Raw genomic sequence first — 115,343 nt, 5'->3', positions numbered from 1 at the left:
GGTGCGAGGCATGGCCGGTGAGCATCGGCCCGCCGCGCGGCTGCGACATGTCGCCGATGAGCAGGCCCGGCCAGTGCGAGACCTTCGGCACATCGGCGGATAAACGCTCCAGAAAGGCGATAAGCGCCGGATGACCCCAGTTGCGATGACGGGACAGGCGCATCACCTGCCAGTCCGGACCGGTGATGGGCAAGGCCCGGGCGCCATCGAGGCAGCCGCGCGAGTAAAATCCGATCGCGCGCGGAGGCAGATGGTCAGGTTCTGATTCGCGGCCAAAGAGCAGCTTGGCCGGCAGGCGCGGGTCCTGAACATGCGCCAGAGCCGGCTCGGGCTTTGGCAGAGGCGCGCCGCTCTCCTGCGCAACAGCCGGCGCGCCAAGCGCCAGAGCCGCAAATGTGACCAACCAGCCTCGCCTGACCATGATTTTGCCTCCGGATCGCCCCTCTGACAGAGCACGCCCACAAGGTTAAAAAAGCGTTACCAAACTCCCGCCTTTACCTTGTCCTTCTTCTCGCGCAATCTAGGCAAAATGAAGAACGAGACGAAAATGACTGGCCAAGACCGGACCGCACCTGCTCAGAACCTTACCCCCGAAGCCGCTGTCGATGAACTGGAACGCCTGCATGCCGCGGCGGTTAAGGCGCAGCGCGCCTGCCTCGCACGCTTTTTTCAGAGCGGCGATCCGCCCGGCCCGCAGGAGCGCGCGTCCTTCCGCTATCCCGAATTGCGCGTGACCTATGCGCCAAAAGGGGTGCAGCAGACTAGCCGGCGCGCCTTCGCGAAATTTGCGCATCCCGGCGTCTATTCCACCAGCATCACCCATCCCCACGCATTTCGCCCCTATCTGCTGGAGCAATTGCGCCCGCTGGTGAACGAATTTGGCGCGACGCTTGCTGTCGGCATCGGCAGCACGGAAATTCCGTTTCCCTATGTTTTTGAAAAGGGCGATGAAATGGGCGGTCAGGGCATTTCCGCAGCGGAACTTGCCCGGTTTTTTCCTGTGCCGCTGCTCTCCGAGGTGGGCGACGAAGTGGCCGACGGCGTATGGGAACAGAAAGACGACGATGCGCCGCGGCCGCTGAGCCTGTTTGACGCCGCCCGCGTCGATTATTCACTGCGCCGCATCGTGCACTACACCGGTTCCAGCTGGCGCCATTGCCAGCCCTGGATCATGCTCACCAATTACCACCGTTATGTCGATCAGTTCATCCATTGGGGGCTGGAACAGCTCCGCCTCGGCGGGCGCTTTGACCGCCTGATCCTGCCCGGCGACCTCGTTCTCACCGCAGACATGGCCGAAGCGGAGGTCGACGCCCTGATCCAGAACAACCCCTGGCACAAATATCAGATGCCGGCCTATCATCTTGCCACGAAGGACGGTCAGGGCGTCACGCTGGTCAATATCGGCGTGGGGCCATCGAACGCCAAGAACATGACCGATCATCTGGCGGTTCTGCGCCCGCATTGCTGGCTTATGGTGGGCCATTGCGGCGGCTTGCGCCAGAGCCAGCAGATCGGCGATTATGTGCTGGCTCACGGCTATCTGCGGCAGGACCGGATTCTCGACCAGCTCGTGCCGACCGACATGCCCATCCCCGCCCTTGCCGAAATTCAGGTGGCATTGCAGGAAGCCGCCGCTATTGTGACCGGCGATAAAGGCGAGGCGCTCAAGCAGCGCCTGCGCACCGGCACGGTCGTCACCAATGATGACCGCAACTGGGAATTGCGCTGGAGTCAGGAACGCAAACGCATCAATCTTTCGCGCGCCATTGCGGTGGATATGGAATCGGGCACCATCGCGACGCAGGGCTTCCGCCTGCGCGTGCCCTACGGGACGCTGCTCTGCGTCTCCGACAAGCCGCTGCATGGCGAAATCAAGCTGCCGGGCATGGCCAATGCCTTTTACGAGCGCGCCGTGGCCCAGCATCTTGAAATCGGCCTTACCGCGCTCGAACTGCTGCGCGGCCGCAAGGATACGCTCCATTCGCGCAAGCTGCGCGCCTTTGACGAGCCGCCTTTCAGATGAGCGCACCCCGCAAGCCCCGGCAGCGCAAGGTACGGATCGGCGACCGGCAGATCATCACGCTCGGCCAGACCGACGCCTTCTGGCTCGACCTCTATCATCAGGCGATGACGGTGAGTTTTCCGGCCTTTCTGGGCGGAACGATCGTCATATTTCTCATCAGCAACCTGATCTTTGCCAGCCTCTACTGGCTGGGGCATGATCCGGTGGCCAATGTGCGCGCCGGAGATTTCGTCGGCTATCTGTTCTTTTCCATCGAAACATTGATCACGGTGGGCTATGGCGACATGCATCCGCAGTCGAATTACGGCCATATCATCGCTTCGCTGGAAGGCTTTACCGGACTGTTCCAGACAGCGGCGCTCACGGGGCTGATTTTTGCCCGGTTCTCGCGTCCGCGCGCTCGGCTGATATTCGCCGCCAATCCGGTCATCGCCCGCCATGACGGCCTGCCGACGCTGATGATCCGCCTCGCCAATGCGCGGCATAATTCCATATCGGATGCCACGGCGGTGCTGTGGATATTGCGTATCGAGCATACAGCCGAGGGGCAGCGCTTCCGCCGCTTTCACCGCCTGCCGCTGATGCGCCACGAAAATCCGAGCTTCATCCTCTCCTGGACGCTGTTTCACCCCATCAACGAGACAAGCCTGCTTTATGGGCGCAACGCCGAGGCGCTGGAGCGCGAACAGGCGCAGTTCATTCTGACGGTGAAGGGTGTCGATGAAACATCGGCGCAGGAATTGCGCGCCCGCAAGGTCTATCTGGCGCGCGACATTCTCTGGGGCCGCGTCTATGCCGATATCATCACCACCAGCACCAACGGCATAACCACGCTTGATTACGGCAAATTCGATGAGACGGAAGCGGAGACGCGTCCGCACGCCACGGCTCTTGAAGCGTGAGCACATTGCGAACACGTCATGCGCTTATCGTGCATGACGAAGGGCGGTATGCGCACTCAGGCTTTCAGCACCTGCTTGCTTTCAACGGTTGAATCCGCCTTCAGCCGGTAGACCAGCGGAATGCCGGTATCAAGCTCCATCGAGGGGATGGTTTCCGGCGTCAGGCCGTCCAGCACCATGACCAGCGCCCGCAGGCTGTTGCCATGCGCCGCCACCAGCACCCGCTCGCCGCGCAGCACGCGCGGCAGGATATGCTGGCAATAATAGGGCAGCACGCGGGCCACCGTATCCTTGAGGCTTTCACCGCCGGGCGGCGCGACATCGTAAGAACGGCGCCAGATATGCACCTGCTCCTCGCCCCACTTCTTGCGGGCATCATCCTTGTTCAGCCCGGCGAGATCGCCATAATCGCGCTCGTTCAGGGCCTGATCGCGGATCGTCTGGAGGTCCTTCTGGCCCAGTTCATTAAGAATGAGCTGGCAGGTGTTCTGCGCGCGCGAAAGATCGGAAGTATAGGCCACGTCGAACTGCACACCCATGGCCTTGAGCTTGCGGCCAGCAGCGGTAGCCTCGGCCACGCCCTGAGGCGTCAGTTCCGGGTTGCGCCAGCCGGTGAACAGATTTTTCAGATTCCAGTCACTCTGTCCGTGGCGCACCAGCACCAGAAGCCGCTCAGACATATCTATCTCCTTAACACGTTGTTTTATATTCTTATTCTGCGCCCGCCGCAGGCGATGAAGCCGCGGATCAGAAATCGCTCAGGCCCAGGACATCCATCATGGAATAGAGGCCGGGCTTGCGCCCCCTTGCCCATAAAGCCGCCTTGAGCGCGCCGCGCGCGAAAATGGTGCGATCCTCGGCCTTGTGCGCAAGCTCGATACGCTCGCCCTCGCCGGCAAAAATCACATTATGGTCGCCCACCACCGTGCCGCCGCGCAGCGAGGCAAAGCCGATGTCGCCTTTGGCGCGCGCACCCGTAATGCCGTCCCGGCCCCGTTCGGAGCGGGTTTCAAGATCAATGCCGCGCCCGGCCGCCGCAGCCTCGCCCAGCAGCAGCGCAGTGCCGGAAGGCGCGTCCACCTTCATGCGGTGATGCATCTCGACGATTTCAATATCGAAATCCTCGCCAAGGGTCTTGGCAACGCGCTTGACCAGCGCACCCAGCAGATTGACGCCCAGACTCATATTGCCCGAGCGCACGATAACGGCATGGCGCGCCGCCGCCGAAATGGCCGCCAGATGCGCGGCATCAAGGCCGGTTGTGCCGATGACATGAACGATGCGCGCCTGCGCCGCCAGAGCGGCAAATTCAACTGTCGCCGCCGGAACTGTGAAATCGATCACGCCGTCCGCATGAAGAAAGGCTTCCAGTGCATCCGCCGTCACCGCAACGCCATTGGGCGGCAGGCCGGCAAGAACGCCGCTGTCCTGCCCGATTGCAGCCGATTGCGGATTTTCGACGGCGGCATGCAGCGAGACCCCCGCCATGTCATTGATCGTCCTGATCAGCATACGGCCCATGCGCCCGGCTGCGCCGACAACAACAAGCTTCATGGCAATGTCCTATTCAACGCCTTCCACGACCACGAGATCGCCGATGCTGATGCCAAAGCGCAATTTGCGCGCCGCCTGATATTCGGGCGAGAAGAAATAGGCCTTGGCCTGTTCGTAAGATTCGAATTCAAGCACCACCTGACGCATCCGCGCCTCGCCTTCGACGATCTCACATTTGCCGCCGCGCACGATCGGACGGCCGCCATATTTCTTCTGCGCTTCGGTGGCGGCGGCGGCATAGGCCTTGTAGCCTTCCGCATCCAGAACCGTCAGATTGCCTACAACATATCCCTTTGGCATGAGCCACTCCTCTTTGATTTAAAATTCTTCTTTATATTCCGGTAGGTTAGTTCATATTTCCTTCACAATTGCCCCTTATAAGAGAGGCAAGTGTCCAGTGCCGGAAGGCATTGGCCATGGATGCGCCGGGCCGGAGGTACGCCCGGCGTTTTCATTTTTGCGGCTCCATAGCGGCAGCAATCTCGGCGACAATCGCTTCGGCGCTGGCGCGCGGGTCCGGCGCCTGCGTCACCGGACGGCCGATCACCAGATGATCGGCGCCCTGCCGTATGGCGAGGCCTGGCGTCATGATGCGTTTCTGGTCCCCTGCGGCCGTGCCTGACGGACGGATGCCCGGCGTCACCAGCAGCATGTCCGGCCCGACTTCGGCCCGCGTGTTCTGCAATTCTTCAGGAGAAAGAATCAATCCGTCGATACCGATGTCCCGCGCCTGCGCCGCACGGCGCGACACCAGTTCACGGACGCTGCACGCGTAACCGGCCTCGCGCAGGTCGGCATCGTCATAGGAGGTCATCACCGTCACAGCGAGCAATTTGAGGCCTGAGCCAGCCACGCCCGCCTTCGCCGCCTTCATCGTCTGCGGAAAAGCATGGATGGTCAGGAAATCCGCGCCAAGACGGGCTATCTGCGCTGCTGCGCGCTCCACCGTATTGGGAATATCGTGCAATTTGAGATCAACGAACACATGCTTGCCCTGCCCGATCAATTCCCTGACGAGATCGAGGCCGCCCGCATAAACGAGTTCCATTCCCACCTTGTAGAAGCTGACGCTGTCTCCCAGCCGCGCTGCAATTGCGCGCGCGTCGGCGACAGTGGGCACATCGAGCGCGACGATCATGCGGTCACGCGGCGAAACTGGCGCGCGTCGGGAAACAGGGGAAGAGGTCATGAGAGTCTCGGATGGGCCTATCGGTCGAAATGAGTGCTGATCCGCTTCAGAAGATCGAGAGCGGGTTTCACATGTTTGTCGTTGCGCCAACGTCTGGCGCGGTTTCGCATCAGGTCGGCAATGGAAACATTGGCATAATCGCAATCCGGATCAAAGGCAAAGCCCTTCGAGCGGTATGTCCAGACGCGCGCCGGCGGCAGATTGTGCCAGATCACAGGCGAAACTTCCGCAACTATGCCCGTAATAGGCCTCGAACTGGACATCATCGGAATTGGCGAGAGCATTCCGTAGGTAAACTGGATGAATGGCCCGTTCTCCTCCAGCAATTCAAACGCCTCGGAGAGCAGTCGCAGCCGTTTAAGTTCGGAATGGGTAAGCAGCGGCAAGCTGGAGACGATGGCGGCGGCCTTGTCAATTCCGGCGGCGGCTAACGTTGCCCTGAGACTGTAGGCATCGCCCTGAATAATCCGGAGCTGCGGGAAACGTTGCGCCAGCGCGCGGCAAAAATCAGGGTTGAACTCAATGAGCACCAGCCGCTCTGGTGCGATTCCGCGCTCCAGCAGCGCTTCGGTCACCGGCCCGGTTCCCGGCCCAAGTTCAATCACCGGGCCGACGCCCGATGGATCAACCGAAAAGGCCATGCGCGCCGCCAGCTTGCGTCCGGACGGAGAAACAGCGCCGGTGAGGCGCGGGCGGTCCAGCCATGTGCGGATGAACTGCGCCTCGTCGCGCCAGCGGATTTCGGAATGAGGCGCCTTTGGCGAAATGGCACGCGGCTTTGAGCGTTCCCGATCGCGCATCCTCATCCTCCCGCATTTTCAAAACCGCAGACGCGCCAGAGTTAATCTCACCTGCAGGGCGGGTCAAGCGGCATAGATCAGGCGCCCCAAAGATCCTTCATCCGCGCAAAGAAGCCAGACGCCTCCGGATGTGTGGTGTTGGAGGATTCTTTTTCAAATTCGGCCAGCAATTCGCGCTGCCGCCGCGAGAGATTTTGCGGCGTTTCGACATTCACCTGAATGTAGAGATCGCCGAAATCGCGGGTGCGCAGCACCGGCATGCCCTTGCCGCGCAGGCGGAACTGCTTGCCGGTCTGGGTTCCCTCGGGAATCTTGACGCGCACTTCCTCGCCCTGAATGGTTGGCACCGCAATTTCGGTGCCCAGAGCGGCCTGCACCATCGAGATCGGTACGCGGCCGTAAAGATCCGCGCCCTCACGCTGGAAGAACCCGTGCGGCTTGATCGAAAGAAAAAGGTAAAGATCACCCGGCGGCCCGCCGCGCAGACCGGCCTCGCCCTCGCCGGTGAGGCGGATCCGTGTTCCGTCCTCGACACCGGCCGGGATATTGACGGAAAGCGTGCGCTCGCGCGTGACACGTCCGGCGCCGCCACAGGAAGCGCACGGATTTTCGATGATTTCGCCGCGCCCCTGACAGGTCGGGCAGGTGCGTTCCACCGCAAAAAAGCCGCTCTGCGCCCGCACGCGGCCATGTCCGGCGCAGGTCGTGCAGGTTTTGGGCTTGGAACCGGCCTTCGCCCCCGAGCCGGAGCAGGCTTCACAGACAATGGAGGTTGGCAGCTTGATGGTGGCGGTCTTGCCCTGATAGGCCTCTTCAAGGCCGATCTCGAGATTATAGCGCAGATCCGAGCCGCGTTCGCGGCCATCGCGGCGACCCTGGCGTCCGCTCATCATGCCGCCAAACAGATCGTCGAAAATATCGGCCATGGAGGCGCCGAACCCTTCCGCGCCGGAGAAGCCGCCGGGGCCGTGACCGCCATTTTCGAAGGCGTCATGGCCGAAGCGGTCATAGGCGGCGCGCTTCTGCGCGTCGGAGAGAACCTGATAGGCTTCGTTAAGTTCCTTGAACTTGGCCTCGGCAGCTTTATCGCCGGGGTTGCGGTCCGGGTGGTGCGTCATGGCCGCCTTGCGGAAGGCGGATTTCAATTCTGCTTCGGTAGCAGTGCGTTCAACGCCGAGAATTTCATAAAAATCGCGTTTTGCCATGCTTGCAGCACTCAAGAAGTTGATCTCACCGCTCTAGATACAGATGAAACCCGGCGTGTCTACGCCGGGTTTGCATTTTATTTTGAAACAAGAACAAAACTTACTTCTTGTCGTCAACTTCCTTGAAGTCGGCGTCGATCACGTCCTCGTCATGCGGCTGCGATCCACCGGCCGCACCAGCCTCGGCGCCTTCGCCGCCGGCCTTGTACATAGCCTCGCCCAACTTCATCGACACCTGCGTCAATTCGGTCGTTTTGGTCTTGATTTCCTCGGCATCCTCGCCTTCAAGCGCGGTCTTGAGGGCGGCGATGGCCGCTTCAACCGTGCTCCTGTCGGCGCCGGACACCTTGTCGCCGGCATCGGCCAAGGTCTTTTCCGTGCTGTGGATCATGGCCTCGGCATGGTTCCTGGCGTCGACCAGTTCGCGGCGCTTCTTGTCCTCGGCGGCATGAAGCTCGGCATCCTTGACCATTTTTTCAATTTCAGCATCGGACAAACCGCCGGAGGCTTGAATGCGGATCTGCTGCTCCTTGCCGGTGGCCTTGTCCTTGGCGCTGACATTGACAATGCCGTTGGCATCGATGTCGAACGTAACCTCGATCTGCGGTACTCCGCGCGGTGCGCCCGGAATGCCGGTCAAATCGAAGCGGCCAAGGCTCTTGTTGTCGCGCGCCATTTCGCGCTCGCCCTGGAACACATTGATGGTGACGGCCGTCTGGTTGTCCTCGGCAGTGGAGAAAACCTGGCTCTTCTTGGTCGGGATCGTGGTGTTGCGGTCGATGAGACGGGTGAATACGCCGCCCAGAGTCTCGATACCCAGCGAAAGCGGGGTGACGTCGAGAAGCAGCACGTCCTTCACGTCGCCCTGCAGCACACCGGCCTGAACAGCCGCGCCGATGGCAACCACCTCATCCGGGTTGACGCCCTTGTGCGGTTCCTTGCCGAAGAACTGCTTCACAACTTCCTGTACCTTGGGCATGCGGGTCATGCCGCCCACAAGCACCACCTCATCAACGCCGCCTGCGGTGAGGCCGGCATCCTTGAGCGCCTTGCGGCAAGGCTCGATGGTCTTCTGGATGAGGTCGTCGACGAGAGCCTCGAATTTGGCGCGCGTGAGCTTGAGCGCCAGGTGCTTCGGGCCGGATGCGTCTGCCGTGATATAGGGCAGGTTGATTTCGGTCTGCGTGGCAGAGGAAAGCTCGATCTTGGCCTTTTCGGCGGCTTCCTTCAGGCGCTGGAGGGCGAGCTTGTCCTTCTTCAGGTCGATGCCCTGCTCCTTCTTAAACTCGTCCGCGAGATATTCCACGAGACGCATGTCGAAATCCTCGCCGCCGAGGAACGTGTCGCCATTGGTGGATTTCACTTCGAAAACGCCGTCGCCGATCTCAAGGATGGAGACGTCGAAGGTGCCGCCGCCAAGGTCATAGACAGCGATGGTGCCGGACTTGCGCTTGTCGAGGCCATAGGCCAGCGCCGCAGCCGTCGGCTCGTTGATGATGCGCAGCACTTCAAGACCGGCGATCTTGCCGGCATCCTTGGTGGCCTGACGCTGCGCGTCATTGAAATAGGCCGGAACGGTGATGACAGCCTTGTCGACCTTGGCGCCGAGATAGGCCTCGGCGGTTTCCTTCATCTTCATGAGTGTGAAGGCGGAAATCTGGCTGGGGCTGTAGGTTTTGCTGTCGGCTTCGACCCATGCGTCGTTATTGCCACCCTTGACGATCTTGTAAGGCACGAGACCAATGTCTTTCTTGGTCATCGGATCATCAAACGTGCGTCCGATCAGGCGCTTGATGGCAAAGAACGTGCGCTCGGGATTGGTAACGCCCTGCCGCTTGGCGGGCTGGCCGACGAGGCGCTCGCCGTCATCTGTAAAGGCGACAATGGAGGGCGTGGTGCGTGCGCCTTCCGCATTTTCGATCACCTTTGGCGTCGTGCCTTCCATGACAGCAACGCAGGAATTGGTGGTTCCGAGGTCGATACCAATCACTTTACTCATTTTGATCCCCTTTTCTCTCGCAAGATCACCGGCCCTTTTCATCAAAGCAGCCCGGCACGGGTTTTCACCCGATCTCCGATCTCATAAATCTGGTTCATCGTCTGAACTCGAGGCTGATATAGGAAGGCACAATTTGACGTGCAAGACGTCCGGCGCAGGAAGTCTTGCGAAAGCGCGAAAATATGACGGAAATATCAGTCCATGTTCAGGCGTCGCCGACAGCGCGCCCGGCCTCCCAGCCCAGAATGGCCTGTTTGCGCAGCACGCCCCAGTGATAGCCGGTGAGCGCGCCCGACTTGCCGAGCACGCGGTGGCACGGCACAACGAAAGACAGCGGATTGCGCCCCACGGCCGCCCCCACCGCCCGCGCCGCCTTCGGCTTGCCTATGGCTCCCGCGATCTGCGAATAGGTGGTCGCACCAGCGAACGGCACCCTGAGCAGCGCTTCCCAGACGCGGATTTCAAAATCCGAGCCGATCAGCACAAGGCGCAAGGGCCGTCCGGGCTGCCAGGCTGCGGGATCGAAAATGCGCAGAGCATAGGGCAGGGTGGCCTGCGCATTCTCGACGAACTGCGCTCTGGGCCAGCGCCGAACGATATCGGCCAGCGCGCCGGCCCGCCCGGCGCCGTGCCTGCCGTCCCGAGCCGCGCCTGTTGCGCCCGCGGCCTCGTCAACCCAGCCCATGGCCGCCAGACCGCGGTCCGACACCACAAGCAGCGCCTCGCCAAAGGGCGAGGGATGGAAACCGTAGGAAAACACCAGCCCCGCGCCGCCCGCCTTCCATTCCCCGGGCGAAAGCGCCTCATGCGTAACAAACAGATCATGCAGCCGTCCGGGGCCGGACAGGCCCAGATCAAGCGCCGTCTCCAGCACGGAGGACGCGCGCAGGAGATGGCGCGCGTGGTCGAGCGTCACGGCCTGCAGAAAAGCCTTCGGCGTCAGGCCGGCCCAGCGCCGGAAGAGGCTGGACAGATGGGTTTCATTCAGGCCGACATGATCGGCAATGGCCGCTGCCGAAGGCTGGCTCTGCCATTGCGTGCTGATGAAGGCCAGCGCACGGCGCACGATGTCATAATCATCGCGGGCGCGGCACAGGCGATCAAGCCCGGCGACGGGGGAGTTAAAATCAGCTATTTCCGGTTCCGGCAAAGTCATAGACGCCTCCAATGCGGCAAATCTAGCCCTTTGCCTTGCAAAAGCCACCCGAAAACCTGAGCATTTCCGCCCTGTCAGGAGACGAGTTCTGCATCGTCCCGGTGCAAGGCCTCGGCCAGACGGGCGAAAGAGACCGGCTTGACCAGAAAAATATCAAAGCCCGCCTCCAGCGCGGCAATTCTGTCCTCGTCGAAGGCATTGGCGGACAGCGCGATGAGAAGCGCTGGAGCGCTGTGTGCGGCGCGTTCGGCGGCGCGCATGGCTCTGGCGGCCTCCAAACCGGTCAGATTCGGCATACGTATATCCATCAGGCAGACATCGAAGGGCGTCTCGCCCGCCAGCGCGGCCCGGAATTGCGCCACCGCCGCCTCGCCATGCCCCACGGCGCTGACTTCGCCGCCAAGCCGCTCCAGCATCCGCTGCGCAACAAGCTGGCTGACCGGATCGTCCTCAGCCAGCAGGATGCGGCGCGCGCCTTCGGGCAGTCGCTCCGGAATATGCGCTTCTGCATCGGGGGCCTGCGTCTGGGGCGCCGACACCGGCCAGATACGCTGGAGAAGCGACTCGGCCCGCACCGGCTTGACCAGCCAGCCGTCAAAGCCCTGCGCCGCATTCGCGCCGAAGGTCTGGCGCTCAAAGGGTGAAAACAACACCAGAACGCGCCGGACGCCTGCGGCGCGGGCCTTTGCCGCGATCTGCGCCGTCCGGGCCTCGCCGAGCGCGCAATCCACGAGCAGAACGTCAAATTTCTCATTGGCCAGCGCGTCCGCCAACCCATCGGGCGCAGCCTGCGTCACCTGAGCGCCGGTTTCCTGCAACCGACGGGCCATGAACGGCCCTTCGAACGGCGAAAGCGCCACGATCAGCACCCGGCACGTCAGCTTCCGCGCCGGAGACGGGGAAGATATCTCGCCGATGTCTTCCAGCAGAGGGACAGTAAAATAGAAATTCGCGCCGCCGCCCGGGCGGGTTTGCAGGTTGAGCGCGCCGCCCATGCCCTCTACAATGCGGCGCGAGATCGCAAGGCCCAGTCCCGTGCCGCCATGACGCCGTGTCGCGGTGGCGTCTCCCATCTCAAATTCATTGAAGATGAGCCCGCGCAAATGTTCCGGCACACCCGGGCCGGTGTCGCTCACGCTGAAGCGGATCAGATCCCCTTCGATCCGCTCGGCGCTCAGCCCCACGCCGCCTTTTTCCGTGAATTTGACCGCGTTCCCGGCCAGATTGAGCAGCACCTGCCGGATGCGTGCGCCATCCAGAACCAGCCGGGGCGGCAGATGCGCGGAAACCCAGACGGCAATTTCCAGACCTTTGCCCTGTGCGCGCGGAGCAAGCAGTTCGGCCACGCCCTCCACCAGCGTGGCCAGATTCATCGGCTGCGGATTGAGCTCAAGATGTCCGGCCTCAATGCGCGAAAAATCCAGTATTTCGTGAATGATCGACGTCAGCGCCTCGCCCGAACTCACGATCGCGTCGACATAGGAACGCTGCTCTCGCGTCAGGCGGGTGGCGCGCAGAAGATCGGCAAGGCCGAGCACGCCATTGAGCGGTGTGCGTATTTCATGGCTGACCGTGGCGAGAAACCGGGACTTCGCATCGCTCGCGGCTTCGGCGCGGCTGCGCGCGGCGGCCTGATCGCGCAACCGCCAGACTTCGTCGCGAAGGCGCTCGTTTTCGACCCTCAGCACAGCTTCGCCCCGCCTTTGCCCGGAATGGATCGCAAGAAAGACGCAGACGCCGCCCGCCAGAGCGGCAAGCAGTGCGCCAAAGCCATAAAGCCACATCGGGACCATGAACCGTCCATCCTAAATCGGACTAAAAGCAACTGCAGCACAGACTAGGCGACAAAGATTGATAAACCGGAACCTCGGTTCAGCCATCGGGATCATGCCGGGGCCGATAGGCCAGCGCCTCGGCGATATGCCCGCGCTGTACAGCCGTCTCCCCGGCAAGATCGGCTATGGTGCGGGCCAGACGCAGCACGCGGTAGAAGGCGCGCGCAGAGAGGCGCAATTTGTCGGCGGCGCTGCGCATCAGGGTCAGGGCATCGCCATCCAGATCAAGCGCGTCATCCATGAGCGAGGAGGGAAAGGTTGCATTGATACTGCCCTCGGGCAGCCCGGCCCTGCGGCCGCGCAAATCCTGAAGGATCCTTGCGCGCGCCACACGCCCGGCCACCTCGCTTGAGCCTTCTGCCGGTGCGGGCAGGAGCAGATCCGCCGTGCTCACGGCCTGAATGCTGAGATGCAGGTCGATACGATCGAGCAGCGGGCCGGACAGCCGCGCCTGATATTGCGCGCGGCATTTTTCATTGGGCTGGCGCTTGCAGGCGAAGCCCGGCTCGTCGGCGCGCCCGCAACGGCACGGGTTCATGGCCGCAACAAGCTGAAACCGCGCCGGATAGGTGACCCGGTGGTGCGCACGGGAAATGGCCACCTCGCCGGTTTCCAGCGGCTGGCGCAGCGAATCCAGCACCGCTGGCTGGAATTCCGGCAGCTCATCGAGAAACAGCACGCCGCAATGCGCCAGCGAAATCTCGCCGGGGCGGGCATTGGAGCCGCCCCCCACCAGCGCCGCCATCGAGGCGGAATGATGCGGCGCGCGGAACGGACGCTGGCTCGTCAGGGCGCCGCCCGCCAGCGTGCCGGCCACCGATTGCACCATCGAGACTTCCAGCAGTTCGCGCGGGGTGAGCGGCGGCAGGATAGAGGGCAGCCTCGCCGCCAGCATGGATTTGCCCGCACCCGGCGGACCGCACATCAGCAGGTTATGCCCGCCGGCCGCAGCGATTTCGAGCGCGCGCTTGGCCGATTCCTGCCCCTTTATGTCGCGCAGATCCGGCATCCAGGCAGCGGCGGGCTGAATGACAGGGTCAGGCCGCAGCATCACCTGCGTACCCTTGACGTGATTGGCAAGCTGGATCAGCGAGCGCGGCGCGAGAATATCGAGATCGGGCGAGGCCCAGGCCGCCTCCGGCCCGTTATGCGCGGGACAAATCAGCCCCCGGCCCTGCCCGTGCGCCGCAATGGCCGCCGGAAGCACACCGGCGACGCGGCTGATCGAGCCGTCCAGCGCCAGTTCGCCCAGAATGGTAAAACCGGCGAGCGCATCGGCAGGCAAGGCACCAATGGCCGCCATGATACCCAGCGCGATAGGCAGGTCGTAATGGCTGCCTTCCTTCGGCAGATCCGCCGGTGCAAGATTGACGGTGATGCGTTTTGCAGGCAGCGCGAGACCGGAGGCATTGAGCGCGGCGCGCACCCGCTCTCGCGATTCAGCCACCGCCTTGTCGCCAAGCCCAACCAGCGCAAAAACAACGTTGCCGGACGAAATCTGCACCTGAACGTCAACGGGACGGGCCTCAATGCCTTCAAATGCAACTGTTGAAACCCGAATAACCATCTTCTTCCCCTCAGGAAAGCAAGGTTAGACAAGTATATATTGCAAATCAACTTTGTATATCTGCAATAGAATTCTATCTTCCAGCCTGTTTATCCATCCACATCTGGTAATGAATGGCTTCTGTCAAAAAGGAATAGGCTGCCGCTGTCTGTGCCTCGATCCAGCCCTGCCTGCCGCACAGGATCAGCCTGTCCATGAACAGGGCGCGCAAGAACCGGTAAATCGGGCTGAAAATCAGCCGCAGCAATTTTGGTTTCTTGCCATTGTTCATCCGCTGCTGTGCCTTGAGATAAGCATAGCGGGCTTCTTTTACAATCTGCTTATCCGCGGAAAATGCGCCTTCGTGGCGCAGAAGCCCCCGGCGGCAGACCTCGACCCGCCCTTGCGTGCGCAGGCCCTCATGCACGAGGTCATCCGGATCGAAAGCGGCGCTGCCCTTGCGGAACAGGCGAAATATCTTCGCGGGACGGGCAAAGCGCGCCAGAGCCGATTCCGGCCCGTAAAATTTGCGGCTGCGGCGCAATTTCCAGCCTGCAACATCCGCGGGCGCTGCGATCAGGCGCGGCAGTTCGGCCTGCAATTCATCATCCAGCATCTCGTCGGCGTCGATGCTGAGCACCCAGGGCTGGCTTGCCTGCTCGCAGGCAAATTGCTTCTGCCGGGCAAAGCCGAGCCAGTCCTGATGGATGAGGCGGATGGGATATTTCTGGGCATAGGTGGCAATAATCGACAAGGTGCGGTCGGTGGAGCCGGAATCGACGATGATGATTTCGGCACAGCGCTTCAGGCTCTCGATGCAGGCACCGATCCAGACCTCCTCGTTGAGGCAGATAATGGCTGCGGACACCGGCAGGCGCCCCGCAGCATCGATGGTGTTCGCCGGCTCCAAGCCGCCACTCCCCGGATAAATTGAATGACCGGCCTTTTGTGGCGAAAATCTCGCGCTTTCACAAGCCAAACTGTGTTCCGCTGCAAAACAATTACGAAACGGCGATCTATTCGTCGCGGGTGCGCGCCAGCAGAAGAACTGCGGCATGGACATTGGTCAGGAGATAACGCGGGCCAAGCCGGCGCGGCTCAAGCATCAGGCGATAGAGCCATTCGAGACCGGCGCGCTGCATGGTGAACGGCGCGCGGCTGCGGGCTCCGGCCAGAAAATCCAGCATGCCGCCGGATGTCTTGATCAACCCCACGCCAGTCAGGCGGTCGCGGTTGCGCACCACGAATTCCTGCTCGCGCGGCACGCCGAGGCTGACCCAGAGAATGTCGGGCCGTGCGGCGTTGATCGCGTCAATGATGGCGGCTTCCTCTCCGGGCTGATAATAGCCGTTGCGCCGCCCCGCAATGTTCAGCGCCGGATAAAGACGCTGCAAGGTCTCGCAGGCGCGGCGGTTGATATCCTCCTGCGCGCCGAAAATGTAAAAACTTGCCCCGCGCGCCGCGGCAATCGGGGCCACGTCATGGATGAGATCGGTGGTGGCGACGCGCTCTGGCAAGGGGCGGCGGCAGAACAGGCGCGAGGCCATGACCAGCGGCTGTCCGTCGGCGTGGACGAGATCCGCCCTCTCGAACAGGGCCCTGACCGACGGAGCGGATGCGGCAAGCGAGAGCACCTGCCCGTTGGCCGACGTCATGAAAAATGGCGGCGCACCGGGCGCCTTTGTCTGCGCCAGTTCCACCATCTGGCCTGCTGCCTGCACCCGGTCAAGCGCAGCGATCTTCATGCCGCCAACCCGGATTTTCGGCACATCCCGCAGCGAAATGACCGGTATGTTCGGCACTCTGGCCTCAGACGTCGAGGTTGGCGACGCTCAGGGCATTGGCCTGAATGAATTCGCGGCGGGGTTCGACGACATCGCCCATCAGTTTGACGAAAATGTCGTCGGCTTCATCGACCTCGCGCACCTTCACCTGCAGCAGCGAACGCACATTGCGATCGAGCGTGGTTTCCCACAGCTGCTCGGGGTTCATCTCGCCGAGGCCTTTGTAGCGCTGCGTTTTCAGGCCTTCACGGCCCGCAGCCAGAATGGCGTCGATCAGTTCGGTCGGTCCGGCGGCCTGCACGGCGTGACCCTTGCGCACAAAGGCGGCGGGCTGACTGTAAACCTCGCGCAGGGAAGCGGCATGCTCGTCGAGGCGGCGCGCTTCGGCCGAAGCCAGCAGGCTTGCATCCAGCACCTCAACCTGTTTGACGCCGCGCACCTCGCGGGTGAAGACATAGCCGTCATTCTCGATCCGTCCCTGCCAGCCGCGCTCTGTCTCTTCCGAGAGCGCGTCGAGGCGGCGGGCAATATCGCCGGCAAGGCGCGTCGCCTCGGCCGGCTCCACCAGAAGGGGTGATTTCAGCGCGCCCGCGACGGCGGCCTGCTCCACCACCTGCCGGTCATAGCGCGAGTGCAGTTGCGCCAGAACCTGACGCACGAGCCGCGCTTCATCGATCACGGCCTTCAGGTCAAGCCCCGCCCGCTCCTCGCCGGAGCCAAGACGCAGAACCGCTCCTTCTGAGCCATTCTGAATGAGATAATCCTCAAGGCCGCGCTCGTCCTTCACATATTGCTCGGACTTGCCCTTGGTCACCTTATAGAGCGGCGGCTGGGCAATGTAGATATGTCCGCGCTCGATCAGCTCCGGCATCTGCCGGAAGAAGAAGGTGAGCAGCAGCGTGCGGATATGCGAGCCGTCGACGTCGGCGTCGGTCATGATGATGATTTTGTGATAACGCAGCTTATCGGCGTTGAAATCGTCGCGGCCGATGCTGGTGCCCAGCGCCGTGATCAGCGTGCCGATTTCCTGAGAGCCCAGCATGCGGTCGAAGCGGGCGCGCTCGACATTGAGAATCTTGCCACGCAGCGGCAGCACGGCCTGATATTCGCGGTTGCGCCCCTGCTTGGCCGAACCGCCTGCCGAGTCGCCCTCGACGATGAAGAGTTCAGATTTAGCGGGGTCGCGCTCCTGACAATCGGCCAGCTTGCCGGGCAGAGAGGCAATGTCCAAAGCACCCTTGCGGCGGGTCAGTTCGCGCGCCTTGCGCGCGGCCTCGCGCGCGGCGGCAGCTTCGATCACCTTGCCGACCACGGTCTTTGCATCCGCCGGATGCTCTTCAAACCAGCGGCTGAGCGTTTCGTTCAGAATGTTCTCGACGACCGGACGGACTTCCGAAGAAACGAGCTTGTCCTTGGTCTGGCTGGAGAATTTCGGGTCCGGCACCTTGACGGAGAGCACTGCGGTCAGGCCTTCGCGGCAATCGTCGCCGGTGATGTCGACCTTTTCCTTCTTGGTGAGGCCGGAGCTTTCGCCATAGCCGGTCACCTGCCGGGTGAGCGCGCCGCGGAAACCGGCAAGATGCGTGCCGCCGTCGCGCTGCGGAATATTGTTGGTGAAGGGCAGCACGTTCTCGTGGTAGGAATCGTTCCACCACAGGGCGACCTCGACGGTAATGCCGTCCTTCTCGCCCTTCATCATGATCGGCTTGGTGATGAGCGGCGTCTTGGCGCGGTCCAGATAACGCACGAAGGCCTCAAGCCCGCCTTCATAGAACAATTCCTCGCGCCTGACCTCGGAATGCCGGGCATCGGTCAGCACCACGCGCACGCCGGAATTCAGAAAGGCCAGTTCGCGCAGGCGATGTTCGATGGTCTTGTAATCAAAATCGACGTTGGTGAAGGTCTCGCGCGAAGGGGTGAAGGTGACCTCGGTGCCGCGCTTGGGCTGGCTGTCAACAAGGGGAGCCGGGCCGATGATCTTGAGCGGAGAAACGGCGTCGCCATGGGCGAAGCGGATTTCATGCTCCAGCCCGTCGCGCCAGATGCGCAGAATCAGCGAGGTGGACAGCGCGTTGACCACCGAAACGCCGACGCCGTGCAGGCCGCCGGACACTTTATAGGAATTCTGGTCGAATTTGCCGCCAGCATGAAGCTGGGTCATGATCACTTCCGCCGCCGAGACGCCTTCCTCGTGCATCCCGGTGGGAATACCGCGGCCATTGTCCGTCACGGTGACGGAACCATCGGCATTCAGCGTCACAGTCACCAGCGTGGCATGGCCAGCCAGCGCCTCGTCGATCGCATTGTCGACGACCTCATAGATCATGTGATGCAGGCCGGAGCCGTCATCCGTATCGCCGATATACATGCCGGGGCGCTTGCGCACCGCGTCCAGTCCCTTGAGCACCTTGATCGAATCGGCGCCATAGGCATTGACATCAGGCGTTTCACGTTCAGGAGAAATATCGGACATAAGATTTCAAATTCCAGACCAGAGATCGCGTGAATGTATGATTCGCACGCGGCAGTATAGGCCGGAACACCGGCAAAAAGCGAGGAAAAGCGACCCCGCCAGCGGACGTAATCCCCACGTCATCGCGCGCGTTCGGAGGACAGTTCCGCCCTGATGGCTGGTGTCCCGGGGCCAGATGTCCCGCGCACTGGACCGCGCGGGACATTGCCGGAACAGCCCGGAGCCTTAAGCCACCATACCGTCCTTGGCGCGGCTGTTGCGCTTGCGGTCATTTGAATCGAGCCAGACCTTGCGCAGGCGGATGCTCTTGGGTGTCACTTCCACCAATTCATCGTCCTGAATATAGGACAAGGCTTTTTCCAGAGTCATGCGGATCGGCGGCGTGAGGCGCACGGCCTCATCCTTGCCGGCGGCGCGGATATTGGTGAGCTGCTTGCCCTTGAGCACGTTCACTTCCAGATCATTCTCGCGGGTATGCTCGCCGATGATCATGCCCTCATAGACCTTGATGCCCGGATCGATCATCATCGGGCCGCGGTCTTCCAGCTTCCACATGGCATAGGCCACGGACTCGCCGGAGCCGTTGGAGAGCAGAACCCCGTTGCGGCGGCCGGCGATCTCGCCCTTATATTCCTGATAGGAATGGAAAAGGCGGTTCATGATGGCGGTGCCGCGCGTGTCGGTGAGCAATTCACCCTGATAGCCGATGAGACCGCGCGTCGGCGCATGGAACATCAGCCGCAGGCGGTTGCCGCCGGAGGGGCGCATTTCGATCATCTCACCCTTGCGCTCGGCCATTTTCTGCACCACCACGCCGGAATGCTCCTCGTCGACGTCGATCACGACCTCTTCAATCGGCTCCAGCAGCGCGCCGGTCTCCTCATCCTTCTTGAACACCACTTTCGGGCGCGAGACGCCCAGTTCAAAGCCTTCACGGCGCATGGTCTCGATCAGGATGCCCAGCTGCAATTCGCCGCGGCCGGAGACGATGTAGGAATCTGCGCCCGGCGATTCTTCGATGCGCAGCGCGACATTGCCTTCGGCTTCACGGAACAGGCGGTCGCGGATAACGCGGCTTGTCACCTTGTCGCCTTCGGTGCCCGCGAGCGGCGAGTCATTGACCATGAAGGTCATGGACAGCGTTGGCGGATCGATCGGCTGGGCCTGCAGCGGCTCGGTGATATCCGGCGCACAGAGCGTATCGGCGACGTTGAACTTGGTCAGGCCCGCAATGGCGACAATGTCGCCGGCCTCGGCCTCGTCGATCGGCGCGCGTTCGATGCCGCGGAAGGCCAGAATCTTCGAGACGCGGCCCTGCTCGACAACATTGCCCTTGCGGTCAAGCACCTTGACCGGCTGGTTGGTCTTGAGCGAGCCGGAAAATACACGGCCGGTGATCATGCGCCCGAGATAGGCATTGGCCTCCAGCAGCGTGCCCAGCATCTTGAACGAACCTTCCTCGATCTTCGGCGGAGCGACATGCTCCAGAACGAGGTCGAACAGCGGGTTCATGTTATCCTTCGGGCCTTCGGGCGCGTTGGCCATCCAGCCCTGCTTGGACGAGCCGTAGAGGATCGGAAAATCAAGCTGCTCGTCGGTGGCATCGAGCGCGGCGAACAGATCGAAAACCTCGTTCACCACCTCGGTGATGCGCGCATCCGGGCGATCCACCTTGTTGATGGCGACAATCGGCTTGAGGCCGATCTTCAGAGCCTTGCCGACGACGAATTTGGTCTGCGGCATCGGGCCTTCGGCAGCATCCACCAGCACGATCGCGCCGTCCACCATCGAGAGGATGCGCTCAACCTCGCCGCCGAAATCGGCGTGACCGGGCGTGTCGACGATGTTGATGCGCGTATCCTTCCAGACGATCGAGGTCGCCTTGGCCAGAATGGTAATGCCGCGCTCCTTCTCGAGATCGTTCGAGTCCATCACGCGTTCAGCCACGCGCTGATTGTCGCGGAAGGCGCCCGATTGGCGCAGAAGCTGGTCCACCAGGGTTGTCTTGCCATGATCGACGTGGGCGATAATGGCGATATTGCGCATTTTCATGTCTAAAACCGATTCTCGTTCGAGCGGAAAGTGCCGCCGGGCCCGTCATCCCCCTGTCTTTACCAAAAGCAAGACAGGCTCATGACAAGCCGCAAAGGCCGTTCAATGTCAAAATTGATGCAGTGCATATACCACAGGCGCGCATTTGAAAACAAAGTTTCTTGCGCGCCCGAAAAATTGAAGTTTCAATGGCTTGAAAGGTCTGGCTATTTCGGTGCCAGCACCATCACCATCTGGCGGCCTTCCATTGAAGGTTCCGCCTCGACCTTGGCAATATTCACGGTTTCGGACTTCACCTTGTTGAGCAGCTGATAGCCCAGATTCTGGTGGGCCATTTCACGGCCGCGAAAGCGCAGGGTGAGCTTGACCTTGTCGCCCTCCTCGAAGAAACGCCGCATCGCCCTCATCTTGACATCGTAATCATGGTCATCGATGCCGGGACGCAGCTTGATTTCCTTGATTTCGACGATCTTCTGCTTCTTGCGGGCCTCGGCGGCCTTTTTCTGTTCAAGAAAGCGGAATTTTCCGTAATCGAGAATTTTACAGACCGGCGGATTGGCATTGGGCACAATCTCCACCAGATCGAGGGCAGCTTCATCCGCAAGGCGCAAGGCCTCCTGAATGGGGGTTACACCCCGGTTGGTGCCTTCATGGTCAATCAGCATGACCTCTGGAATACGGATATCACGATTAATGCGGGGCCCATCTCGCAATGGGGTCGGCGGGGCTTTCATCGGGCGGCGAATGGCGGAACTCCTGTTGTCGTTTCATCGGATTCTGCGCACCATGCGCTGCACGGAGCAGGACAAGCACGCTTAACCCCGTTCCAACACGGCAAAACCATGTGCAACGAGGTCAGAACCCAAGAATTACATTGAGATAAAATCCTAAAAAGTCAACAGATTTGCGCATCCGGTAAAAAGCGCGGCGCCGGTTCAGCGCCGCCGTCCTGATGGCTGGCCGCCATCAAGCAGGCGCGCGTAAATTTCCAGCATCCGGCTGTTCATCCTGTCCATGGAAAACTGCTCGATCACGTAAGAGCGCGCGCGCATGCCTATGGCATCCTTGGCGCTGGCGCCAAGGGCAAGCGCCTGAATGATCGATTCCGCCAGCCGGTGCGGCTCATTGACCGGCACGCGCCAGCCCGTGCGCTGTTCAGGCGCGACTTCCGGCGGCGCGCGCACGGTTTCAGCGACCGCGCCGGTTTCGGAGACGATGACCGGCGTGCCGAGCGCCTGCGCCTCCACCGAAGTGAGGCCGAAAGCCTCCGGCTCACCCGCAGGCACGACCACGACAGCGGCGCTCAGATAGGCGGCGGGCATGTCGGGACAGCGCCCCACCCGGACGATCATGTCCTGCAGGCGGTATCTGGCGATGATCGCGTCCAGTTCCTTGACCTGCGAAGATCTGGGCGCGCTTTCGCCCACCAGAATGAATTTCGTGTGGGTTAGGCCCTGATCATGCAGCAGCTTTGCCGCCTCGACCAGCAGCTTCTGGCCTTTGAGGTTGGGCCGCCGCGTGGCGAGAAGCACGATATGCTCATGCGGCGCGACGCGCCAGGCCGCGCGCAGCTGCGCAACGCGCTCAGGCTCCACCAGTCCGGGCGAAAAACCCTGAAAATCGACGCCCGCGCCGACAACATGCACCCGCCCGGCGACGCCGGGATGCGACTTTATCAGCGAATCGGCGGTGAAATGCGAATGCGCGATGATGGCGTCGCCGCGCGTCATAACAGAATTATAAATCGCGGTGGTTGGCGAACGCCGGCCGTAAACAGCGTGATAGGAGGTGACGAGCGGCCTTTTCGTCAGGTGGGTTGCCGCCAGCGCGCTCCATGCCGGCGCACGCGAATGCACATGGACGAGATCGACATTCTCCCTGCGGATAAGACTGGCAAGGCGCTGGGCATTCATCAGCAGGCCGAAAGGATTGCGCGTGCGCGCCGGAAACGGCAGCCAGACGCCGCCCTTGGCCTGCAATTCGCTGATCATCGTGCCATCCTGCGCCGCGACGAGCGCCCGCGCGCCGTTCTCGGCCAGCGCGCTTGCCACGGCCATGACAATACGCTCCGCGCCGCCGCCATTGAGGCTGGGGGTGATCTGCAGCACTGTCTTGCCGCTCAGTCCGCCGGGCCGGGCGGCAAGATAATCCATATGTCCCATATCCATCGCCGCGCTCCGGAGCCAGCCGCCATCAATCGAAATCACTTTGGAGCCACCATCATTTCGAGCATAAATATATTACGAATCAATAAGGAGTTCCCAGATTGGATGAACCGAATGTGCAATTCATTGCCCTGGAAGACAAGGCATCCGGCGCGACTGGCCACAGCCGCCGCATCGCCTATCACGTTCGGGCGGGCAGATCACCCTGCGTCGTGTGGCTGGGCGGGTTTCGCTCGGACATGAATTCGACCAAGGTGCTGGCGCTCGACGCCTGGGCCGGGCAGCGCGGCCAGGCCTTCCTGCGGTTTGATTATTCGGGCCATGGCCTTTCCGAATCGACCATGCCGGGCGAGCGCTTTCAGGATGGCACGATTTCCCGCTGGCTGGACGACGCGCTGGCCATTATCGACAAAGCGCCGGCGGAGCCGCTGGTGCTGGTGGGTTCCTCAATGGGTGGCTGGCTGGCGCTGTTGCTGGCCCGGGCTTTGCAAAAGCAGAGGAATAGCCATGCACTTGCCGGAATGGTGCTGATCGCGCCGGCGGTCGATTTCACCGAGAGCCTGATGTGGGCGCAGTTCACACCGCAGATCAAAGCCGAAATCATGGAGAAGGGCGAGTGGTACCGCCCCACACCCTACGGACCTACGCCCTATCCCATCACCCGCGCCCTGATTGAGGATGGCCGCGCGCATCTGCTCTTTGGCGCGCCGATCGACCCCGGCTGTCCGGTTCATATCCTTCAGGGCCAGCAGGACCCGGACGTGCCCTACGGCCACGCCCTCCGGCTGATGGAACATCTGCCTGCTGAGAACGCCACGCTCACGCTGATCAAGGACGGGGATCACCGGCTTTCGCGCCCTCAGGATATCGCGCTGCTCATCAGGAGCGTCGAAGCCATGGCGGACCGGGGCGGCTAGATCGTCTTGCCGTAGCGATGCAGGCTGGCGCCATGCTTTTTCAGCCAGAGTTCGGCCTCGTCCATGCCGGGGCAGAGTTCGCGCGTCAGTTTCCAGAAGGTTGGCGAGTGATCCATGTGCCGCAGATGGGCAACCTCATGCGCCGCGAGATAATCCAGCACATACGCCGGCGCCATGATCAGCCGCCAGGAGAAATTCAGCGCCCCGCGCGATGAGCATGAACCCCAGCGGCTGCGCGTATCCTTGAGGCGTACCTGCCGTACGGGAATGCCCAGAACAGCACTGTATTTCTGCACCGCCAGCGCCAGATCCCGGCGCGCTTCGCGCCGCAGAAAATCCATCACGCGGCGCTCGAGATGCTCCGGCCGCCCCGAGACGAGAAGTCTTGCGCCTTCGGCGACACGCACGACGCCGCGCATCAGTTCATCATGAACGATAAGATGGTTTTCACCGCGCAGAGGCACGATGGCGCCATGCGCAAAGGCTATGGCGTCCGGCAGCCGTTGCATCCGCTCGATGATCCAGCCGCGATGACGTTCGGCAAAGTCTCTGGCAACATGGAGCGAGCCGCGATAGGGCATGGTGAGAACGAGGTCGCCGCGCGCCGGGCGCACACGCAATGTATAGCGCCGCGCCCGCGCCGACCGGCGCAAGGCAATGCGATAGACGCCGGTCTGATCCTCGACGAGAATCTCCTCGCTCGCAGGCGCGGGCGGCGGCGCAAAAAGGGACGAAAAACGGAAGGGGCGCTGCATGACGCGAATTTAGCCCGCAGCGCCGATTCGCACCAGCCTATTCCGCCGCGACAACAAAACGCCGCCGGGCGCCGCGCCGCATCTGCTCGATGCTGGAAATGAAATCATTGATGCGCGGCGCAATTTCAGCGCGGAATCGCGAGCCGTTGAACACGCCGTAATGGCCGACGTTCTTCTGCAGGTAGTCCACCTTCATTTCCGGCGGGATATTGACGCACAGGTCATGCGCAGCCGTAGTCTGCCCTATGCCGGAAATATCGTCATTCTCGCCCTCAACGGTCATCAGCGCCGTCCGGGTGATGGCCTTGAGATCGACCAGCGCGCCGCGATGATAGAACTCCCCCTTCGGCAGGGCGTGGCGGACGAAGACCTGTTCCACGGTCTGGAGATAATATTCAGCGGTGAGATCCATCACGGCCATATATTCGTCGTAGAACTCGCGGTGTTTCTCGGCCGAGTCGCCATCGCCCTTGACCAGATGCTTGAACATCTGAACATGTGCATCGACATGGCGATCCATGTTCATGGCCATGAATCCCGAAAGCTGCAGGAAGCCGGGATAGACCTGCCGTCCGAAACCCGCATTGGGAAACGGCACGTAATGAATGCAATTGTCGCGGAACCACTGGACGCCGCGCTCTGCCGCAAGCTTGTTGACGGCGGTGGGGCTTTTGCGCGTGTCGATAGGACCGCCCATGATCGTCATGGAGGCCGGCACGTTGGGGTTATTGGTCTCGCTCATGCGAGCGACGGCAGCAATCAGCGGCACGGAGGGCTGGCACACGCCGAGCGTATGGACATTGGGGCCGAGACGCTCGCAGATTTCGATGAGATAATCGATATAATCGTCAAGATCGAAATGACCGGCGGCCAGAGGCACGTCCCGAGCATCCGTCCAATCGGTGATATATACCTCGTAATGCGGCAGGAACGCCTCGACTGTGCCGCGCAGCAGCGTGGCATAATGGCCGGACATAGGCGCGATGATGAGGAATTTGGGCTGGTTGAGCGGTCGGGCTGTCTCGCGGCGGAAATGAATGAGGTTACAGAAGGGGCGCTCCCAGACAATCTCTTCTGCGATGCCCACCCGCTCGCCCCGCACCAAGGTCGATTGCAGACCGAAAACAGGCTTGCCGTAGCGGCGGGTCACGCGCTCGAACAATTCGGCGGAAGCGGCGATGTTCTTGCCCAGTGCGGTATGGGTGAACGGATTGAACGGGTTCTTGAACAGCAACCGCGTTGCGTCCGACATGGCACGCGCCGGGACAAGCGCCGAATGGGCCATCTCATACATTTGGTAAGAAATATGATTCATCTGCACAAATCCTTGACCGGCGTCCACTTTGTGCCACACATGTTGCAGCGCAAAGTCGAACCTAAATTTCCTGACGTGTCAAATCAATGTCACAAAAAGAATAAGGTTCTGTTGATAAAGCGGCCAATTTACAACTTTATGTTGTGCATATGGGGTTGAGTTCGCAAAAGTAAAGGGAAGCGGATGTCGCGTCGTCTTGAAGGTCAAAAATTGATTCTGGCCAGCCATAATAAGGGCAAGCTGCGGGAAATGCGGGAATTGATGGCCGGATATGCCATAGAAGTGCTGTCTGCGGGCGATCTGAGCCTGCCGGAACCAGAAGAAACCGGCAAAACCTTCATTGAAAATGCCGAGATCAAAGCGCTGGCTGCGGCCAGAGCCGCGAATCTTCCCGCCTTCGCCGATGATTCGGGCATTTGCGTGGCCGCGCTCAACAATGATCCGGGCATTTATTCGGCGCGCTGGGCCGGCCCTTCGAAGGATTTTGCCGCTGCGATGCAAAAAATCGAGGATATGCTCCGGGAAAAGGGCGCGTTTGCGCCCGAGCAGAGGCGGGCGCATTTTGTTTCCGCTCTGACGCTCGCCTGGCCGGACGGCCATGTGGAAAGCTTCGAGGGGCAGATTCACGGAGAAATCGTCTGGCCGCCGCGCGGCACGGCAGGTTTCGGTTATGATCCGTTTTTCCTGCCCGAGGGCCACAGCCGCACATTTGGCGAGATGAGCGCGGATGAAAAGCACGGCCTGCCCAAGGACGGGGGCCTTGCCCTGTCGCACCGCGCCCGCGCCTTCCAGATGCTGGCGCGCGCCTGCCTCGCCAAATCATGAGGTCAGGACTGTTGAATCTTTTGTTTGCCGCTGTTTCATGCGATAAGACGCCATGATTGCGCCCGCGACCCTGTCCGACCCCGGTTTTGGCATTTATGTGCACTGGCCCTTTTGTCTGGCCAAATGTCCTTATTGCGATTTCAACAGCCATGTGCGCCATGGCGGCATCGATGAAGCGCGTTATCTGGCCGCGTTCAGGACGGAACTGGCGCATCGCGCCGCGCTTTCAAAAGGGCGCGAGGTGGCTTCGGTCTTCTTCGGCGGCGGTACCCCGTCGCTGATGCAGCCTGCCACGGTCGCGGGCATTCTGGACGCCATTTCCAGCCACTGGACCATCTCGGGCAATGCTGAAATCACGCTGGAGGCCAATCCCACATCGGTGGAGGCCGGCAGGTTCCGCGGATACAGGACTGCGGGCGTCAACCGCGTCTCGCTCGGCGTGCAGGCCATGAATGACGCCGACCTCAAGGCGCTGGGCCGCCTTCACAGCGCCGCGGAAGCCATGGCTGCCGTCCGGATTGCGGGCGACATATTCGAGCGCTATTCCTTCGACCTCATCTACGCGCGCCCCGGCCAGAGCCCGGAGCAATGGCGCGCCGAACTCGAGAACGCCATCAGCCACGCCCGCGAACATCTGTCGCTGTACCAGCTCACCATAGAGCCGGACACGATGTTCGAACAATTGTTCAAGGCCGGAAAACTGAAAGTGCCGGATTCCGATCTTGGCCGCGAACTCTGGGATGTGACACAGGAAATAACCCAGAAACACGGCCTCCCTGCCTATGAAATCTCCAATCATGCGCGGATCGGCGCCGAAAGCCGCCACAATCTGATTTATTGGCGCTATGGCGAATATGCCGGTGTCGGCCCCGGCGCGCATGGCCGCATGATCGTCGATGGCGCACGCCGCGCCCAATCGACGGAACGTCATCCCGAAATGTGGCTGACCACGGTCGAGACAGAAGGACATGGCCTTGTCGAGAACGAAACCCTGTCCATCGAGGAACAGGGCGACGAATATCTGCTGATGGGCCTGCGCCTGCGCGAGGGGATCGACCTTGCGCGCTACGAGGCTCTTTCCGGCAAGCGCATCAGCCCGCGCCAGATCGACGATCTCATTTCCTACAAGATGGTGGAGCGCACGCCGGACGGCCGCCTGCGCGTGACAGAAGAGGGCTTTCCGGTTCTCGACGCCGTGGTGGCAGATCTGGCGGCCTGATTGCCTGCCAGATCCGCGCGTGATGAACCGTTTTACGGCACACGGTCCTGAAGCCGGTAGCTCCCGAAAAACGCGCCGTATTTTGGCAAGGTGAGCTTGCCGCCATTCAGCCTGGCCGAAAAGCCATGCCCTTCCAGCGGGCGCACGCCGCCCACCGGCAGCACATAGTCCTGCGGCGAATGGCTCAGATTGAACACGCACAGCAAGGCTTCATCGCCGCTGGAGCGCGTGAAGCTCAGGATCGGTTCGGGCGCGTCGTGAAAGGCAATGTCGCCATCGATCAGCAATGGCTGGCTCCTGCGCCAGTGCAGGAACCGGCGGGTGCGCGCGAGTGCGGAATTATCCTTGCCAAGCTGCCGTGAGACAGCCTGCCTGCGGTGTTCGGGCGGGATGGGCAGCCAGGGCCTGGACGATGTGGTGAAGCCGCCGCGTGCGCCATCGCCCCAGGGGATCGGCGTGCGGCACCCGTCGCGACCCTTCATTTCCGGCCAGAAGGCTATGCCATAGGGGTCCTGCAGGGCCTCGAACGGCAGATCAGCCTCTGTGAGACCCAGCTCCTCGCCCTGATAGATGCATTGCGAACCGCGCAGGCTGGTCAGCATGGCCAGCGAGAGCGGCGCAAAGGCCGCCGAATCCCGTGCCGCGTTCCAGCGCGTCGCGGCGCGGACGACATCATGGTTCGAAAGGGCCCAGCAGATCCAGCCATTCTTGCCGACCGCCTCGAAATCCGACACGGCCTTGCGGATGTAACCGGCCTCTCCCGTGCTGGACAGGAGGTCGAAGCCGTAGCACATGTGCATCTTGTCCGTGCCTTCGGTATATTGCGCGATCAGACGGTTGGTCTCAGCTCCGGCCCCCAGTTCGCCCACGGCGGCAATATCGGGATATGTATCGAACAGGGCGCGCAATTCCCGCATGACCTCGAGATTTTCCGGCCGGGACTTGTCATAGACATGGTCCTGATAGCCATAGGGATTGACATCCGGCACATCGACCATGCCGCGGGTGCAGGAGGGCGGATTATCGCGCAGCAGCGGATCGTGCACGTAATAATTCACCGTATCGTGCCGGAAGCCGTCGACGCCGCGTTCCAGCCAGAACCGGACGCTCCGATAAATGGCGGCGCGCATCTCCTTGTTGTGAAAATTCAGATCCGGCTGCGAGGTCAGGAAATTATGCAGGTAATATTGGCAGCGGCGCGTATCCCACTGCCAGGCGCTGCCGCCGAAAATGGACAGCCAGTTGTTGGGCGGCGAGCCATCCGGTTTGGCGTCGGCCCATACATACCAGTCCGCCTTTGGATTTGTCTTTGAGGCGCGGCTCTCCTTGAACCATGGATGCGTGTCCGCCGTATGCGAAAGCACCTGATCGATCATAACCTTGAGGCCAAGTTTGTGCGCCTGCGCCACCAAGGCGTCAAAATCCGCCAATGTGCCGAACATCGGATCGACCGCGCAATAATCCTCGACATCATAGCCGAAATCCTTCATCGGCGATTTGAAGAAGGGGCTGAGCCAGATCGCATCCACGCCGAGTTCGGCCACATAGCCGAGTTTTTGCGTAATTCCGGCGAGATCGCCGATGCCGTCGCCGTTTGAATCAAAGAAACTGCGCGGATAAATCTGATAGATCACCGCGCCGCGCCACCAGTCCCGGGCGGAACGTTCTGGTCTGGCGGGATGAGAAATCGGAGCATTCATCGGATAGTCCTGCTGTCTGGGCATCTGGCTTATGGGCCGGCACCGCGCGCAAACGCAGGCCGGCGGGCATCATGCGTCTGAATTTCAAAAAATTAAAGCGCTTTGATAAAATCATTTGATCAGCCGGGTTTTGTGCGCAAAAATTGCAGAAACTATTTTCAATAGAGCGGATCGATCGGCGAATCATGAATCCTGCAAGAAAGTCGATGAACCTCAAGCAGCTGGCGGAATATCTCTCGCTCAGTCAGGCGACGGTCAGCCGTGCGCTGAACGGCTATCCCGAGATCAAGGAAGCCACGCGCAACCGCGTGCTGGCCGCCGCCAATGAATTCGGCTACCGCGCCAATTCGATCGCCCGCAGCCTTGCGACGGGCCGCAGCGGCAATATTGGCATCGTGTTTCCCGATGGATTCGGATTGTTGTTCGACCCGCATTTTCTGGAATTTCTTGCCGGAGCCACCGAATTTCTCGCGGCCCATGACATGAGCATCAATCTGTCCATGCCCGACCGCAGTCACGAAAGCTCCAAATATGCCGATATCATCCGCTCGCATCTGGCCGACGGATTTGTCATCAACGGCCCGACCCTGCATGATCCGCGCGTCGGCTTGCTGCAAAGTTTAAAAATTCCGTTCGTCGTGCATGGGCGCACCGAAGTCGACAAGCCCTATCCTTGGGTGGATATCGACAATGCTCTGGCGTTCCAGCGCGCCGCCAACCTTCTGATCGGCTTCGGACACAAGCAGATCGCGCTCATCAATGCGCCGAAACATTTCACCTTCGCCGCACACCGCGAGAGCGGCTTTCGTCAGGCGCTGACGCAGGCCGGGCTGAATATCGATGAGAACCTGCTGTTCAATGAACTCATGACCGAGGAAGGCGGCTACCGCCTCACGCAGATTGCTCTGGCGCGCCGGCCCCGACCCACCGCGATCCTGTGCAGTTCAATGCTCCATGCGCTGGGCGCCTTCCGCGCGCTGCACGACGCGGGCCTGTCGGTTCCCGAGGATATATCCGTCATCGCCCATGACGACGTCTTTCCCTATATTACAGCCGAGGCCATGCGCCCGGCGCTGACCACCACGCGCTCGCCGCTGCGCCAGCATGGGAGACGGGTTGCCGATGTGCTGAACCAGATCATCGACGGCAAGCTGCGGAACGATTTTCATGAAATCCTGCCGGTGGAGCTGGTGATGCGCGACTCCGTCGGCCCGGCGAAAACGGCCTGAACGGCGCACCGTCGTCAAACGCGGCGCGCCCTTCGCCGGCGCGGTTATTTGCGCCGCAACATCCGGATCAGCATCTTGACGGCATAATCTGCGGCGCCGATGGTCAGCGCCAGCTCGACATGGCTTGTCAGCACGAAAGCCACGCCCGCCGTGATAAGGCTGGCGAGCGCCTGCGCGCGCGCCGTGCCGGGCATGTCGATCTCGCGCACCACCTCGGGTTCCGGTCCGGCTTTCGCGGCCTCGGCGGGCGGAACCGTGCCTTCCATGCTGATATAGCTGACATTGGTGTCGGTGATTTCGCCCGTCTCCTGCCGGTGGGCTTTCTCGATCAGACCCATGGCAATCGTATCATTGGTGAGGCGGTCTATCAGGATGAAGCCGCCGAGTTCGCGGTTCGCCGCATAAGTATCGCAAACAACGGGACGATCGAGGCTGATTTCCAGCGATCCGATCTCGTTGAGCTCGAGCGGTTTCAGCGAAGCATCCGCCAGACCGGTTCCGATATTGATTTTGTCGATATTGCTGCCCAGCGTGACGGAGGCGGTGCGCGTGCCAAGCTTGAGCAGATAGGTCTTTTCGGCTTGCATGGGGTTGGGCGAGACCCAAAGCACCTTGGCGCGTATCCGGTCCGCGACCATGGCGGGCTGGCTGGACAAAGTGATGACATCGCCGCGCGAGGCATCCACCTCATCGGTGAAGGTCAGCGTAACCGATTGTCCGGCAAGGCCGATCGGCGCATCCGTGTCGCCGACAATGACCCGGGCCACCTTGGTGTCGCGCTCTGAGGGCAGAACCCGCACCCGGTCGCCCGGAAACACCCGGCCGCCGGCGATCAGCCCCGAAAAGCCGCGGAACTCATGGTTCGGGCGGTTGACCCATTGCACCGGCAGACGGAATGCGGCATCGCGCAGGCTGTCTTCGATCTCGACCGTCTCAAGATAGGTGAGCAGCGAAGGGCCCTGATACCAGGCCATATTCGTGCTGGGCTCCAGTATATTGTCGCCGTCCTTGGCCACGACAGGAATGCACAGAATGGTGCTGAAGCCCAGATCTGCGGCAAAGGCGCGGTAATCCGCCTCGATCCGCGCGAAGACCTCGGCGGAATAGTCCATCAGATCCATCTTGTTGATGGCGACGACAACCTGCCTGACGCCGAGCATCGAAACGATGTGGCTGTGACGGCGCGTCTGCGGCAGGATGCCCCGGCGCGCATCCACCAGCAGAATGGCAAGATCGGCGGTGGAGGCGCCGGTGGCCATGTTGCGGGTATATTGCTCATGGCCGGGCGTATCCGCGACAATGAACTTCCGGCGCGGCGTCGTGAAATAGCGATAGGCGACATCGATGGTGATGCCCTGCTCGCGCTCGGCCTCCAGGCCGTCAACCAGCAGCGCGAAGTCGAGGTCGGCGCCCTGCGTGCCATGCTTTTTCGAATCATTGCTGAGACTGGAGAGAATATCCTCCGGCACCATTTTGGCTTCATAGAGCATCCGCCCGATAAGCGTCGACTTGCCGTCATCGACAGAGCCGCAGGTGATGAAACGCAGCAGGCTTTTCTCCAATCCTGCGGAGAGCTGCGGCGCGTCAGCGCCGGTTGTCTGATTGTCCGTCACGGCCAGCATCAGAAATATCCTTCCTGCTTCTTTTGTTCCATCGAGGCGGAGCCATCCTGATCAATCACGCGGCCCTGCCGCTCGGATGTGTGGCTCTCGCGCATTTCCCTGATGATTTCCGGCAAGGTCGCTGCTGCGGAGTCAATTGCGCCCGTGAGCGGATAGCAGCCCAATGTCCTGAAACGCACCATGCGCATTTCCGGCGTTTCGCCTTCCCTGAGCGGTATACGCTCGTCATCGACCATGATCATGGTGCCGTCGCGGTGCACGATGGGCCGCTCCTTGGCATAATAGAGCGGCACGATAGGGATGTTTTCACGGGCAATATAATCCCAGACGTCGCCTTCCGTCCAATTGGAGAGCGGGAAGACGCGCAGGGATTCTCCCGGCGCCTTGCGGGTGTTGTAAAGATGCCAGAATTCCGGCCGCTGATTTTTCGGATCCCAGCGATGCTGCGCGGTACGGAAGGAAAAGATCCGCTCCTTGGCACGGCTTTTCTCTTCGTCGCGGCGCGCACCGCCGAACGCCGCGTCAAATTTATATTTGTCGAGCGCCTGCTTGAGGCCTTCGGTCTTCCACATGTCGGTGTGCAGACGCGAGCCATGCGTAAAGGGATTGATGCCCTGCGCCCGCGCTTCCGGATTGATGTGCACGATCAGATCAAGGCCCAGTTCCTTGGCACGCTGGTCGCGGAAAGCGTACATTTCCCTGAACTTCCATGTGGTATCCACATGCAGCAGCGGGAACGGCGGCTTGCCCGGCGCGAAGGCCTTCATCGCCAGATGCAGCATCACGGCCGAATCCTTGCCGATGGAATAAAGCATGACCGGGTTCTCACATTCGGCGACAACCTCGCGCATGATGTGGATGCTCTCGGCTTCCAGACGGTCGAGATGGCTCAGTTCGCGGTCATATTCCGGGATTACAGCTGCGTTCATTTCACTTACCTGTCGCTCTGGCCAATGTGCCGTCTTCGGCAACATGCAGGCCGCATTCTTTTCTGGCTTCGTCTTCCCACCACCAGCGCCCGGCCCGCTCGGGTTCGCCCGGCTTGACGGCGCGGGTGCAGGGCGCGCAGCCGATGGACAAAAAGCCCCGGTCATGCAGCACGTTGTAGGGCACGTTCAGCGCCTTGACTTCGGCGACAACCTGCGCACGCGAGTAATCGGCCAGCGGATTATATTTGACGAGGCCGCGGGCAGTGTCCGCCTCGGCAAAGACAAGGTGATCGCGGTTGGCCGACTGGCCGCCGCGCAGGCCGGTGATCCAGCCCTTCGCGCCGTGCAGCGCCCTTGCCAGCGGCTCGACCTTGCGCACATGGCAGCAGGCCTTGCGGCACTCCAGCGCGATGTAAAAGCCGTTGATGCCCTGATCGGCGATAAGCTCCTCAACCGCTGCGGCCTGCGGATAGAAGGCCTTGATGCGGCGCGAATAGCGTTCCTCTGTGGCCTGCCAGACATCATAGGTTTCAGGAAACATCCGGCACGTATCCAGCGTGACGATGCCGACCGGCAGGTTCTGCGTGGCAATGTGATGCGTGAGCAGCTGATCCTCGATGCCGAAACTGGTGGTGAACACCAGCGGGCCATCCTGCCGCGCGATTTCGGCAAGGCGCTCCGGCAGGGACATAGCTGCCAGCTTTTCGTTCAGGCTCATTGTGCCGCCCTCCTGCGCGCAAGGATGGAGCCGGCCGTGCGGTAGCCGCGCTGATATGCATTCGTGCGTGCCTGATAGGCGGCAAGCCAATGTTCCTGCGGCTGGCGCAGGGCGCGCTCGTCGGGGATTTCAACCGTATCAAAGCCGCAGGCCAGCGCCGAAGCATATTGATCCGGCAGGATCGGCCCAAAGGCGCGCAATTCCTTATTAAACCCGGCGCGGCGGATGAGCCGGGCGAGCGAGAAGCCGCGCCCATCGGAAAAGACAGGAAAATGCACGGCCAGCAGCGCCACCTTGTCGAACAAAGGCTCTATTTCGCCGATTCGGGCAGTATTGGGCACCAGCACGCCGAGACGCCCTGTGCGCTTGACGCCTTCGCTCTCGCCAAGGCGCGCCAGCGGCACGATGATGTCACCCTCGAACGGAAGGGCTTCGCCCTCGCCCAGAAGGCGCCAGCAATCGTCCGTGAAATGTCCTTCAGAGATGAGAGCCATCTTCAACCTCGCGCTCCAGTGCCGGTTTGAACTTCGCATGGCCGATGCGGCGGTACGTATCGATGAAGGCTTCTTCGCCCTCCCGCTCAGCCAGATATATTTCAACAAGATTTTCAATCACATGCGGCACTTCATGCGCCTCAAGGCCGGGGCCGAGCCGCTCGCCGATCGACGCCGAATATGTCGGATCGCCGCCCAGCGTGATCTGATAGGATTCCCGGCCGGACTTCTCCAGTCCGAGAATGCCGATAGCGGCAATATGATGGTGGCCGCAGGCATTGATGCAGCCGGAAATCTTGATGCCCAGCCTGCCGATGAGCTTCTGACGCTCGGGATCGGCAAAGGTTTTTGAAATCTCCTGGGCGATCGGTATCGAGCGGGCGGTCGCCAGCGCGCAATAATCAAGGCCGGGGCAGGCTATGATGTCGGTGATGAGGCCGGCATTGGCCGTGGCGAGATCCGCGCCCGCAAGCATCTGATACAGCGGGAAGATGTCATCCAGCCGCACATGCGGGAAAATGACATTCTGCTCGTGGCTGATGCGCAGCTCTCCGGCGCTGTAATGGTCGGCGATATCGGCCAGCAGGCGCATCTGGTCGGAGGTTACGTCCCCCGGCACGCCGCCGATGGGCTTTGTCGATACGGTGACGATGCCATAGCCCTTCGCCTTATGCGGCGCGACATTGGTGCTGGCGAAACGGGCAAAATCCGGATGCGTGGCCTTGTCTGCGCCAAAGCGCACGTCATTGGCGGCCGGATCAAATTCCGGCGGCGCGAAATAGGCCGCGATGCGGGCAAATTCTTCCGGATCGGCATTGGTGCCTTCTCGGTCCATTGCGGCGAATTCGGCCTCGACATCGGCTCTGAATTCTTCCAGCCCCGTTTCATGCACGAGGATCTTGATACGGGCCTTGAACTTGTTGTCGCGGCGGCCATAGCGGTTGTAGACGCTCAGGATCGCGGCGATATAAGCGAGAAGATCGGCGCGCGGCAGGAAATCGCGCACGCGCTTGCCCACCATCGGGGTGCGGCCAAGACCGCCGCCCACAATCACGCTGTAACCAATCTCGCCGGCGTCGTTACGCACGATCTGCAGACCGATATCATGCAGCAGGATGGCGGCGCGGTCGGCGGATGCGCCGGTCACCGCCACCTTGAACTTGCGCGGCAGGTAGCAGAATTCGGGATGGGCGGACGACCATTGCCGGATCAGTTCCGCGGTTGGGCGCGGGTCCTCAATCTCATCGGCCGCAGCACCGGCGAAGTGATCCGCCGTGACGTTTCGCACGCAATTGCCGGAGGTCTGGGTGGAATGCATCTCCACTTCGGCCAGCGCAGCAAGAATGTCCGGCACGTCCTTGAGCTTGGGCCAGTTGAGCTGCAGGTTCTGCCTTGTGGTGAAATGGCCGTAGCCGCGATCCCACTTGTCGGCGATCATGGCCAGCTGACGCAGCTGGTTAGAGGCCAGCGTGCCATAAGGAATGGCGATGCGCAGCATATAGGCGTGAAGCTGCAGATAAAGGCCGTTCATCAGCCGGTGCGGGCGGAATTCGTCCTCGGTGAGCGCACCGCTCAGGCGGCGCTGCACCTGATCGCGGAACTGCGCAACCCGGTTCATTACGAATTCACGGTCAAACGTGTCGTAATAATACATGGCCGGACGGGGCGTGTTGCTGAAGGGGGGCGTGACAGCGATATTCATCTCAAATATCTCCAAATTCGGTACCGACGGCCTGCTTGCCAAGATCAAGCCGGACAGACGGGCCAAGTGTGCGCAGTTTTTCGCGATAATGCAGAGGCTCGGGATGACCATCCGGGCTGATCGCAATATCAACGAGATAGCAATCCACCACCCTGTTGGCGGCCTGATCCTTCAGGCCGCGCTCCAGTACGGCGGCGGCTTCCTCTTCCGAATTGGCGACAAGGGCGAAGCGATGATCGCGCACCCAGCCCTCCCGCCCCATGAACAGCACTTCGCCGTCCTTCAGGTCGTTGCATGTCAGAATTTGCGGATGTTTGAACTTTGCCATTCAGGCAACCCCCTCGGAGACTTGAAACTTCATCGACGAAACCGCCCGCGCCGAAAGACCGACGAAAATGATGGCCGGACCGCGGATACCGGCCTCGCGCACAACCTGCGGCAGGTCGGCAAGAATGCCGCCGGCGATCAACTGGCTGGGCCGGCTGACATTTTCGACGACGCTCACGGGCGTTTCGCCTGCAGCACCATGCTGCAGCAGCCGCCCCTGCACGAAGGCGCAGGCTTCGACGCCCATATAGACGGCGAAAACCTGTCCGGGCCGGGCCAGCGTGCGCCAATCATGCTCGGCAAAGCTCTGCATGTCGCGCGCGGAAAGCAGCGTGAAGCTGGCGTTGCGCCCGCGCCGTGTCAGAGACGCCCTGAGCGCGGCGCTCGCCGCCACAGCAGCGGTGATTCCGGGAATGACGGCCACATCGATGCCCGCAGCCTCAAGCGCGGCGATTTCCTCGTCGGCGCGCCCGAAAACCATCGGATCTCCGCTCTTCAGCCGCACGACGAGCGCGCCTGCGCGCGCCTCCTCGATCATGAGCGCCTCGATATCCGCCTGCCGCCAGGATGAATCCTGCCCGGAGGTTTTACCGACCTCGATCAGGCGGGCCTCGCGCCGGGCCAATTCCAGAATGTCGCGCGACACAAGCCTGTCATGCAGCACGACATCCGCCTCATGAAGTGCCTTGCGCGCCTTGAGCGTCAGCAGTTCCGGATCACCCGGCCCGGCGCCCACCAGCAGCACGCGGCCAGCGGGCGGCTCATCCACGCCCGCCAGAATGGAGCGGAAATGCGCGAGCAGCGCTTCTTCACCCGTAAGTTCGGCCTGCTCGCCTGCCGGAGAAAAGAACCTGTCCCACAGCACGCGGCGGACCCGCGACGGCAGATCATGCGAAACCAGAGACCGGAACCGGCCCGCAGCGGCAACGAGATTGCCAAGCCGCGGAGCAAGACGCTCCTCGAGTTCGGCCTTCAGGCGGCGCGCCAGCACCGGCGCCGCACCCTCGGTGCCGATGGCGATCACCAGCGGGTCACGGTCAACCATCGCCGCTGTAATGATGCTGGAATTGCCGGGATCATCGACCACATTCACCAGAACGCCAGCCTCGCGGGCAAACCACGATATGATGGCGTCCGCCACCGGCGAACCGGTTGAAACATAGACAAGGCGGCGCCCCGCCAGATCCTGCTCAGCGAAGTGCCGTTCGTGCCAGATCACACGGCCCGAGTCGATAAGCGCACGCAGGGCCGGTTCAAAGGCCTCGTCCACCAAGGTCAGGCGCGCCCGCGTCTTGAGCAGCAGACGCACCTTGGCCGCTATGGCTTCGGTTCCGCCGACCAGCAGGATTTCGGCACCTTCAAGATCGACAAAGACAGGAAAATATTTCATGGGCGCGGACCGCCGATCCGGCCGGCGCGCACGGCAAAACCCGGCTGCGCCAATGCGCCGCCCCGGTCATTCCCATGCTGGCCACAACCACTCATCTGCTCAATCCGTTCCAGAGCCTATGACATGAGCGCAGAACGAAGAAATGTCAATTCACATTTTATTTAGGAGTGATTATTTAAATTACATATTTTATTTGTTAAATAACAATAAAATAAAACCGGCCAGAAATCAGCCGGTTTCAAGATCGCGTCAAACTGACGAGGATCAGGCCTGCTTGGCCAGAGCCTGCACACGGATGGTCAGGCGGGAAACCTTGCGCGAAGCCGTGTTCTTCATGATGATGCCCTTCTGGGCAGCGCGCATGACAACCGGCTCTGCCTGCTGCAAAGCAGCGGCGGCGAGAGCCGCATCGCCCGAGGCCAGAGCCTCCTCAACCTTGCGGACATAGGTGCGCATTTCACTGCGGCGCGATTTATTTACGGCCGTGCGGCGTGCAATCTTGCGGACAGCCTTTTTCGCCGAGCTAGTATTCGCCATTTCAATTCCTCAACATGCTCTGCACACGAACTGGACGTCGGCGCGAGCCAAAAACAATGTCTCCGGCACCCGACGGGCCCGGTTGGTGGCGGGCATATAGACAAAAAAGCCTTGCCGCGTCAATCCTGTCCGGGGCCTCCAGCCTATTAAATCTTGAAAAAATATGCGGCAAGCCCCGATGGCACGAAGGCAAGACGCAAAGCCATGGCCAGACTCATCACGATAATGAGCGGCTTGACGAGACGCGTTCCCTTGCGCATGGCCACGTGCGCGCCAAGGCTTGCGCCGGCGAACTGGCCAAGGCCCATCAGCAGCCCCGCCAGGAAAAGCACATGGCCGCCCATGAGATAAGTGGCAAGGCTGCCGCAATTGCTGGCAAAATTGGCAAGCTTTGTGCGCGCAGTGGCCTTGATGACGCCAAGGCCGGTCAGCCCGACGAAGCCCGCCATCAGGAACGAGCCCGTTCCGGGGCCGAATGCTCCGTCATAAAAGCCGATCAAAGGCACGAAACAGGCAATGAAAACCGGCATCGGCCAGCGCGCCGCGCGGTCATGATCGGTGATTTTCGGGCTGAGCCAGAAATAGAGCGCAACCAGAACCAGTACGACCGGCATGGCCGTGATCAGCGCATTGCGCGGCAGCAGCGTCACGGTGAACGTGCCCAGAACCGATGCGGCGGCAGCGCCAAGCACGATCGGCCAGTACTGCAGGCCAAGATGTCCGGCACGCCAGAAACGCAGCGTTGCCGCGCCCGAACCAAACGTGCTTTGCAATTTGTTGGTCGCCAGCGCGCTCACGGGATCGAGGCCAGCCAGGGCCAGCGCCGGAACGGTCAGCAGTCCGCCGCCGCCCGCAATGGCGTCAACGAAACCCGCCACCAGCCCGACGCAAAAAAGCGAGAAAAGAACAAGAGGGCTCATCACGAATTGGAAAAGCGCGCCGGACGCTTTTCAATGAAGGCGCTCATGCCCTCCTTCTGGTCGGCGGTCGCGAACATGGCGTGAAACAGCCGGCGTTCAAAGCGGATGCCCTCGGCCAGAGTTGTCTCGAAGGCGCGGTTGACGCTTTCCTTGGTCATCATGGCGACCGGCAGGGACTTTGCCGCGATAACTCCGGCAACTTTAACCGCCTCCTCCACGAGCTGCTCCACCGGCACGACGCGGGAGACCAGACCGCAGCGCTCGGCCTCGGCCGCATCCATCATCCGGCCGGTGAGGCACAGATCCATCGCCTTGGATTTGCCGACGAAGCGGGCAAGGCGCTGCGTGCCGCCCGCCCCCGGCATGACGCCGAGATTGATCTCAGGCTGGGCAAATTTGGCATTCTCCGCGGCGATGATGAAATCGCACATCATGGCCAGTTCGCAGCCGCCGCCAAGCGCAAATCCGGCAACTGCGGCAATGATCGGCTTGCGGGCGCGGGTGATGCGCTCCCATTTCGAGATGAAATCTTCCAGATAGGCGTCAAGAAAGCTTTTCTGCGCCATTTCCTTGATGTCCGCGCCTGCGGCAAAAGCCTTTGCCGAACCGGTGATGACAATGGCGCCGATGGCGCTGTCGGCCTCGAACATATCAAGCGCGGCGTTAAGATCCTCGATAAGCGCCGTGCTGAGGGCATTGAGAACTTCGGGCCGGTACAGGCGGATCAACCCGACCTTGCCGTGCGTTTCTATCTGAACATTCGTTAAGGACATGTGCGGCTCCCGTTTCCAGCAAGGTCTATAAGCTTTCCACCGCGATGAAAAGGCCGACTTAGGCCCAAGACCGGCCACCCGCGACCGCTGTCATCCGCAAGACGGGAGCCCGGCGCTCAGGACAGCGCTTTGTCCGGCGCACGGCACAGATCGGCGATCAGGCACTGGCCGCACAAGGGCGCGCGCGCCTTGCAGATATATCGTCCGTGCAGGATCAGCCAATGATGCGCATGGCGCATATATTGCGCCGGAATGATTCTCTCGAGCCCCTCCTCCACCGCCAGAGGCGTCTTGCCGGGGGCAAGGGGAATGCGGTTGGACACGCGGAACACATGCGTGTCCACCGCCATTGTCGGTTCGCCGAACGCCATGTTCAGCACCACATTGGCGGTCTTGCGGCCAACCCCGGGGAGTTTCTGCATCGCCTCGCGCGAGTGGGGCACCTCGCCGCCATAATCGCGCAGCAGAATTTCGCACAGGGCCATGATATGCTTGGCCTTGGTGCGATAAAGACCGATCGTCTTGACATAATCGCGCAGCCGCTCCTCGCCCAGCGCCAGCATGTCCTTCGGATTGTCCGCAACGGCAAAAAGCGCGCGTGTCGCCTTGTTCACCCCGGCATCCGTCGCCTGTGCCGACAGCACCACCGCCACGAGCAGAGTGAAGGCATTGACATGTTCGAGCTCGCCCTTCGGTTCGGGATTGGCGGCGGCAAAACGGCGGAAAACTTCCGCCACGACAGCCTTGTCCGGCCTGACGCGCGCCGGTCTGGCCGGCTTTTTCAATTGTTTTGATTCGGGCATTGCAGTTCCTATGGCACGGGCGCATGAGCTTGCTATATAATTGCCGTCGGAACAATGGCGGCTCCCATGAATCACGATTTGGATCAGGCTGTAACTTCATCGCTCTTCCAGCAGCGGCTCAACCCGCACCGCTCGCTCAAGCCGCGGCAATTCCGCTGGCTGATGATCATCTTCAGCGGCTTTGCCAGCGCCGTGACCGTGCCGTTCTTTCTGATGCGGGCCTGGCCCATCGTCGGCTTCATGGGGCTGGATATCCTGCTGGTCTATCTGGCCTTCCGCGCCAATTTCCGGGCGGCGACGGCCTATGAGGAAATAAGCCTCAATATGCTGGAACTTCATGTTGCCCGCGTCTCGGCCAGAGGCAAGCGGCGCGACTGGCGTTTCAATCCGCGCTGGGTGCGTCTCAATATCGAGGAAGACGAGGATTTCGGCATCCGGCGGCTCAGTCTCCAATCTTCCGGGCGGGCGCTCGAAATCGGCAAATTTCTTGCGCCGGTCGAGCGCGAGACCTTTATCCGGTCCTTCCGCCCGGCGCTGATGCAGGCACAGAAAGGCCCGGATTTTCAGACACTTTAAGAAATGTCATATTTCTGTCGGGGAGAATCCGTTATTAAGACGATGTGACATTCGCTTCAGGATCAAAAATGTGGATTAGCCCGCACACTGCCCATATCGGGAGCCAGTTGCTGAAATATGCCACACTCTCGGCGATAACCTCCGCCAAAGCCGCGCCGCACGATCCTGACGGCAGCCTTGCCCGCCTCGGCTCGCTGGAAGTGCGCCTCGCTGTCAGCAAACGGGAGATCCGCAAAGCGCAGAAGCTGCGCTACAAGGTCTTTTTCGAGGAAGGCGGCGCTGTGCCCGACCGCGCTTCGGCACTGGTACGCCGCGACCGCTGCGCCTTTGACAGGATCTGCGACCATCTTCTGGTTATCGACCATTCGGCCAGATCGAAGCGTCTCGGCCTGCCCAAGCCCAAAATCGTCGGCTGCTACCGCCTGTTGCGGCAGGAGGTGGCCGAACGCCACTCGGGCTTTTATTCGGCGCAGGAATTCGACATTGCCCCGCTTCTCGCACGCCATGAAGGCAAGAGGTTCCTGGAACTCGGGCGCTCCTGCGTGCTGCCCGATTACCGTTCCAAGCGCACCATCGAACTCTTGTGGCAGGGCATCGCCGCCTATGTCCGGCACCATAAAATCGATGTGATGATCGGCTGCGCCAGTTTCCCCGGCACCAACATCCTCAAGATCGCGCAAAGCCTGAGCTTTCTCAATCATCAGGCCGGAGCGACCGGCGACTGGCAGGCCTGCGCCCTGCCTGCACGCCATGTCGCCATGAACATTCTGAGCGCCGAGGCCATAGACAACAAAAAGGCGCTGCACAGCCTGCCGCCTCTGATCAAGGCCTATCTGCGCATCGGCGCCATGTTTGCCGACGGCGCCGTCATCGATCATCTGTTCGGCACCACCGACGTGCTGGTCGTTCTGCCTGTATCGCAGATCGATTCCCGCTATATGGATCATTACGGCCTGAGCAACCTGGCCGCCTGAGCCTCAGCGCCCTTCGCCCTGCTCATAAAGCGCACGGATGCCCTCGCGATAGGTGGGATAGGCCAGATCGACGCCCAGCACTTCCCGCAACCTGCGGTTCGAGACACGCTGGTTCTTTGAATAGAAGCTGCGCGCCATCTCGGACATCGGCGCGGTGGCAAAATCGAGCGCGGGCGGCGGATCGATATTCAGCAATTGGGCGGCATAGGCGATCACGTCCTGCGGCGGGGCCGGTTCGTCATCCGCGACATTGAAGATGCCGCCCGGCAGTTCGCTTTCAAAGGCCGCGGCAATGGCCAGCGCGATATCGCCGACATGAATGCGGTTGAACACCTGCCCCGGCTTGATGATGCGCCGCGCCGTGCCCGCCTTCAGATTGACGAGCGCATTCTGTCCCGGCCCGTAAATTCCGGCAAGGCGCAAAATCTGGACGGCTTTGCCGGAGGCCTCGCCCAGTTCCAGCCATTGCCGCTCGACGGCAACCCGCGCGGCGGAGCGCTCCGAATAAGGTTCCGGCGGGGTTGTCTCGTCCACCCAGCCGCCATCCTGATTGCCATAGACGCCGATGGTGGAAAGATAGACGATCCTGCGGGCCGGACCGGCCAGAATCTGCTCGCCATATCTGGCCAGAACAGGATCTTCGCCGCGCGGCGGAACCGAGACAAGCACCAGATCGGCCTCTTTTAGCCGCCTGCCAACCTCTGGCGCATCAAAAAGCACGGCACTGATGCCAACACCCGCCAGATCAGCCAGCTTTTGCGGCTCCCGCACCGTGCCGCTGCAGGAAAAGCGGCTGCCGAAACGGTGCACGAAGGCCTGTGCGGTATAGCCGAGACCGAAGACAAACAGATTCATAATTCATCCTCATCCAGCGCGGCCCATTCGTCGCGCACCTGCGCATCCGGCTCCTGTGTGGCGCGTGCCGCCCGCAACCGCAAGGCCAAATTTCGGTCAAGACGCCCCAGCGCCCAGATCGCCATGGCGCGCACTTCGGCGGCTGCATCCTCAAGATGCGGCATCACAGCATGGCACAATGCCGCATCGCCCGAATTGCCGAGCGCGATCAGCACATTGCGGATGAACCTGTCCCTGCCGATGCGCTTGACCGGACTGCCCGAGAATTTGGCGCGAAAGGCGGCATCGTCAAGCGTGGCAAGCCCGGCAAGATCAGGCGCCAGCAGGTCTTCGCGCGCCGTCAGTTTGATTTCGCGGGCGCTTCTGGCAAATTTGTTCCAGGGACAAGCGGCAAGGCAGGCGTCGCAGCCATAAATGCGGTTGCCCATCGCGGCGCGGAATTCGCGCGCGATCATGCCCTTGTGCTCAATGGTCAGATAGGAAATGCACCGGCGCGCATCAAGCTGATAGGGGGCGGGGAAGGCCTGCGTCGGGCAGGCCTCGACACAGGCCCGGCATGACCCGCAATGATCGTTTTCCCGCGCGTCCGGCGGCAGGTCAAGTGTTGTGAAAATGCTACCCAGAAACAGCCATGAGCCAAAATCCGTCGAGACGAGATTGGTGTGCTTGCCCTGCCAGCCCAGCCCCGCCGCCTCGGCCAGCGGCTTTTCCATCACCGGCGCCGTATCCACGAACACTTTCACGTCGCCGCCCTTTTGCGCAACGAGCCAGCCCGCCAGCAGCTTCAGCCTGCCCTTGACGACATCGTGATAATCGCGGTGGCGCGCATAGACCGAGATATTGCCGCAATCCGGCGGCGGCTCCTGCGCGGATTCGGGGCCATAATTCATCGCCAGCATGATGATGCTTCTGACCTCCGGCCAGAGCACACGCGGATCGGCACGGCGCTCGAAGGTCTCTTCCATCCAGTCCATCGTGCCCTGTGCACCGGTTGCAAGCCAGCTGCCCAGACGCGGCCCGGCCTGCGGAATGGACCCGGGCACCGTGATCCGGCAGGCGTCAAAGCCAAGTTCAAGCGCCTTGGCGAGCAGGCGCGTTTTCAGCCTGTCGGACATGCCGGACATTCACCTGCGCGTGAGCCCGCCCGCAAGCGGGGCGGGAAAGCAGCCGGAACCGGCCTTGCGGACAACGGCGCGTTCAATGGGCGTCGTCCCAGTTCTGCGCGGCGCGGGCATCGACCTGCAAAGGCACGGCAAGCTGGAGCGCCGGATGCGGCGCCTCTTCCATCACGCGGCGCACGACGGGCAGCGTTGCCTCGACCTCGGCGTCCGGCACTTCGAAAATAAGCTCGTCATGGACCTGCAGCAGCATCTGCGCCGAAAGCCTGTGCCGGGCCAGCGCATTATCCATCCGCACCATGGCGCGGCGGATGATGTCGGCGGCGGAGCCCTGAATCGGCGCATTGATGGCGGCGCGCTCGTTGAAAGCGCGCTCCGACGGATTGGGCGAGGTGATGCGCGGATAATGACACCTGCGGCCAAAGATGGTGGTGACAAACCCCTGCTCGCGGCAGGTCTTCTTGGTTGAATCCATATAATCCCGGATTCCCGGGAAGCGCTCGAAATATTTCTTGATATAGGCGCCAGCTTCCTCGCGCGAAATGCCGAGCTGATTGGCAAGACCGAAGGCGGATATGCCGTAGATGATGCCGAAATTGATGGCCTTGGCGCGCCGGCGCACCTCGGACGGCATGCCCGCCACCGGCACACCGAACATTTCCGAGGCAGTCATGGCGTGAATGTCGAGATTCTCGGCGAAAGCCTTCTTCAATTGCGGAATATCGGCAATATGAGCCAGCAATCGGAGTTCGATCTGGCTGTAATCGGCGGAAATAAGCTTATGGCCCGGCGTGGCGACGAAGGCCTTGCGGATTTTGCGGCCCTCTTCGGTGCGCACCGGAATGTTCTGGATATTCGGCTCCGACGAGGAGAGCCGCCCCGTCGTCGTGGCCGCCAGCGCGAAGGACGTATGCACCCGATGCGTCTGCGGATGCACATAGGAGGGGAGCGCGTCCGTATAGGTGGATTTGAGCTTGGCCAGCTGCCGCCAGTCGAGAATGCGCGCAGCCAGCGTATTGCCCTGCTCCGCAAGATCATCGAGCACGCTGGCCGAAGTGGACCACGCGCCGGTCTTGGTCTTGGTGCCGCCCGGAAGACCCATCTTGCCGAAAAGGATGTCGCCAAGTTGCTTGGGAGAGGCAAGATTGAACGATTCGCCCGCCAGTTCCTGCACTTCGGCTTCGAGAGCCGCCATTTTCTGGGCGAATTCGCCCGAAAGCCGCGAGAGGATAGCCCTGTCGATGGAAATGCCGCGCCGCTCCATCCGCGTGAGCACGTCGACAAGCGGACGCTCCAGCGTTTCGTAAACAGTCGTCATATGCTCTGCGGCCAGACGCGGCTTCAGCACGTTCCACAGACGCAGGGTGACATCGGCGTCCTCGGCGGCATATTCGGCAGCCTTCTCCACCGGCACCCGCGCAAAACCGATGAAGCTCTTGCCCGAGCCCGCCACCTCTGAGAATGCAATGGGCTTGTGACCGAGATAAAGCTCGGACAATTCATCCATGCCGTGGCCATTCTTGCCCGCGTCCAGCACATAGGACAGCAGCATCGTGTCGTCGACAGGGCCGACGGCAATGCCGTGCTGTGCGAAAACCAGCGCGTCATATTTCATATTCTGACCGATTTTAAGCACGGCGGGCGATTCCAGCAGCGGCTTGAGCAGATCAAGCGCCTGCCGCACGGGCATCTGCCCCGGCGCGCGCGCGCCGCCGCCAAACAGATCGTCGCTGCCCTCGGATTTATGGCCCAGCGGAATGTAGCAGGCCTTGTTGGCCGCCAGACTCAGCGAAACGCCGACAAGCTCGGCCTGCATGGCGTCAAGCGAGGTCGTCTCCGTGTCGACGGCGCAAATTCCCGCATCGAAAGCCGCCGCGACCCAGCCCTCAAGGGCTTCGGCGCTGCGTATGATTTCATATCGGCTGCGGTCGATGGAACCAGCCAGCGCTGCGGCCCGCCGGGCAGCGGCCAGCGCCGCAGGCGTATCGGCAGCCGCCGCATCCGCGCCTGCCGTGCCGGGAGCGGCACCGGATACCGGACTGGCTTTCGGACTGACCGCAGGCCTGACTGCGGCGATGGCCGAGGGATCGACATGATAGGCCTCCGCCACACGCCGCGTCAGCGTGGTGAATTCCATATCCTTGAGAAAGCTGATCAGCTTGCCCGGCACCGGCTGGCGCGTCGTCAGCTCGGCCAGTTCCGTCTCCAGCGGCACATCGTCCTTCAGCGTCACCAGCTGGCGCGAGAGACGCGCCTTTTCGGCATGTTCAATCAGCGCCTCGCGGCGCTTGGGCTGCCTGATCTCGGCCGCGCGCGCCAGAAGCCCCTCAAGGTCGCCATATTCCCCGATAAGCTGCGCCGCCGTCTTGATGCCGATGCCCGGCACACCGGGAATATTGTCGACAGAATCTCCGGCCAGCGCCTGCACATCGATGACCTTGCCGGGCGGCACGCCGAATTTCTCGACCACCTCCGGCTCGCCGATGCGCCGGTCCTTCATCGGATCATACATCATCACGCCATTGCCGATGAGCTGCATCAGATCCTTGTCGGAGCCGAAAATCAGCACTGTGGCCCCGGCCTCGCGCGCCCGCCTGGCGTAGGTGGCGATGAGATCGTCGGCCTCGAAGCCCTTCTGCTCGATGGCCGGAATGTCAAAAGCGCGGGTTGCCTCGCGGATGAGCGAGAATTGCGGCCGCAGGTCCTCCGGCGGCTCGGGCCGGTGCGCCTTGTACTGATCATAGAGCTGATTGCGGAAGGTCTCGGACGAATGATCGAAGATGACGGCCAGATGCGTGGGCTTTTCGCCTGCGATGCTCTCGCGCAGCATCTTCCACAACATGTTGCAGAAGCCCGCGACCGCGCCGACGGGCAGGCCGTCGGACTTGCGCGTCAGCGGCGGCAGCGCGTGATAGGCGCGGAAAATATAGGAGGAACCATCCACGAGAAAGAGATGGTCCCCGGCTGCGATGGGGCGCGTGTGTTCAGACATGCCTTTGTATAAAGCGCGGCCGGGCGTTTGTCATGCGGCAACAGACTGCGCCCGCTCTGCTTCCTCACAACATGCTGGGCAGCACCCTGTCCGGCGGGCGGTGGCCGTCCATGAAGGTCTTGATATTGACGATCACCTTCTCGCCCATGTCCATGCGGCTCTCGATGGTGGCCGAGCCCATATGCGGCAGCAGCGTCACCTTGCCCGCCTTGGCCAGTTTGGCCAGCTTGGGCGGCACGGCAGGTTCGTGCTCGAACACATCCAGCCCCGCCCCGGCGATCTCGTTGGCTTCCAGCATGCGGATGAGGGCGTTTTCATCGATGATCTCGCCGCGCGCCGTATTGACGATGATGGCGTCGGGCTTGAGATATTTCAGCCGCCGCGCCGAGAGCAGATGATAGGTCGCGGGCGTATGCGGGCAATTGACCGAGACGATATCCATGCGCGCCAGCATCTGGTCGAGCGAATCCCAGTATGTGGCCTCCAACTCCTCCTCGATGGCGGGCAGCACGCGGCGGCGGTTGTGATAATGGATGGAAATGCCGAAAGCCTTGGCGCGGCGGGCCAGAGCCTGGCCGATGCGCCCCATGCCGACGATGCCCAGACGCTTGCCGCTGATGCGGTGGCCGAGCATCCATGTCGGCGACCAGCCGTGCCAGTCGTCGTCGTTGAGCAGACGCGCGCCCTCCACGAGGCGGCGCGCCACGGCCAGAATCAGCGCCATGGTCATGTCGGCGGTGTCGTCGGTCAGCACGCCGGGAGTATTGGTGACCGTGATACCGCGGCGCAGCGCCGAGGTGACGTCGATATTGTCGACGCCATTGCCGAAATTGGCGATGAGCTTCATCTGCTCGCCGGCCTGCGCGATCAGCGCCGAATCAATGCGGTCGGTGACGGTGGGTACAAGCACATCGGCCTGGCGCATGGCCTCCGCGAGTTCGGCCGAGGTCATCGGCTTGTCGGCAAGATTGAGCCGCACGTCGAACAACTCGCGCATCCGGGTCTCGATCATGTCTGGCAATTTGCGTGTCACGATCACGAGTGGCTTTTTCTTGCCCATGCGGGTCTCACTCCTGCAATTTCGAAGGCAGCACGCCCGGACACATCTCGATGGCAGACGGCTGCGAACGCACCATTAACCTGCTATTAACTTCAATGGGGACAGATAGACTGCGGCCTGTTTGCCCCACAGACTTCTGTAACAGAAGAGGCCGCAAAGACAAGCGCAGTCACTGAATTCACGATAGGCTGGCCATGAGACAAAAGAGGTATATGCCGGGCCGGGCCCCTTCAGGCGCTGGCCGCTTGCTGGGACTGCTGATCGTTTTTTTCGCGTTGTTTTCACCCCTTGGGTGGCAGGCTTTCGCCCAATCGGTGGGGTCTGTGTCCGGATTGCCGCTCCCCCGCTATGTCAGCCTCAAATCAGACCGGGTGAACGTGCGCGAAGGCCCCTCGAAAGATCACCCGACAAAATGGATTTACGAGCGCGCCGGACTGCCCGTTGAAATTACGGCGGAGTTCGACACCTGGCGCAAGATCCGCGATTCGGAAGGTGCGGAAGGCTGGGTGCTCCATTCGCTGCTTTCCGGCCGGCGCACCGCGCTGATCATGCCCGGCAAGGTGCCCGGCAATCAGGTTCTCTATGCGCGGCCAGATGCAAAATCAGGCGCCGTGGCGGCGCTGCAGCCCGGCGTCATCGGCAATGTGAAGACCTGCGACGGCAATTGGTGCCACATTTATGGCGATGAATTCGACGGCTACATCCGCCAGAACGACGTCTGGGGCGTCTATCCGGACGAAAAGATCAACTGACCGGCTGCGCCGGGGCTCAGGGCACCGACGCGGCCAATTCGGGATATTACGCGCCAGCGGCAAATGATCTGGGCGCCGGGCTGAGGGCGGTGGCTGCGCCGGCACCGATCTGGAACACGGCAAGTCCGCGTTCGTTCATGCCGTCCGCGCGGAATCGGAACACGCCATCCGCGCCGTTGAACCCCGAGGCATTGGTGAGGATCTGCTGCGAGAAGCGCTGCGCGCCCTGCGTGCGGGCAAGGGCCGCGGCCAGAGACACGGCGTCATAGGCCAGCGAGGCAACGCGCGGCGGCTCCGAACCATAGGTGCCGCGATAGCGCGCCGCAAAGGCGGTGAAGCCGGCATTTTCCGGTGCGGCGAACCATGCGCCCTGAAGGCCGGGCAGCGAGAGAACGCGCGCGTCATTCCACACACCCGTGCCGAGAATCTGAATTTTTCTGGCGGTGAACGGCGCCAGCACGGGCGCCACCGCCGCCATATTGTCGGCCTGTTCCGGCACGAAGACGGTGTCGATCTGATTGCCGAGCGCGGCGACTTTCGCCGCAGCCGCGGCGAGCGTGCCGGTGGAATAGCGCTCGATCGACAGAACACGCAGGTTTTTGCGGGCGGCAAATTGCTGGAATTCGGCCAGCGCCACATTGCCATATTCGCCATCGGGAATGAGTGCGGCAAAGGATTTCTTGCCCTTCGAAGCGGCAAATTCGACAACGCGGTCCACCTGGCTTTCGATGAGGAAGGACAACAGATAGACGCCGGGCTGCGCCACGGTCGAATCGGTCGAGAAGCCGATGACCGGCTTGCCCGCGGCCTTGGCCTGTGCCGCCACCTCGCGCACGTCATTGGCAAACAACGGGCCGATGAACAGTTCCGCGCCTTCGGCAAGCGCGGTCTTAGCGGCGTCGCGGGCGCCCTCGGGCGTGGAATGATCATCCTTGACGAGCAGCGTCAGCTCGTTCGAATTGGCTTCGGTGAGTGCAAGCTCGGCGGCATTGCGCATGGCCGTCCCGATCAGGCTGGGGCCGGAGGCCTGTGTCAGCGGCAGAACCAACGCGACGCGAACCGGGCCGGTGCCGATTGTCGCGGCAGCCGCCGGTTGCGGCTGGGCCGGCTCAGCCGGCTGCGCCTGCATCTGGTCGGAAGGGGAGAGCCCGCCCAACTGGCCGCTGCACCCAGCCGCCATTCCAGCCAGAATCGCCGTGAGCGGCAGGCGCAAGAGTAGGGCACGCCGATGGATAAGTGACAATTGAGGCATAATCCGCTCCAGCTTTTGATGATGCATGGCCCGATCCGGCCATGAATTGGAAGTGATTCATTCTGATGAAATGTTAACCAATTTGCAATCGCATCCGAACAGCTATAAATCTCTACGAGCGGCAGACTTTGCGTCATTTCCAAGGCAGATCACTGATTTTGTTCCGGCTCGGCGTATCCGGCATGCAAATCAGCCGAAAGAGGCCCGCAAAGGGCCTGAATGCCAGCGAGAACATTTCCCGAATAAAAAAATTGGGATAAGACAATCTCATGATCAAAGCTTCGCCGTCCAGACCCGACAGAGCCCTTCCCCGGGCCGCACAATTCACGGCCCTCGGCATAAAGGCCGAGAGCGAACCGCTGGAGCCGGGACTGCATGTGGTGGCGACGCCGATCGGCAATCTCGGCGATATTTCGCTGCGCGCGCTCGGCACGCTGGCGGCCGCCGATGCCGTGCTCGCGGAGGATACCCGCACCACCAAGGTGCTGCTCTCGCATTACGGCATCACAACGCCGCTGATTCCCTATCACGAGCACAATGCGCGCGAGATGCGCCCGCAGATTCTGGCGCGGCTGCAGCGGGGCGAAGCGCTGGCGCTAGTCTCCGACGCGGGGACGCCGCTTGTCTCCGACCCCGGCTTCAAGCTCGTCAGCGATGTGGTCGGCGAAGGCCTGAAGGTCAGCGCCGTGCCGGGGGCTTCGGCTGTTCTGGCGGCGCTGGTCGTGGCCGGCCTGCCGACGGACAGATTCTTTTTCGAGGGGTTTCTGCCGCCCAAGGGCGCGGCGCGGCGGCAACGGATTTCGGCGCTGGGTAAAATTCCGGGCACGCTTGTGTTTTTTGAGAGCCCGCGCCGGGTCGCAGAAACATTGGCCGATCTGGCCGCCGTGCTTGGCGCGCGCGACGGCGTGGTGGCGCGTGAACTGACCAAGCATTTCGAGACGATCCGCCGGGCAAAGCTGCCCGATCTGGCGGCGCAATTTGCCGAAGAGGCCGCACCAAAAGGCGAGATCGTGCTGCTGGTGGGCCCGCCCGGAGACTTCGAATCACAAAGGGAAGGTCAGCCGCTGGACGAACAGCTGGAAGCCGCGCTGCAGACCTATTCCGTCAAGGATGCCGCCACCATCGTCTCGCAGGCCACCGGCCTGCCGCGTCGTCAGGTTTATGCAAGGGCTGTCGAACTTCATGCCGCCCGCAAGTAAACAACGCGCCCGCCAGTTCGGGCAATGGGCGGAACTGACCGCCTGCATCCTGCTCATGCTGAAGGGCTATCGGATTCTGGCGCGCAACCTGCGCGTCAAGGGCGGCGAGATTGACATTGTCGCGCAGCGCGCCGGCACAATCGCCATCATCGAGGTCAAGGCCCGCCCCTCGTGGGATCTGGCCAGCACCGCCATAAGCCCGCAGAAAGTCCGCCGCTTATCCACCGCGGCACGGGTATGGCTGTCGCGAAACCGCTGGGCGGCGCAAGCAACATTGCGCGGCGACGCCGTTTTTGTTGTACCCTTCCGTCTGCCGCGCCATCTGATAGCCGCCTACGAACTCGCTTTATGAAATAACAAGGAACAGCCATGCCCCTTCGTGTCGCCGTCCAGATGGACCCAATCCAGAATATCAACATCGCCGGAGATTCGAGTTTCGCCCTGCTACTCGAAGCACAGGCCCGCGGCCATGAATTGTTTTATTACACGCCGGACAAGCTCTCGATGCGCAGCGGCGTTGTCTGGGCGCCGGTGCAGGCGCTTTCAGTGCGCGACGAAAAAGGCAATCACTTCACGCTCGGCGAGCCTGTCGTGACCGATCTATCGCATATGGATGTGATCCTGCTGCGGCAGGACCCGCCGTTCGATCTCGCCTATATCACCAGCACGCATATATTGGAGCGCCTGCACGGCCGGGTTCTGGTGGTCAACAATCCGCTCGAAGTGCGCAATGCGCCCGAAAAGCTGTTCGTGATGGATTTTCCGCAACTGATGCCGCCGACACTCATCACCCGCGACCGGGCCGCCATTGAGGATTTCCGCGCCGAATATGGCGACGTGGTGATGAAGCCGCTTTACGGCAATGGCGGCGCCGCTGTGTTCAAAGTGGCGGAAAAGGACCCGAATTTCGGCTCACTGTTCGATCTTTTCAGCCAGATGATGCGTGAACCTTGGGTGGTGCAGCGCTTCCTGCCGCAGGTGAGGGAGGGCGACAAGCGCATCATTCTGGTCGACGGCGAAGCTGCGGGCGCAGTCAACCGCGTGCCGGCGGAAAACGACATCCGCTCCAACATGGTGCGCGGCGGCGCGGCGCAGCCGACCGACCTGAGCGCGCGGGAACTGGAAATCTGCCGCACCATCGGGCCGGAGCTGAAGCGGCGCGGGCTTATCTTTGTCGGCATCGATGTCATCGACGGGCATCTGACCGAGATCAATGTCACCTCGCCCACGGGCCTGCGCGCCATCAAGCGACTTGGCGGGCCCGATATTGCCGCGCAGATATGGGACGTGCTGGAAGCCAAACGCAAGGCCGCCTGATGAACCGGATCGCCGCACCGCGCAGCCACGATTATCTTTTCGACAGGCAGGCTCTCGCCGCAGAAATCGCGGCGCTGCGCACGCACCATGCCGATCAGGGGGAATTCCGCAAGGCGGTGGTCGAGCGGCTTGCCCATGCGCTGACCAGCGGTATCGCGCAGATCCGGCAATGGTTCGAGGAGGACGGCAAGGGCCTCGCCTGCACGCAGCGCATCTGCCGTCTCGAAGACGAACTCATCATCGCCATTCATGATTATGTGACCCGGCATGTCTATCCGCTCGAGAACGCCAGTTCATCCGAGCGCCTCGCCATAGTGGCGGTGGGCGGCTACGGCCGCGGCACGCTGGCGCCGTTCAGCGATATCGATCTGCTGTTTCTGCTGCCCTATAAGCAGACGCCCTGGGGCGAGAGCGTGGTTGAAGCCATGCTCTACGTGCTGTGGGATCTCAAGCAGAAAGTGGGCCACGCCACCCGCTCCATCGACGAATGCCTGCGTCAGGCCAAGGCCGACATGACAATCCGCACCAGCGTGCTGGAAGCCCGGTTCATTCACGGCGACGAGGCCTTGTTCACCGAATTGCAGCAGCGCTTCATGGCTGAAATCGTCGATGCGGGCGCGAAGGAATTTGTCGCCGCCAAGCTCTCGGAGCGCGAGGCGCGCGTGCGCCGGGCCGGCCAGTCCCGCTATCTCGTCGAGCCGAATGTCAAGGAAGGCAAGGGCGGACTGCGCGATCTCAACACGCTGTTCTGGATTTCGAAATATTTCTACAAGGTGGCCGATGTGCGCGAACTCGTTGCCGCCGGTCTGTTCACCCCCGCGGAACTGCGGCTCTTCCGCCGCTGCGAGGAATTTCTGTGGCGCGTGCGCTGCCATCTGCATTTCATCACCCGGCGGGCGGAGGAGCGGCTCAGCTTCGACCTGCAGCGCATCATCGCCGAAAAGCTCGGATACCGCGCCCATGCCGGGCTGAGCGGCGTCGAACGTTTCATGAAGCATTATTTCCTCATCGCCAAGGATGTAGGCGATCTCACCAACATCGTCTGCGCGGCGCTGGAGGAAAAGCAGGCCAAGCCGCGCGCCATGCTGGACAGGCTGGTCACGCGCTTTCGCCGCCGCACCACGCTGGCGGGCACGAACGATTTTGCTGTCGAGACAGACCGCATCACGGTGGCGCGGCCGGATGTGTTTGAAACCAATCCGGTCAATCTCATCAAGCTCTACTGGCTCGCCGAGCGCAATTCGCTGGCCATCCACCCGGACGCCACACGCCTCGTGACCTTGTCTCTGAAGCGGATCGACGCCGATCTGCGCAACAATACCGAAGCCAACCGGCTGTTTCTTGATATTCTGACGTCAAAGCGCGCACCGGAGGTTGTCCTGCGCCGCATGAACGAGGCAGGCGTTCTGGGCCGGTTCATTCCGGATTTTGGCCGCGTCGTCGCGATGATGCAGTTCAACATGTACCATCATTACACGGTGGACGAGCATCTGCTGCGCACGGTGGGCATTCTCTCGGAAATTGACTCGGGACGCCTCAAGGACGACCACCCCATCTCCAGCGAAATCATAGCCGGCATCGCCAACCGGACGGTGATCTATGTGGCGGCGTTCCTGCATGATATTGCCAAGGGCCGCGACGAGGATCACTCCGTCGCCGGAGCCCGGGTTGCCCGCACCTTGTGTCCGCGCCTCGGCCTCAGCGAAGCGGAAACCGAAACCGTGGCCTGGCTGGTGCAGGAACATCTGGTCATGTCCAACACAGCGCAAAGCCGCGATCTTTCAGACCCGCGCACGATCGAGACCTTCGCCAGCACGGTGCAGACGCTGGAGCGGCTCAAGCTCCTGCTGATCCTCACCGTCTGCGACATCCGCGCGGTGGGCCCCGGTGTCTGGAACGGCTGGAAGGGCCAGCTCCTGCGCTCGCTTTACTGGGAAACGGAAGTGGTGCTCAGCGGCGGGCATTCCGCTGTCGACCGGCGCAGCCGCGTGGCGCAGATGCAGCAGCAATTGCACGATGCGCTGCCCACCTGGTCCGATCCGGAATTTGAAGCCTATGCCGCGCGCCATTATCCGGCCTACTGGCTCAAGGTCGATCTGGAACGCAAGATCCGCCATGCCGAGCTTCTGCGCCTGTCCGCGGTCGAAATGCGGTCGCTGATGACGGAATACCGCACCGACGCATTCAAGGGCGTCACCGAACTCACGGTGCTCGCGCCCGACCACCCCCGCCTGCTATCGGTGATCGCGGGCGCCTGTGCCGCATCCGGCGCCAATATTGTCGATGCGCAGATTTTCACCACGACGGACGGTCTCGCCCTCGACACGATCTTCATGTCGCGCGCCTTCGAGCGCGAGGAGGATGAACTGCGCCGGGCGGAGCGCGTGGCTCAGGGCATCGAAAAGGCTCTGCGCGGCGAAATCCGCCTCGGCCCGCTGCTCGACAGCAAGAAGACGGCGCACCGGGCGCGCGCCGAGACCTTCCGCCTCGCGCCGGAAGTGGTGCTCGACAACAATCTCTCCAACCGCTATTCGGTGCTGGAAGTCTCCGGGCTCGACCGCCCGGGCCTGCTCTACGACCTGACCGCCGCCATTTCCCGGCTTAATCTCAATATCGGCTCGGCCCATGTCGCCACTTTCGGCGAAAAAGCCGTGGACGTGTTTTATGTCACCGATCTCACCGGCGCGAAAATCACCAATCCCGGACGCCAGACGGCGGTCAAGCGCCATCTGCGCGAAGCCTTCCAGGCAAAATAGCGCTGAATGCGTCTTGATTTTTGCCGCATGAGAACTGATATCCAGCGCTCGAAACGGCACAACCACCAACCTATGAAACTGAGTTCCGCATGACCCAGCAAGAAGAACAGAATAATCAGGATACACCGGAAAATTCGGTTCCCGAGGCCAATTCGGCGGCTCCGGCCCCTGAGGCCGTGATCACCGCCCTGAACGCGGAGAACGCCAGCCTCAAGGACAGGCTGCTGCGCACGCTCGCCGATATGGAGAACATGCGCCGGCGCACAGAGCGCGAGGTGGCGGACGCAAAAGCCTATGCCGTTACCAGCTTTGCCCGCGACATGCTCAATGCCGCCGACAATATCCGCCGCGCCATCGAATCTGTCCCGCCCGCCGACAGGGAGAAGGCAGAAGGCGCGTTCAAGGCCCTAATCGAGGGCGTGGAACTGACCGAACGCGATCTTCTCGCCACGCTTGGCCGGTTCGGTGTCAGGAAACTTGAGCCGCAGGGTGCGAAATTCGACCCGAACATGCATCAGGCCATGTTTGAAATTCCAAATGCAGAGGTGCCAAGCGGCACTGTGCTTCAGGTTGTCCAGACCGGCTATTCCATCGGCGAGCGCGTGTTGCGACCGGCCATGGTCGGCGTCTCCAAGGGCGGTCCGAAAGCGGCCAGCGAAGCCACGGGCGAAACAGCCAACTGATTTCAGTTCCGCAGCCTGCCGTGATAAGGTGTGCGTTTCCTGCACAAGGAGACGCGCATGGATTATCATGGCAAATTTGGCTGGAATGAACTTATCGCGCCCGATATCGAGGCGGCCAAGAAGTTTTATGCCGCGCTTCTGGGCTGGGCCTATGAGGGCATGACCCTGCCGGAAGGCGGCACCTATTGGGTCGCCAGCAAGGATTCTGTGCCTTGCGCCGGCCTTGTCGCAGCCGCAGACATCAAGCCGGAGCAGACCGAGCCTTTCTGGCTGCCCTACATCATGGTCGATAATGTCGATGCAAGCCTCGCGGGCGTCGAAGTGAACGGCGGTTCGATCACGCGCCCGGCATGGGACGTTCCGGGCATCGGGCGCATCGGCTTTTGCCGCGATTCGACCGGCGCCGGCTTTGCGCTCATGACGCCTGTGCCGCGCGCGTAACGCGGCGCAGCGTCAGGTTGATCCTCCCGCCCTTTTCAAGCAGGGTGGAGGTTGCGGGCAGGATACGGTCAACCCCATGAAAGCAGAGGCGGGAGGCCCCGCCGATGACGATCACATCGCCCGAACTGAGCCGGACGGAGCGCGTGGGATCATTGCGCCGTTCGCCGCCATAGCGAAAGACGCAGGTATCGCCGAGCGAAACCGACACAACCGGCGCGGCCAGTTCGTCCTCGTCGCGGTCCTGATGCAGGCCCATGCGCGCGGAAGGCTCGTAGAAATTAATCAGGCAGGCCTCGGGCGGGAGGGCATAATCCGTGACCTGCCGCCACAGATCCAGCAATGCGCCGGGAACCGGCGGCCAGGGCCCGCCCGTATCGGGATGATGCGGCTGGTAGCGATAGGACACCTCGTCGGATACCCAGCCCAACGGCCCGCAATTACTCATGCGTACGGAGAACGGTTTGCCGGTGCGCGGCATCCGGGGCACGAACAGCGGCGCGGCGCGGACGATGTCGCGCACCTCAGCGACAAGGCTCTCCTGCGCGGCGCGCGGCAGCAGGGCAGGGTAATAGGCAAGGCCGGGTTGTAGCTCGATCATCAGGCATATCTAAGCACAGCGCGCCAAAATTCCAGTTCAGGTTCCGCGCGGCTTGGCCCGCATGGTGGGCAGCGCCTCCGCCGGATTATCAGGCCAGACATGGCGCGGATAACGCCCCTTCATTTCGGTTCTGACCGCCGCCCATGAACCCTTCCAGAAGCCCGGCAGATCCCGCGTGATCTGTATCGGCCGGTGCGCCGGCGAAAGAAGATGCAGGGTCAGCGGCACGCGCCCGCGCGCCAGCGCCGGGTGATCCCTGAGGCCGAAGAGTTCCTGCACGCGTATGGCCAGCACCGGCCCGCCTTCGGCCTCATAGTCCAGCGCGATCTGCGAGCCGGTGGGCGCGGTAAAATGAGCAGGCGCCTCCTCATCGAGCCTACGGCGAAGTTCCCAGGAGAGACACGCGGACAAGGCCTCGTAAACATCGTCGGCGCCGATCTGGCTGACCGCCGTCTTGCCGATGATATGCGGGGCGAGCCATCCGGCGATGGAGCGCCGGAGGGCCTCGTCCGACATATCCGGCCAGGACGGATCGTCGCTCTCGGCGCGGCGCAAAAATTCAACGCGGTGGCGCAATTGCTGGCTGGCCTTGCTCCAGGGCAGGGCATCCAGACCTATGCGGGCTATGCCCTCTGCCAGAAGCACCGCAGCGGCTTCGTCGGGCTTGATCGGCAACGGCTGTTCCTTGAAGGTCAGCGCGCCGATGCGCAGGCTGCGGCGCGCCCGCAAGGCCCGGGCATTGGTATCAAAAACCACTTCATCCAGCATTTGCGGGCCGATCTGGGCAAAGATGTCGTCCTGCGAGACCGGAGCAGCAAGAACGATGCGGCTCGCCGCTGCGCGGCCGACGATCTCGCCGATTGCCAGAAAGGGTTCGCGCGCCAGCGCCTCGGCGGGATCAAGCAACCCGGCGCGGCCATTGACCATGAGATATTCCCCCGGCTTGCCGCGCGCCCGGGCAATGCGGTCCGGAAAGGCGAGCGCCAGCCAGCGGCCGGCCTCGTGCACGTCGCCGGGCAGTTGTGCGCCGCCCGCCTGACGCGCCCAGCCGCGCGCCATGCGCCGGGCTTCCTCGGCGCGGGGGCTGCGATCGCGGCGGAAACCGACCAGGCGCTGCGTGAGGTCGGCGCTGTCGCCGCCCAGACCACGCTCAGTGACGAGAACAGCAATCTCGGCCGCAAGCACGGCGCCATCCCGCTCCGCCGCGCCAAGCACCATGGCGGCCAGACGCGGCGGCAGCGGCAGGTTCCTGATTTTCCGGCCCGACTCCGTCAGACGTCCATCGGCATCAAGCGCGCCGATATTCGTCAGCAGGGCTTTGGCTTCACGCAGGGCGGCAGCGGGCGGCGGGTCAAGCCACGGCAGCATGGCCGGTTCCGCGCCCCAGAAGGTGATGTCCAGCAGCAGGCCGGCAAGGTCCGCGCTCAGAATTTCCGGCTGGGAAAAGGGCTCAAGCGCCCCATTGCCGGCCTCTTCCCACAAACGGTAGCACACGCCCGGTTCGGTGCGCCCGGCGCGGCCCCGCCGCTGATCGGCGGAAGCGCGCGAGGCCCGCCGTGTTTCCAGCCGCGTGAGACCGAGATCGGGCTCGAAACGCGGCACGCGGGCAAAACCGCTGTCAACGACGATACGCACGCCATCTATGGTGAGCGAGGTTTCAGCAATCGACGTGGCAATGACGATCTTGCGGCGCCCCGGGAGCGTCGGCGCAATGGCGCGGCGCTGCAATGCACGGTCCAGCGCGCCGTAGAGCGGCACCACATCCACGGCGGAATCCCTGATCCGGTCTTCGAGAATTCTGACCAGACGCACAATCTCGCCCTGCCCCGGCATGAACACGAGCATGGACCCCGGTTCCTCGGCCAGCGCGGCCAGCACGACACGGGCAACCTGCTCCTCAAGCCGCGCATGCGGATCATAACCCTTGTAAATGGTGGTCACCGGATAAGCGCGCCCCTGCGATTGCAGCACGGGCGCATCCGCCAGAAGCGCGGCGACCCGCGCCCCATCCAGCGTCGCCGACATGACCAGAATGCGCAACTCCTCACGCAGGCCGGACTGGGCGTCGAGCGCCAGCGCCAGACCGAGATCGGCATCGAGCGAGCGCTCGTGAAATTCGTCAAAAATCACACAGGACACGCCCGTCAGCGCCGGATCATCGAGAATCATCCGCGTGAAGACGCCTTCCGTCACCACTTCGATGCGTGTCGCCGCCGAAACATGCGTCTCCATGCGCACCCGCAGGCCGACCGTTGCGCCCAGAGCCTCGTTGCGGGTTTCGGCCATGCGCTCGGCTGCGGCGCGCGCGGCAAGCCGGCGCGGCTCCAGCATGAGGATCTTGCCGGAGCACCAGGGTGCATCGAGAAGCGCCAGCGGCGCGCGCGTGGTCTTGCCCGCGCCCGGCGGCGCCACAAGCACGGCGCGCGTGCCCTGCGCCAGCGCCGATTGCAGCGCCGGAAGCACATCGTCGATAGGAAGCGGAGACATCGCAAACACAAAAGACATATGGCTTAAGCCGGACATGAGAGCAAGCCGCACTGCCGCCGCGCGCTGCGCTGCGCGTTTTTCCGCCCGGTACGATTGACAAAGCCCCTGTCTTTATGAACACTATGGAACGTTCCAAGTCGCAAGGCAGATGCCTTGACCGCGGAATTAAACAGAATCTGGCCAAACCAGAACTCAGGGCGGATCGCTAAGGACGGTTAAAAATGGCTGCCGCAGGCAGGGGGGATAATCGCGCCACCATCATCGATATCGCCCGCATTGCAGGCGTATCAAAATCGACTGTGTCGCTGGTTCTGAAAAACTCTCCCATGGTCAAGGACGAGACGCGCGCGCGGGTCGAAGCTGCGATGGCGCAAGTCGGCTATGTCTATAACCGGGCAGCGGCCAACCTGCGCATGGCGCGCTCGAATTTTGTCGGCATGATCATTTCCGACCTGATGAACTCCTTCTTTTCGGAACTGGCCGTCGGCATTGAAGAGGCGCTCTATCGCGCCGGCTACGTGCCTATTCTGGCCAATACCAACGAAGATCCCGTGCGCGAGGCCCGCGTTCTGCAATCCATGCAGGAACAGGGCGTTGCCGGAATCATCATTTCTCCAACGGGCCTCTCGGATGCGGAAACCCTGTCGGACTTCCGGACCAGCCGCATTCCCATCGTCACCATGGCCCGGCGTCTGCACGGGGCGCATTTTGCCTATGTCGGACAGGACAATGTCTCCGGCGCGGCGCAGGCGGCGCGTCACCTGATTTCACTGGGACATCGCACCATCGCCTATCTGGGCGGTGCATCATCCGTGGCGACCCAGCGCGAACGCCTGCAAGGCTATCGTCAGGCGCTGCTGGAGGCAGGCTTGTCTTTCGATCCCGGACTGGTGTTTGAATCCATGCCGACGCGCGGTGGCGGACAGGAAGCGGCCCGCGCCATGCTGGCCAGCCGCCCCGATGCCAGCGCCGCGCTCTGCTTCAACGACATGGTGGCCTTCGGCGCCATTCATACGCTTTCGGACAACGGCATCGAGACCGGACGCCAGTTTTCGATCATTGGCTTCGATAATATCGCGGAGAGCGAATTTCATCGCCCGCCACTGACCACGGTCACGGCCCATACACGCATCATGGGCGAACATGGCGCGCAAATTCTCCTCGCCATGATCGAGCAGCCGGATCTGCCCATCGAAATCCTGATCGAACCGAGCCAACTCATCGAGCGGGAATCCTGCGGCCCCTTTCTGCACGTCGAGCCAAACACATGATACGGCACATCGTCCTGGTCAAATTCCGCGCGGATCTTCCCTCAAAGGAGCGACTGAGCATTTTTGCCCAGCTTGCGGCGCTGGACGGTGTCGTGCCGGGCATGCTGGATTTCCATGCCGGTGAAAATTGCAGCCCGGAACATCTGGGCCGCGGCTATACGCATGGTTTTTCCATTGATTTCAGGGACGAGACGGCGCGCGACGCCTATCTGATCCATCCCGATCACAGGGCGGCTGGCGCGCGGCTGGTGGCGGCCTGCGCCGGAGGGGTCGACGACATTCTGGTGTTCGATCTCGAATTGTGAGCGCGGCATCTGACTCAGGGTTTTGTTGCTGCCGCAATCGTCAGCGATTCAACGGAAATTGATTCACAAAATCTCATAAAATTATCAATGACTCTGCGGAAATTTATCGGGAAATTGCGGCGGCATGGCAAATTCATGAGTCAATCCGGTAACTTGAGCGTGCGCGAGCCTTCGCAAAAGCGGGCCGCCCGACCGGTGCACAAAATCCGCAAATCATTGAGAAGATTCAATGAAATTCTCAATGACTCTGCGGCAGTTTATTGGCAATTTGCGGATAAATTCAAGTTGACTCAAGGTTTCATGAGTCAATTCCATAACTTATGGAATCAGGGCTCCGTCCGGGTCGAAATTAAAGCCGGAGGCTCAGGCTTTCTTGCGCAGACGCACGATCACTTCGATGCGCGCCACTTCCATGCCCTCGGGCACATCCGGAAGGCGGCTGATATCCACCTGCGAAGGCGAGATATCGATCAGTTCGTTCGAATGTTCCAGCAGGAAATGGTGGTGATCCTTGGTGTTGGTGTCGAAATAGGTTTTCGAGCCTTCGATAGCCACTTCGCGCAGCAGGCCGGCCTCGGTAAACTGGTGCAGGGTGTTGTAGACCGTGGCCAGTGAAATGGCGACCCGCGAAGAATTGGCCTCTTCGAACAGATTTTCGGCCGTGAGATGGCGCGCGCCCTTGGCAAACAGCAGCCAGCCCAGAGCCACGCGCTGGCGCGTGGGGCGCAAACCGGCCTTGCGCAGCTTGTTGCGCAATTCATGCACCGGACACCCCAGCATAGAGTCGCGCATCGGCAAAGGTTTTGCCGCAGTGCCTGTCCGATTGCCTGATCCGAAAGCGGATATCGCCATTCCAATTGCCCTGAAAACTGAATTACAGCTTTAATATAGGTGACATCGGGTCAAACATGCAACTTTTTGATTGGGCAAATGCGACATCCGGACTTGCAATCTTGTCCGTTTGGCGGCAGTTACCAGCTTTCAGGCTGCACCGGCCTGTGTTAATCATGCGTGAAGAGCAAACCTTTTCCGTTTGCGACAAACAAGACCAAAGGATTGTGACGCCATGAGCGAGCGCCGCTCCCATTACGAATATGAAGACCTGCTGCAATGCGGGCGCGGTGAACTCTTCGGAGCCGGAAACGCGCAACTGCCGCTGCCGCCCATGCTGATGTTCGATCGTATCGCCGAAATCACCGAGACCGGCGGCGCGCATGGCAAGGGCTTCATCAAGGCTGAACTCAATGTCACGCCGAACCTCTGGTTTTTTGGCTGCCATTTTCAGGGCGACCCCGTCATGCCGGGTTGTCTGGGGCTGGACGCGCTCTGGCAGATGTGCGGCTTCTTCCTCGGCTGGCTGGGCTCGCCGGGACGCGGCCGTGCGCTTGGCGTGGGCGAAGTGAAATTCATCGATCAGGTTCTGCCCAGCGTGAAAAAGGTCGTCTATGGCGTCGATCTCAAGCGCGTTTTCCGTGGCAAACTGGTTCTTGGCATTGCAGACGGCTGGCTGGAAGCCGACGGCAAGCGCATTTATGAAGCCAAGGATCTGCGCGTCGGCCTGTTCAAGCCGGAAGCCTGATCCCCTTCGAGGAGAAAAACATGAGACGTGTCGTCGTCACCGGAATGGGGATTGTATCCTCGATCGGCAATAACACGATTGAAGTGCTGGATTCGCTGATTCAGGGCAGGTCGGGCATATCGCGCGCAGAGAAATATGCGGAACTCGGATTCCGCAGCCAGGTTCAGGGCGCACCGACTCTTGATCCCTCCACCATTCTCGACCGCCGCGCCATGCGTTTTCATGCCATGGGCACGGCCTGGAATCATGTGGCGATGGATCAGGCCATTCTGGATGCGGGCCTTGAGGAAAAGGACATTTCCAACGAGCGCACCGGCATTATCATGGGTTCTGGCGGCCCTTCGGCCAAGACTCTGGTCGAATCCGCCGATATTGCCCGCAAATCCGGCCCCAAGCGCGTCGGCCCCTTCGCCGTGCCCAAATCCATGTCGTCCACGGCCTCGGCCACCTTGGCCACGTGGTTCAAGATCAAGGGCGTCAATTATTCCATCTCCTCGGCCTGCGCCACATCCAACCATTGCATTGGCAATGCGGCGGAGATGATCCAGTACGGCAAGCAGGATGTCATGTTCGCCGGCGGCTGCGAGGAACTGGACTGGACCATGTCGGTGCTGTTCGACGCCATGACTGCAATGTCGTCCAATTTCAACGACACGCCTTCGGTGGCCTCGCGCGCCTATGACAAGAACCGCGACGGGTTCGTCATTGCCGGCGGCGCCGGCGTGCTCGTGCTGGAAGAACTGGAACATGCCCGGGCGCGCGGCGCCAAGATCTATGCCGAAATCATCGGCTATGGCGCGACGTCCGACGGTTATGACATGGTTGCGCCTTCGGGAGAGGGCGCCGTACGCTGCATGCGCATGGCGCTGAACGGATATGACGGCAAGGTGGATTACATCAATCCGCATGCCACCTCGACACCCGTCGGCGACGTCAAGGAAATCGAAGCCATCCGCGAGGTGTTCGGCCCCGGCGACCGCTGCCCGCCGATTTCGGCCACCAAGTCGCTCACCGGCCATTCGCTCGGCGCGACCGGGGTGCAGGAGGCGATCTATTCCCTGCTGATGATGCAGAACAATTTCATCTGCGCCAGCGCCCATATCGACGAACTCGATCCGGCGTTCGAGGACATGAACATCATCCGCAAGCGGATCGACAATGCGAAACTGGGGACGGTTCTGTCCAATTCCTTCGGCTTTGGCGGCACAAACGCCACGCTGCTCTTCAAACATATGGACGCATGATGACGCAGGGATTGATGCACGGAAAGCGCGGCCTCATCATGGGTGTCGCCAATAGCCATTCGATCGCCTGGGGCATCGCCAAAGCTCTGCATGAACAGGGCGCGGATCTGGCCTTCACCTTTCAGGGTGAGGCTCTGGGCAAGCGGGTCAAACCGCTGGCGGAATCGGTGGGCTCGAACTTTCTGCTCCCCTGCGATGTCGAGGATATTGCCTCTGTGGACGCCGTATTCGCGGCCCTGCAGGAAAAATGGGGCACAATCGACTTTCTCGTCCATGCCATAGGCTTTTCAGACAAGAACGAGTTGAAAGGCCGCTATGTCGACAATACGACGCGCGAGAATTTCTCGCGCACAATGGTCATCTCCTGCTTCTCTTTCACGGAACTGGCCCAGCGCGCCGCCAGAATGATGCCGCACGGCGGATCGCTCCTGACGCTCACCTATGGCGGTTCGACCCGCGTCATGCCCAATTACAACGTCATGGGCATTGCCAAGGCAGCATTAGAGGCAAGCGTGCGCTATCTGGCGGGCGACCTCGGCCCGCAGAATATCCGCGTCAACGCCATTTCGGCTGGTCCGGTGCGTACTCTGGCAGGCGCAGGCATCAATGACGCCCGGTTCATGTATAATTTCCAGAAAGCCCATGCGCCGCTGCGCCGTTCCATCACCATCGAGGATGTCGGCGGCTCGGCGCTCTACCTGCTGTCCGATCTCGCCAATGGCGTCACTGGCGAGATTCATTTCGTCGACAGCGGCTATAACATCATTTCCATGCCTCATCCGGAAGACCTGCGCGGCGGACAGGCTGATTCCGACGAATAGCCGGTGCCCTGGCTGTTGCGACGCGCATCCGTCCGGACCAAGACGTTTCGCGACAGAGCCCTGCGGAAGAGAAAAGCGATAAAATTTGCCGATCTCGCCGGATGGACGCGAAGTATAGATGGTTTTGTTTAAATATTGTTGTGAGTTTTGACGTAGGACATGATGTTACTGCCGCACCGGCAATAATGATCAGGACAGGCAATGTCGTCTCCCAGCATGTCACATTATTCGAGACAAGTGTCTGCGAAGGCCTGTGACACCCGCCTCAAATGGCCAGCCGTCCTGACGGGGCTGGCGCTGTGGTTCGTGATAAATTGGCCGCTGGTGCGCAGCGTCTGGGAAGCCAACAATTTCCGTGATACCGACGATGCCATGCGCCTTGTCGAGATGCGCGATTTCCTGAACGGGCAGAACTGGTTCGACATGACCCAATGGCGGATGGACCCGCCGTTGGGCGTACAGATGCACTGGTCCCGTCTGCTGGATGTGCCGCTGGCCGCTATCTATTATATTTTCCGCCTCGGTTTTGACGCAGATCACGCCGAGCGCCTGATGCGCATCACCGCACCGGCCTTGCTCTTCACGGCCATGCTGGCACTGATGCTGCGCATTGGCTGGCGCCTGTTCGGCAGGGAAGGCGCCCTCATCTCCGCGCTTCTGACGATCTTGTCACCGGCTGTCGGGGTGTTCCTGCCGGGCGCGATCGACCACCACGGGCTGCAATGCGTCATGACGCTGGGCATGATCGCGCTCACGCTCGAGGCCGCAAGCAGCAATGTCTGGCATGGCGCCGCGCTGGCCGCTTTCACGGCTGCTGTGTCCCTGCAGATTTCCCTTGAGACATTGCCTTTCGTTGTCACGATGATCGCCATATTTGCCGTGCTGGCCAGTGTGCGCGGCGCTCCATTCGCGGCGCATCTGAACGCATTTGCCATCAGTCTGGCGGTCTCGATGATGGCGCTGATGCTTCTGACCATCAGACCCGCGGAATATGACGCGGTGTTTTACGATGCGTTTTCAGCGGCCCATGTCAGCGCGGCCTTGATCGGCGGGGCCGGACTGCTGCTGTTCTCCGCGCTCCTGCCGCGCTTAACGGAGCTGCGCATGCGGATCATCGCGCTGGCGCTGTGCGGCGGCACGGCCATTGCAATCATCCTGCTGCTGTTTCCCGGCTTTCTGCGCGAGCCGATGAACGATGTGCCGGCTCTGATGCGCGAACATTGGCTGGATCACGTTCAGGAAGGGCAATCGCTGCTCAGCAGCCTGCGCGCCCATCCGGCAGAAATCCTGCCGCCGGCCATATCCTTCGTGCTCTGCACATTGGCTCTGCTGGCAGCCGGATGGAAGAGCCGGGGCGCGGATCGCGAGAGCTGGTTCATGCTCGCGGGTTTCGCGCTTATGGGGGATCTGTTCACCGTCTGGCAATTGCGCGTCGGACCGATAGCCGCTCCTGTAATGCAGTTTGGTATAAGCTGGACCTTCATCACTGCAATAGCCTGGGCGGAAAAGCGGCAGGGCTACCTCGTCAAACTGGTTCCGCTGCTTGTTGTGGTGCCCTTCCTGGGCACGCTCTGGAGCATGGCTCTGCAGCGCGATGACAATGCGGGCGAGCAGAATTCGGCAACGGCGAATGAATGCGGCGCGTCCTCCGCCTTTACGGCGCTGCGCGAACTGCCGAAGGGAACCATTCTCAGCTTCGTGGATGCAGGCTCGAATATTCTGGCCCTCACCGACCACAAGACGGTCACTGGCCCCTACCACCGCGATATTCACGGCATGACCCTCGCCATCAGGACATGGCGCGCGTCCCCCGATCAGGCTGGTGTCTTCGCGCGTAAAACCGGAGCGACCTATCTGGCCTTTTGCGAAAGAAGCCCCGAAATCCAATATCGGAAATCTGTGAAGGGCAGCCTCGCCGAAGCTTTGACGGCGGGCGATATTCCCTCCTGGCTTGATCCGATTGTCTTGCCGGACACGCCGTTCAAGGTATTTCGTATCCGCTAAAGCCCTGTCTGAGACGATTAAGACGGCCCGGCCGCGAGAAATGCGCGCGGAACCCTTGGCATTGCGGCCACAAATCGTTTATGCGAAAGCAACCAACCGCCAGAGTTTTCGCAATGACAGAGTCCAAAGATTATTCGCCTTCGCTGTTCCTGCCGCAGACTGAATTTCCCATGCGCGCGGGCCTGCCGAAAAAAGAACCGGAGATTCTGGAACGCTGGGCGAAAATCGGCCTCTATGAAAAATTGCGCGCCAGTGCCGCGGCCCGGCCGAAATTCGTCCTGCATGACGGCCCGCCTTATGCCAACGGCAATATTCATATCGGCCACGCGCTGAACAAGATCCTCAAGGATGTTGTCACCCGCTCGCAGCAGATGATGGGCAAGGATTCGAACTATGTGCCGGGCTGGGACTGCCACGGCCTGCCGATCGAATGGAAGATCGAAGAGGAATACCGCGCCAAGGGCCTGAACAAGGACGATGTGGACGTGGTCGAATTCCGCCGTCAGTGCCGCGCCTTCGCGCAAAAATGGGTGGATATCCAGCGCGAGGAATTCAAGCGTCTCGGCATCACCGGCGACTGGGATCATCCCTACCTGACCATGACCTTTCCCGCAGAGGCGCAGATTGCCCGCGAAATCATGAAATTCGCGGCCAATGGCCTGCTCTATCGTGGCTCCAAGCCGGTGATGTGGTCTGTGGCGGAAAAGACCGCTCTGGCCGAGGCCGAAGTGGAATATGAGGACCACACGTCCGATACGGTCTTTGTGACGTTTCCGGTGAAGAGCGACAGCCAATCGCTGCATGGCGCGCGCATCGTCATCTGGACAACAACGCCCTGGACCATCCCCGGCAACCGCGCGATATCCTATTCGCACAGAATTTCCTATGGCCTTTACCGCGTTACAGCCGCGCCGGAGAACAACTGGGCCAAGGTCGGCGAGACCTATATCCTGGCCGACAAGCTCGCCGAAAGCGTGTTCAAGGCCGCCAAGGTCGGGGCGTTCGAGCGCCTCGCCGACGTGCCCGCGGCAACATTGCACACGCTCACCTGTGCCCATCCTCTCGCCGGTTTCAACCCGTTCTATTCCTTCCCGGTGCCGTTGCTCGATGGCGATCATGTCACCGATGACGCCGGTACGGGCTTCGTCCACACTGCGCCGAGCCATGGCCGCGAGGACTTTGACATCTGGATGGCCAGCGGCAGGCTGCTGGCGGAACGCAAGATCGACACGCGCATTCCCTACACGATCGATGCCGATTCGATCTACACCAAGGATGCGCCGGGCTTTGAGGGCAAGCGCGTGCTCAAGGACGATGGCTCCAAGGGCGATGCCAATGATGCCGTAATCGCGGCGCTGGTCGCGGCCGGCAATCTCATCGGCCGCGGGCGGCTCAAGCACCAATATCCGCATAGCTGGCGCTCGAAAAAGCCCGTAATCTTCCGCAACACGCCGCAATGGTTCATTGCGATGGACAAGGCGATTGCCAACCCCCTCCCGGCGGGAGAGGGCAGCAGCGAGGGCCATAACGGCGCCACTTTGCGCGATATTGCACTCAACGCGATCCGGCAGACGAAATGGGTGCCTGCGGCCGGCGAAAACCGCATCAATGGCATGATCGCCAACCGTCCGGACTGGGTGGTGTCGCGTCAGCGCGCCTGGGGCGTGCCGATTGCCGTCTTCGTGAAAAAAGGCACGCATGACGTTCTGGTGGATGAGAGGGTCAATGCGCGCATCGCCAGCGCCTTTGAAGCCGAAGGCGCGGATGCCTGGTTCAACGCCAATGCGGCCGAGCGCTTCCTCCTCCCCGATCATAACCCCGCCGATTATGAGAAGGTTTCGGATGTTCTCGACGTGTGGTTCGATTCGGGCTCGACGCATTCCTATGTGCTGGAAGACGCCGTGCATTTCCCCGGTCTGGCGGGCATTCACCGCAAGGTGGATGGCGGCATGGATGAGGTGATGTATTTGGAGGGCTCCGACCAGCATCGCGGATGGTTCCATTCCTCGCTGCTGGAGAGTTCCGGCACGCGCGGGCGCGCGCCCTTCGACATTGTGCTCACGCATGGTTTCGTGCTGGACGAAAAGGGACAGAAGATGTCCAAATCGCTCGGCAATGTCACCGCCCCGCAAAAAGTGATGCAGGACGCGGGCGCCGACATTCTGCGCCTGTGGGTCTGTGCCTCTGATTATTCCGACGACCTGCGCATCGGCCCGGAAATTCTGAAGAATTTTGTCGAATCCTACCGCAAGATCCGCAACACCCTGCGCTGGATGCTGGGGACGCTCGCCCATCACCGGCGCGAGGAAGATGTCGTGCTGAAGGACATGCCGGAACTGGAGCGGCTTATGCTGCATCGCCTCAGCGAACTCGATGCCGATATCCGCGCCGCATATGAGAGCTTCGACTACAAGCTTATCGTCTCGCGGCTTTCGGCCTTCCTCAACACCGAATTGTCGGCGTTTTATTTCGACATCCGCAAGGATGCGCTGTACTGCGACCCTGTTTCCAGCTTGACGCGCCGCGCGGCTCTGACCGTCATCGACGCGATCTTCGCCCGCGTCAGTGTGTGGCTTGCGCCCATACTCGCCTTCACCTGCGAAGAGGCATGGCTCTCGCGCAACCCCGGCGCGGAGGGCTCGGTACATCTGGAGCAGTTCCCGGCCACGCCGGACGGCTGGCGTAATGAGGCTCTGGCGGAAAAATGGAAGCTCGTGCGCCGCATCCGTTCGGTGGTCACCGGCGCGCTGGAACTTGAGCGCGCCGCCAAGACCATCGGCTCCAGCCTTGAGGCCGCGCCAGTGGTGCATATTGCCGATGCCGCGCTGCGCGAGAGCCTGAACGGCGTCGAATTTGCCGATATCTGCATTACCTCGGACATCCGCATCAGTGCCGATCCCGCGCCTGAAAACGCTTTCCGTCTCGCCGAAGTGCCCGGCGTCGCGGTGGTGCCGGTCAGGGCCACCGGCAAGAAATGCGCCCGCAGCTGGCGCATTTCGCCGGATGTCGGCGCCGACCCGGAATTTCCGGACGTCACCCCGCGCGATGCGAAAGCCCTGCGCGAATTGCGGGCGCTGGGGCGCTGGAGCTGAAAATGCGCCCGCTCCACTCCGGCCTATTGGCGGCAGCCGGGGCTTTTGTCCTCGATCAGGGCTTCAAGGCCTGGATGCTGGATATATTTTCTATCGAAACCCGCGGTGCGGTGCAGGTTTCGCCCTTTCTTGAAATTACCCTGGCCTGGAACCGGGGGATTTCCTATTCGCTGCTGACGGCGCAGACGGATCTCGCCCGTGTTGGCCTGCTGGCGATTTATGTTCTGGCCTGTATCGCATTTTTTTACTGGATGATGCGCGCAACCAATTCAATAACGACAATCGCGCTGGGCCTTCTTATCGGCGGTGCGAGCGGCAATGCGCTTGATCGGGCGCGTTTTGGCGCTGTAGCCGATTTCTTCCATGTGCATTTCGGCCATTTCGCGCCCTGGGGTGTTTTCAATATCGCCGACATGGCCATCGTTGCAGGCGTTGGTCTTCTGATGTATGAGTCCTTTTTGAAAAAGGATCAGGCCTGAAGCTCTGCCACTCAATTGCCGTTTTTCGGCGGCAGATTGTTCAGGCATGTAAGGATCATGTTGATGCGTCATACGAATAGCTCCCATCTTCACAAGCTTGGCCTGCTGCTTGGCAGCTGCACCGTGGCTCTTGTCCTGGCTCAGGGCCCCGCGCGCGCAATGGATGATGGCGACGATACACTGATTCACGAATTCACATCGCTGGTTGGCATCCAGCCGGACAATAATCAGGAAATCGACTACCGGGACCGGGCGCCGCTGGTATTGCCGCCCAAGGGCGACACGACATTGCCAAAGCCGGTCAGCGCCAATGAAAAGCCAAATCCGCAATGGCCGAACGACCCGGATGTCGCCCGCGCCCGCCGCAAGGCCGCCGAGGCGCGCATGCCTGTCGACCACGACATCAAGAGCGAAATGCAGAATGGTCCGAAGACTCTGGACAAGGACGGGCGCCTTGCCAGCCGCATTCCGACATCAAGCGAGCCGACCCAGCCGCAGGTCAAAACCTGCAACCAGAAGGCCTGCCCTCCCACGCCCGAAGAAGTGGCCGCTGTCGACCGCGCTCTGAGCGGGCTGACGCAGCCGGACAAAATCTCCGTCGGTCAGGAGCCGCCGCGCGAATGGCTGACCGAACCGCCGAAAGGCTACCGCAAGATGACGGAAGCGGTGACCGACAAGGATGTGGCGCCGCCGGATAAATCATCCAATCCATTCAGCTTCCTCGGCAATCTTCTGCCGAAATAATCTCTGTACCGGCGCAGTCCACCATTACGAATTCTCGGAGCCGCCCCAAAGGGCGGCTTTGTCTTGTCCGGGGCTGCTCCGGACACGGGCCGGGCGCGCTGATGCACTTTGACGCAGTCAGGCCCGGCATCAGGACGCAGGCAGACTCCATTTCCGCTGAAGCGCTGCCCCGCCGGCGGCAGAACCGTAAAAACCGCAGCTATGCGCGAACAGCCCTTTCCTGTGCCATTTTTGGTGATTGATTTTGCACCCCGCTTTGTAGCATTCTAGCATTCACTTTTTGATTGGAGGATAGAGTGGCCAAGAAATCTGACAAGGACGACAAGAAGCCGAAGCACGACAAGAACGCGCTTCGCTCCAAATTGTGGTTCGACAACCCCGAGAATCCCGGAATGACCGCGCTCTACATCGAGCGTTATCTCAATTTCGGCCTCACTCCCGGCGAACTGCGCTCAGGCAAGCCGATCATCGGCATAGCCCAGACCGGCTCCGATCTCTCGCCCTGCAACCGCCATCACCTCGAACTGGCCAAGCGCGTGCGCGACGGCATCATCACCGCTGGCGGCATTCCCTTTGAATTTCCGGTGCACCCCATTCAGGAGACCGGCAAGCGCCCCACAGCGGCGCTCGATCGCAACCTTGCCTATCTTGGTCTGGTGGAAACGCTTTACGGCTACCCGCTCGACGGCGTGGTGCTGACCACCGGCTGCGACAAGACCACACCGGCCTGCATCATGGCCGCGGCCACCGTGAATATACCCGCCATCGTGCTTTCGGGCGGGCCTATGCTCAACGGCTGGCACAAGGGCGAACGCACGGGTTCCGGCACCATCGTCTGGAAATCGCGTCAGGAACTTGCGGAAGGCAAGATCGACTACGAGGAATTCATGGAAATCGTGACCTCGTCGGCTCCTTCGGTCGGCCATTGCAATACAATGGGCACCGCCTCCACCATGAACGCGCTGGCCGAGGCGCTGGGCATGACCCTGCCCGGTTGCGCCGCCATCCCCGCCCCTTACCGCGAGCGCGGGCAGATCGCCTATGAAACGGGCAAGCGTATCGTCGATATGGTCTGGGAGGACTTGAAACCCTCAGAGATCATCACGCGCAAGGCGCTGGAGAACGCCATCGTCGTCAATTCCGCCATTGGCGGCTCGACCAATGCGACGATCCATATTCTGGCCATCGCCCGCCATATGGGCGTGCCGCTGACCATCGAGGATTTTGAGAAATACGGGCATCACATCCCGCTCATCGTAAATCTGCAGCCAGCGGGCAAATATCTGGGCGAGGAATTTCACCGTGCTGGCGGCGTTCCCGCCGTCGTCAATGAACTGATGAAGAAAAAGTTCATTCACAAGGACGCGCTCACCGTCAACGGCAAGACCATCGGCGAAAACTGTAAGGGGATGGAAAGCCTTGATGCCGATGTGATCTGGCCGATTGAAGCGCCGATGCGCGAGGATGCCGGGTTTATCATTCTCAAGGGCAATTTGTTCAACAATGCCGTGATGAAAACAAGCGTGATTTCCGACGAGTTCCGCAACCGCTATCTCATCAATCCCGAAGACCCGAACGCGTTTGAAGGCCGGGCCATCGTCTTTGAGGGCCCGGAAGATTATCACCACCGCATCGACGACCCCAAGCTCAAGATCGACGAGAACTGCATGCTGTTCATCCGCGGCACCGGGCCGATCGGCTATCCCGGCGGCGCGGAAGTGGTCAACATGCAGCCGCCAGCGGCCCTGCTGAAGCGCGGCATCACATCGCTGCCCTGTATCGGCGACGGACGGCAGAGCGGCACCTCGGGTTCGCCGTCCATCCTCAATGCTTCGCCGGAAGCGGCAGCCAATGGCGGCCTTGCCATCATCAAGACCGGCGACCGTGTCCGCATCGATCTTGACAAGCGCACGGCCAATATTCTGATCTCGCAGGAGGAATATCACAAGCGCCACGCCAAGCTGATGAAGGACGGCGGCTTCAAATATGCCCCGAGCCAGACACCATGGCAGGAGATCCAGCGCAATATGGTCGAACAGTTCGACGAGGGCATGGTGCTGGAGCCAGCAGTGAAATATCAGCGCGTGGCCCAGACAAAAGGTGTTCCGCGCGACAATCACTGAAACAGCCCGCCCGGCTCCCGCCCCTTGCCAGAGCAGGATGGGCGGGAGCTCCTTCCCGCGCCAAATCCTGATAAAGAGGCAAACATGACCTCTGCTGAACCTGTCGGCGTGCCTGTCGACCCAAGACCCGCGCCACGCCCGGTGCATCATACGATCGAAGGCCGCTCCATCACGCTGGCGCCTTTGCTGGCGCGCCACAGCGATGACCTCTATCCGCTCTCGCATGGCAAGAATGCCCATGTCTGGGACTATCTGTTCGAAGCACCGTTTGCCGACAAGGCGGCCTTTGATTCCCATATAGCCGCCAAGGCGGCTTCAGCCGATCCGTTGTTTTTCGCCATTCTCGACAAAACGGGCCGCGCCATCGGCTATGCCACGCTGATGCGCATCGACACCACCCACCGCGTGATCGAGGTGGGTAATATTCTCTACACGCCCGCGCTGCAGCGCACGAAGGGCGCAACTGAAGCCATGTATCTGCTGGCCAGATATATCTTCGAACTCGGCTACCGCCGCTACGAATGGAAGTGCAATGCGCTCAATGCGCCCTCGCGCCGCGCGGCTCTGCGCTTCGGCTTCACTTTTGAGGGCATTTTCCGTCAGCATATGATTGTCAAGGGACGCAACCGCGACACCGCATGGTATTCGATGCTGGACAGCGAGTGGCCGCGCAATGCCAAGGCCTTCGAAGCCTGGCTTGACCCGGCCAATTTTGATGCCAACGGCCAGCAGAAAACCAGTTTGAGCCAATTCAGGGAGCAGATGAAATGAGTGGACGTTTACAGGGAAAGACAGCGGTTCTGACGGCGGCGGCAGCGGGCATCGGTCTTGCCACCGCCGAAGCTTTTCTGCGCGAGGGCGCGAAGGTCGTTGCCACCGACATTAACGAAGAGGCGCTCGCCGGCCTGAAGGGCGCAACCGTGCGCAAGCTCGATGTGCGCAGCACCGCCGCCGTGCAGGCTCTGGCGGCAGACATCGGCCCGGTCGATATTCTGTTCAATTGCGCGGGCTTCGTCCATCACGGCTCCGTGCTGGAATGCTCGGACGAGGACTGGGATTTTTCCTTCGACCTCAATGTCAAATCGATGCACCGCATGATCCGCGCATTCCTGCCGGGCATGCTGGAGCGGGGCGCGGGTTCCATCATCAACATCGCCTCGGGCGCATCTTCGGTACGCGGCATTCCGAACCGCTATGTCTATGGCGCTTCGAAAGCGGCCGTCATCGGCCTTTCCAAGGCCGTTGCCGCCGATTTCATCAAGCGCGGCATCCGCTGCAACGCTATCTGCCCCGGCACGATCGAAAGCCCCTCGCTGGATCAGCGCATCGCCACTCTGGCCAGGCAGACCAGCCAGAGCGAAGATGCCGTGCGTCAGGCCTTTATCGACCGGCAGGCCATGGGCCGCCTCGGCAAGGCCGAGGAAATTGCAGCTCTGGCCGTCTATCTGGCGTCGGACGAAAGCGCCTATACCACCGGCACGATCCACATCATCGATGGCGGTTTCTCGCTGTAAGCCGGTTGTAAAGCCGCTACCTGCTTTCTCCCCGCGCCCTGAGCCTGTCGAAGGGCGAGGGAGAGGCGATCATCCTTCGACAAGCTCAGGATGAGGTTCGACAGGCTCAGGATGAGGCTTAACGGGTTCAGATTGAGGGGTGCGAGCGCGTCAGGCGCCTTCCCTGCCTCAGGTCAGCGGCGGACAGGCGTCTCCGGCACCGGGGTCAGCGGCGCTTTGCCCTCATTCCATGCCAGAAGATTGTCCACCACCAGCTGGCCCATGGCGTTGCGCGTATGATGTGAAGCCGAGCCGACATGCGGCAGCAGCACGACATGATCCATATCGATCAGCGCCTGCGGCACACGCGGTTCATCGGCAAATACGTCCAGACCGGCGCTCAGAATCAGCTTTTTCTGCAGCGCTTCGATCAGCGCAGGTTCATCAATGACCGAGCCGCGCGCCACATTGATGACGATGCCGTCCGGCCCAAGGGCCCGCAAAACTTCCATATTGACGATATTCTTGGTGGCGGCGCCGCCGGGCGTGATCACCATGAGAATGTCGACCGCCTCGGCCAGCCCCTTGAGCGTGGGATAATAGGGATAATCGACATCCGGCTGGCGGTTGCGGCCGTGATAGGCGATCCTGAGGCCAAAGGCTTCGGCGCGCCGGGCAATGGCCTTGCCAATGCGCCCGAGGCCCAGAATGCCCATCGTGCGGCCCCGCAGCGTGGACGTCAGCGGAAAATTGTCTCTCAGCCAATGGCCGGCGCGCAGGTAGCGCTCGGCCCGCGGCAATTCGCGCACGGTGGCGAGCAACAGGCCCATCGCGGTATCCGCCACCTCCTCGTTAAGCACGTCGGGCGTATGCGTGACGATGATGCCGTGCGCGCCCGCCCATTTCGCATCGACATGATCATAGCCAACGCCGAAGCTCGACACGATCTCGAGATTGGGAAAACGGCCCATGAAGGCAGCGTCGACCGGCTGGTGCCCGCCGCCCACGGCGAGGCCGCGGATCTGGGGCGCGATATGCTCCACATCCGCCGCGCTCATCTCCCACATGCGATGCAGCGGCAGGCGCGCCGCAATGCCATCCATGATCAGCGGCATCATCGGCGCAGGCATCAAAACATCCATCCCAGCCATATTCCAACTCCCTTTTAGCCGCACTATCGCATAGTTATCGATAACAGCAAGAGAGACAGCGCCGTCAAACCCGTTTTATCCGCCGCTAAAGCGCTCTGGCCCGTTCCCGCAGCACATATTTCTGCATCTTGCCTGTCGATGTTTTGGGCAGTTCGGCGAAGATGACCGTGCGCGGCACCTTGTAGCCGGCAAGGTGATTTCGGCTCCAGCCGATGAGTTCCTCAGCGGTGACGCTGGCCCCCGGCTTGAGTTCGATGAAGGCGCAGGGCGTTTCGCCCCATTTTTCGTCAGGGCGCGCCACAACGGCCACGGCCTGCACTGCCGGATGCTTGTAGAGCGCATCCTCAACCTCGATGGAGGAAATATTCTCGCCGCCGGAAATAATGATGTCCTTCGAGCGGTCCTTGAGCTGGATATAGCCATCGGGATGTTTGACGCCGAGATCGCCGGAGTGAAACCAGCCTCCGGCAAAGGCGGCCTGCGTGGCCGCCGGGTTTTTCAGATAGCCTTTCATCACCACATTGCCGCGCATCATCACCTCGCCGAGCGTCTCGCCGTCGGCAGGCACGGGCTGCATGGTCTGCGGATCGAGCACATCAAGGCCTTCGAGCGAGATATAGCGCACGCCCTGACGCGCTTTCTTGGCGGCCTGCTCGTCAAGAGGCAGAGCATCCCAGTCGCTGTTCCAGTCGTTGACCACGGACGGGCCGTAGGTTTCGGTAAGGCCATAGAGATGAGTCACCTCGAATCCGGCAGCCTTCATCGCGGCCAGCACTGAGGCGGGCGGGGGCGCGGCGGCGACGAAAAACGCGACCTTGCCGGAAATGGGCTTCTTCTCCTCGTCCGGCGCATTGAGCAGCGTGCTCATCACGATCGGCGCGCCGCACATATGGGTCACGCCATGTCCGGCAATAAGTTCATACATGGTTCTGGCGCGCACCTGCCGCAGACAGACATGCGTGCCATTGGCCGCCACAACCGACCAGGGAAAGCACCAGCCGTTGCAATGAAACATCGGCAGGGTCCACAGATAAACCGGATGATGCCCCATATTGCCGGTCAGCAGGTTGGATATGGCGAGAAGATAAGCTCCGCGATGATGATAGACCACGCCCTTGGGGTCGCCCGTGGTGCCGGACGTGTAATTGAGGCTGATCGCGTCCCATTCGTCGTCAGGCAGTCGCCAGTCAAAGCCGGGGTCGCCCGAGGCGACAAAGGCCTCGTAATCCTGCACGCCCAAAGCCTCGCCCGCGCCGGAATATTCGGGATCGTCGTAATCAATCACCAGCGGCTTGTTTTTGGCCAGGCTGATCGCCTCTTTCATCACTTTCGAAAATTCGCGGTCGACGATCAGCGCCCTCGTCCCGGCATGATCGAGCGTGAAGGCCAGAACCGCGGCATCGAGGCGCGTGTTGAGCGTGTTGAGCACGCCGCCGCACATCGGCACCCCGTAATGGCACTCCAGCATCGCCGGCGTATTGGCCAGCATGACGCTGACCGTATCACCGCGGCCGATTCCCGCGCGCTGCAGCGCCGAGGCCAGCGCCCGGCTGCGCGCATAGAACTGGCGGTAGGTGCGGCGCAGCGGCCCGTGAACGATGGCGATCCTGTCGGGAAAAACCGCTGCGGCCCGCTCCAGAAAGGGAACAGGCGACAAGGGCTGGTGATTGGCCGCGTTGCGGTCGAGATTCTGGTCGTAGACTGAAGGTGACATGCGATCCTCCCCGATCCCTTATACCGTCTCCGCGAGACGATGCCTCTTCAACATTCGGCTAGATTGCGGCAGATTGCGACCTGATCCGCGACCGAGCAAGCGCGGCTGCGCATCCGTGCGGAAATTTCGCATCGATGATAAATTCAAGCGTTGCTGCGGCGGGAATGGTTCGACAAAGAGATAGGGTGCGTACACAGGCATTCTCGCTTAATGTGCCGCGTATCAGGCACATGCCGCGCGTGGAGAAGATCATGGGTCGCTATTCTGAAGTCTATGCCACTTGGCAGGATAATCCGGAACAGTTCTGGCTTGAGGCCGCACAGGCGATCGACTGGTTCAAGGCGCCGGTGGCGGCATTCGACCCCGGTTCCGGCCCCTATGGCCGCTGGTTTCCTGACGCCACCTGCAACACCTGCTACAATGCGCTTGACCGGCATGTGGCCGGCGGGCGCGCCGGACAGGCGGCAATGATCTATGACAGCCCGCTGACCGGCCAGAAAAAAACCTTCACCTACGCCGAAATGCTGCATGAGGTGGCGACGCTGGCCGCCGTGCTGCAGGATCAGGGCGTCGAAAAGGGCGACCGCGTCATCATTTACATGCCGATGATTCCCGAAGCCGCCTTTGCCATGCTGGCCTGCGCGCGCATCGGTGCCATCCACTCGGTGGTGTTCGGCGGTTTCGCCGCCAAGGAGCTGGCCACCCGCCTTAACGATTCGCAGCCGAAACTGGTTCTCGCCGCCTCCTGCGGCATAGAGCCGGGCCGCGTCGTGCATTACAAGCCGCTGCTGGACGAAGCGATCGAGCTTGCCAGTGCCAAGCCGCAGGGCTGCATCCTCTTTCAGCGCCCGCAGGAGCAGGCACGTCTGGTTGCGGGGCGCGATCATGACTGGGCCAGCCTCGTGGCCGCAGCCAAGGCCGCAGGCCGCACGGTGCCATGTGTCGAGGTGATGGCCACCGATCCGCTCTACGTGCTCTACACGTCGGGTACGACCGGCATACCCAAGGGCGTCGTGCGCGACAATGGCGGCCATATGGTGGCGCTGCACTGGTCAATGCGCCACCTCTACGGCATCGCGCCGGGAGAGGCCTTTTGGGCCGCTTCGGATGTCGGCTGGGTGGTGGGGCATTCCTATATCGTCTACGGGCCGCTGATCAACGGCTCAACCTCGCTGCTCTATGAGGGCAAGCCGGTCGGCACCCCTGATCCCGGCGCGTTCTGGCGGGTTATTTCAGAGCATAATATTGTCTCGCTGTTCACCGCGCCCACCGCTTTCCGCGCCATCCGCAAGGAGGACCCGCAGGCCAGCCATATCGGCCGCTACGATCTCTCCAGATTCCGCAGCCTGTTTCTGGCCGGCGAGCGTGCCGACCCGGATACCGTCGCCTGGGCTGAGAATGTATTGAAAGTTCCGGTAATCGACCATTGGTGGCAGACGGAAACCGGCTGGTGCATGGTGGGCAATCCGCTCGGACTGGAGCAGCTTCCGGTCAAGCATGGCTCGCCAACCGTGCCGATGCCAGGCTTTGACGTGCAGATCGTCGATGAGGCCGGACACCCTGTTCCGGCGGGCAAGATGGGCTCTATCGTGGTAAGACTGCCGCTGCCGCCCGGCGCGCTGCCCAGCCTCTGGCAGGCGGACGACCGGATGAAATCAAGTTATCTTGAGGCCTTTCCCGGCTATTATTCCACCTCGGACGCCGGATACCGCGACGAGGACGGCTATCTCTACATCATGGGCCGCACCGACGACATCATCAATGTCGCCGGCCACCGTCTCTCCACGGGCGGCATGGAAGAAGTGCTGGCCTCGCATCCGGACGTGGCCGAATGCGCCGTCATCGGCATCAAGGACGAACTCAAGGGCGAGCAGCCCTGCGGGTTCATCGTGCTCAAGCATGGTGTCAACCGCGATCATGCCGAAATCGAAAAGGAAATCGTGAAACTTGTGCGCGAGAAAATTGGCCCTGTGGCGGCCTTCAGGCTGGTGCTGACAGTGCCGCGCCTGCCCAAGACCCGTTCGGGCAAGATCCTGCGCGGCACGATGAAAAAAATCGCCGATCACGACCCATGGACAACCCCGGCCACCATCGACGACCCGGCCGTTCTCGACGAGATCGGTTCAGCGCTGAAACAAAAGGGGATTTAGGGGACTTCATTTTTTATAGAGTGCAAAAATCCCCTTTCCCCCTATCCTTCGACAAGCTCGGCTTGAGGGGAGAGGGTGAGGGGAAAACCGTCATTGCGAGGAGGCGAAGCCGACGAACGCAATCCATTTCCTTCTGGATTGCTTCACTTACGTTCGCAATGACGATAGGGCGTGATTGTCTTTTGCCACTCCCCCTCAACCTCCTTCGACACGCTCAGGATGATGGGGAGGGGGCATTGAGTCCAACTGAACGCAACTTCTCTACCCCTCATCCTCCACATCAAACAGCCGGAACTGCGGCGTTGGCGCCGCAGGCTCGGCCAGACCCAGATGCCGGAAGGCCTGCGGCGTCAGAAGCCGCCCGCGCGGGGTGCGCTGCAAAAAGCCCTGCTGCAGAAGATAGGGCTCGATAATATCCTCAATGGCGTCGCGCGGCTCCGAGAGCGCCGCGGCGATGGTCTCGATACCGACGGGCCCGCCGCCAAAATTCACCGCCACCATTTCAAGATAGCGCCTGTCCATCAGATCAAGGCCGATGGCATCGACATCCAGCAGGCGCAACGCCTTGTCGGCGATCGCCCGCGTGACCCTTTCAACGCCATCGACAATGGCAAAATCGCGCACCCGGCGCAGCAGCCGCCCGGCGATACGCGGCGTGCCGCGGGCGCGCCGGGCAATCTCATTGGCGCCATCGGGCGACATGGGAATATTCAGCACCCGCGCGCCGCGCACGACAATGCCTTCAAGCTCGTCCACGGTGTAAAAATTCAGCCGCATGGGAATGCCGAAGCGGTCGCGCAAAGGCGTGGTGAGCAGCCCGGCGCGGGTGGTGGCGCCCACCAGCGTGAATTTGGCCAGATCGATCTTGACCGAGCGCGCGGCAGGCCCCTCGCCGATGATCAGATCGAGCTGGAAATCCTCCATCGCGGGATAAAGAATTTCCTCCACCGCCGGATTGAGCCGGTGAATTTCGTCGATGAACAGCACATCCCGCTCTTCGAGATTGGTGAGCTGGGCGGCAAGATCGCCGGCCTTGGCAATGACAGGGCCGGAGGTGGAGCGGAAATTGCTGCCAAGCTCGCGCGCCACGATCTGGGCGAGCGTGGTCTTGCCGAGGCCGGGCGGACCAACGAAAAGCACGTGATCGAGCGCCTCGCCGCGCGCCTTGGCCGCCTCGATAAACACTTTCAGATTGGCGCGCAGAGCAGCCTGACCGGTAAAATCGGCCAGCGTCTGCGGGCGGATCGAGGCGTCGATATCGTCCTCGCGCTTGTCGGGAGAGGTGAGCTTGGGATTTTTCATCCCGCCAGTTCCTTCAGGCCGCGGCGGATAAGCGCGCTGGTTTCAGCGGCCTCGCCCAATGCGGCGACGGCAGCGCCAACAGCGCTCGCCGCCTGCGGGCGGCCATAGCCAAGATTGACCAGCGCGGAGATTGCGTCCTGCACCGGCTTTGGCGCGCTTTTCGCCTCATCCTCTCCGGCAAGGCGCACGATATTGGGGTCGACAGAGCCGAATACGGGGGCCTTGTCCTTCAATTCGGCCACGATGCGCGCGGCCAGTTTCGGGCCGACGCCGCTGGCGCGCGCCACGCTCGCCTTATCCTGCAGGGCAATGGCGCTTGTCAGTTCGGCGGGCGCAAGAATGCCCAGAATGGCCAGCGCCACCTTGGAGCCGACACCCTGCACCGTTTGCAGCAGGCGGAACCAGTCGCGCTCCGCATCCGACGCAAAGCCGAAAAGCCGGATCGCATCCTCGCGCACCTGCGTCTCGATGGCGAGGGCCGCCGCCTCGCCCACGCGGGGCAGCTTTTGCAGGGTGCGGCTGGAGCAGGCCACGATATAGCCGACGCCGTTCACATCAAGAATGACGTGATCCTCGCCGTAGGAATCGATAATGCCCTTCAGTTTGCCGATCATGGGTTCCGTGCCGTTCTGGTCTGGCGACTCACTGGCAGACTATGGGATATTTCCGTTTTGTTCTCAAGCGCCGCGCTGCAGGGCCTTGTTCAGCGCCGAAGCGCCCCGGTGCTGCGCATGGCAGATGGCGATAGCCAGAGCATCGGCCGCATCCGCCGTTCTCGCGGCGGATTTGGGCAGCAAGACCTTGATCATCATCTGAACCTGATCCTTTTCGGCGTGACCGACGCCGACAACAGTCTTTTTCACCTTGTTGGCGCCATATTCGGCAACGGAGAGGCCAGCCAGCGCCGGCACCACCAGCGCAATGCCGCGCGCCTGCCCCAGCTTCAGGGTTGCCTGCGGATCGGTATTGACGAAAGTTTCCTCGACCGCCGCCTCATCGGGCTGGTAGCGCGCGATGATGTCGGCAAGACCCTCATGCAGTTCGCGCAGACGCTCCGCCAGACTCTGTTTTGCGTCGGAATGCAGCGAGCCGCAATCGACATAGATGAGCCGGGAGCCTTCCACATCGACGATGCCCCAGCCCATGTTGCGCAGGCCGGGATCGATGCCGATGATGCGGGTCAGGGCCATTCAGGCGCTCATCTTCGCCACGAATGCGTCGGAAAGCTCGAAATTGGCATAGACATTCTGCACGTCGTCATTGTCTTCGAGATTGCCGATCAGCTTCATGATCTTTTCCGCAGCCTCGTCGTCAACCGCAACAGTGTTCTGCGGCTTCCAGACGAGGGACGCCTTGCGCGGCTCGCCGAACCTGGCTTCCAGAGCTTTGGCGACATCGCGCAGGGCCTCCATCGACGTGACGATGGTATGGCCGTCCTCGCTGGACTGCACGTCATCGGCGCCGCATTCGATGGCGGCTTCCATCATCGCGTCTTCGGAGGCAACTTTGGCGGCAAATTCAATCTGGCCGACACGATCAAACATGAAGGAGACTGCGTTGCTCTCGGCCAGCGCCCCGCCCGCCTTGGTGAAATAGGACCTCACCTCGGAGGCCGTGCGGTTACGGTTATCGGTCAAGGCTTCGACGATGACAGCGACACCGCCCGGCGCATAGCCTTCGTAGCGCACCTCGTCATAATTGTCGCCTTCGCCGCCAACGGCCTTCTTGATGGCGCGCTCGATATTGTCCTTCGGCATATTCTCGGCGCGCGCTTCCAGCACGGCGGCACGCAGGCGCGGGTTCATTGCCGGATCAGGCAGGCCCATCTTGGCGGCAACAGTGATTTCGCGCGCGAGCTTGGAAAAAAGCTTGGAACGGGCAGCGTCCTGCTTGCCCTTCTTGTGCATGATGTTCTTGAACTGACTATGACCTGCCATGAATCCCACCTGACGCGGATATGCGTGAAAACATTCCGGCGCTTATAGCTTTGAAAAACTGAAAAATAAAGCGCTTCTCAACCCCAGAAATCCGGCACGGTCTGTGACAGGCGCCCGCCGATGCGCACAGGCGCGACTTTTGTAGCAAGGCCCCTGCCATCAATCTCCACCGCAAGACCGCACAGCGTGGCCTGCCCCTCTGCCGGTTCAAACCGGCTGCCCGGCACCTTGCGGGTGAAACGGCGGATGGGCTCTTCCTTGTCCATGCCGATGACGCTGTCGTAATCGCCGGTCATGCCGGCATCCGACTGAAAGGCCGTGCCATGCGCAAGAATCTGATGATCGGCGGTTGGCGCATGGGTATGCGTGCCCACCAGAACCGAGGCGCGGCCATCGACAAAATGCGCCATGGACTGTTTTTCACTGGTCGTCTCGGCGTGAAAATCAATGAGCACAGCGTCGCAGGCCTGCCCCAGCGGACAGGCGGCAAGTTCCCGCTCGACGGCGGCGAAAGGATCGTCCAGCGCATCCATGAAAATACGGCCCATCGCATTCATCACCAGAATATTGGCGCCATTGGCCGCCTGAAACAGATTGGCGCCGCGCCCCGGCGTGCCGGCCGGATAATTGACCGGACGCAGCAATTTTGGCTGGCGCTCGATAAAGACAAGCGCCTCGCGCTGGTCGAAGGCATGATTGCCCAATGTCACGCAATCGGCACCCGCCTGCAGAAGATCGTCGCAGATCGCCTCCGTAATGCCGAAGCCGCCGGCAGCGTTCTCGCCATTGACGACAACAAAATCGAGGCTCCAGCGCGCTCTTAATGCGGGCAGGTGATCCATCACCGCCAGACGACCAGCCCGGCCAACGACATCGCCAATGAACAGAAGACGCATGTATTCGAACCCTTTATCGCTTTTGCCGTCTCATACCGGCCTCTGGCGCTCAACGATAAGCACCTGCCTCAGTTGGCATTGTACGCTTAACTTTCTGTTTTCAATGTTTGGACTTTGCGAACATGCGCGTCAACGCCCCTTCACCCTTCGAGAGCCTCAGGGTGAGGGGCTTTCTTGCCAGATTTTTATGGAGTTCGTGCCCGCCTGAGCATTTGCCTGATCGCCTCACCCACATCCGCTCCGCGCGACATTACCTTGATGCCTGATCCTGAAAATCCGAAACCCTTATGCGAAAAAACCAAAGCCCTCATCCTGAGGCTCTCGAAGGATAAAGGGCGCGGTCTGAAGCTCTGATCGCCGCCAATTCCTTTAAGCGTTGAAAATCACCATCGATCAAAGCCTGTTTCTTGGCGCGGTTCCAGCCTTTGATCCGGCGCTCTGTCGCGATGGCTTCGTCAATACGGTTAAATTCAGCGCTATATACAACGATAACAGGGCGTCGGATGCATGTATAACTGGCGACAAGACCCTGGTTATGCTCGCTGACGCGCTCTGCAACACTGCGTCGCGTCAAGCCGGTATAGAAGCTGTCATCAGCGCATTTGAGAATATAAACAAAGGCTTGCATGCGCGGATTTCTCTATTTTTAAACGCCCCTTCACCCTTCGGGAGCCTCAGGGTGAGGGGACGATCACGCCGTCTTCCGTAACGATCTGGTCGAGGCGTTCGTCATGGCCCTCATAGGGCACGCGGGCGATTTCCTGACACGCAAAAGCAAGCCCGATCTTGCGCCGCGGATTGAGCGCGGCGATCGCGCGGTCATAAAAGCCCTTGCCATAGCCGATGCGGTGGCCGGCGCGATCAAAGGCCGCCAGCGGAATAAGCATGGTGACAGGGCGGGCGAGCGGCGCGTCAAGCCCCGGTTCGGACAGGCCGAACCTGCCGGTTTCAAGCGGCGCCCGGCCATCCCACAGCCGGAATTCGAGCACATCGCCCTCGACGCGCGGCAGGGCCAGCGGCCTTCCGGCGGCGATCAGCGCCAGCATCAGCGGCCGTGTGTCGATTTCGGAGCGGATGGGCCAGAAGACGGAAACAGGCCCCGCGGGCCAGTCCTGCGCCAGCGCCAGCACGTGCCGCGTGATACGGGCGCTGGCATCGGCCCGTGCGCCTGCCGGGAGCGAATCACGACGAGACAGCGCCTCGTTACGGTAAAAGGCCTTGTCTCTGTGCATAAGCCTGTCTTGATTGCCGGAAAAGTCGGGTGCGAAGCCACAAAGCCGTGGGATATCGATCCCGGGAACCTACAAAGTAGGTGGGCGCCGTGTGCTCAAGCCCACGGGCAAGAACAGGAACAGCTCCCTGGGTGTCGATAAGGCCCCGAGTATACAATCCTCACAAACCCCGCAGCCTCGCCCTTGCAACATAGGACAGGCGGCGGCGAAATACTAGGGGGATGCTTTAGTCGGCGCGCGCGCCATTGAGCAGGGCGGCAGCGGATTCTATGCGCTCGGCCATGACGTCAAGGCTTTCCGAAACGGCGGAGAGCCAATCCTCGTTGGCCGATTGCTGGGCAGAGCCCAGATTGCGCAACTGACTGATCTCCTGCCGCAGACTGGCGATCTGCCGTTCGGACTCGACGACTTCGTCCGCCAGCGAAATCGCTGCCATGACAGCGATGCGCTGGTCGCCGATCTCGCCGAAAGAGCCGCGAAAATCCTCGATCTTCTGCTCGACGCGCTGGGCAAGCAGCTCAAGGTGGCCCTCCTCGCCCTCGCCGCAGGCCAGACGGTAGGGACGCCCGCCAATATTGACCGTGACATGAGGCATGGCGATCAGTCCCTTTCCTGAGCGGAGAGAATGGATTTTATCGTCAGGCTGGCGCGTTCGAGGCGTTTGGCGGCTTCGCGGGTGGCCTGCTCCAGCCGCCGGGCACGGGAGGCCGCCGATTCAAGCTCGATGCCGAGCCGGGCGCGGTCATCCTGCATGACGGCATATTCTTCCATCAGGTCCTGCTGGACGCGGTCGGCTGAAGAGCGCCGCTCCACGGCAGCGTCGAGATGATCAAGCGCCGTGGACAGGCGTCTCAATGTGGCTTCCAGACGATGCGGCAGAGATGTCATTTTTCTTCCTCCCGTCAAGTTAACGCCAGCGCCGAACAGGCGTCAATCCGCCAGAACGGCCTTTGCACAGGCCCTTTTGCGCGAATTGGAGATTGACACCCCCCGCTTCGATGCTATCAAGCGAGCGGGAGATTGCAGACTTCAGGAAAAACCTCAATGGCCAATCAAATCTCACATGCCGACATGGCGAATGCCATTCGCGCCCTGTCGATGGACGCTGTCGCCAAGGCAAAATCCGGTCATGCCGGCCTGCCGCTCGGCGCCGCAGACATTGCCACCGTGCTGTTCCGGGATGTGCTCAATTTCGACCCCAAGGACCCGCACTGGTTCAACCGCGACCGTTTCGTGCTGTCCGGCGGACACGGTTCGATGCTGCTCTATTCGCTGTTCTACCTGACTGGCACCAAGGGCATGAGCCTTGAGGACATCAAGGATTTCCGCAAGCTCGGATCGAAAACGCCCGGCCATCCCGAATATGGCCACACACTCGGCATCGAGACAACAACCGGCCCGCTGGGGCAGGGCATCGCCACCGCCGTGGGCATGGCTCTGGCCGAGCGCATGCTCAATGCCGAATTCGGCGATTTGTGCAATCATTACACCTATGTGCTGTGCGGCGACGGCGACCTGATGGAGGGCGTCAGCCAGGAGGCGATTGCCTTTGCCGGCCATTTCAAGCTCAACAAGATGATCGTCATCTACGATCACAACAGCATCACCATCGACGGGCCGGTCAGCGTCACCGATTCGGTCGATCAGATCGCCCGCTTCAAATCGGCCGGCTGGAATTCGTTCGCCATCGACGGGCATGACCCCAAGGCCATTCTGCGCGCCATCAGAAAGGCCCAGAAATCCGATAAGCCGACCATGATTTCCGCCAAAACCGTCATCGGCTTTGGCGAGCCCAATTTTGCCGGCACGGCCAAGGCCCATGGCGAAATTTCCGATGCGGAAGTTGCCGGAACCCGCGAAAAGCTTGGCTGGAACTATCCGGCTTTCACCGTGCCGGAAGATATTCACAAGGTCTGGCGCCGCACGGGCAACAGGGGCAAGCGCGCTCACAAGGCCTGGAAGCAGGCTCTTGCCGCCGCTCCCGGCGCTGTGCGCAGCGAACTTGAGCGCCGCATCTCCGGCACCCTGCCCGCCAATCTCGGCCAGGTTGTCGCCGAAGCCAAGAAGAAGCTGGCCACCGATGCCACCGAAATGGCAACCCGCAAGGCCGGCGAGGCCGCTCTGAAGGTTCTCGCGCCGCTGGTGCCCGAACTCGTCACCGGCTCGGCCGATCTCACCGGCTCGAACAACACCAAGATCGACGCGACCCCGGCGATTTCCGCCGGTCAGTTCAAGGGCCGCTACGTCCATTGGGGCATCCGCGAACATGGCATGGCCGCTGCCTGCAACGGCCTGTCGCTGCATGGCGGCATCATCGCCTCGGGCGCGACCTTCCTCGTGTTTACCGATTATGCCCGTCCGGCGCTCCGCCTCTCGGCGCTGATGGGCGCGCATGTCATCCACGCCATGACCCATGATTCCATCGGCCTTGGCGAAGACGGCCCCACGCATCAGCCGGTCGAACATCTCGCCTCGCTGCGCGCGATGCCGAATATGCTGCTGCTGCGCCCCGCCGACCAGACCGAAACGCTGGAAGCCTGGGAAACGGCGCTGCGCCACAAGAATACCCCCTCCATTCTCGCGCTGAGCCGGCAGAACCTGCCGCAGGTGCGCAAGACCTACAGCGAGGACAATCTCGTCGCCAAGGGCGCCTACGAACTGGCGCCCGCATCCTCCAAGGCCGCCGTGTCGATCTTCGCCTCCGGCTCGGAAGTCAGCGTCGCCCTCGCGGCACAGGCCCAGCTCGAAGCCGAAGGCATTGCGGCGCGCGTGGTGTCCGTGCCCTGCATGGATCTCTTCGCCCAGCAGCCGGAAAGCTACCGGCGCGCCGTCATCGGCACCGCGCCCATCCGCGTCGGCGTCGAGGCTGCCGTACGTCAGGGCTGGGACTGGATCATCGGCGAGCACGGCCTGTTCATCGGCATGAGCAGCTTCGGGGCCTCGGCTCCGGCCAAGGATCTGTTCAAGCATTTCGGAATTACGGCGGAAGCCATCGTCGCTGCCGTAAAAAAGCGTCAATCCGCCTGATTCACTCATCTTCCTGTTTCAAAAGGAGAGAAACATGACTGTTAAGGTTGCTATCAACGGCTTTGGCCGTATCGGCCGCAATGTTCTGCGCGCCATTGTCGAATCCGGCCGCAAGGACATTCAGGTCGTTGCGATCAACGATCTCGGCCCCGTGGAAACAAACGCCCATCTGCTGCGCTTTGATTCGGTGCACGGCCGCTTCCCGCATGAGGTAAAGGTTTCCGGCGACACGATCGATATCGGCACCGGCCCGATCAAGGTGACCGCCGTGCGCGATCCCGCCCAGCTGCCGCATGCCGCCATGGGCGTGGACATTGCGCTGGAATGCACCGGCATTTTCACGGCCCGCGACAAGGCCGCCGCGCATCTGACCGCCGGCGCGAAGCGCGTTCTCGTCTCGGCTCCGGCTGACGGCGCGGATCTGACCGTGGTTTTCGGCGTCAATCATGACAAGCTGACCAAGGATCATATCGTCGTCTCCAACGGCTCCTGCACCACCAACTGCCTCGCGCCCGTCGCCAAGATCCTCAACGATCTCGTCGGCATCGAACGCGGCTTCATGACCACCATCCATTCCTACACCGGCGACCAGCCGACGCTGGACACGATGCACAAGGACCTTTACCGCGCCCGCGCGGCCGCCCTTTCGATGATCCCGACCTCGACCGGCGCCGCCAAGGCCATCGGCCTCGTGCTGCCCGAACTCAAGGGCAAGCTGGACGGCGGCGCCATCCGCGTGCCGACGCCGAACGTCTCGGTGGTCGATCTCAAATTCGTCGCTAAGCGCGCCACCACCGTGCAGGAGATCAACGACGCCATACGCGCCGCCGCCAACGGCCCGCTCAAGGGCGTGCTCGGCTACACCGACCATCCGAATGTCTCGATTGACTTCAATCACAACCCGCATTCCTCGATCTTCCACATGGATCAGACCAAGGTCATGGACGGGACACTGGTGAGCATTCTCTCCTGGTATGACAACGAGTGGGGCTTCTCCAACCGCATGGGCGATACGGCTGTGGCCATGGGGAAGCTGCTCTGATCCCGTGACACAGACGGCACAAACGTCTCCCGGCGCACCCCCCGCGGGTGTGCCGCCAATTTCCGCTCACGAGGGCGCCGCCCTCGTGATACTGTTTTCATTGAGCCTTTCGCATATGCTCAATGACCTGATCCAGTCGCTGCTTGCGGCCATCTATCCGCTGCTCAAAGAATCGTACAGCCTCGATTTCCGCCAGATCGGCTATATCACGCTGGCGTTTCAGGGTACGGCCTCGCTGCTTCAGCCGCTCGTCGGGCTTTATACCGACAAGCATCCCAAGCCCTATTCGCTCGTCATCGGCATGTGCTGCACGCTGGTCGGCCTGCTGATGCTCTCCGCCGCCACAAGCTATGGCTTCGTGCTGATCGCCGCCGCGCTGGTCGGACTCGGCTCCTCCATCTTTCATCCGGAATCCTCGCGCATGGCGCGGGCGGCTTCGGGCGGGCGGCACGGCTTTGCGCAATCCCTGTTTCAGGTGGGTGGCAATTGCGGCTCGGCGCTCGGCCCGCTGCTTGCGGCATTCATCGTTGTGCCGCACGGCCAGAAAAGTCTTGTCTGGTTTTCAGGGGTGGCGCTGGTCGGCATGATGGTGCTGTTCAATGTCGGCCGCTGGTATGCCCGCAGGCTCAAGGCGCCGCGGGCGCTCTCCAGCATGCGGCGGCGCGTTATCGCGGAAAATCTCACCCCGGCCATCGTGCTGCGCTCGCTCGCGATCCTGATTGCGCTGATGTTCTCCAAATTCGTCTATCTGGCTGGCATGAATACGTTTTTTACGTTTTATCTGATGGACCGCTTTCAGGTTTCTGTCGGACACGCCCAGCTATACCTGTTTCTCTTTCTGGCGGCGACGGCTGCGGGTACGCTGCTGGGCGGCCCCGTGGGCGACCGCTTTGGCCGCAAGCCAGTGATTCTCGGCTCCATTCTCGGCGTGCTGCCGCTCACCCTGCTGCTGCCGCATGTCAATCTGTTCTGGACCGCGGCCCTGAGCATCCCCATCGGCCTTATTCTGGCTTCGGCATTCTCGGCCATCGTGGTCTATGCGCAGGATCTGGTTCCGGGCCGGATCGGCGTCATAGCCGGCCTGTTCTTCGGCTTTGCCTTCGGCATGGGCGGCGTCGGCGCCTCCATGCTGGGCATGCTGGCGGACCGGACCAGCATCGGCTTTGTCATCAATCTGTGCGCGTTTCTGCCCGCCATCGGTTTACTTGGCATCTTTCTGCCGCGCATAGCTTATAATAACCCGGCCTGAATCCGGCCAAACGAGAGGTTACCCCATGTCACAGTTCCGCACTCTTGACCAAGCTGACGTTTCCGGAAAGCGCGTTCTGGTGCGCGTTGACCTCAATGTGCCGATGGAGAATGGCCGCGTCACCGACGCCACCCGCATCGAGCGCATCCTGCCAACCCTGCGGGAGCTTTCAGGCAAGGGCGGCAAGATTATTCTGCTTGCGCATTTTGGCCGGCCCAAGAACGGCCCGGACGAGGAAAATTCGCTCAGGCCGGTGGCTGCTGCCCTGAGCCAGCACCTTGGCGCACCGGTCGCCTTCGCAACGGATTGTATCGGCGAGAGCGCTGCCAAGGCTGTTGCCGCCATGAACAACGGCGACGTGCTGTTGCTGGAAAACACCCGCTTCCATAAAGGCGAGGAAAAGAACGACCCGGCTTTCGTCGCCGAACTCGCTAAACTTGGCGACATTTATGTCAACGACGCCTTTTCCGCAGCCCATCGCGCCCACGCCTCGACGGAAGGGCTCGCCCACAAGCTGCCAGCCTATGCCGGACGCACCATGCAGCAGGAACTGGACGCCCTGACCAAGGCTCTGGAAGCCCCCACCCGCCCGGTGATGGCGGTTGTCGGCGGCGCGAAGGTCTCGTCCAAACTCGACCTGCTCGGCAATCTCGTCAGGAAGGTGGATATATTGGTCATCGGCGGCGGCATGGCCAATACGTTCCTCGCGGCGCAGGGCAAGGCCGTGGGCAAATCCCTGTGCGAGAAAGATCTTCTGGATACCGCCCGTTCCATTCTTGCGGGCGCGGCTGCAGCCGGATGCGAGATCGTGCTGCCTGTCGATGCGGCCGTGGCCCATGAATTCAAGGCTCATGCCAAGAGCCGCTTCACCGATGTGGATCATGTGCTCGCCGACGAAATGATTCTCGATATCGGGCCGAAATCCGTGGCCCATATCGAATCAAGGCTGGCCAGCGTCAAGACGCTTGTCTGGAACGGCCCGTTCGGCGCTTTCGAGCTGATCCCCTTCGATGCGGGCACAAATGCGGTGGCGCAGGCCGCGGCCCGCCTCACCGATGAGGGCCGGCTGCTTTCGGTGGCGGGCGGCGGGGACACCGTCTCGGCGCTCAATCAGGCCCATGCAGCCGAACATTTCACCTATATTTCAACGGCAGGCGGAGCGTTCCTCGAATGGCTGGAAGGCAAGGTGCTGCCCGGCGTCGAGGCCTTGCGAGCCTGAACTGCCGCTTCCGAAATTTTGTAAAAAGGCTATATTTCAGTCCTTTGTATCAATGCAGCAGCCGGTTATTTCCGGTAAGGAACCAGATATCAGGCTCAAGCCCCCGGAGGATATATGAATAAGGATCAATTGGTGAAAATCGCCCAGGCCATGGTGGCCGACGGCAAGGGCCTGCTCGCAGCCGATGAGAGCACGGGTTCGATCAAGAAGCGCTTTGACGCCGTGAAGGTTGAAAACACGGAAACAAACCGCCGCGACTACCGCGAGTTCATGTTCCGCACCACGCAGGCGATGACACAGGACATTTCCGGCGTGATCCTGTTTGACGAAACGATCCGCCAGAAAGCCGCCGACGGCACGCCGCTCGTCAAGATCATCGAGGCCGCCGGCTCGATCCCCGGCATCAAAGTGGATACGAGCCCGGTGCCCATGGCTGGCTTTCCGGGTGAAGTGGTGACCTCGGGCATTGACGGCCTGGCAGGCCGCCTCGCCGAATATTACGGCATGGGCGCGCGCTTCGCCAAATGGCGCGCCGTGATCGACATCGGCCGCGATATCCCGACCTTCGCCAATATCCGCGCCAATACGCATCTGCTCGCCCGTTATGCGGCGCTGTGTCAGGAAGCCAATATCGTGCCGATCGTCGAGCCGGAAGTGCTGATGGATGGCGACCATTCCATCGACCGTTGTTTTGAAGTCACCGAACTGGTGCTGAAAACCCTGTATGCCGAGCTTTATGAAGCCCGCGTCTTCCTGGAAGGCTCGATTCTCAAGCCGAACATGGTCATTCCGGGCAAGAAATGCCCGCAGCAGGCCACGCCGGATCAGGTCGCCGAATATACGGTGCGCGTGTTCAACCGCACTGTTCCTGCCGCCGTTCCGGGCATCATGTTCCTCTCGGGCGGCCAGAGCGACATTGAGGCCACAGCCAATCTCGACGCAATCAACAAGCGCGGCCCGCACCCCTGGAAGATCAGCTTCTCCTATGGCCGCGCCCTGCAGGCGGCGGCACAGAAGACCTGGGCCGGACATGCCGCCAATATTCCGGCGGCGCAGAAGGCTTTCGCACACCGCGCCCGCATGAACCGGCTCGCGGCTCTGGGCCAATGGTCGGAATCGCTGGAAAAGGCCTGAGAATCCGCGCCGTGCGGTCGCAGGCAATATGGTCTGCGATCGCGCGGCGCAAAGGTTCTGTGCGCCGGAAGTCGCTATCCCGCTGCGCGCTTAGCGGCATTTTCACGGCCATGAACGCCAGATTCATATTCTTGCCAATTTTGTCGCCACTATGCAGGGCTTGAGCTTTGCCTTAAAGACAGTGCCTATGTCCCATGTCCAACTCTTTCTCTTCACGCCGCGCCTGACCGAAGCGGATGCGTTTCTGCCGCAGCTCGAAGCGGCGCTTGATGCCGCGCCCGTCGCCTGTGTGCTGGTGCGTCTTGCCGCCCGCGACGAAAACAGCGCCAAGAAAATCCTCCGCGCGCTGGCCCCGGCTATCCAGAGCCGCAACGTCGCCCTCCTCATCGAGGACAACCCGCAACTCGCCGCCCGCACCGATGCCGATGGCGTGCAGGTCAGGGGCGCGGGACAGGAATTGCGGGACGCGATCGAAAGCCTCAAGCCGGAGCGCATCGTGGGCGTTGCAGGCCTCAAGAACAAGGACGACGCCATGACGGCCGGCGAACTCGATGTCGATTATCTGATGTTCGGAGAACCTTCTGCAGACGGCTTCGTGCAGAATATCGCACAGGTCGGCGAGCGCGTCCGCTGGTGGTCGGAACTGTTCAACGTGCCTTGCGTCGCTTATGCGCCGCGTCTTGCCGATGTGGCGGCGCTGACCACGGCCGGCGCCGATTTCATCGCCACGGGCGACTGGCTTTGGGCCGATCCGGCGGCCACGCCCGGTCTGGTGCGCCAGACAGCCGACATAATACGAACGCACGCCCCCGCCCTGCCATGAAGGTGATGCGCGCCATTCTCGCTGGCATACTTTCGGCGGGCCTGTTCATGCACGCGGCCTGCGCCGATCCGGCGCCAGACAAGCCGGATCTGGCCTATGGCGCGTTTCAGATGGGGCTCTATATCACCGCCTTCCGCGAGGCGACCAAGCGCATAGAAGCCGATCCCAATGACGGCCCGGCTATGACGCTGATCGGCGAACTCTATCGTGAAGGGCTCGGCGTCCGGCAGGACGATGTCGAGGCCGTGCGCTGGTTTGCGCTGGCCGCGCAGCGCGGCGATCCGCAGGGCCAGTTTCTGCTGGGCGCGGCGAAGCTGCAAGGCAAAGGCACGGTCAAGGACAGGGCCGCGGCGCGGGCATTATTCGAGCAATCAGCCGCCAAGGGCAATTCCGGCGCGCTTTACAATCTCGGCGTGATGGCGCTTGAAAGCACCGCGAAGGACAGCAATCCCGCCACTGCCGCCGGTTATTTCCAGCAGGCCGCCGATCTGGGCGATCTTGACGGCATGTATTCGCTCGGCCTGCTGTACAAGACCGGCAAGGGCGTCGACAAAAACCTGCCCAAGGCCGTGGAATGGTTCACCAAGGCGGCGCAGGAAAAGCATATCGGCGCCATGATCGAGCTTGGCCTGATGGAATTCAATGGCCTTGGCACGGAAAAGGACGAGACCGGCGCGGCCAACTGGTTCCTGCGCGCGGCGCAACTCAATAATCCGATTGCGCAGAACCGCATCGCGCGGATGCTCGCAGCCGGGCGCGGTGTGCCGATGAACAAGATCGAAGCCGCCAAATGGCATATTCTGGCGCGTGCGCAGGGCGAAAGCGACGCCTGGCTGGACAGCGTGCTCAATTCCCTTTCGCCCGAAGACAAGCAGAAAGTGAGCGAGCTTGTGCGCCAGTTTGTCGGGCGCTGACGGAAAAATGCTGCTGATTGTCGCGGATGGCTTGATTTAACAGGCGGGAAGATTGTAAAGCCTGTGTAATCCTTTCGGGTTTGCGCGCGCAATGTGCTGGCCGGCTGTTGCCGGACATGCTGAAACCGCCATTCCCTGCTGTTTGACCCTTTTGACCGGCGCCCTGCCGCCTACCTGCGAGATGACGATGATCCGTTCCGCCCTGATGAATGTGATGACCAGTGCCGTGCTCAAGACCGGCAAGACCCTGAAGCGCGATTTTGGCGAGGTGGAAAACCTGCAGGTTTCGGTCAAGGGCCCCGGCGATTTTGTCACCGCCGCCGACAAAAGGGCCGAGAAAACCTTGTTTGAAGAACTCTCCAAGGCCCGCCCAGGCTATGGCTTCATCATGGAAGAAGGCGGTGTCATCGACGGCTCGGACAAAACCCATCGCTGGATCATCGATCCGCTCGACGGAACCATGAATTTCTTGCACGCAATTCCGCAATTTGCGATTTCGGTCGCGCTCGAGCGCGAAGGCGTTCTGGTGGCCGGCGTGGTTTATAATCCGGCCAGCGACGATATATTCGTCGCCGAAAAAGGTCAGGGCGCCTTCCACAACAACCATCGTCTGCGCGTTTCCTCCCGCCGGGACATCTCCCAGTCCCTGATCGGCGGCGGCGTTCCGCACCTCGGCAAGGCCAAGGATCACGCCCTGTTCAAGCATGAACTGGCCAATGTCATGGCTAAAGCCGGTGCGATCCGCTCATTCGGCGCGAGTGCGCTCGATCTTGCCTATGTCGCCTCCGGACGTTTTGACGGGCTCTGGCAGCGCTGTCTGCAGATCTGGGATATTGCGGCCGGCGCGGTGCTTGTGCGCGAAGCGGGCGGCTATGTCTCGGATGCCGAGGACAAGGACCTGTCCACGGCCTCCGTCAGCGTGGTTGCGGGCAATGAATATATTCAGCGCGCGCTGCATGCCACGATCCGCGAGCGCTGAGGCGGCATAAGGCACTTGGCAGAGTGTTAAGCTGTCTTTACTCTTGGATCGACGCAGGAGATAAACAGGCGCGGCGGTGCCGCATGTGAACACCCGGGACATTTCATGGCAACGCAAGAGCTTGATCCCTACCGTTTGTCGTCGCCGAACATATTTCTGGTGCGCATGATCATCTTCATCGTGCTGGCCGGGTTCATAGCGCTTATTCTCTACCGTCAGATTCAGGTGGCCTTCATGGCCAATCCGGGTCTGAACGGTCTGATTATCGGCGTATTGCTGGTCGGCATTTTTCTGGCCTTGCAGCAGGTTCTGCGCCTGTTTCCCGAGATCCGCTGGGTCAACAGCCTGAACAAGGCCGCTGCCGGAGGGCTCACCTTGCCGCGCCCGCCGGTGCTGCTTGCGCCCATGGCCACGCTGCTTGGCGAGGAAGCCGGCGCCAAGGTGATTTCAACCGTAACCTTGCGCGCCATTCTCGATTCCATCGGGACGCGCCTCGACGAAAGCCGCGAAATAGCCCGCTACCTCACCGGCCTGCTGGTTTTTCTCGGCCTGCTCGGCACGTTCTGGGGCCTGCTTGAAACCGTTGGCTCCATCGGCAAGGTGATCCAGTCGATGCAGGGCTCGGGCGATACCAGCGTTCTGTTCGACAGCCTCAAGACCGGCCTCGCCGCGCCTTTGTCCGGCATGGGCATTTCATTTTCATCCTCGCTGTTTGGTCTTTCCGGCTCGCTGATTCTCGGTTTCCTCGATCTTCAGGCCGGACAGGCGCAAAACCGCTTCTACAATGAGCTTGAAGACCGCCTTTCCGCCACCGCAGCCGATCTGGCGCCGATGCCCGTGCACGGCCCGGCCTATTCGCCGGAACTGCGGCAAATTCTTGACCGGCTGACGGCCGACGCCGCCGGAGCGCGCAGCAATGCCTCCATGGGCCTGCTGGCCGAAGGCGTCCAGGGACTGGTGCAGCACATGCGCACCGAGCAGCAGATGATCCGCGATTGGGTGGAGGCGCAGGCCAACATTCAGACCGAGGTCAAGGAACTGCTGGAAAAGCTCAATTCCCGCCTTGAGAGGCCGTGATGGCGCGCCAGCGCCGCCGCGAGCGCGGCATTGATTACTGGCCGGGCTTTGTCGATGCGCTTTCGACAATGCTGCTGAGCATCATCTTCCTGCTGTCTGTCTTCATGATGGCGCAATTCTTTCTCTCGCGCGAGGTCTCGGGCAAGGACAAGCAGCTCACCAAGCTCAACCAGCAGATTGACGAACTCACGCAATTGCTGGCGCTTGAGCGCGTAATGAAAAACGACGCGCAGGCCAATGTCGCGGCGCTGACCGCCACGCTCGAGAAAAGCAACAAGGAGAAGGCTCATCTGCAGGCGCTGCTCGATGCCGGCTCGAATGACGCCTCCGGACTTGGCGGCCGTCTGGCCGAAAGCGAGAAGGCGCTCACCGCCGAGCGCGACATTTCCGCCCGCGCCGCGGCGCAGATCGATATACTCAATCAGCAGATCGCGGCGCTGCGCCGCCAGCTCGCCGCCATTCAGCAGGCGCTTGACGCCTCCGAGGCGCGCGACAAGCAATCGCAGGCGCGCATCGCCGATCTTGGCTCGCGGCTCAATGTCGCCCTCGCCCAGAAAGTGCAGGAACTGGCCCGCTACCGTTCCGACTTCTTCGGCCGCCTGCGTGAAATTCTCGGGGACAAACCCGGCATCCGGGTGGTTGGCGACCGCTTCGTTTTTGAGTCCGAAGTGTTGTTCGCGCCGGGTCAGGCCAGCCTGACCGATATCGGCAAAGCCGAAATCGACAAGCTCGCCGCGGCCATGTCTGACCTTGAAAAGGAAATTCCGCCGGAAATTCCGTGGATCTTGCGGGTGGATGGCCATACGGACAAAACCCCGCTTTCGGGCAGCGGCCAGTTCCGGTCCAATTGGGACCTCTCCTCGGCCCGCGCCATCTCAGTGGTGCAATATCTCATCACCAAGGGCGTCTCGCCACAACGTCTCGCCGCAGCCGGATTTGGCGAATTCCAGCCGATTGATCCGGGCGACAGCGAAGAGGCGCTGCGCCGCAATCGCCGCATTGAACTCAAGCTCACCGAGCGCTGAAATGACGCTGCTGCGCGACGTGCGGGACACGGATATGGCCAGCCTCGCCGATCTCTGGGTAAGAAGCTGGCAGAGTGTCGGGCTCGATATCGACTTCGAGGCGCGGCGCGATTGGCTTTTTCAGCATCTTACCGCGCTGAAAGCCGAAGGCAGCCGGATCATCGGCGCCTTTGACGAAGAGCATCTGAAAGGTTTCGTCACCATCCATCCGCTGACGGGACGGCTTGATCAGCTTGCGGTGCATCCGGATGCTTTCGGCTCCGGGCTTGCCCATGCGCTGATGAACGCCGCGCGGGACAATGCCCCCGGCTTCATCGTGCTGGATGTCAACGAAGCCAACCCGCGCGCGATACGCTTCTACGAACGCGAGGGATTCACGCGCGTTGGCGACGCAATCAGCCCGCTGTCCGGGCTCAGGACTCTTGCTCTGCGCTGGCAGGCCTGAGACCCGCCGCAGCCGTATCAAACTGCAGCCGGGCAAGGCGCGCATAAAGCCCGTCGCGGGCGACAAGCTCGGCATGGGTGCCTTCCTCGACGATGCGGCCCTCATCCATCACCACGATGCGGTCTGCCGAAAGCACGGTGGCCAACCGGTGCGCGATGACCAGCGTCGTGCGGTCCTTCATCAGATGATCCAGCGCCGACTGCACGAGAATTTCATTCTCGGCATCAAGCGCGGATGTGGCCTCGTCCAGCAGCAGGACAGTCGCATTCTTCAAAATGGCGCGGGCGATGGCCAGCCTCTGGCGCTGTCCGCCCGAAAGGGTCACGCCCCGCTCGCCGATCAGGGTATTGTAGCCCTGCGGAAGGTCATTGATGAAATCATGTGCCGCCGCCTGAACCGCAGCCTGCCGCACTTCTTCCTCGGTGGCGCCAGGCCGTCCGTAACGGATATTGTCGATGATGCCCGCGCCGAAAATAACCGGGTCCTGCGGCACCAAGGCCAGCGCCTGACGCAGATCGGTGAGCTTCAGCTGGCTGATGTCGATATCGTCGAGCAAAATGCGCCCCGACAAGGGATCGTAGAAGCGGAGCAGCAACTGGAAAAGTGTGGATTTGCCGGCACCGGACGGACCGACAATGGCCAGAGTTTCGCCCGCCCTGATGCGCAGCGAGAACTGCCGCAGGATAGGCCCCTCAAGACGGGTGGGATAGGCAAAATCCACATTCTCGAAGCGGATCTCGCCGCTGACCGGCTGCGGCAGGGCGCGCGGATGCGCCGGATCGGTGATCGCGGAATGGACGCCGAGAATTTCCGAAATACGGCCCGCGGCGCCTGCCGCCTGCGAAACTTCGCTCCAGACCTGACTGAGTTCACCCAGCGCACCAGCGGCAAAGAGCGCATAAAGCATGAACTGCACCAGAACGCCGCCGGTCATGGCGCCGGTGAGCACATCATGCGCGCCGAGCCACAGCACGAACACCACCGAACCAAAAATCAGGAACATGGCGACACCGGTGAGCACCGCGCGCGCCTGCGTGGTGTTGCGAGCGGCGGAGAACGCCTGCTCGACAGCATCGCCAAAACGCCGCGCCGTCATATCCTCGGCATGAAAGGCCTGCATGGTCTTGATCGCACCAATGCTCTCGGATGCAAAAGCGCTGGCATCGGCCAGCCTGTCCTGAGCGGCGCGCGAACGCGCCCGCACCTTGCGGCCGGATGCCACCAGCGGCAGAACAATCACCGGAATGGCGACCAGCACCAGCCCCGACAATTTGGGGCTGGTATAGACCATCATGATGATGGCCCCGGCGCCGAGAAAGAAATTGCGCAGCGCGATGGAGGCCGAAGCGCCGAAAGCGTCCTTGAGCTGCGTGGTATCGGCTGTGAGACGGGAGACGAGTTCCCCGACTTTGCTCGTATCGAAAAAGGCCGCATCGAGATGGGCCAGATGCTGGAAAAACGTGCGCCGGATATCGGCAATCACCCGTTCGCCGAGGGTGATGACAAGATAGTAGCGCGATGCCGACGCAAGCGCCAGCACACCGGCCACGGCCAGCAGCATCAGAAAATAGGTGTTGATGTGCGAACTGCTGGCGTTGGAAAAGCCATTATCCATGACGCCGCGCACAGCGGCGGGAAAGGTCAGTGTGGCGGCCGAAGCTGCGATGAGCGCGGCCAGCGCGCCCAGAATACGCCCGCGATAGGCCAGGGCGAAAGGCACCATGGGCAGCAGCGCCCGCAGCGAGGGTCTGGATTTGCTGGCATTTTCAGGAGAAGCGGCGGATGAGGTCATGCGCGAGGTATAAACTGTTCACCGGGTGGTTGCATCTGTTTGGTCTTAGCAACGCAAAAAATATCTTGCCATCTTGTTTCGCAGCGCGGCCTGCGGTATAGAGGCGCACTTCCGTCCCCGATGGATCAGAATTTGGTCTCAGCCTTGCAGGTTGAGAATGCCTCAAGGATTGGTATCATGAAAGAAAACACGCACCCCAATTACCACATGATCAAAGTGGTGATGACCGACAAGACCGAATATCTCACCCGCTCCACCTATGGCGCGGAAGGCGACACGCTCAATCTCGATATCGACCCCAAGACCCATCCGGCCTGGACCGGCGGTTCGGCCCAGCTTATGGACCGCGGCGGTCGTCTGTCGCGCTTCAACACCCGCTTTGCCGGAATCACCACAATCAAGAAGTAATTTTCTCTTCTTCACGAAATCAAGGGATTACAAGCTTGCTTGTGATCCCTTTTCGTTTTAGGCGCCTTTCGCGTGAGCGGGCGCCCCTCTCAGGATGCCAGCGCCAGATCGCCGCTTGCCGGAGAAGCCTCAAATATGATCCGGTCGGTTTCGGCGCGGGCGCTGATGCGCATTCCTGCGGCCTCGGCGACCATGGCCGTGTAGAAAGGCTGGATGGAATGGGCATCGACAGTGCCTTCGCTGCTGCCTTCAAGCAAAGCCGTCACGCCCTGCGCGAGGCGCATGTTGGGCCCGGATGCCTCAATGGTGACAGACATGCTTTCCGGTGTGCCGGTGACGCAGACATCGATGAGGCCGCCGCGCGGAATGGCCTTCGAGGCAATAAGACACAGGTTGAGAAGCAGCTTGACCTTGTTCTTGGGCAGATAGGCACGCGGCACCTGCCAGTTGATCTTGGTGCGGTCGTCGGCGAGCAGGCCATTGGCCACGTTGTGCGCATCGCCCGAGTCTATATCCGCGCCGGCAGAACCGGCTGCTCCGAAGGCAAGGCGGCAGAATTGCAGCTGGGCTGAGGCTTTGGCCGAGCTTTTCTTGACCAGATCAAGCGCCATGGCCCGCATTTCCGGATCTTTCTCGTCCTCGAGCATTTCAAGGCCATTGGCGATCGCGCCCACCGGGCTGATCACGTCATGGCAGACGCGCGAACACAGCAAGGCCGCAAGATCAAGTGAATCGATGGATAGTTTCAGCATTATCGTGTTCCGTCCGGATCTCGTTGAAAAATATCTGGCAATAGAGTTAACCGACTCGCATGTTAGGCGACAAGAGTTACTTGATTGTAAGAATTTCTCGTTTTTTGCTGTTAATTTCGGCGAAAACACAAGATAGATAACAAAATGTTCAATCGCCGCGAGAGACGACTGGTGTGACTGTTTCGCCCGATCCCGCCCATGACCGCATGATGCAGGCCTGCGCCGCTCTCGCTCTTGAGGCGGGAGAGAAAATTCTGGACGTGCGCCGGCAGGGGCCGCATGTCCGCTTCAAGAACGACCAGTCTCCGGTCTGCGAGGCAGACGAGCGGGCGGAAGCCGTCATTCTGGACGGTTTGTCCCGGCTTTATCCCGAAATTCCGGTGATTGCCGAGGAAGCCTTCACATTGCAGCCCAGAGGCTGCGCCGCACCCCGGTTTTTTCTGGTCGATGCGCTCGACGGCACCAAGGATTTCATCTCCGGACGCGACGGCTTTACAGTCAATATCGCGCTGATCGAGAATGGCGCGCCGCGTGTCGGCGTGGTGTTCGCCCCGGCGGCGGACGAGCTCTGGCTGGCCGCTGGCCGGGCCTTTCATGTCCGCGCTGGTGCGGGGGCGCAATTGCCGGAACGCGCGCTCTGGCAGCCTCTTGCCGTGCGCAAACGCCCGGCAGAAGGGTTGACGGCGCTTGCCAGCCGCGCCCATGGCGATGCCCGCAGCGACGCGCTTCTCGCGGCCCTGCCGGTCGCGGCATCTTTGCGCAGCAGTTCCTCACTGAAATTCTGCCGCATTGCCGAAGGCAAAGCCGATATCTATCCCCGCTTCAGCCCGATCATGGAATGGGATACGGCTGCAGGCGATGCCGTGCTTCGTGCCGCTGGCGGATGTGTGTTCGAGCGGGACGGCATGCCGCTCATTTACGGCAGGGCCGAGCGCGGCCATGCCAATCCCGGATTTGTCGCCGTCGGCGACCCGGCATTGCGCGAGGATGTGCTGCAGATCCTCAGCCAACTTGCATAAATCATTGTTGACCTGATAGAATCTCACAAATTTCGGGTGATTTGCCGGCTTTGCAAAATCGGCAACACAATCATGACACGATTTTGCAACAGGGTATTTTGACGAGAAGGGCCGAATCCGGGCCAGCTTGAAGGGGAAACTCATGATCAACCATGCGCGTCGGGCATTGATAGGTTCCATGGGCACATTGGCGGCGACGCTGATGATGGGTGCAGGCCCGCTGCTTGCCTATGAGGAAACACCGACGAAATTCTCAACTAATGAACTGGTCGACGATGGCAACCGCTTTTTCGGGACGGTCTCGCGCGGGCTGGCGCAGGGCATCGAAACCGCGACCAAGCGCTGGGGCCAGCCCAACGCCTATATTCTGGGACAGGAAGCCTCGGGTGCCTTCATCGGCGGCCTGCGTTATGGCGAAGGCAAGATGTATACCCGCAATGCCGGCGACCGCCCTGTATTCTGGCAGGGGCCGTCGATCGGCTTTGATGCTGGCGGCGATGGCGACCGCACCATGATGCTGGTTTATAATCTGCCGAGCGTGAGCGCCATTTTCCGCCGTTACGGCGGTGTAGACGGCTCAGCCTATTTCGTCGGCGGCTTCGGTTTTACCGCGCTCACGGCGGATAATATCGTCGTTGTGCCGATCAGGGCTGGCGTCGGTTTCCGGCTGGGCGCCAATCTCGGCTATCTGAAGTTCACGCCAAAGGCCACCTGGAACCCGCTCTGATTCTTTGCCTGTGCCGGTGTCTGCGCCTGCGCAGGCAAATCGTCACCTGAATGCGGTGGTCAGGCTTGCATTGCAGCGCCCGGCGAGGCAGGATTCCCCGATATTGACAAAGGAAAGGGGAATTCATGGTCCGGGGCCGTCTGGAAGGTAAAGTTGCGCTCATAACAGGCGCCTCGCGCGGCATAGGAAGAGGCATAGCCCAGCGTTTCGCCCATGAAGGCGCCAGCGTCGTCATCAACCACTTCCGCGATGAGGCTGAGGGCCGCAAGACGCTCGACAGCATCAGGCAAATCAGCAGCCAACGCAGTTTTGAGGCCAGCCACCAGCTGATTGACGCCGATATCGGCGACGAACCGGCGATTGACGCAATGTTCGACGAGGTTTTCAAGCACCATCGCCGTCTCGACATTCTGGTCAATAATGCCGGGTTCCAATTGCCGACAGCCGGGCACGACTTCGACAGCAAGACCTTCAATCAGATATTGGGAGTCGATCTCGTCGGGCCGGCGCTCTGCGCCCGGCGGGCGCTGCGCCAGTTTCTGGATCAGGGCTCGGGCTGCATCATCAACACCACCAGCGCGCATGAGATTATTCCCAAGCCGGGCTATCTGGCCTATTCCATCGCCAAGGGCGGTCTGGGCAGCATGACACGCACGCTGGCGCTGGAATATGCCGACAGGAACATCCGCGTCAACGCCGTCGGGCCCGGCGCAGTGCTGACCGACATGAATGCCGCATGGGCCAATGATCCGGAAAAGCGGGCCAGCGTCGAGAGCCATATTCCTATGCGGCGCGCCGCGACGATTGACGAAATATCGGGAATTTATGTCTTTCTTGCCAGCGACGACGCGGCCTATATTACCGGCCAGACCATCTTCGCCTGCGGCGGTCTCAGCCTCTACGGCGATTTCAAGGAAAATTGGGCCAGCTGAATGAAAATTTCTCTTATCCAGATGAATTCCGTGGCCGACAAGGCCCGCAACATTGCCGACGCCAGCGCGCTGATCGAGGCTGCCGTGCGCGACGAGCGCCCGGACTGGGTGCTGCTGCCCGAAACCTTCGACTGGGCCGGCGGTTCGCGCGCCGACAAGACCGCGGCAGCGGAGGTGATTCCTGGCGGGCCGGCCTATCGCGCCATGCAGGATCTGGCGAAAAAGCACCGCATTTTCATCCATGCGGGTTCGATACTCGAAAAAATCCCCGGCGAGGAGCGGCTCGCCAACACCAGCGTCGTATTCAACCGTGCGGGTGAGGAGGTGGCGCGCTATCGCAAGATCCACCTGTTTGACGTCACCACGCCGGACGGCAGCGGCTACAAGGAGAGTCTTGCCATCGCGCCGGGCGATGCGGTGGTCACCTATGATTGCGAAGGCATCACGGTGGGCTGCGCCATCTGCTATGACCTGCGTTTTGCCGATCTGTTTCTCGCGCTCGCCGAAAAGGGCGCCGAACTCATTGCCCTGCCCGCCGCCTTCACCCTGCTCACCGGCAAGGACCATTGGGAAGTGCTCTGCCGCGCCCGCGCCATAGAGACCGAAACCTATTTTGCCGCCGCGGCGCAGACCGGCACATTTCAGGTCGGCAACGAGGTGCGCGCTACCTACGGTCATTCGCTTGTCATCGACCCCTGGGGCCATGTCGTCGCCAAGGCCTCGGACGGCATCGGCACCGTGAGCACACGGATCGACAAGAAGCAGATTGAAAAGGTGCGCGGCCTCATTCCGGTGGCGCAGCACCGCGTCAGATTACGGGGATAGAATGAGCAAGATCAATCAGAATAAATTATTCGGGCCAGATGTGAAGCGCCTGCCCCAGATGCAGGCCATCGCCGAATGGCTGGCGCAAGCCGACAAGGATTTGCCTGACTGGCTCAATCTCCCCGTCGCCGAGGCGCGGGCGCAACAGGAACGGGGTTTTGCCCGCTGGACAACCAGCCTGCCGCAGGTGGCAGCCAGCCAGATGATCCGGGTGCCGGGTCTTGGCAACGATCCGGAGGTCGTACTGCAAAAAATTGTGCCGCCGAACGCCCGCTCCGGCGCGCTGCTCTATGTGCATGGCGGCGGCTGGGCCTTCGGCAGCCTTAAATCACATGAACGGCTGGCGCGGTTGCTGGCCATTCAATCCGGCTTTATCGTCTATCATGTCGATTACCGGCTTTCGCCCGAACATCCGTTCCCGGCGGGGCTCAACGACGTGCGGGCGGCCTGGCGCTGGATGGCGGCCGGGGAGCGCGGCCCGCTGCTGATCGGCGGCGACAGCGCGGGCGCCAATCTCGCGCTCAGCGCCTGCCTGCTGGAAGGCGAAGCGGGACGGCGCACGCCTGACGGGCTGCTGCTGTTCTATGGCGCCTTCAACACGGATTTCGATACGCCGTCCTACCTGCGCTTTGCCGAGGGCTATGGCCTGACACGCGCCCGGATGATGCGGTTTTACGAAATGTATTGCACCTACGACCAGCACAACGACCGGGCGGTCTCGCCGATCCTCGCCAGCGAGGCGGCATTGGCGAAACTGCCGCCGGTCTATCTCAATGCTGCGGGCCTCGATCCGCTGCTCAGCGACACACTCAATCTCGTCGCACGGCTGGAACAGGCCGGGACGTCCCATCAGTTCGACCTGTTCGAGGGGGTTCATCACGGCTTCATCCTGATGGACGAGAGGCTGGATGCCGCCAAAGACGCCATAGACAAGGCCGCCGCCTTCATGAAAGCCATGTGAGCGGCGGCGCGGGCCCTCATCTCAGATTGCCTTCATCCTTCGACAAGCTCAGGATGAGGCTTCGGCAAGCTCAGGATGAAGCGAATTTTTTCGCTTTACAGCATCCTCACCTTTGGCACTGATGCGGGCACAGTTTTCAGGCTGTTGCGCAGCGGCAGGCCGAAGGGCGCGGCTTCGATTTCAAAAATATCGCCGTCCTGCGTGCGCACATTATCCGAAAACGACAAGGTCGCGGTGCCGAAATAATGCACATGCACGTCTCCGGGGCGGCGGAACAGCGCATATTTGAAATGATGATGCTCAAGATTGGCGATGGTGTGGGACATATTCGCCTCGCCCGATATGAAGGGCTTGTCGAAAATCGCCTTGCCATCCCGCCAGATGCGCGACGTGCCGCGGATATCGGCGGGCAATTCACCGATGAGCAGTTCCGGCCCGATGCTGGAAACCCGAAGCTTGGAATGGGCAAGAAACAGATAATTCTGCCGTTCGGTGACGTGATCAGAAAATTCATTGCCCAGCGCGAAGCCCAGACGCACCGGAGTGCCATCCTCCGCGATCAGGTAGATGCCGGCAATTTCTGGCTCCTCGCCGCCATCGAGCGCAAAATCGGGCGAGAGCAGCGGGCTTTGCGGCGCGATCAGAGTCGACCCGTCGCCCTTGTAGAACCATTCCGGCTGTACGCCGATTTCGCCATTGCGCGGCTTGCCGCCCTCAAGACCCATCTTGAACATTTTCATCGAGTCGGTCAGCGTGGCGGCGTCGGCAAGATTTTTATGCATCTTGTCGCGGCCCTCGGCGGAGCCAAGATGGGTCAGGCCGGTTCCGGCCACCATCACATGCGCCGGATCCGCGTGATCAACGGGTGCGAGCACCTGTCCGGCGGCCAGAAGCGCCGCGAGATCCACCCGCTCGCCAGTGCCGCGCGCATTGATTTCAGCGGCCAGCGTACGGCCGTTTTTCAGCGCGCTGCGCGCCAGTTCATAAGTGGTGGCAACGCCGTTGACAATCCGGCTGTCGGCGTCGGAAACAACGAGCGCGCGCGCGCCGGAAGCTTGCCTGATCTGAGCTAAACGCATGAAATATTCCTATTTTTCAATTACATCGTTGCGCCGATTTGCCAAGGCACGAATTCGGCGTCGCCATAGCCCAGCGCTTCGGATTTGGAATGCTCGCCCGAGGCCATGCGCAGCAGCGCCTCGAAGATCTCGCGGCCCTTGGCCTCGATGGACACGCCGTCGAGCACATCGCCGCAGTTGATGTCCATGTCCTCGACCATGCGGTTATACATCTCGGTGTTCGTGGCGAGCTTCATCGACGGTGTGGGCTTGCAGCCATAGGCCGAACCGCGGCCGGTGGTGAAGGCCAGTATATTGGCGCCGCCGGCCACCTGCCCCGTTGCCGAGACGGGATCATAACCGGGCGTATCCATGAAGACGAAGCCCTTGGCCTTGACCTGCTCGGCATAGAGATAGACGCCATTGAGCGTGGTGGTGCCGCCCTTGGCGGCCGCGCCGAGCGACTTTTCCAGAATTGTGGTCAGGCCGCCCGCCTTGTTGCCGGGAGAGGGATTGTTGTTCATCTCGCCGCCGTTGCGGGCGCAATAATCTTCCCACCAATGGATACGCTCGACCAGCTTTTCGCCGATCTCGCGCGTGGCCGCGCGGCGGGTGAGCAGATGCTCCGCGCCGTAAATCTCCGATGTCTCGGAGAGGATGGCGGTACCGCCATGGCGCACCAGCAGATCGGCGGCGGCACCGAGCGCCGGATTGGCCGTGATGCCCGAATAGCCGTCCGAGCCGCCGCATTGCAGCGCCAGCATCAGTTCGGAAGCCGGAACGGTCTCGCGCCGCGCGGCATTGACGATCGGCAGCATCTCCTTGATGCGGGCAACGCCGGCCTCCACGGTCTTGCGCGTGCCGCCGGTGTCCTGAATGGTCATGGTGCGGAAATGGTCACCCTCGACAATGTTGAATTCCTGCTTCATGCGGGAAATCTGGAACACTTCGCAGCCCAGCCCGACAAGCAATACGCCGCCGATATTGGGATGCGAGGCATAACCCCATTGCGTACGCTTGAGCACGTCAAAGCCCTCGCCCTTGGCGGCCATGCCGCAGCCCGTGCCATGCACGAGTGGAATGATGCCGTCGATATTGGGATATTGAGCCAGAATGCCCGAGCGCTCGATTTCCTTGGCCATGAAGCGGGCCACGGTGGCAGAGCAGTTCACGCTGGTCAGAATCGCGATGTAATTGCGCGTGCCCACCTTGCCGTTGGCGCGGCGGTAGCCCTGAAAGGTCGCCCGCTGCTCAAGCGGCAGGATGTCCTCCTGCTTTGCGGCGGCAGCGAACTGATAATCGCGCGCAAAATCATGCATCACGACATTATGCTCGTGCACCCAGTCGCCGGGGGCGATATCCTCCGAGGCAAAGCCGATGATCTGGCCAAATTTGAGCACGGGCTGGCCCTTGGCGATAGGCGCGGCAGCCATTTTATGGCCGCGCGGGATGCGCATGCGCGCGATGACAGATTCGGCGCTCTGGCCGCTTTCGATAGGTTCCACCGCAACAATGACATTATCATCGCTGTGGAGGCGCAGGGAGCGAGGTCGGGTCATAACAGGTCTTTCAGTTGGTTTACAAAAACGGATGATTCAAGAAAACAATCCAGGGCGCTCGCGCACGACGGCCTCAAAAATAGCAATGGTCTGGCTCAGGTGCGCGCGCATGGCGGCGGCGGCCCCCGCCTCGTTGCGTTCCTCAATATTGAGCCAGACGGCCTGATGCTCCTTGAAAATAGCCAGAAGACGGCTCTTGGGCGGCGCGAGCAGGCGGCGGATGCGCTCGGCATGGGCGCGCAGGCCCTTCAGAATATCGCTGCTTTGCGTCAGATTGAGGCCGCTGACAATGATCTGGTGGAATTCGACATCCAGCGCGTTGAAGCCCTTGCTGTCCTCGGCCTCGGCCGCCGCCTTCTGATAGCGGATATTGCGGCGCAGCGCCTCGAACGCATCCTCGGGAAGGGAAATGGCGGCCTGTCCGGCGATATCGGCTTCAAGCGCGCGGCGGATCATCAGAAATTCGCGGGCGTCATGCACCGAAATCTTAGATACGAAAGACCCATGCTGCGGCTCGATCACCACAAGGCGCTCATAAGCAAGCCGGTTGATAGCCGTGGTGACCGGAAAGCGCGAGACATTGATCTGCTGGCACAGGACGGCCTTGTCGATCAGCATCCCCGGCTCCATCGTGCCGCTTAGAATAGCGTCGCGCAGATGATGATAGACCTGATCCGCCTTTGACAGACGCTGGGCGCTATGCGCATCCTGACTGGCGCGCCGGGCAAGGCCGGAGGGCGCATTGCCGATCGATTCCGCTGTCCCCATGATCACCACCAATTGCAGGCCGCCGCCGAATTTGAACTTTTTACAAATAACATTTGAGTGCTAGCATGTCAGAGGCTAAAGAAGCAATATTCCGACACTGGATTCAGCATTATTTCTGTCACGGGGATGCAATTAAATGACATCGGGCGCCATTTCCTTCAGTCTCGCCGAGAGCCTCCCCAATGATGCCGGCAGAGCCGCGCTTGCCGGGCGCGTGTGGCGGCCGGATGTCAGCGGCCCAGCGATCTGCGCGGTGCGCAATAACGAATTAATTGATATTTCAAGACAATTCCCCACGATGCGCGACCTGTGCGAAACGGCCGATCCGGCTGCCGCACTGCGTGCCGCCCATGGGGAGAGCCTCGGCGCTCTCGATGCGATCTTGACCAATTCGATCGAGGCGACGCGGAATGCCGCAAAGCCTTACCTGCTTGCACCCGTCGACCTTCAGGCCGTCAAAGCAGCGGGCGTGACCTTCGCCACCTCCATGCTGGAGCGCGTCATCGAGGAAAAGGCGCGCGGCGATGCGCTGGCGGCGGACGGCATCAGGCAGGAGATCACGCGTCTTGTCGGCGACGATCTTTCAAGGCTCCGGCCCGGTTCCGATGCCGCCATGCAGCTCAAAGCGCTGCTCATCGAGAAGGGCGCCTGGTCGCAATATCTTGAGGTCGGCATCGGCCCCGACGCCGAAATTTTCACCAAGGCGCAGCCCATGTCCTCGGTGGGGTTTGGCGCGGATGCGGGCCTGCACCCGATCTCAACCTGGAACAACCCTGAGCCGGAAATGGTGCTCGCCGTTGCCAGCACGGGCCGGATCGTCGGCGCGACGCTGGGCAATGATGTGAACCTGCGCGATGTCGAGGGCCGCTCCGCCCTGCTGCTCGGCAAGGCCAAGGACAATAATGCCTCCTGCGCGCTCGGGCCGTTCCTGCGCCTGTTCGACGCGGATTTTACGCTGGATGACGTGCGCGGCGCGCATATCCGGCTCAATGTCGAGGGCGAGGACGGATTTTCCCTCGAAGGCGGCAGTTCCATGACAAAAATCAGCCGCGACCCCGCCGATCTGGTGCGGCAGATGATCGGGCCGCATCATCAATATGCCGATGGCGCGGTGCTGTTTCTGGGCACCATGTTCGCGCCCATCAAGGACCGGGACGCGCCGGGCAAGGGCTTTACCCATAAAACCGGCGATATCGTGCGTGTTTCGACGCCGCGGCTCGGCACATTGCTCAACCGGATGCAACTTTCCACCCAATGCGCGCCCTGGACATTCGGGGTGAGTCACCTCATGCGCAATTTAAGCTCACGCAAACTGCTCTGAACAGGAACAATCATGACGGACATGTTTAAAAACTTCATCGCCGGCGACTGGGTCAACGGCGCCAAGACCACGCTGAATGTCAACCCTTCCGACACGGCGGATATTATCGGCGCCTATGCACAGGCCGACGAAGCCCAGACGCTCACCGCCATCGAAGCCGCCAAGAACGCCTTCAGGCATTGGTCGGTCTCGACACCGCAGCAGCGTTTTGACGCGCTCAACAAGATTTCGGCGGAAATTCTTGCCCGAAAGGAAGAACTGGGCCGCCTGCTGGCACGCGAGGAAGGCAAGACGCTGGCCGAGGGCATTGGCGAAGCCGCCAGAGCCGGGCAGATTTTCGCCTTTTTCGCTGGCGAGGCGCTGCGCCTTTCCGGCGACAAGGTGCCCTCCGTGCGCCCGGCCATTGATGTTGAGGTGACGCGTGAGCCGCTGGGTGTGATCGGGCTCATCTGCCCGTGGAATTTCCCCATCGCCATTCCGGCATGGAAGATCGCTCCGGCGCTGTGCTACGGCAATTCGGTTATTTTCAAGCCGGCCGATCTGGTGCCGGGCTGCGGTTATGCGCTGGCCGAGATCATTTCCCGCGCCGGACTGCCGCAGGGCACGTTCAATCTCGTCATGGGCCGCGGCTCGGTGGTCGGCCAGACCCTGCTCACCCATAAGGACGTGACCGCCATCAGCTTCACCGGTTCGGTCGGCACAGGCCGCAAGGTGGCGGAGGCCTGCCTGAAGCGCATGGCCAAGTTCCAGCTTGAGATGGGCGGCAAGAACCCGCTCGTCGTGCTTGACGATGCCGATCTCAAGACCGCGGTCGAAGTGGCGGTCAACGGCTCCTATTTTTCCACCGGCCAGCGCTGCACGGCCTCCTCGCGCCTCATCGTCACGGAGGGCATTCACGACCGGTTTGTCGAGGCGGTGTCCGAACGCCTCAAGAGCCTCAATGTCGGCCATGCCCTGAAGCCCGAAACGCAGATGGGTCCGGTGGTGGATCAGAGCCAGCTCGATCAGGATCAATCCTATGTCGATATTGGCCGCAAGGAAGGCGCAAAGCTGGCCTGGGGCGGCGAATTGCTCAACCGCGAGAACCCCGGCTTTTACATGGCCCCGGCCTTGTTCACCGAGGTCAGCAACAACATGCGCATCGCCCGAGAGGAAATTTTCGGCCCTGTGGCTGCAGTGATCCGCGCCAAAAATTATGAAGAGGCGCTGCATATCGCCAACGACACCGAATTCGGCCTTGCTTCAGGTATCTGCACCACCAGCCTGAAACATGCGTCGCACTTCAAGCGTCACGCCGAAGCCGGCATGGTGATGGTGAACCTGCCCACGGCAGGCGTCGATTACCATGTACCGTTCGGCGGGCGCAAAGGCTCCTCCTATGGCCCGCGCGAGCAGGGCAGATATGCCGCCGAATTCTTCACCACTGTGAAGACGGCCTACACGTTCGCAGGATGATTCTGCGGCGGGATGTTTCCGCGTTCTGATACTGGTTCCTCACCCTTCGACAAGCTCAGGGTGAGGTTCTGGTGTCGAGGGTGAGGCCTTAAAAAAACGCCCGTCATGCTGAGCCTCCCGAAGCATGAGGACGCCAATCACCTCTGGCAGGCCGCGCAATAGAATGTCGAGCGACCGGATTGCACCCGCCGCAGCACCGGCGCGCCGCACACGAGGCAGGGCTCGTTCTCGCGGTCATAGACCTGAAAACGGTGCTGGAAGTAACCCAGCGTGCCATCGGTGTGCGAAAAATCATTGAGCGTTGAGCCTCCGGCGGCGATGGCCTCCTCAAGCACTGTCCGGATGGTTGCGGCCAGCGCTTCAGCCTCGGCGGGGGTAAGGCTCCCCGCCGCCCGTTCCGGCGAGATGCGGGCGCGAAACAAGGCCTCGCAGACATAGATATTGCCGAGCCCGGCGACGAGCCGCTGATCGAGAAGCGCCGCCTTGAACGGCGCAGCCTTGCCCGCGAACAATTGCAGCAGCCCGGGACCGCTCAGGCCATTGCCAAGCGGCTCGATCCCGAGATTGCGGAAAAAGGGGTGCTCGCCAAGGCGTGACCGCGGCACAAGATCCATGAAGCCGAAGCGGCGCGGATCATTGTAAGTGACACGCGCCCCATTCGAAAAATGCAACACCACGTGATCATGCGGGAGCCCGGCGCTGCGCTCGTGATGAAACCGGCCAATAATATTTTCCTCAACCCGGAACGAGCCGGACATGCCCAGATGCATGACCAGCACCTCGCCGCCGGAGAGATCGGCCAGCAGATATTTCGCCCGGCGCGTGAGCGCAGTCACGGTCTGCCCTTCCAGACGCGCCACAAAATTCTCGGGAAAGGGAAAACGCAGATCGGCCCGGCGCTGCTCGACCTGCGTGATCCGGGCGCCTTCAAAGGCAGGCGCCAGACCACGACGCACGGTTTCAACTTCAGGCAATTCAGGCATGACGATTTCCAGGCGGCAATTTGCCTCAAGTGCATAGCCTTCTTGAGAGCAAAGCGCTATGGTCGCGCCAAAATCGGAGTCAAAAAATGCCGTCCACGCAGGAAACCCATTTCGGCTTTGCCAATGTCCCGCTCGAAGACAAGCAGGGGATGGTGGACGATGTGTTTCACAAGGTGGCCGACCGCTACGATCTGATGAACGATCTGATGTCCGGCGGCCTGCACCGCGCCTGGAAGGATGTGCTGGTGAGCATGGTCAAGCCATCGCGCAGACGCCCCTTTCATCATCTCGATGTGGCCGGCGGCACGGGCGATGTCGCCTTCCGCGTGATCGGGGCCGGAGGGCCGCAAACCGACGTCACCGTGCTCGATATCAATGCCGATATGCTGCGCGTGGGCCGGGAGCGGGCGGAAAAACGCAATCTGCCGCGCCTGACCTTCGTCGAGGGGAATGCGGAAAAGCTGCCGCTGCCGGACAATGCTTTCGATGCCTATACCATCGCGTTCGGCATCCGCAACGTGCCGCGCATTCCGCTTGCGCTCAAAGAGGCCTACCGGGTGCTCAAGTTTGGCGGGCGCTTTCTCTGCCTTGAATTTTCGGAAGTGGATGTGCCGGGCCTCGATAAAATCTACGATGCCTTCTCTTTCTCCGCCATACCGGCCATAGGCAAAGCCGTGACGGGCGACGGCGAGCCCTACCGCTATCTTGTCGAGTCGATACGCAAATTTCCCACGGCTGAAACCTTCAGGGACATGATTGCCGAAGCGGGTTTCTCCCGCGTCTCCTACACGCGTCTCTCGGGCGGCATCGTCGCGATCCACTCGGGCTGGAAGCTCTGAGCATGGGCGTTCTGGCAAATATCGGCCATGTCTGGCGTCTTTCGCATGTGGGCTGGGTGCTGATGCGCGAAGGCGTGTTCGCGCCGCTGGATGCGGATCTGCTGCCGCACTGGATGCGGCCGGGGCTCCATGTCGTCAAGATGATGGCGCGTCGCCATTCCTCGGGCGAACTGGCTAAGGCCATTGCGCGGCTTGGCCCCTCCTACGTCAAGCTTGGTCAGTTTCTCGCCACGCGCCCCGATGTCGCGGGGCCGCGCATGGCCAATGAGCTCAGCGCCCTGCAGGACAAGATGTCTCCCTTCCCGCAGGAACAGGCGGTGGCAATGATCGAGGCCGCGTTTGGGCGGCCCCTCAATGACATATTCGTCGAATTCGGCCCGCCGATCGCCGCGGCATCGATCGCGCAGGTGCATCGCGGCAAGGTGCGCGAGGGCGAGGCCCTGCGCGATGTCGCGGTGAAGGTGGCGCGGCCCAACATTGAACGGCGCTTCCGCCGCGACCTTTCCGACATGTATTTCGCCGCGCGCCTCGCGACCAGATTCCTGCCCGATGCCGAGCGCCTCCAGCCGGTGGAAGTGGTCGATACATTGGCGCGTTCGGTGAAAATCGAGATGGATTTTCGTCTCGAAGCCGCCGCCGCTTCCGAATTTGGCCAGAATACCGCCTCAGATCCCGATCTGCGGATTCCGGGTGTGGACTGGGAGCGCACGGCGCGCGATGTTCTCACCCTCGAATGGATCGACGGCACACCGCTTTCCGATCTTTCGACCCTGTCGGGCAAGGGCTTCGACCTGCCGAAACTGGGGCAGGGCCTGATCCAGAGTTTTCTGCGCCATGCCGTGCGCGACGGCTTCTTCCACGCCGACATGCATCAGGGCAATCTGATGGTCGACGACAGCGGCAAGCTGGTGGCGGTGGATTTCGGCATCATGGGGCGGCTGGGGCTCAAGGAGCGGCGCTTTCTGGCGGAAATTCTTTATGGCTTCATCATCCGCGATTATCATCGTGTCGCCGAGGTGCATTTCGAGGCAGGATATGTGCCGCGCGCCTATTCGGTGGATGATTTTGCCCAGGCCATCCGCGCCATAGGCGAGCCGATCCATTCCAAGACCGCAGACCAGATTTCCATGGCCAAACTGCTGACCCTGCTGTTTGAAATCACGGCCCTGTTCGAGATGAAAACCCGTACGGAACTGGTGATGCTGCAAAAGACCATGGTGGTGGTCGAGGGCGTGGCGCGCACGCTCGACCCGCATCTCAACATGTGGCGCACGGCCGAGCCCGTCATCCGCGACTGGATCGAGCGCAATCTGGGGCCCATCGGCAAGATTGGCGACGCCGGGCAGGGGCTGGTGTCCTTCGCCAAGATGACGGCGGCGCTGCCGCAATGGATGAACCGGGCCGAACAGGCGCTGAACGCGTTGGAAAATTCGGCGGAACGCGGCTTCACGCTGTCCTCCGCCTCGGTGGAGGCCATTGGCCGGGCAGAGGCACGGGGCAATCGCTGGGGCAATGCGGCGCTCTGGATCATTGCCGGTCTGCTGGCCTGGGG

105 protein-coding genes and 1 other RNA gene (2 of these 106 only partly in view) are annotated in these 115,343 nt (G+C 61.5%); 49 read left to right on the top strand and 57 right to left on the bottom strand.

Features of this window, described 5'->3' with window-relative positions; translation table 11 throughout:
• Positions 1-421, bottom strand: the beginning of a protein-coding gene (gene mepA / locus AC0N03_RS06010) for a penicillin-insensitive murein endopeptidase (RefSeq protein ID WP_474287691.1). It extends 500 nt beyond the left edge of the window; 421 of the gene's 921 nt are visible here — the first part of the coding sequence; it begins with the start codon at positions 419-421; its stop codon lies off the left edge, out of view.
• A 126-nt stretch (positions 422-547) separates the two neighbouring features.
• On the opposite strand from mepA, the gene AC0N03_RS06005 reads away from it, so the two are divergent.
• Both AC0N03_RS06005 and AC0N03_RS06000 read left to right on the top strand, forming a co-directional pair.
• The gene (locus AC0N03_RS06005; RefSeq protein ID WP_474287689.1) at positions 548-2,026 is read left to right on the top strand and encodes an AMP nucleosidase; all 1,479 of its coding nucleotides are present in this window, start codon (positions 548-550) and stop codon (positions 2,024-2,026) included.
• Positions 2,023-2,928, top strand: a complete 906-nt coding sequence (locus tag AC0N03_RS06000; RefSeq protein WP_474287687.1) for an ion channel — start codon at positions 2,023-2,025, stop codon at positions 2,926-2,928. Before AC0N03_RS06005 ends, AC0N03_RS06000 begins: the two co-directional genes overlap by 4 nt.
• Positions 2,929-2,984: 56 nt before the next feature.
• Here the strand turns inward: AC0N03_RS06000 and AC0N03_RS05995 are convergent, their stop codons facing one another.
• From AC0N03_RS05995 to AC0N03_RS05920, 16 genes are all read right to left on the bottom strand, one after another.
• Positions 2,985-3,608 (bottom strand): 2,3-bisphosphoglycerate-dependent phosphoglycerate mutase, encoded by a 624-nt coding sequence (locus AC0N03_RS05995; RefSeq protein ID WP_474287685.1) that lies wholly within the window; start codon positions 3,606-3,608, stop codon positions 2,985-2,987.
• A 67-nt stretch (positions 3,609-3,675) separates the two neighbouring features.
• The gene (dapB, locus tag AC0N03_RS05990; RefSeq protein ID WP_474287683.1) at positions 3,676-4,482 is read right to left on the bottom strand and encodes a 4-hydroxy-tetrahydrodipicolinate reductase; all 807 of its coding nucleotides are present in this window, start codon (positions 4,480-4,482) and stop codon (positions 3,676-3,678) included.
• Between the two features lie 9 nt (positions 4,483-4,491).
• The gene (locus AC0N03_RS05985; protein ID WP_474287682.1) at positions 4,492-4,782 is read right to left on the bottom strand and encodes a DUF1330 domain-containing protein; all 291 of its coding nucleotides are present in this window, start codon (positions 4,780-4,782) and stop codon (positions 4,492-4,494) included.
• Positions 4,783-4,933: 151 nt separating this feature from the next.
• Positions 4,934-5,671 (bottom strand): orotidine-5'-phosphate decarboxylase, encoded by a 738-nt coding sequence (gene pyrF / locus AC0N03_RS05980; RefSeq protein ID WP_474287681.1) that lies wholly within the window; start codon positions 5,669-5,671, stop codon positions 4,934-4,936.
• Positions 5,672-5,688: 17 nt separating this feature from the next.
• Positions 5,689-6,471: a class I SAM-dependent methyltransferase gene (locus AC0N03_RS05975; RefSeq protein WP_474287680.1), complete on the bottom strand. Its 783-nt coding sequence runs from the start codon at positions 6,469-6,471 to the stop codon at positions 5,689-5,691.
• A gap of 77 nt (positions 6,472-6,548) precedes the next feature.
• A complete protein-coding gene (dnaJ, locus tag AC0N03_RS05970) occupies positions 6,549-7,676 on the bottom strand; it encodes a molecular chaperone DnaJ (RefSeq protein ID WP_474287679.1) in 1,128 nt (375 codons plus the stop codon).
• A gap of 100 nt (positions 7,677-7,776) precedes the next feature.
• Positions 7,777-9,675, bottom strand: a complete 1,899-nt coding sequence (gene dnaK, locus AC0N03_RS05965; protein WP_474287678.1) for a molecular chaperone DnaK — start codon at positions 9,673-9,675, stop codon at positions 7,777-7,779.
• A 205-nt stretch (positions 9,676-9,880) separates the two neighbouring features.
• Positions 9,881-10,831 carry a methylated-DNA--[protein]-cysteine S-methyltransferase gene (locus AC0N03_RS05960; protein WP_474287677.1) on the bottom strand — a complete coding sequence of 317 codons (951 nt, stop codon included), beginning with the start codon at positions 10,829-10,831 and terminating at the stop codon, positions 9,881-9,883.
• Positions 10,832-10,905: 74 nt separating this feature from the next.
• A complete protein-coding gene (locus tag AC0N03_RS05955; RefSeq protein WP_474287676.1) occupies positions 10,906-12,624 on the bottom strand; it encodes an ATP-binding protein in 1,719 nt (572 codons plus the stop codon).
• 79 nt (positions 12,625-12,703) lie between these two features.
• Complete coding sequence (locus AC0N03_RS05950; protein WP_474287675.1) at positions 12,704-14,233, bottom strand: YifB family Mg chelatase-like AAA ATPase; 1,530 nt, start codon at positions 14,231-14,233, stop codon at positions 12,704-12,706.
• Positions 14,234-14,306: 73 nt separating this feature from the next.
• Complete coding sequence (locus AC0N03_RS05945; protein ID WP_474287674.1) at positions 14,307-15,122, bottom strand: glycosyltransferase family 2 protein; 816 nt, start codon at positions 15,120-15,122, stop codon at positions 14,307-14,309.
• A 106-nt stretch (positions 15,123-15,228) separates the two neighbouring features.
• Complete coding sequence (locus AC0N03_RS05940) at positions 15,229-16,014, bottom strand: WecB/TagA/CpsF family glycosyltransferase (RefSeq protein ID WP_474287673.1); 786 nt, start codon at positions 16,012-16,014, stop codon at positions 15,229-15,231.
• A 7-nt stretch (positions 16,015-16,021) separates the two neighbouring features.
• Positions 16,022-18,469: a DNA topoisomerase (ATP-hydrolyzing) subunit B gene (gene gyrB, locus AC0N03_RS05935; RefSeq protein ID WP_474287672.1), complete on the bottom strand. Its 2,448-nt coding sequence runs from the start codon at positions 18,467-18,469 to the stop codon at positions 16,022-16,024.
• 225 nt (positions 18,470-18,694) lie between these two features.
• Entirely contained in the window at positions 18,695-20,521 is a 1,827-nt protein-coding gene (gene typA / locus AC0N03_RS05930; RefSeq protein ID WP_474287670.1) for a translational GTPase TypA, read from the bottom strand.
• Positions 20,522-20,727: 206 nt separating this feature from the next.
• Positions 20,728-21,255, bottom strand: coding sequence for a translation initiation factor IF-3 (gene infC, locus AC0N03_RS05925; RefSeq protein ID WP_474287669.1), 528 nt, complete (start codon positions 21,253-21,255; stop codon positions 20,728-20,730).
• Positions 21,256-21,456: 201 nt separating this feature from the next.
• Positions 21,457-22,689: a glycosyltransferase family 4 protein gene (locus AC0N03_RS05920; RefSeq protein WP_474287668.1), complete on the bottom strand. Its 1,233-nt coding sequence runs from the start codon at positions 22,687-22,689 to the stop codon at positions 21,457-21,459.
• Positions 22,690-22,802: 113 nt separating this feature from the next.
• Here AC0N03_RS05920 and AC0N03_RS05915 point away from each other — a divergent pair, with 113 nt between their 5' ends.
• Positions 22,803-23,603 carry an alpha/beta hydrolase gene (locus AC0N03_RS05915; RefSeq protein WP_474287716.1) on the top strand — a complete coding sequence of 267 codons (801 nt, stop codon included), beginning with the start codon at positions 22,803-22,805 and terminating at the stop codon, positions 23,601-23,603.
• On the opposite strand, the gene AC0N03_RS05910 is transcribed toward AC0N03_RS05915, so the two are convergent.
• Both AC0N03_RS05910 and AC0N03_RS05905 read right to left on the bottom strand, forming a co-directional pair.
• On the bottom strand, positions 23,600-24,358 hold the full coding sequence (locus AC0N03_RS05910) for a M48 family metallopeptidase (protein WP_474287666.1): 759 nt from the start codon (positions 24,356-24,358) through the stop codon (positions 23,600-23,602). The genes AC0N03_RS05915 and AC0N03_RS05910 overlap by 4 nt on opposite strands.
• Before the next feature lie 37 nt (positions 24,359-24,395).
• Positions 24,396-25,673, bottom strand: a complete 1,278-nt coding sequence (locus AC0N03_RS05905; protein ID WP_474287665.1) for a polyhydroxyalkanoate depolymerase — start codon at positions 25,671-25,673, stop codon at positions 24,396-24,398.
• Positions 25,674-25,856: 183 nt separating this feature from the next.
• Between AC0N03_RS05905 and rdgB the strand changes: the two genes are divergently transcribed.
• Complete coding sequence (gene rdgB / locus AC0N03_RS05900; protein WP_474287664.1) at positions 25,857-26,498, top strand: RdgB/HAM1 family non-canonical purine NTP pyrophosphatase; 642 nt, start codon at positions 25,857-25,859, stop codon at positions 26,496-26,498.
• Positions 26,499-26,550: 52 nt separating this feature from the next.
• On the top strand, positions 26,551-27,717 hold the full coding sequence (gene hemW, locus AC0N03_RS05895) for a radical SAM family heme chaperone HemW (RefSeq protein WP_474287662.1): 1,167 nt from the start codon (positions 26,551-26,553) through the stop codon (positions 27,715-27,717).
• 32 nt (positions 27,718-27,749) lie between these two features.
• Here hemW and AC0N03_RS05890 read toward each other — a convergent pair whose 3' ends face one another.
• Positions 27,750-29,417, bottom strand: coding sequence for an alpha-glucosidase family protein (locus AC0N03_RS05890; protein ID WP_474287661.1), 1,668 nt, complete (start codon positions 29,415-29,417; stop codon positions 27,750-27,752).
• 206 nt (positions 29,418-29,623) lie between these two features.
• On the opposite strand from AC0N03_RS05890, the gene AC0N03_RS05885 reads away from it, so the two are divergent.
• Positions 29,624-30,646 (top strand): LacI family DNA-binding transcriptional regulator, encoded by a 1,023-nt coding sequence (locus AC0N03_RS05885; RefSeq protein WP_474287659.1) that lies wholly within the window; start codon positions 29,624-29,626, stop codon positions 30,644-30,646.
• A gap of 44 nt (positions 30,647-30,690) precedes the next feature.
• Here AC0N03_RS05885 and cysN read toward each other — a convergent pair whose 3' ends face one another.
• The 11 genes from cysN to nth all read right to left on the bottom strand — a co-directional run bounded on the left by cysN (position 30,691) and on the right by nth (position 40,861).
• A complete protein-coding gene (gene cysN / locus AC0N03_RS05880; protein WP_474287658.1) occupies positions 30,691-32,268 on the bottom strand; it encodes a sulfate adenylyltransferase subunit CysN in 1,578 nt (525 codons plus the stop codon).
• A complete protein-coding gene (cysD, locus tag AC0N03_RS05875) occupies positions 32,268-33,197 on the bottom strand; it encodes a sulfate adenylyltransferase subunit CysD (protein ID WP_474287657.1) in 930 nt (309 codons plus the stop codon). The genes cysN and cysD overlap by 1 nt, the downstream gene beginning before the upstream one ends.
• A 1-nt stretch (position 33,198) precedes the next feature.
• Positions 33,199-33,915, bottom strand: coding sequence for a phosphoadenylyl-sulfate reductase (locus AC0N03_RS05870; RefSeq protein WP_474287655.1), 717 nt, complete (start codon positions 33,913-33,915; stop codon positions 33,199-33,201).
• Entirely contained in the window at positions 33,912-34,409 is a 498-nt protein-coding gene (locus AC0N03_RS05865) for a DUF934 domain-containing protein (protein WP_474287653.1), read from the bottom strand. The genes AC0N03_RS05870 and AC0N03_RS05865 overlap by 4 nt, the downstream gene beginning before the upstream one ends.
• A complete protein-coding gene (locus AC0N03_RS05860) occupies positions 34,393-36,063 on the bottom strand; it encodes a nitrite/sulfite reductase (protein WP_474287715.1) in 1,671 nt (556 codons plus the stop codon). Before AC0N03_RS05860 ends, AC0N03_RS05865 begins: the two co-directional genes overlap by 17 nt.
• A 49-nt stretch (positions 36,064-36,112) precedes the next feature.
• The gene (locus tag AC0N03_RS05855; RefSeq protein ID WP_474287652.1) at positions 36,113-36,439 is read right to left on the bottom strand and encodes a DUF2849 domain-containing protein; all 327 of its coding nucleotides are present in this window, start codon (positions 36,437-36,439) and stop codon (positions 36,113-36,115) included.
• Positions 36,440-37,828, bottom strand: coding sequence for a siroheme synthase CysG (cysG, locus tag AC0N03_RS05850; protein WP_474287651.1), 1,389 nt, complete (start codon positions 37,826-37,828; stop codon positions 36,440-36,442).
• Positions 37,829-38,092: 264 nt separating this feature from the next.
• A complete protein-coding gene (gene rpsT / locus AC0N03_RS05845) occupies positions 38,093-38,365 on the bottom strand; it encodes a 30S ribosomal protein S20 (RefSeq protein ID WP_474287650.1) in 273 nt (90 codons plus the stop codon).
• A 146-nt stretch (positions 38,366-38,511) separates the two neighbouring features.
• On the bottom strand, positions 38,512-39,285 hold the full coding sequence (locus AC0N03_RS05840; RefSeq protein ID WP_474287649.1) for a TSUP family transporter: 774 nt from the start codon (positions 39,283-39,285) through the stop codon (positions 38,512-38,514).
• On the bottom strand, positions 39,285-40,058 hold the full coding sequence (locus AC0N03_RS05835; RefSeq protein WP_474287648.1) for an enoyl-CoA hydratase: 774 nt from the start codon (positions 40,056-40,058) through the stop codon (positions 39,285-39,287). Before AC0N03_RS05835 ends, AC0N03_RS05840 begins: the two co-directional genes overlap by 1 nt.
• Positions 40,059-40,174: 116 nt before the next feature.
• On the bottom strand, positions 40,175-40,861 hold the full coding sequence (gene nth / locus AC0N03_RS05830; RefSeq protein ID WP_474287647.1) for an endonuclease III: 687 nt from the start codon (positions 40,859-40,861) through the stop codon (positions 40,175-40,177).
• A 66-nt stretch (positions 40,862-40,927) separates the two neighbouring features.
• On the opposite strand from nth, the gene AC0N03_RS05825 reads away from it, so the two are divergent.
• On the top strand, positions 40,928-41,437 hold the full coding sequence (locus AC0N03_RS05825; RefSeq protein WP_474287646.1) for a DUF2244 domain-containing protein: 510 nt from the start codon (positions 40,928-40,930) through the stop codon (positions 41,435-41,437).
• A gap of 68 nt (positions 41,438-41,505) precedes the next feature.
• Positions 41,506-42,411: a l-ornithine N(alpha)-acyltransferase gene (gene olsB / locus AC0N03_RS05820; protein ID WP_474287645.1), complete on the top strand. Its 906-nt coding sequence runs from the start codon at positions 41,506-41,508 to the stop codon at positions 42,409-42,411.
• A 3-nt stretch (positions 42,412-42,414) separates the two neighbouring features.
• Here the strand turns inward: olsB and AC0N03_RS05815 are convergent, their stop codons facing one another.
• From AC0N03_RS05815 to AC0N03_RS05800, 4 genes are all read right to left on the bottom strand, one after another.
• Positions 42,415-43,266 carry an SDR family oxidoreductase gene (locus AC0N03_RS05815; protein ID WP_474287644.1) on the bottom strand — a complete coding sequence of 284 codons (852 nt, stop codon included), beginning with the start codon at positions 43,264-43,266 and terminating at the stop codon, positions 42,415-42,417.
• Positions 43,263-44,390: a tRNA epoxyqueuosine(34) reductase QueG gene (gene queG, locus AC0N03_RS05810; RefSeq protein WP_474287643.1), complete on the bottom strand. Its 1,128-nt coding sequence runs from the start codon at positions 44,388-44,390 to the stop codon at positions 43,263-43,265. Before queG ends, AC0N03_RS05815 begins: the two co-directional genes overlap by 4 nt.
• 73 nt (positions 44,391-44,463) lie before the next feature.
• Complete coding sequence (gene polA, locus AC0N03_RS05805) at positions 44,464-47,376, bottom strand: DNA polymerase I (RefSeq protein WP_474287642.1); 2,913 nt, start codon at positions 47,374-47,376, stop codon at positions 44,464-44,466.
• A 64-nt stretch (positions 47,377-47,440) separates the two neighbouring features.
• Positions 47,441-48,436 (bottom strand): 2-hydroxyacid dehydrogenase, encoded by a 996-nt coding sequence (locus AC0N03_RS05800; protein ID WP_474287641.1) that lies wholly within the window; start codon positions 48,434-48,436, stop codon positions 47,441-47,443.
• Positions 48,437-48,648: 212 nt separating this feature from the next.
• Between AC0N03_RS05800 and AC0N03_RS05795 the strand changes: the two genes are divergently transcribed.
• Complete coding sequence (locus AC0N03_RS05795; RefSeq protein WP_474287640.1) at positions 48,649-49,188, top strand: SH3 domain-containing protein; 540 nt, start codon at positions 48,649-48,651, stop codon at positions 49,186-49,188.
• 46 nt (positions 49,189-49,234) lie between these two features.
• Here the strand turns inward: AC0N03_RS05795 and AC0N03_RS05790 are convergent, their stop codons facing one another.
• Complete coding sequence (locus AC0N03_RS05790) at positions 49,235-50,440, bottom strand: penicillin-binding protein activator (RefSeq protein WP_474287638.1); 1,206 nt, start codon at positions 50,438-50,440, stop codon at positions 49,235-49,237.
• 269 nt (positions 50,441-50,709) lie between these two features.
• On the opposite strand from AC0N03_RS05790, the gene rsmI reads away from it, so the two are divergent.
• From rsmI to AC0N03_RS05760, 6 genes are all read left to right on the top strand, one after another.
• Positions 50,710-51,639 (top strand): 16S rRNA (cytidine(1402)-2'-O)-methyltransferase, encoded by a 930-nt coding sequence (rsmI, locus tag AC0N03_RS05785; RefSeq protein ID WP_474287636.1) that lies wholly within the window; start codon positions 50,710-50,712, stop codon positions 51,637-51,639.
• The gene (locus tag AC0N03_RS05780) at positions 51,623-51,991 is read left to right on the top strand and encodes a YraN family protein (protein ID WP_474287634.1); all 369 of its coding nucleotides are present in this window, start codon (positions 51,623-51,625) and stop codon (positions 51,989-51,991) included. Before rsmI ends, AC0N03_RS05780 begins: the two co-directional genes overlap by 17 nt.
• A gap of 17 nt (positions 51,992-52,008) precedes the next feature.
• Positions 52,009-52,956, top strand: a complete 948-nt coding sequence (gene gshB / locus AC0N03_RS05775; RefSeq protein WP_474287632.1) for a glutathione synthase — start codon at positions 52,009-52,011, stop codon at positions 52,954-52,956.
• Complete coding sequence (locus AC0N03_RS05770) at positions 52,956-55,712, top strand: [protein-PII] uridylyltransferase (RefSeq protein ID WP_474287631.1); 2,757 nt, start codon at positions 52,956-52,958, stop codon at positions 55,710-55,712. Before gshB ends, AC0N03_RS05770 begins: the two co-directional genes overlap by 1 nt.
• 89 nt (positions 55,713-55,801) lie before the next feature.
• Positions 55,802-56,395 carry a nucleotide exchange factor GrpE gene (grpE, locus tag AC0N03_RS05765; protein ID WP_474287629.1) on the top strand — a complete coding sequence of 198 codons (594 nt, stop codon included), beginning with the start codon at positions 55,802-55,804 and terminating at the stop codon, positions 56,393-56,395.
• 57 nt (positions 56,396-56,452) lie between these two features.
• Positions 56,453-56,836, top strand: coding sequence for a VOC family protein (locus AC0N03_RS05760; protein ID WP_474287628.1), 384 nt, complete (start codon positions 56,453-56,455; stop codon positions 56,834-56,836).
• Here the strand turns inward: AC0N03_RS05760 and AC0N03_RS05755 are convergent.
• Complete coding sequence (locus tag AC0N03_RS05755) at positions 56,811-57,434, bottom strand: alpha-ketoglutarate-dependent dioxygenase AlkB family protein (protein ID WP_474287627.1); 624 nt, start codon at positions 57,432-57,434, stop codon at positions 56,811-56,813. The genes AC0N03_RS05760 and AC0N03_RS05755 overlap by 26 nt on opposite strands.
• Positions 57,435-57,470: 36 nt before the next feature.
• A complete protein-coding gene (gene hrpB / locus AC0N03_RS05750) occupies positions 57,471-59,921 on the bottom strand; it encodes an ATP-dependent helicase HrpB (protein ID WP_474287625.1) in 2,451 nt (816 codons plus the stop codon).
• 221 nt (positions 59,922-60,142) lie between these two features.
• On the opposite strand from hrpB, the gene AC0N03_RS05745 reads away from it, so the two are divergent.
• Both AC0N03_RS05745 and AC0N03_RS05740 read left to right on the top strand, forming a co-directional pair.
• Positions 60,143-61,192: a LacI family DNA-binding transcriptional regulator gene (locus AC0N03_RS05745; protein WP_474287624.1), complete on the top strand. Its 1,050-nt coding sequence runs from the start codon at positions 60,143-60,145 to the stop codon at positions 61,190-61,192.
• Positions 61,189-61,497, top strand: a complete 309-nt coding sequence (locus AC0N03_RS05740) for a Dabb family protein (protein WP_474287623.1) — start codon at positions 61,189-61,191, stop codon at positions 61,495-61,497. Before AC0N03_RS05745 ends, AC0N03_RS05740 begins: the two co-directional genes overlap by 4 nt.
• Before the next feature lie 363 nt (positions 61,498-61,860).
• Here the strand turns inward: AC0N03_RS05740 and irrA are convergent, their stop codons facing one another.
• Positions 61,861-62,289, bottom strand: coding sequence for an iron response transcriptional regulator IrrA (gene irrA, locus AC0N03_RS05735; protein ID WP_474287714.1), 429 nt, complete (start codon positions 62,287-62,289; stop codon positions 61,861-61,863).
• A gap of 274 nt (positions 62,290-62,563) precedes the next feature.
• Here irrA and fabA point away from each other — a divergent pair, with 274 nt between their 5' ends.
• The 10 genes from fabA to AC0N03_RS05685 all read left to right on the top strand — a co-directional run bounded on the left by fabA (position 62,564) and on the right by AC0N03_RS05685 (position 75,097).
• Entirely contained in the window at positions 62,564-63,076 is a 513-nt protein-coding gene (gene fabA / locus AC0N03_RS05730) for a 3-hydroxyacyl-[acyl-carrier-protein] dehydratase FabA (protein WP_474287622.1), read from the top strand.
• Between the two features lie 20 nt (positions 63,077-63,096).
• Positions 63,097-64,320 carry a beta-ketoacyl-ACP synthase I gene (fabB, locus tag AC0N03_RS05725; protein WP_474287620.1) on the top strand — a complete coding sequence of 408 codons (1,224 nt, stop codon included), beginning with the start codon at positions 63,097-63,099 and terminating at the stop codon, positions 64,318-64,320.
• Complete coding sequence (fabI, locus tag AC0N03_RS05720) at positions 64,320-65,141, top strand: enoyl-ACP reductase FabI (RefSeq protein WP_474287618.1); 822 nt, start codon at positions 64,320-64,322, stop codon at positions 65,139-65,141. Before fabB ends, fabI begins: the two co-directional genes overlap by 1 nt.
• 201 nt (positions 65,142-65,342) lie before the next feature.
• Positions 65,343-67,145, top strand: coding sequence for a hypothetical protein (locus AC0N03_RS05715; protein WP_474287616.1), 1,803 nt, complete (start codon positions 65,343-65,345; stop codon positions 67,143-67,145).
• 113 nt (positions 67,146-67,258) lie between these two features.
• Positions 67,259-70,237: an isoleucine--tRNA ligase gene (gene ileS / locus AC0N03_RS05710; protein ID WP_474287615.1), complete on the top strand. Its 2,979-nt coding sequence runs from the start codon at positions 67,259-67,261 to the stop codon at positions 70,235-70,237.
• Between the two features lie 2 nt (positions 70,238-70,239).
• Positions 70,240-70,716 (top strand): signal peptidase II, encoded by a 477-nt coding sequence (gene lspA / locus AC0N03_RS05705; protein ID WP_474287614.1) that lies wholly within the window; start codon positions 70,240-70,242, stop codon positions 70,714-70,716.
• 63 nt (positions 70,717-70,779) lie between these two features.
• Complete coding sequence (locus tag AC0N03_RS05700; protein WP_474287613.1) at positions 70,780-71,460, top strand: hypothetical protein; 681 nt, start codon at positions 70,780-70,782, stop codon at positions 71,458-71,460.
• Positions 71,461-71,756: 296 nt separating this feature from the next.
• Complete coding sequence (locus AC0N03_RS05695; RefSeq protein ID WP_474287611.1) at positions 71,757-73,583, top strand: IlvD/Edd family dehydratase; 1,827 nt, start codon at positions 71,757-71,759, stop codon at positions 73,581-73,583.
• A gap of 84 nt (positions 73,584-73,667) precedes the next feature.
• A complete protein-coding gene (locus tag AC0N03_RS05690; RefSeq protein WP_474287609.1) occupies positions 73,668-74,354 on the top strand; it encodes a GNAT family N-acetyltransferase in 687 nt (228 codons plus the stop codon).
• Positions 74,351-75,097: an SDR family oxidoreductase gene (locus AC0N03_RS05685; protein WP_474287607.1), complete on the top strand. Its 747-nt coding sequence runs from the start codon at positions 74,351-74,353 to the stop codon at positions 75,095-75,097. Before AC0N03_RS05690 ends, AC0N03_RS05685 begins: the two co-directional genes overlap by 4 nt.
• A gap of 173 nt (positions 75,098-75,270) precedes the next feature.
• On the opposite strand, the gene AC0N03_RS05680 is transcribed toward AC0N03_RS05685, so the two are convergent.
• Together AC0N03_RS05680 and AC0N03_RS05675 are read right to left on the bottom strand one after the other, a co-directional pair.
• Positions 75,271-76,227: a 2-hydroxyacid dehydrogenase gene (locus AC0N03_RS05680; RefSeq protein ID WP_474287605.1), complete on the bottom strand. Its 957-nt coding sequence runs from the start codon at positions 76,225-76,227 to the stop codon at positions 75,271-75,273.
• An 85-nt stretch (positions 76,228-76,312) separates the two neighbouring features.
• A complete protein-coding gene (locus AC0N03_RS05675) occupies positions 76,313-77,941 on the bottom strand; it encodes an acyl-CoA synthetase (protein WP_474287604.1) in 1,629 nt (542 codons plus the stop codon).
• Positions 77,942-78,192: 251 nt separating this feature from the next.
• On the opposite strand from AC0N03_RS05675, the gene AC0N03_RS05670 reads away from it, so the two are divergent.
• On the top strand, positions 78,193-80,091 hold the full coding sequence (locus tag AC0N03_RS05670; RefSeq protein WP_474287603.1) for a propionyl-CoA synthetase: 1,899 nt from the start codon (positions 78,193-78,195) through the stop codon (positions 80,089-80,091).
• A 261-nt stretch (positions 80,092-80,352) separates the two neighbouring features.
• On the opposite strand, the gene ruvB is transcribed toward AC0N03_RS05670, so the two are convergent.
• The 10 genes from ruvB to AC0N03_RS05620 form a co-directional block, all read right to left on the bottom strand.
• Entirely contained in the window at positions 80,353-81,393 is a 1,041-nt protein-coding gene (gene ruvB, locus AC0N03_RS05665; protein WP_474287602.1) for a Holliday junction branch migration DNA helicase RuvB, read from the bottom strand.
• On the bottom strand, positions 81,390-82,007 hold the full coding sequence (gene ruvA / locus AC0N03_RS05660) for a Holliday junction branch migration protein RuvA (RefSeq protein ID WP_474287601.1): 618 nt from the start codon (positions 82,005-82,007) through the stop codon (positions 81,390-81,392). Before ruvA ends, ruvB begins: the two co-directional genes overlap by 4 nt.
• Positions 82,008-82,070: 63 nt before the next feature.
• On the bottom strand, positions 82,071-82,583 hold the full coding sequence (gene ruvC / locus AC0N03_RS05655) for a crossover junction endodeoxyribonuclease RuvC (protein WP_474287600.1): 513 nt from the start codon (positions 82,581-82,583) through the stop codon (positions 82,071-82,073).
• Complete coding sequence (locus AC0N03_RS05650) at positions 82,584-83,330, bottom strand: YebC/PmpR family DNA-binding transcriptional regulator (RefSeq protein ID WP_474287599.1); 747 nt, start codon at positions 83,328-83,330, stop codon at positions 82,584-82,586. It lies immediately after the preceding gene.
• Between the two features lie 77 nt (positions 83,331-83,407).
• Complete coding sequence (locus tag AC0N03_RS05645) at positions 83,408-84,226, bottom strand: TIGR00282 family metallophosphoesterase (protein ID WP_474287597.1); 819 nt, start codon at positions 84,224-84,226, stop codon at positions 83,408-83,410.
• A 307-nt stretch (positions 84,227-84,533) separates the two neighbouring features.
• Entirely contained in the window at positions 84,534-84,854 is a 321-nt protein-coding gene (locus AC0N03_RS05640; protein WP_474287596.1) for a GIY-YIG nuclease family protein, read from the bottom strand.
• A gap of 46 nt (positions 84,855-84,900) precedes the next feature.
• On the bottom strand, positions 84,901-85,458 hold the full coding sequence (locus tag AC0N03_RS05635) for a 5-formyltetrahydrofolate cyclo-ligase (RefSeq protein ID WP_474287595.1): 558 nt from the start codon (positions 85,456-85,458) through the stop codon (positions 84,901-84,903).
• Positions 85,459-85,488: 30 nt separating this feature from the next.
• Positions 85,489-85,639: non-coding RNA, 6S RNA (gene ssrS, locus AC0N03_RS05630), on the bottom strand.
• A gap of 45 nt (positions 85,640-85,684) precedes the next feature.
• Positions 85,685-86,053, bottom strand: a complete 369-nt coding sequence (locus AC0N03_RS05625; RefSeq protein ID WP_474287594.1) for a cell division protein ZapA — start codon at positions 86,051-86,053, stop codon at positions 85,685-85,687.
• 5 nt (positions 86,054-86,058) lie between these two features.
• Positions 86,059-86,346, bottom strand: coding sequence for a DUF4164 family protein (locus AC0N03_RS05620; RefSeq protein WP_474287593.1), 288 nt, complete (start codon positions 86,344-86,346; stop codon positions 86,059-86,061).
• A 156-nt stretch (positions 86,347-86,502) separates the two neighbouring features.
• On the opposite strand from AC0N03_RS05620, the gene tkt reads away from it, so the two are divergent.
• The 11 genes from tkt to AC0N03_RS05565 all read left to right on the top strand — a co-directional run bounded on the left by tkt (position 86,503) and on the right by AC0N03_RS05565 (position 98,392).
• Positions 86,503-88,485 (top strand): transketolase, encoded by a 1,983-nt coding sequence (gene tkt, locus AC0N03_RS05615; protein ID WP_474287592.1) that lies wholly within the window; start codon positions 86,503-86,505, stop codon positions 88,483-88,485.
• Between the two features lie 34 nt (positions 88,486-88,519).
• Entirely contained in the window at positions 88,520-89,527 is a 1,008-nt protein-coding gene (gap, locus tag AC0N03_RS05610; protein WP_474287591.1) for a type I glyceraldehyde-3-phosphate dehydrogenase, read from the top strand.
• Between the two features lie 85 nt (positions 89,528-89,612).
• The gene (locus AC0N03_RS05605) at positions 89,613-90,776 is read left to right on the top strand and encodes an MFS transporter (protein WP_474287590.1); all 1,164 of its coding nucleotides are present in this window, start codon (positions 89,613-89,615) and stop codon (positions 90,774-90,776) included.
• 25 nt (positions 90,777-90,801) lie between these two features.
• Complete coding sequence (locus AC0N03_RS05600; RefSeq protein ID WP_474287589.1) at positions 90,802-91,995, top strand: phosphoglycerate kinase; 1,194 nt, start codon at positions 90,802-90,804, stop codon at positions 91,993-91,995.
• A gap of 114 nt (positions 91,996-92,109) precedes the next feature.
• Complete coding sequence (locus tag AC0N03_RS05595) at positions 92,110-93,129, top strand: class I fructose-bisphosphate aldolase (protein WP_474287588.1); 1,020 nt, start codon at positions 92,110-92,112, stop codon at positions 93,127-93,129.
• 187 nt (positions 93,130-93,316) lie between these two features.
• Positions 93,317-93,952 (top strand): thiamine phosphate synthase, encoded by a 636-nt coding sequence (locus AC0N03_RS05590; protein WP_474287587.1) that lies wholly within the window; start codon positions 93,317-93,319, stop codon positions 93,950-93,952.
• Between the two features lie 5 nt (positions 93,953-93,957).
• Positions 93,958-94,866, top strand: coding sequence for a tetratricopeptide repeat protein (locus AC0N03_RS05585; protein WP_474287586.1), 909 nt, complete (start codon positions 93,958-93,960; stop codon positions 94,864-94,866).
• A 187-nt stretch (positions 94,867-95,053) separates the two neighbouring features.
• Entirely contained in the window at positions 95,054-95,845 is a 792-nt protein-coding gene (locus AC0N03_RS05580; RefSeq protein WP_474287585.1) for an inositol monophosphatase family protein, read from the top strand.
• A 105-nt stretch (positions 95,846-95,950) separates the two neighbouring features.
• Complete coding sequence (locus tag AC0N03_RS05575) at positions 95,951-96,922, top strand: flagellar motor protein MotA (RefSeq protein WP_474287584.1); 972 nt, start codon at positions 95,951-95,953, stop codon at positions 96,920-96,922.
• Entirely contained in the window at positions 96,922-97,947 is a 1,026-nt protein-coding gene (locus tag AC0N03_RS05570; RefSeq protein WP_474287583.1) for a peptidoglycan -binding protein, read from the top strand. Before AC0N03_RS05575 ends, AC0N03_RS05570 begins: the two co-directional genes overlap by 1 nt.
• A 1-nt stretch (position 97,948) precedes the next feature.
• Positions 97,949-98,392, top strand: a complete 444-nt coding sequence (locus tag AC0N03_RS05565; protein WP_474287582.1) for a GNAT family N-acetyltransferase — start codon at positions 97,949-97,951, stop codon at positions 98,390-98,392.
• Here AC0N03_RS05565 and AC0N03_RS05560 read toward each other — a convergent pair.
• Positions 98,361-100,184 (bottom strand): ABC transporter transmembrane domain-containing protein, encoded by a 1,824-nt coding sequence (locus AC0N03_RS05560; protein ID WP_474287581.1) that lies wholly within the window; start codon positions 100,182-100,184, stop codon positions 98,361-98,363. The two genes, AC0N03_RS05565 and AC0N03_RS05560, sit on opposite strands and share 32 nt — an antisense overlap.
• Before the next feature lie 177 nt (positions 100,185-100,361).
• On the opposite strand from AC0N03_RS05560, the gene rpmE reads away from it, so the two are divergent.
• Positions 100,362-100,592, top strand: coding sequence for a 50S ribosomal protein L31 (gene rpmE / locus AC0N03_RS05555; protein WP_474287580.1), 231 nt, complete (start codon positions 100,362-100,364; stop codon positions 100,590-100,592).
• Positions 100,593-100,681: 89 nt separating this feature from the next.
• Here the strand turns inward: rpmE and chpT are convergent, their stop codons facing one another.
• Positions 100,682-101,344, bottom strand: coding sequence for a histidine phosphotransferase ChpT (gene chpT / locus AC0N03_RS05550; RefSeq protein WP_474287579.1), 663 nt, complete (start codon positions 101,342-101,344; stop codon positions 100,682-100,684).
• 173 nt (positions 101,345-101,517) lie between these two features.
• Between chpT and cysQ the strand changes: the two genes are divergently transcribed.
• The 5 genes from cysQ (at position 101,518) to AC0N03_RS05525 (ending at position 105,808) form a co-directional block, all read left to right on the top strand.
• Positions 101,518-102,363, top strand: coding sequence for a 3'(2'),5'-bisphosphate nucleotidase CysQ (gene cysQ, locus AC0N03_RS05545; protein ID WP_474287578.1), 846 nt, complete (start codon positions 101,518-101,520; stop codon positions 102,361-102,363).
• Between the two features lie 142 nt (positions 102,364-102,505).
• Positions 102,506-103,090, top strand: coding sequence for a DUF1134 domain-containing protein (locus AC0N03_RS05540; protein WP_474287577.1), 585 nt, complete (start codon positions 102,506-102,508; stop codon positions 103,088-103,090).
• Between the two features lie 125 nt (positions 103,091-103,215).
• Positions 103,216-104,022, top strand: coding sequence for an SDR family oxidoreductase (locus AC0N03_RS05535; RefSeq protein WP_474287576.1), 807 nt, complete (start codon positions 103,216-103,218; stop codon positions 104,020-104,022).
• Positions 104,023-104,847 carry a carbon-nitrogen hydrolase family protein gene (locus AC0N03_RS05530; RefSeq protein ID WP_474287575.1) on the top strand — a complete coding sequence of 275 codons (825 nt, stop codon included), beginning with the start codon at positions 104,023-104,025 and terminating at the stop codon, positions 104,845-104,847.
• 1 nt (position 104,848) lies between these two features.
• Positions 104,849-105,808: an alpha/beta hydrolase gene (locus AC0N03_RS05525; protein ID WP_474287574.1), complete on the top strand. Its 960-nt coding sequence runs from the start codon at positions 104,849-104,851 to the stop codon at positions 105,806-105,808.
• A gap of 95 nt (positions 105,809-105,903) precedes the next feature.
• Here AC0N03_RS05525 and araD1 read toward each other — a convergent pair whose 3' ends face one another.
• Genes araD1 through AC0N03_RS05510 form a run of 3 tightly spaced genes read right to left on the bottom strand, consistent with a single transcriptional unit; the run spans position 105,904 to position 109,193 of the window.
• Positions 105,904-106,887, bottom strand: a complete 984-nt coding sequence (araD1, locus tag AC0N03_RS05520; RefSeq protein WP_474287573.1) for an AraD1 family protein — start codon at positions 106,885-106,887, stop codon at positions 105,904-105,906.
• A gap of 20 nt (positions 106,888-106,907) precedes the next feature.
• On the bottom strand, positions 106,908-108,425 hold the full coding sequence (locus tag AC0N03_RS05515) for a UxaA family hydrolase (RefSeq protein WP_474287572.1): 1,518 nt from the start codon (positions 108,423-108,425) through the stop codon (positions 106,908-106,910).
• Positions 108,426-108,461: 36 nt separating this feature from the next.
• Positions 108,462-109,193, bottom strand: coding sequence for a GntR family transcriptional regulator (locus AC0N03_RS05510; protein WP_474287571.1), 732 nt, complete (start codon positions 109,191-109,193; stop codon positions 108,462-108,464).
• A 136-nt stretch (positions 109,194-109,329) separates the two neighbouring features.
• On the opposite strand from AC0N03_RS05510, the gene AC0N03_RS05505 reads away from it, so the two are divergent.
• Both AC0N03_RS05505 and AC0N03_RS05500 read left to right on the top strand, forming a co-directional pair.
• Entirely contained in the window at positions 109,330-110,514 is a 1,185-nt protein-coding gene (locus AC0N03_RS05505) for a fumarylacetoacetate hydrolase family protein (RefSeq protein WP_474287570.1), read from the top strand.
• 12 nt (positions 110,515-110,526) lie between these two features.
• On the top strand, positions 110,527-111,969 hold the full coding sequence (locus AC0N03_RS05500; protein WP_474287569.1) for an aldehyde dehydrogenase family protein: 1,443 nt from the start codon (positions 110,527-110,529) through the stop codon (positions 111,967-111,969).
• Positions 111,970-112,106: 137 nt separating this feature from the next.
• On the opposite strand, the gene mutM is transcribed toward AC0N03_RS05500, so the two are convergent.
• Positions 112,107-112,952: a bifunctional DNA-formamidopyrimidine glycosylase/DNA-(apurinic or apyrimidinic site) lyase gene (gene mutM, locus AC0N03_RS05495; protein WP_474287568.1), complete on the bottom strand. Its 846-nt coding sequence runs from the start codon at positions 112,950-112,952 to the stop codon at positions 112,107-112,109.
• An 86-nt stretch (positions 112,953-113,038) separates the two neighbouring features.
• On the opposite strand from mutM, the gene ubiE reads away from it, so the two are divergent.
• Together ubiE and ubiB are read left to right on the top strand one after the other, a co-directional pair.
• The gene (gene ubiE, locus AC0N03_RS05490) at positions 113,039-113,791 is read left to right on the top strand and encodes a bifunctional demethylmenaquinone methyltransferase/2-methoxy-6-polyprenyl-1,4-benzoquinol methylase UbiE (RefSeq protein WP_474287567.1); all 753 of its coding nucleotides are present in this window, start codon (positions 113,039-113,041) and stop codon (positions 113,789-113,791) included.
• A 2-nt stretch (positions 113,792-113,793) separates the two neighbouring features.
• A protein-coding gene (gene ubiB / locus AC0N03_RS05485; protein WP_474287565.1) for a 2-polyprenylphenol 6-hydroxylase crosses the window boundary here: on the top strand, positions 113,794-115,343 show its 5' portion. 13 nt of this gene lie beyond the right edge of the window; the window shows 1,550 of its 1,563 coding nt (coding positions 1-1,550); it begins with the start codon at positions 113,794-113,796; its stop codon lies beyond the right edge, outside the window.

Source organism: Methylocystis sp. sgz306128 (assembly GCF_056032725.1).
This window is presented reverse-complemented; position numbering and strand designations above follow the sequence as displayed.

Coding starts and splice junctions, on each gene's coding strand:
- AC0N03_RS05910 (WP_474287666.1), bottom strand. CDS start 24,358: ATGCAGCGCCCCTTCCGTTTTTCGTCCCTTTTTGCGCCGCCGCCCGCG.
- cysG (WP_474287651.1), bottom strand. CDS start 37,828: ATGAAATATTTTCCTGTCTTTGTCGATCTTGAAGGTGCCGAAATCCTG.
- AC0N03_RS05510 (WP_474287571.1), bottom strand. CDS start 109,193: ATGGGGACAGCGGAATCGATCGGCAATGCGCCCTCCGGCCTTGCCCGG.
- AC0N03_RS05835 (WP_474287648.1), bottom strand. CDS start 40,058: ATGTCCTTAACGAATGTTCAGATAGAAACGCACGGCAAGGTCGGGTTG.
- rpsT (WP_474287650.1), bottom strand. CDS start 38,365: ATGGCGAATACTAGCTCGGCGAAAAAGGCTGTCCGCAAGATTGCACGC.
- dnaK (WP_474287678.1), bottom strand. CDS start 9,675: ATGAGTAAAGTGATTGGTATCGACCTCGGAACCACCAATTCCTGCGTT.
- araD1 (WP_474287573.1), bottom strand. CDS start 106,887: ATGCGTTTAGCTCAGATCAGGCAAGCTTCCGGCGCGCGCGCGCTCGTT.
- olsB (WP_474287645.1), top strand. CDS start 41,506: ATGTGGATTAGCCCGCACACTGCCCATATCGGGAGCCAGTTGCTGAAA.
- AC0N03_RS05515 (WP_474287572.1), bottom strand. CDS start 108,425: ATGACCCGACCTCGCTCCCTGCGCCTCCACAGCGATGATAATGTCATT.
- AC0N03_RS05575 (WP_474287584.1), top strand. CDS start 95,951: ATGGCAACGCAAGAGCTTGATCCCTACCGTTTGTCGTCGCCGAACATA.
- AC0N03_RS05740 (WP_474287623.1), top strand. CDS start 61,189: ATGATACGGCACATCGTCCTGGTCAAATTCCGCGCGGATCTTCCCTCA.
- AC0N03_RS05870 (WP_474287655.1), bottom strand. CDS start 33,915: ATGAGCCTGAACGAAAAGCTGGCAGCTATGTCCCTGCCGGAGCGCCTT.
- cysD (WP_474287657.1), bottom strand. CDS start 33,197: ATGAACGCAGCTGTAATCCCGGAATATGACCGCGAACTGAGCCATCTC.
- AC0N03_RS05625 (WP_474287594.1), bottom strand. CDS start 86,053: ATGCCTCATGTCACGGTCAATATTGGCGGGCGTCCCTACCGTCTGGCC.
- lspA (WP_474287614.1), top strand. CDS start 70,240: ATGCGCCCGCTCCACTCCGGCCTATTGGCGGCAGCCGGGGCTTTTGTC.
- hrpB (WP_474287625.1), bottom strand. CDS start 59,921: ATGTCTCCGCTTCCTATCGACGATGTGCTTCCGGCGCTGCAATCGGCG.
- fabA (WP_474287622.1), top strand. CDS start 62,564: ATGAGCGAGCGCCGCTCCCATTACGAATATGAAGACCTGCTGCAATGC.
- ubiE (WP_474287567.1), top strand. CDS start 113,039: ATGCCGTCCACGCAGGAAACCCATTTCGGCTTTGCCAATGTCCCGCTC.
- cysN (WP_474287658.1), bottom strand. CDS start 32,268: ATGCTGGCCGTGACGGACAATCAGACAACCGGCGCTGACGCGCCGCAG.
- AC0N03_RS05950 (WP_474287675.1), bottom strand. CDS start 14,233: ATGGTTATTCGGGTTTCAACAGTTGCATTTGAAGGCATTGAGGCCCGT.
- AC0N03_RS05530 (WP_474287575.1), top strand. CDS start 104,023: ATGAAAATTTCTCTTATCCAGATGAATTCCGTGGCCGACAAGGCCCGC.
- AC0N03_RS05565 (WP_474287582.1), top strand. CDS start 97,949: ATGACGCTGCTGCGCGACGTGCGGGACACGGATATGGCCAGCCTCGCC.
- AC0N03_RS05890 (WP_474287661.1), bottom strand. CDS start 29,417: ATGAATGCTCCGATTTCTCATCCCGCCAGACCAGAACGTTCCGCCCGG.
- AC0N03_RS05670 (WP_474287603.1), top strand. CDS start 78,193: ATGGGTCGCTATTCTGAAGTCTATGCCACTTGGCAGGATAATCCGGAA.
- mutM (WP_474287568.1), bottom strand. CDS start 112,952: ATGCCTGAATTGCCTGAAGTTGAAACCGTGCGTCGTGGTCTGGCGCCT.
- typA (WP_474287670.1), bottom strand. CDS start 20,521: ATGAAAATGCGCAATATCGCCATTATCGCCCACGTCGATCATGGCAAG.
- rdgB (WP_474287664.1), top strand. CDS start 25,857: ATGTCGCGTCGTCTTGAAGGTCAAAAATTGATTCTGGCCAGCCATAAT.
- tkt (WP_474287592.1), top strand. CDS start 86,503: ATGGCCAATCAAATCTCACATGCCGACATGGCGAATGCCATTCGCGCC.
- polA (WP_474287642.1), bottom strand. CDS start 47,376: ATGTCTGAACACACGCGCCCCATCGCAGCCGGGGACCATCTCTTTCTC.
- AC0N03_RS06005 (WP_474287689.1), top strand. CDS start 548: ATGACTGGCCAAGACCGGACCGCACCTGCTCAGAACCTTACCCCCGAA.
- AC0N03_RS05685 (WP_474287607.1), top strand. CDS start 74,351: ATGAGTGGACGTTTACAGGGAAAGACAGCGGTTCTGACGGCGGCGGCA.
- ruvC (WP_474287600.1), bottom strand. CDS start 82,583: ATGGCCCTGACCCGCATCATCGGCATCGATCCCGGCCTGCGCAACATG.
- AC0N03_RS05860 (WP_474287715.1), bottom strand. CDS start 36,063: ATGTATTATTACGACACGTTTGACCGTGAATTCGTAATGAACCGGGTT.
- AC0N03_RS05675 (WP_474287604.1), bottom strand. CDS start 77,941: ATGTCACCTTCAGTCTACGACCAGAATCTCGACCGCAACGCGGCCAAT.
- AC0N03_RS05535 (WP_474287576.1), top strand. CDS start 103,216: ATGGTCCGGGGCCGTCTGGAAGGTAAAGTTGCGCTCATAACAGGCGCC.
- AC0N03_RS05795 (WP_474287640.1), top strand. CDS start 48,649: ATGCCGGGCCGGGCCCCTTCAGGCGCTGGCCGCTTGCTGGGACTGCTG.
- dnaJ (WP_474287679.1), bottom strand. CDS start 7,676: ATGGCAAAACGCGATTTTTATGAAATTCTCGGCGTTGAACGCACTGCT.
- ruvB (WP_474287602.1), bottom strand. CDS start 81,393: ATGAAAAATCCCAAGCTCACCTCTCCCGACAAGCGCGAGGACGATATC.
- AC0N03_RS05505 (WP_474287570.1), top strand. CDS start 109,330: ATGACATCGGGCGCCATTTCCTTCAGTCTCGCCGAGAGCCTCCCCAAT.
- AC0N03_RS05960 (WP_474287677.1), bottom strand. CDS start 10,831: ATGACTTTGCCGGAACCGGAAATAGCTGATTTTAACTCCCCCGTCGCC.
- AC0N03_RS05500 (WP_474287569.1), top strand. CDS start 110,527: ATGACGGACATGTTTAAAAACTTCATCGCCGGCGACTGGGTCAACGGC.
- AC0N03_RS05590 (WP_474287587.1), top strand. CDS start 93,317: ATGTCCCATGTCCAACTCTTTCTCTTCACGCCGCGCCTGACCGAAGCG.
- AC0N03_RS05640 (WP_474287596.1), bottom strand. CDS start 84,854: ATGCAAGCCTTTGTTTATATTCTCAAATGCGCTGATGACAGCTTCTAT.
- AC0N03_RS05635 (WP_474287595.1), bottom strand. CDS start 85,458: ATGCACAGAGACAAGGCCTTTTACCGTAACGAGGCGCTGTCTCGTCGT.
- AC0N03_RS05790 (WP_474287638.1), bottom strand. CDS start 50,440: ATGCCTCAATTGTCACTTATCCATCGGCGTGCCCTACTCTTGCGCCTG.
- AC0N03_RS05825 (WP_474287646.1), top strand. CDS start 40,928: ATGAATCACGATTTGGATCAGGCTGTAACTTCATCGCTCTTCCAGCAG.
- AC0N03_RS05985 (WP_474287682.1), bottom strand. CDS start 4,782: ATGCCAAAGGGATATGTTGTAGGCAATCTGACGGTTCTGGATGCGGAA.
- AC0N03_RS05955 (WP_474287676.1), bottom strand. CDS start 12,624: ATGGTCCCGATGTGGCTTTATGGCTTTGGCGCACTGCTTGCCGCTCTG.
- queG (WP_474287643.1), bottom strand. CDS start 44,390: ATGTCCGGCATGTCCGACAGGCTGAAAACGCGCCTGCTCGCCAAGGCG.
- AC0N03_RS05580 (WP_474287585.1), top strand. CDS start 95,054: ATGATCCGTTCCGCCCTGATGAATGTGATGACCAGTGCCGTGCTCAAG.
- AC0N03_RS05680 (WP_474287605.1), bottom strand. CDS start 76,227: ATGGCTGGGATGGATGTTTTGATGCCTGCGCCGATGATGCCGCTGATC.
- AC0N03_RS05800 (WP_474287641.1), bottom strand. CDS start 48,436: ATGGGCAAGAAAAAGCCACTCGTGATCGTGACACGCAAATTGCCAGAC.
- AC0N03_RS05585 (WP_474287586.1), top strand. CDS start 93,958: ATGCGCGCCATTCTCGCTGGCATACTTTCGGCGGGCCTGTTCATGCAC.
- AC0N03_RS05570 (WP_474287583.1), top strand. CDS start 96,922: ATGGCGCGCCAGCGCCGCCGCGAGCGCGGCATTGATTACTGGCCGGGC.
- AC0N03_RS05700 (WP_474287613.1), top strand. CDS start 70,780: ATGCGTCATACGAATAGCTCCCATCTTCACAAGCTTGGCCTGCTGCTT.
- AC0N03_RS05770 (WP_474287631.1), top strand. CDS start 52,956: ATGAACCGGATCGCCGCACCGCGCAGCCACGATTATCTTTTCGACAGG.
- fabI (WP_474287618.1), top strand. CDS start 64,320: ATGACGCAGGGATTGATGCACGGAAAGCGCGGCCTCATCATGGGTGTC.
- AC0N03_RS05715 (WP_474287616.1), top strand. CDS start 65,343: ATGTCGTCTCCCAGCATGTCACATTATTCGAGACAAGTGTCTGCGAAG.
- AC0N03_RS05815 (WP_474287644.1), bottom strand. CDS start 43,266: ATGAATCTGTTTGTCTTCGGTCTCGGCTATACCGCACAGGCCTTCGTG.
- gap (WP_474287591.1), top strand. CDS start 88,520: ATGACTGTTAAGGTTGCTATCAACGGCTTTGGCCGTATCGGCCGCAAT.
- AC0N03_RS05920 (WP_474287668.1), bottom strand. CDS start 22,689: ATGGATATGGGACATATGGATTATCTTGCCGCCCGGCCCGGCGGACTG.
- hemW (WP_474287662.1), top strand. CDS start 26,551: ATGATTGCGCCCGCGACCCTGTCCGACCCCGGTTTTGGCATTTATGTG.
- ruvA (WP_474287601.1), bottom strand. CDS start 82,007: ATGATCGGCAAACTGAAGGGCATTATCGATTCCTACGGCGAGGATCAC.
- AC0N03_RS05745 (WP_474287624.1), top strand. CDS start 60,143: ATGGCTGCCGCAGGCAGGGGGGATAATCGCGCCACCATCATCGATATC.
- AC0N03_RS05690 (WP_474287609.1), top strand. CDS start 73,668: ATGACCTCTGCTGAACCTGTCGGCGTGCCTGTCGACCCAAGACCCGCG.
- AC0N03_RS05755 (WP_474287627.1), bottom strand. CDS start 57,434: ATGATCGAGCTACAACCCGGCCTTGCCTATTACCCTGCCCTGCTGCCG.
- infC (WP_474287669.1), bottom strand. CDS start 21,255: ATGAAAGCCCCGCCGACCCCATTGCGAGATGGGCCCCGCATTAATCGT.
- AC0N03_RS06000 (WP_474287687.1), top strand. CDS start 2,023: ATGAGCGCACCCCGCAAGCCCCGGCAGCGCAAGGTACGGATCGGCGAC.
- ileS (WP_474287615.1), top strand. CDS start 67,259: ATGACAGAGTCCAAAGATTATTCGCCTTCGCTGTTCCTGCCGCAGACT.
- fabB (WP_474287620.1), top strand. CDS start 63,097: ATGAGACGTGTCGTCGTCACCGGAATGGGGATTGTATCCTCGATCGGC.
- AC0N03_RS05645 (WP_474287597.1), bottom strand. CDS start 84,226: ATGCGTCTTCTGTTCATTGGCGATGTCGTTGGCCGGGCTGGTCGTCTG.
- pyrF (WP_474287681.1), bottom strand. CDS start 5,671: ATGACCTCTTCCCCTGTTTCCCGACGCGCGCCAGTTTCGCCGCGTGAC.
- irrA (WP_474287714.1), bottom strand. CDS start 62,289: ATGCGCGACTCTATGCTGGGGTGTCCGGTGCATGAATTGCGCAACAAG.
- gyrB (WP_474287672.1), bottom strand. CDS start 18,469: ATGTCCGATATTTCTCCTGAACGTGAAACGCCTGATGTCAATGCCTAT.
- AC0N03_RS05885 (WP_474287659.1), top strand. CDS start 29,624: ATGAACCTCAAGCAGCTGGCGGAATATCTCTCGCTCAGTCAGGCGACG.
- AC0N03_RS05840 (WP_474287649.1), bottom strand. CDS start 39,285: ATGAGCCCTCTTGTTCTTTTCTCGCTTTTTTGCGTCGGGCTGGTGGCG.
- AC0N03_RS05780 (WP_474287634.1), top strand. CDS start 51,623: ATGCCGCCCGCAAGTAAACAACGCGCCCGCCAGTTCGGGCAATGGGCG.
- AC0N03_RS05650 (WP_474287599.1), bottom strand. CDS start 83,330: ATGGCAGGTCATAGTCAGTTCAAGAACATCATGCACAAGAAGGGCAAG.
- AC0N03_RS05855 (WP_474287652.1), bottom strand. CDS start 36,439: ATGGCAAAGTTCAAACATCCGCAAATTCTGACATGCAACGACCTGAAG.
- AC0N03_RS05995 (WP_474287685.1), bottom strand. CDS start 3,608: ATGTCTGAGCGGCTTCTGGTGCTGGTGCGCCACGGACAGAGTGACTGG.
- AC0N03_RS05560 (WP_474287581.1), bottom strand. CDS start 100,184: ATGACCTCATCCGCCGCTTCTCCTGAAAATGCCAGCAAATCCAGACCC.
- gshB (WP_474287632.1), top strand. CDS start 52,009: ATGCCCCTTCGTGTCGCCGTCCAGATGGACCCAATCCAGAATATCAAC.
- AC0N03_RS05540 (WP_474287577.1), top strand. CDS start 102,506: ATGATCAACCATGCGCGTCGGGCATTGATAGGTTCCATGGGCACATTG.
- nth (WP_474287647.1), bottom strand. CDS start 40,861: ATGCCCGAATCAAAACAATTGAAAAAGCCGGCCAGACCGGCGCGCGTC.
- AC0N03_RS05760 (WP_474287628.1), top strand. CDS start 56,453: ATGGATTATCATGGCAAATTTGGCTGGAATGAACTTATCGCGCCCGAT.
- rpmE (WP_474287580.1), top strand. CDS start 100,362: ATGAAAGAAAACACGCACCCCAATTACCACATGATCAAAGTGGTGATG.
- AC0N03_RS05905 (WP_474287665.1), bottom strand. CDS start 25,673: ATGAATCATATTTCTTACCAAATGTATGAGATGGCCCATTCGGCGCTT.
- AC0N03_RS05595 (WP_474287588.1), top strand. CDS start 92,110: ATGAATAAGGATCAATTGGTGAAAATCGCCCAGGCCATGGTGGCCGAC.
- rsmI (WP_474287636.1), top strand. CDS start 50,710: ATGATCAAAGCTTCGCCGTCCAGACCCGACAGAGCCCTTCCCCGGGCC.
- AC0N03_RS05865 (WP_474287653.1), bottom strand. CDS start 34,409: ATGGCTCTCATCTCTGAAGGACATTTCACGGACGATTGCTGGCGCCTT.
- AC0N03_RS05975 (WP_474287680.1), bottom strand. CDS start 6,471: ATGCGCGATCGGGAACGCTCAAAGCCGCGTGCCATTTCGCCAAAGGCG.
- AC0N03_RS05620 (WP_474287593.1), bottom strand. CDS start 86,346: ATGACATCTCTGCCGCATCGTCTGGAAGCCACATTGAGACGCCTGTCC.
- dapB (WP_474287683.1), bottom strand. CDS start 4,482: ATGAAGCTTGTTGTTGTCGGCGCAGCCGGGCGCATGGGCCGTATGCTG.
- chpT (WP_474287579.1), bottom strand. CDS start 101,344: ATGCTGAAACTATCCATCGATTCACTTGATCTTGCGGCCTTGCTGTGT.
- AC0N03_RS05600 (WP_474287589.1), top strand. CDS start 90,802: ATGTCACAGTTCCGCACTCTTGACCAAGCTGACGTTTCCGGAAAGCGC.
- AC0N03_RS05525 (WP_474287574.1), top strand. CDS start 104,849: ATGAGCAAGATCAATCAGAATAAATTATTCGGGCCAGATGTGAAGCGC.
- grpE (WP_474287629.1), top strand. CDS start 55,802: ATGACCCAGCAAGAAGAACAGAATAATCAGGATACACCGGAAAATTCG.